We start from the raw sequence: 115343 nt of genomic DNA, 5'->3' as shown, positions 1-115343 counted from the left end.
AGAACAGTGGAATAAAGCCATTGACTATTACCTTAATGCACAGCAATTAGATGAAAAGCATAATCGAAGAATAAGCCAAGGGCTTAATTTCCATAATATTGGCGAAGCGTATCTTCATTTAAGTAATTACCCGTCTGCTATGAATTACTTACAAATGGCTAATGATATATTTAAAGAAAAAGGGATCATGCATTATCTTGTTTATAATGAGTTGCTATTTGCCCAAGCATTGTCAGAGCAGTCATTATGGAAAGAAACAATAACTCATGGGGTTGCCGCATTAATCATAGCCGATTCAAAGCAATTACCTGATGCGCAAAAGGAAGCTCTTGAATATTTAGCCAAAGCATACAGAGAAGAACGTAATTACCCAGCGGCATTAGATATGATGGAAAGATTAGTCCAAATGCAACAAAGCACCGAAGAAAAGCCTGTTGAAGAAACACTTACATCAAACTTAACTGAAGAAAAATTAAAGTTTGAAATCAATATCTTTCAACATAAATTGGGGAAATATATTGAAAGCAGCAAAGATCAACAAATGGCTATTATCATCCTACTTGCGACGATTTTCATATTATCTTTTGTATGGCTTTATAGCTTAAAACGCCTCAATAGTGTGAAACAACAAAAAGCTTTACTGGCTAAACAGGTATTACAAGAGCCTCAAACACAGCTTAAGGGTTATCAGGGATTACTTTGCTGTATGTCTAATGATGAATCCCCTAAAACCATTGCCTTGGTGAGTATTAGCTTACTAAGTGAGTTAGACATTGAGTTTGGATTAACAGAATCGAATGCCATCACTGAGAACTTAATCAGGCAATTTGAAGAACAATTAAACAGTAAAGTATACCTAATGAAACCTGGCGAGCTTGCTTTTTGCTTTAAAGAAGTATTAACCCCAGAACAAACCTTGGCTCAAATCTCCGATGCTTTGTCTCATCAAGCATTAGCAATTAATGATAATGTCCCTCACTTCTCGGCGCTAAACAGGCTTGAGCTTGAGTGTGTACTTGGCCATATAAACTTGCCGCTTTTGGCGAATCCTGACATAAGGCTCACTACCGAATTACAGTTTGAAACAGTGCAATACGCTTTAGCTGCAGCAAAAAGTATTAATGTAGGCCATACTTACGTCAGTATTAGAACCCTAAACTTTGCTCCAGCAGCCATTTTCTTCAAGCCATTATATTTAAATTTAACTCATGCGCTGCAAAGGGGCATTATTCGGGCCGAAAGTAATCGAGCCATGTCCGATATGAAATGGCCTAAAAATTAATCACTAAAACCCGATTTGCTAAGCTTTCATTCATATTGGCCGATATAGGTGTATAGTTGATTGATAGCATTATTAAATATACTTTTTTTAAAGTATAATTATGGACTATTCAATCGGCTAGATTATTGATGTTATTAGTTATTTGTTTATCTTAGGAAACCTATAAGCATGAAAGATTCTTCAACTGCAGTCTCACAAGTTTCATTATTAAAACAGAAGCTTAATTCGGCTAAGTTGGCACTCGAAGAAATCCATGAAGATCGTAATGAAAAATTACGTACTTTAATTCAATTCTTAGGGCATTTGAGTCTAGCCTGCAAAGGACAAAATCTTGAGCTCGATAACCGTTTAGCCAAATTGCGTCACCACCTTCAGGGTTACGATCAAATCAATGAAGCGCTACCTGAATTAGTAGAAATTGAACGGTTATTAAAAGGCCAATACAACCATACTATGACGCGCCTTGAAGAAAGTCGCACTAGCCTTTCTCGGGTCATCAGTCAGATACAAAGAGTTGATTCTGCGCCTGATGAAATCAAAAAAGAAATCAATTACTTTAAAAAAGATCTTAATAAGCCCATTCATACCATTTGGGAATACATTCCAAAAGTAGAGCAAGTGATTAGCTTCTACGAGCATATTTTACAAAAAGAGTTTGCTGGCACTGATGATCATGTCATTTTGCCGCAACACCTCATTTTAGCGAAAGAGCTTGCCCATAAAATTTCAGAAATAGAATTTAGAAAAGAACAGCGTGATCAAATCTTAGTGATGAAAGAAGTCTTGATGGGTGACATCAAACTGAATACATTACTTGAGTCGTATCAAACGATTCTAAGCTTATTACTCAATAATATCGCACGTGAGAAAACGGCATCTCAAGACTTTTTATATGCACTCAATGATGCCATTAGTGTTGTACGTGATGTAGTCACAAATACAGCCAATAACAATGACCGCTCACAGCAAATTAAGACTCAACTTAATAAAGAAATTAACTTACGAGTGGATAATGCTGACGGCATTTTAATTGAGTCTGATGATTTAATGGCATTAAAGACAGCGCTTACCGTGCAACTTTCATCATTAAAAGATGCCTTAAGTCGTAAGGAAGCATTAGAAAGTCGTGAACAAGCACTATTGCGTAAATCCATTGAGTCAATGCGCAAAGAACTCACCAGCATCACTAAAGAAGCTAATAGTTATAAAGAAAAGCTGTTTGAACACCAAAAACTGAACTTACTTGATCCACTGACTCAATTGCCAAATCGTGCAGCGCTTGAAGACAGAATGGAGCAAGAATTTAGAAATCATAAACGTTTTGATACGCCGCTATGGGTTGCAGTAACAGACATTGATTATTTTAAATCTGTTAATGATAACTTTGGCCATAGCACCGGTGATAAAACCTTGCAAGTGATTGCTATGGCATTAAAAAACTCTTTACGAGAAAGTGAATTTGTTGCCCGTTATGGCGGTGAAGAGTTTGTTTTATTGCTTCCAGAAATCAATCAAGACAATATTGGTTTATTATTAAATCGTGTACGGGAAAAAATTAAGAACATCCCATTTAAATTTAAGAATCAGCGTATTACCGTCACATTATCCATTGGTGCAGCGCAAGTTATGAACAACGAGCGTATTGAAGAAACCTTCGAGCGTGCCGATGCTGCCCTATACAAAGCCAAAAATAATGGCAGAGATAGAGTCGTGATTGATATCTAATATCATAGGCAACTCATCTCTAAGAGGAGTTGCATATGATTGTAAAAATTAGCCCTAGAGGCAGTTTAGATCAACTGTCTCAAATGGAAGTTAATCGTTTAAAGCAAAGCGCTAAAAGTGAACTTTACCAACTGCTAAGAAACTGCTCCCTTGCTGTCCTCGCCTCCGGTTTGCAAAGTGATAACTCAAAAACCCTATTTGACACTTACGCCAATTTTGATATCAATGTACTACAGCGTGAGCGGGGCCTATTAATTGAATTAATCAACCCTCCAGAGCAGGCTTTTGTCGACGGAGAAATTATTGCGGGCATTCAAGAGCATCTATTTGCAGTCTTACGAGACATTGTCTATATCGACAATAAATATGATAATTTAAAACATATCAACCTGACCAATGCCAGCCACATCACCAATGTGGTGTTCGATATTCTGCGTAATGCCAGAGTCATTTCTCCGATGAAAGATCCCAATGTGGTTGTTTGTTGGGGCGGTCATAGTATTAACCCCATTGAATATCAATACACCCGTGAAGTCGGCTACGAGTTGGGATTAAGAGGCTTAGATATCTGTACCGGTTGTGGCCCTGGCGCGATGGAAGGCCCGATGAAAGGCGCTGCGATTGGACACGCAAAACAGCGAGTCAGTAATGCACGTTATATCGGCTTAACAGAACCCAGTATTATAGCCGCTGAGCCTCCAAATCAAATCGTCAATGAATTAGTCATATTGCCTGATATCGAAAAACGTTTAGAAGCCTTTGTTCGCTTAGGGCACGGTATCGTTATCTTTCCTGGCGGCGCCGGGACAGCTGAGGAATTACTGTATATTCTGGGGATTTTACTCAATCAGGCAAACCAAGATTTACCCTTCCCGCTCATTCTAACTGGTCCCAAAGAGAGCGCTGACTATTTCATAGAAATTGATGCCTTTATTGGCGCAACGCTAGGTCAAGAAGCACAGGACAAGTATCAAATCGTTATTGATGACCCAGTCGCTGTCGGCCGCATAATGAAACAAGGCATGCTGAAGGTAAAAGAGATGCGTAAAAGTTTAGGCGATGCCTATCAATTTCAGTGGTCATTAAAAATAGAGCCTGAATTTCAACTACCTTTTGAGCCTACTCATGATGTGATGGGGAACTTGCATTTATACTTTCAACCAAACAAAGCAGAGCTTGCCGCAACACTTAGGCGCGCATTTTCAGGTATTGTGGCTGGTAATGTAAAAAGCGATACCATCAAATTAATCGACGAGTTTGGCCCCTTTGAAATCCGTGGTGATAAACAACTAATGACGATGATGGATAAATTGCTAAACGCTTTTGTTAAGCAACAAAGAATGAAGCTGCCAGGTAGCGCTTATGTCCCTTGCTATCAAATTGTTACCCCTGATGACTAGAAGCTACTTTGGCCAAGTAAAATGCAGGGCGTTGTTTAATATCACGTTAAATAGCTATATGATTAGTCATCACAATTTGCGTCACATGAAATAGACTTTCCCTGTGATATTAATAATAAAATATTCCCTGCAACGACTCACTTAAGTCGTGCCACCAGCAACGAAAAGATAAAACATGAATAAACTATTGATCATTGATGGTCTCAATCTTGTTAGACGTATTCATGCTGTATTACCAGATGAAAATGATATTGCCAGTGTCAAAGAGCGCACAATATCTGCGTCAAAAAAGCTCCTAAACCACCATAAACCCACTCATGCGATTGTAGTGTGGGACGGCGATGAAGAATCCTGGCGAAAGCGCTTATACCCAGATTATAAAAAAGGCCGCAAGCCCATGCCTGCAGCGTTAAAATCTGGATTAGCTGAGATTAAAGTTGCCTTAGCAGAAGCCAACATACATTCACATGACGCTGCCTCAGAAGCTGATGATGTCATTGCAACCTTAGCCACAAAAATCGCCGAAAATAATGGCAAAGCAATCATAGTGTCGACGGACAAAGGTTTTGGTCAAATTAGCCAATCGAATATCGATATCTGGGACCACTTCAAACAACAGTATTTTGAGATAAAAGAATACGAAAAGAAGTTAGCCGTTCAGCAAAATCAAATATTAGACTTTATCGCTCTAGCAGGTGATTCTGGCAATAAAGTGCCAGGGATTGCTGGCATTGGCCCCAAATCAGCTGCAGACTTATTAAATAAATTTCGTAGCCTCGCCAACTTATATAAATCAATCGATAACCTTGGGGCAAAGCAAGCTCAAAAATTATTAGATGGCAAAGATATGGCACGGGTAAGTTATAAACTGGCACAGCTACAATGCCATATGCCACTTAATATCAATCTGAAACAATTTAGAGTCCCAGCCCAAAACGAAAGGAATGCTTAAGCAATGAAACCTTCCCTCTCCATGCTTATTGCATCAATGTTTATCGCTTATGTCGTATTCGCAATCACCGTTGTCATCATTTACGAGCCTCGTCCTGAAGATCGAAGCTGGCAAGAAAGACAAGAGTTTAACCATAGGATGCTGAGCGAAATAACCATTGGGCAAAGTATTCAAAGCATTCGTCAACAGATGGGTCGAGCTGACTTTACCGAAGCCAAAGCTTCCGATAGCGCAAACTTTCAAATTATGTTTTATCGAACGCACCACGTAAAATCCGATGGTAAAACCACCAAAGATGAGTGTACACCTTTGTTGTTTAAAGATGAGCAGCTGATTGCATGGGGGCAAGAAACTTATGACCAGTTCTTGCAGATCCCAATTTTAAATAACATTGTAGAGCCTGTGACCTCGACAACAGCTGTGTTACCAGCTGTAGAAGCGGAAGCCACAAGCGATACCCAGAAGTAACGCTAAAAGGCTCATTGCCTAATCACTGAATTGATTTTGCTAAACCTGTTGTATTATTCAATGACCCCAGCGTCATGCAAACATAAAAAATGCCACTTAATGTGGCATTTTTATTGGACTTAACTGAGTCAGTTTAGCTCGATTAAATGAATATAGGTAGCTACTTATATTCTTTATAAGCTTCGCCTTTTTCCAACCACTTTGGCGCATCTGCACCCTTTAGGTAATGGTCAAAATACTGCTTCATTCTAATCGTGTAATCTAATTTATTTGGGTACTTTTTCAAGTGATGTGGTTCGTCTTCATATTGTAAGAACACCACATCTTTCCCCGTACGGCGCATCGCCAGATATAATTCAACACCTTGTTCCCAAGGCACCGCATCATCTTTATCACCAAACATAATCATCATCGGGGTTTGAATACGTTCAGCATAAAACACTGGTGAGTTTTCTATATATTTCTGTGGTGATTGAAACAAGCTTTCAGCAATACGGCTTTGGCCTGTTTCGTATTGGAACTGACGCGCTAAACCTGAACCATGACGAATGCCACTATATGCACTGGTCATATTCGATACGGGCGCGCCTGTTACTGCAGCTTTAAATATATTTGTCTGGGTCACTGCAAAAGCAGTTTGATAGCCGCCCCACGAATGCCCTTGAATCCCCACAGCGTCAGGATCGGCGATACCCATATCGATAAGCTTTTGGACGCCAGAAGTTAACCCTTTAACTGCTGATGCCCCAGGATAACCTACTTCAAAACGGATATCAGGCAAGAATATTGCGTAGCCATTGTCAGCATACCAAGCAAAGTTAGGACGATGGTTTATCGCCATATGCGGGAATGAATGTAAACGGTCGCTCATAAAGCGGTAAAAATACACCATGACAGGGTATTGCTTACCTTCTTGATAATGAGTGGGTTTAATCAATACGCCATCAGTTTTACGACCATCAGCATCGCTCCACTGAACCAACTCAGCACTTGCCCAATCAAAGCCATCACGTTGCTTGTCTAAATCAGTTTGTTTTACAGCATCATTTGGTGAGTTCACGCTAGCGGTATAAAGATCTGGAAACAAATCATAACGCTCTTTCGAATACACGATAGTATCTGCATTTTTACTGCGCGCTAAGATTTTCAGTTTAGCGTTACTATCAACTAATTCGGTCAAACTAGAGACGCCAACTGTAGCACTATAAAGACTGTCGGCTTTAGTGGTTTCGTTATAACCATGAATCAGCAATGATTGATCTTGTGTGACAACCGCAGGCACATCGCCGTCTTCGTATTGCCCTTCTACACGTAGTTGCGTTTTAGTCTTACGCCCTTCCCCTTTTGACAACATAAAGCCGTCAAAAGATGACGAGTTGAACTGCCAAATGTCATATTTGTCATAGGCAATAATGCCTGAGCCATCTGCTAACCAAGGACCGAAACCATAGCTTGGTGCATTACCAGGATAATCATGATCTTCATTGGCAAAACTGACGCTAATATCTTTTGAGATGGTGTGTCTTCTCACGCCTGCAATATCGTACATAAATAGCTGGCCTTGTTGATAATAAGCAACAAAGCGTGCATTTGGCGATAATGTTGGCATTTCATTAGATGGATGCTGAGTCAGTAACTGCAACTTTCTACCAGTATTTAAATCAACCAGATAAACGTCTTGGTAAAAACCCGCCCAAGTGATCATTTTCTGATATGGCACATCTGAGGTCGCCAGTAGATAACGTTGCTGCTCTCCATATTGCACATCTGGAATCGCTTCATCAGCAAGTTGGACGATGCGATTTGCTTTTACATGCAGTACAGATAAATAAGTGCGTTGTTGCTCTTTTGAATATTGCTTAACTTCATGAGGCTTTATCTTTGGGTCATCGCCATGCCACACTTTCAAATTACGAAGACCTGTAACCACACTGGTATCATATAAGTCAGCTTCAGACTCGATCTCTGCTAACGAAACCACTTTATCAACCTGAGGTACGCGGCCAATAAATAGTCGCAAACTGTCTTCAGAGAAAAACACTTTAGAATATTGGTTTAATGTCCAGTCATCATCCAGTGGCGTTTCTTTCAATTTAAATGTGGTTAAGTTTAATAGTGAAAGCTGATATTCACGCTCATCACGTTCGACTTTAGCGTCACCTTGAGTGAAAGCGAGCCATTGACCATCATCAGATAAACTTAGCTCTCCAACCTGGCTATCAATGTTTTTAAACACTTGCTTAAGGGTATTATTGGTTAAGTTAACTTTTTTAATGAGGTGTTGATTTGTTTTGATATCATTAATAGCAACAACAAAGTTTTTACCGACGCGGTCAAAACTAAATTGAGTCACATTGTCAAAATCGTGGCTCGAGTTGTCAGCTAATTGAATCAGTTTTATTGCACTGCCAATGTCTTTTTCATTGATACTAGGTGCGTCTTTATCTTCATCACCCTCGGCTTTTTCAGCTTCAAACCAAATCGCTAAAAAGAGTCCATCCTGGCTAAACTCTGCATGTTTCACTTTCTCGAAGTTTTGTTGTTCAGCTGTTTCGGTGTTGAATAATGCAAGCCCTGAATGCAGTTCCGATTTTTTTAATGTCTTCTTTTCTAATAACGTCGGATTAAGCGTCGCAATGGCAAAACTGCCTTGGCTGTTCAGCTTAACATCTGAACCGCCAGCAATAACAAACTGCTTCTTAGATTCAACAATATTGATCAGTGCCCGGCTATCACCTCTATCAGGCATTGCTTCAACAGCGATGGTCTTTCCATTATCAGAAATCACTGGCTGCTTAAGCGTTTCAAAATGCATAATGTCATTTAGCGATAATGAAGTGGGTTGTTCAGCCGCAGCAAGCGACATTGACGCTGTGAGTAACGTCAAGGGAATAAGTTTATGTAACTTCAAAGTCATCCTCGTTATATTTATTATTTTTAAACGGCTAAGTCTTGAAGACTCATCCTAACGCTTAAGCATAAGAAACGACATATTTTACATGAGTGGAAATAGATCGTTTACCATCAATGTATAATTCTGTTCTCTTTTTAGCAAAAACAATAATTAAGTTTATTTTTTAAACTGTTAGACCAAAGTCGTCTGTTCAAAAAATCTAATCTCAATAAGCTATCTTGGTAAATTAACCGAACCAATTAACGAATCAGCAACAATCACGGTCTAAATATGACGCATATTGAAGCTTTAATTTAAGCTGTTGTGAATATCTTAAAGCAATCAGCTGAGGATTAACTTAAAAAACTTAAAAAATATGTGATTTATCTCACTAAATCCTGTAAAAAAATTTCAAAATTCGTTAAAATGCGCCGCAACAGAACCGTTAGTTAATCGTCCCGTAACAGTGTTATTAACACTGACAGGAAAATGCAGTAACCACTAAGTGGAAGGACTATCCATGCCAAAACGTACTATAACCGTAATCCCAGGTGACGGGATTGGACCAAGCATTATCGATTCCGCTTTAAAGATTCTCGACAAAGCTGGTTGCGACTTTGAATATGAATTTGCAGACGCCGGTTTAGCCGCACTAGAAAAGCAAGGTGAATTAGTACCACAGCGTACCTTAGACCTAATCGAAAAAAACCGTATTACATTGAAAGGACCTTTAACAACACCTGTTGGAGAAGGCTTCACTTCAATTAACGTGAGCTTACGTAAAAAATTCAGCCTATATGCAAACGTACGCCCAGTACTTTCATTTAACGGTACTCAAGCACGTTACGACAACATTGATATCATTACCGTTCGTGAGAACACGGAAGGTATGTACTCAGGTTTAGGTCAAAAAGTATCTGATGACGGCGCGACAGCGGAAGCCACCAGTATCATTACACGCCAAGGCGCTGAGCAAATCACAACATTTGCCTACGAACTAGCGCGTAAAGAAAACCGTAAAAAAGTGACTATCGTCCACAAAGCTAACATCATGAAATCAACTTCAGGTTTATTCTTGAAAGTGGCACGTGAAGTAAGTGAACGTTACCCAGATATCGAAACAGAAGAAATGATTGTTGACGCAACTTGTATGAAGTTGGTTATGAATCCAGAAAATTTCGACGTTTTGGTCACCACTAACTTATTCGGCGATATCTTATCTGACTTATGTGCAGGTCTAGTCGGCGGTTTAGGCATGGCACCTGGTGCTAACATCGGTAAAGATGCTGCTATTTTCGAAGCTGTTCATGGTAGCGCACCTGATATCGCGGGTAAAAACTTAGCTAACCCAACGTCTGTAATTCTTGCTTCTATCCAGATGCTTGAATACTTAGGTATGGCTGACAAAGCTGAAATGATCCGCGCAGCAGTATCTGCAGTGATCGAAGAAGGCGACCGTACTACTCGTGACTTAGGCGGTACTCATGGTACTACTGACTTCACCCAAGCGGTTATTGACCGTTTAGGTTAATTTACCTGACAATCAGTCGGTAAATAATTAAAAAGCTTTAACAAAAAGCCCTTAGTGATTCACTAAGGGCTGTTTAATATCTGTTTTTACTCGCTATGCCTGTTTGCTACTTAATCGTGAAAATTCCAGGCTGTATTAGGCTTAACCCATAAATGTACCGTCACTTCATCACGGTCATGGTAAAGATGTTTACATTGGATTTTAAAGTCATCAATTTCATTTTCTTTTAAAATCACAGCCATGGTATCAAGAATTTGTTTAACTTCTTTATAGCGACTCTTCATTGGGAGTTTAAGATTAAAGATAGCTTCTTTAAACCAACCATTAATGGCCCAAGCTTCCATTAACTCAGCAACACGTGATGGCTTTTCTACCATGTCACACACTAGCCAATAAATGTTCTTTCTTGGTGGCTCAAAACGAAAACCGTCAGCACGATAATGACGTACTTGCCCTGTATCCATTAGCTTTTGATCCATAGGTCCATTATCAACGGCTGCAACAAACATACCACGGCGAACTAGCTGATAAGTCCAGCCTCCTGGACAAGCGCCTAAATCAACAGAATGCAGGCCTGAACGACAACGTTGCTCTTGCTCTTCCTTTGTTAAGAAATGCCCAAATGCTTCATCCAACTTTAAGCTTGAACGACTTGGCGCATCTGCAGCCATTTTGAGGCGTGGAATACCCATAAAATGAGGCGAGCTGTTGTTTGTTAATGAGTAACCCACATAAGCCTGACCTGGCGCCACAAAGCAAACATGAATAATCGGTCTTCTGTCATTTTCTTGAGCAAGTAATGAACCTGACTTTTTTAGCCCCTGGCGCAATGGCACGGTGAACTTACGACAGAATCCAGATAATTCTTTAGCTTCATTGGTATCAGGCGTTTCGACTCTTAATTCACCTGCTTTAGTGACACCTGACAATGCCGCCACAACGGGTGAAACACGGTCAGTTTCAGGCAAGCCCTTTAATAAGTCATTAGCTGCAAACATTTGTCTGGCAAAGACTAACGAATTCAGTTCGATTTTCTTGGCTAGCTGTTCACCACCATCTTCTTCAAAGCATTGGTAAATAACATAGGCATCGTTGGTATTGGTTTTAACAAAACCACCAATATTCAAGTCAGCTGCTCGCTGTTGAATTTCTGCAGCACAATCTTTTTCATAACCTGCACGGCAGAACAAAAATAGGTTTTTCATGGTGAACCTTAAGCTTCAAAACGAGACTCAAGATTGAGTGTCGTTAGTCAGTACAATTAAAAATACAATATTGAGCTGCATTATACGCAACTTTACAGACACTGTGTGAATTGAAGATATAAAAAGCGAAAACAACAAAGCCGCAAAAAGTTGCCTTTGTGCGGCTCTGTAGCAATATCAAACATCAAACATCAAACATCAAACATCAAACGATATTAAGCTGACGCTATTAATCCAAAGTGATTCTAAACTTTATCTTCATGCTTAAAGATAGCAAGCGCAAACAGTAACCAACCTAATAACATACAAAGGCCGCCCATTGGCGTTATCGGGCCAATCCATTTAGCCCCTGTGAATGCATAAACATATAGCGAGCCAGAGAACAGTAATATCCCAACAAAGAATAGGCCTGCTGCCCAATTAAGTAATTTTGAAGATATCCAATGCCCAGCAAAAGCGACCGCAATAATCGCAAAAGTATGGTAGAAATGATAATCCACTCCCAGCTTAAAAATAGCCACAAGTTCAGGAGGAGCAATATTTTTAAGTCCATGAGCGCCAAATGCGCCTAAACCAACCGCAAGAAAACCACTCAATGCAGCTAATAGTAACAAGCCTTTTTTCATTTCATTGCCTTTAAAAATTCAACTATCATCAAAAATTATTAAACGTGTAAATCGATAAACTGCTTACATTGCTCAACACAATCTTGCAGATTAGCCTCTAAAGTGGCACCTGACGACTTTCTTGGCTTAAAACTATGATCGCCATCAGTAATCCAGCCTAACTTAATCGCATCGCTTAGCGGCCAAAGTGGTATTTCTGTTTTGCCACCAAACTTATCACGCTCTCCCTGTAACACCATCACAGGCACTGAGGCATCATTTATCGGCGATAAACGGGGCTCTCCCCCTTTTAGCGGCACAAATGGATAACCTAAACACATTACCGCCTTGATTCGCTTTTTTACTTGCTCAAACTCAGGGTGTATTTCAACTTTGGCGATATCACTTAATTCAGGCGTTGTAATAATCGCTGACATTCTTCCCCCCATGGATTTCCCCATGAGGATAATATTTTCCGTAATTAAGCTGCCCTGTTTGATTTGATGTTCAATATCAACTAGCACTTGTTGGTAGTAATTAAGTAACTTAGGCGCTCTATCGGGTGGTCTACGCTTACCGTCTTGCATGTTGGCTTGCATATATAAGAAGTTAAACCGTAAAACTTGCACACCAGTTTGTGCAAGATCGTTTGCCACTTGCTCCATAAAATCGGAATGCATATTAGCGCCGGCGCCGTGGGCAAAAACCACCAAAGTTTTACTGGGTTTGCCCAATAAAATCGTTTCAATGTCTATTTCAGGCGCTGGTGTTAGTCTATTTTCAAGTTTTGTCATTATTGGGCTTATCTGTAATCATGTAGACATAATATTAGGCGAAGCAAATTGCACCGCGCCGAGCTTAACCAGCAAGTAACTCACTACGTGATTCTTCGGCAAACATGTCAACCATCCACTCTCTAAACGCGGCAACTTTACCGAGTTCGGAATGATTTTGCTGACAAACCAAGTAGTAAGCATCTTTGCTCACTAATACTTCTGAGAAAGGACACACTAATCGCCCCGCCTTAATATCAGGTCGAGCAAGCACGCTATAACCTAATGCCACACCTTGTCCATGAGCTGCTGCTTGTAAAACCAATGACGAATGACTGAATATCGGCCCCGAGTTAACATTAATTTCACTAATCCCGCATTGTCTAAACCAAGCTTGCCAATCATGGCGACTTGAGTCATGCAATAAGGTGTGATTTTTTAAATCACTGGGTTTCTCTAACGGTTTAGGGCCATTGAGTAACAAGGGCGAACAAACTGGAATAAGCACTTCGTTGCGTAACTTATCAGCGCGAAGTCCTGGCCAATTGCCTTGACCATAATAGATAGCAACATCGACGTCATCAGTTAATGAATCAGCTTCACTGTCTACGGCTTTAATCCGCACATCAATGTCTGGATTTTTTTCACTGAACTTCGCTAATCGAGGCACAAGCCATTGAATTGCAAAGCTTGGAGACATACTTACCGTTAATGAACCTATCGCACTTCTTGCTAAAAGGCGGTCCGTAGATTCCCCAAGTTGGATAAAGATATCTTTGATATCGAGAAAATAACTCTGGCCTTCTTCCGTTAATAATAACGAGCGGTTTTTACGGCGAAATAGTTTTAAACCTAAAAAATCTTCTAATGCTTTAATTTGATGACTCACCGCCGCTTGAGTCACAAAAAGTTCTTCTGCCGCACGAGTAAAACTCAAGTGTCTGGCAGCGGCTTCGAAAGCTTTGACCGCGTTCAAAGGTGGCAATCTTCTCGACATAGTGATCAATCTCTCGTTTTTTAATTAGTTTTTCTAATGATTATCGTTATTTTTTGTCGTTTGTAAAGAACACTGTATTCGTTTAAATTATAACCATTGAAATTTAGTGAGTTGGACAATCTCAATATGGAAAAGAGGGAGTGTCCGACAGTATGATTTGTCAGCCCGGAGGCGACCCTTTATGTTTAACTTAAAAACCCTAGCAACTGTAACTTTACTTTCTACTTTCGCTTTTGCAGCTAACGCTACAGATTCAACAATTGATATCAGCGACCTGCAAGCGTCAATGAACGCTGAATTTGAGCAAAGTATGACAGAAATGCAGAACAACGTTGATGTCGATGTTAAAAGCTCATTAGTTGCTGAGAAAGAAGATCAAACAACAGTGACCACAGCAGAAGTTCGCATTGCTGAATAATCTACTGTAAAAACAGATTCAAAAAAACCGCATTAGCCAAATTAATGGTGATGCGGTTTTTTTATGGCCATTTTTTATAGAAAACCACAATATGGGTTCAACTTAAAGTAGCTAACGGCAAACCTTGAGAATAGAAGATAAAAAAATAGCTAGCGGAATACACCACTAGCTATTATTTAATAAGTTTTAAACCGTTATTACTGCAATTTCAAGCCTCAACAATATCAAACCTCAGTAATATCAACGCGCCACAATATCTGTATCGCTTACCAAGATGTGTACTGCTTATGGGCGGTACACTTTGACGTTGCTATAACCTTGCTCTGTTAAGTAAAGCGCTTGCAGTTTACTCATTACACCGCGGTCACAATATAAAAGGTAAGTTTTCTCTTTATCTAAATCAGCAAACTGAGTCGCTAACTTAAAGAAAGGAATTTTTAAAATTTCAGTACCTTCGATACTCAGCGGGTTTTGCTCTTCTTCGTCTTGAGCACGGATATCAATAACGATATCACCATTATCAATTGCTTCAACGGTTTCTGTTTCACTGACCGTAGTCTCTACTTTTTCAGCGATTTGCTTAATATCGATAACCACTGCATCATTTACGACGCGATCAATTAAGTCTTCAGTAAATTTAAGCTCTTCCGCTTCAATCTTAGCTAGCACAGCTTTAACTGTTGGCTTTTGCGAAATAACGCCACAATATTCAGGTATTGCCTTAGCAAAATCTTCGGTACCAATTTTACGGCTTTCGTTAATAATGTCTTGCTTATCCATTGTAATAAGCGGGCGCAAGATTAACAGGTCAGTACAACGGTCAATCACGTTAAGATTAGTGAGAGTTTGGCTAGATACTTGACCTAAACTTTCGCCAGTCACCAATGCTTGGATACCATACTTGTCAGCAATTTTAGTTGCGGCGCGCATCATGACACGTTTTAAGATAACCCCCATTTGACCATTATCGATTCTTTCTAAAATTTCTTCAACAACACGTTCAAAAGGCACAGTGATGAAACGAACTTTGTGAGACTCACCGTATTTCTGCCATAGATGATAAGCAACCTGCTTCACACCGATTTCGTGTTGAGCGCCGCCCAAGTTAAAGAAGCAGTAATGGGTACGTGCACCTTTCTTAATAAATTGGTAGCTAGAAACACCTGAATCAAAACCACCAGAGATAAGTGATAACACGTCTTCTTGAGTGGCCATTGGGAATCCACCCAAACCTTCAATACGACGAACAACCATATACAGTTTCTCGTGATCAATTTCTAAATTGACTGTCATATCAGGATTTTTAAGCTTAACGCCTGCGGCTTCAGTGTGCTGATTTAATCCGCCACCCACATAACGCTCAACCTCAATCGAATTAAAGTCATGCTTACCTGTACGTTTTACACGAACACAGAACGTTTTGCCTGCCAATTCGTCTTTATAAACAGGTAGCACTTGCTGATAAATATCATCAATAGAATCGAAGCTGTATTCATCTACTTGAATAACATGGGCAATACCAGGAATACACTCTAGACGTGCAGAAATTGCATCAACTCTGGCTTGTTCATCGCTAGCTACGTGGATCATAATGCGATCCCATTGGCGCTGTACTCTTACGTCTTCATCAACTTTTTTAAGTACATTGCGAATGTTAGTTTCAAGGATTTTAGTAAAACGCATTCTAACGGTTTTACTTTTCATCATGATTTCTGGGTATAGCTTTACGATAAACTTCATTGGATTTCCGCGGGCATCTGATTCGGTATAAGCCTTATTAAGCAGTAATATTATCTCGCCAAAAAGACGCTTATGGCATTCATAATACTGACTAATAAAGGCATAAAAAACGATGGCTGGACAGTGACCAGCCATTTAAGGGCGGGATTATAGCAAAAATTGACTATTAACCAAACACATTAAATAGCAATACCTAGACTAGAGCGCGTTTCGGTTTATAAACTAGAAAACATAAAAAAAGCCGCGTTAATAAAAGTGAATCACAATTATTAAAACGGCCTTTTATAGTCTGCGTAAAACTCGTTTAAAATCATTTAAATCAACAAAAACGAACTCGAAAAATATCCGATTGTAAACTGATAAAATTGATAAATCCGCGCCCTTTATTGCTGCGGGATAGCTTCAATTTCTCTCGACTCTTTTGCTTTACCTTGCTCAATAGAAATCTCAACGCGGCGATTTCTACTGCGATTTTGATTAGAGTCATTGGGGACTAGTGGCGAGTTTGATGCCATGCCAACCACTCTCATTCTCGCCTCATCAAAACCTTTCACTTTAGCAAGTTCGTGAGCCACAGCAACCGCACGCTTACTCGATAAATCCCAGTTAGAACTATAAAGCTCATTACTGATATGCATGCCATCGGTATGACCTGAGACAGTAATGATCCCCGGAACATCTTTGAGCAAGTCACCAATAGAGCGGACAACAGGTTTAAACCGCGGCTGTAAGAAACCAGAGCCTGAGGCAAATGAACCTTTCTCTCGAATTCGAATTATGATTTGTTGACCTAATGATTCGATTTCAATCGCACCATCAACAATCTCTTCGTTGAGTTTCTCGGCCATCTTTTTAACTTGATCGTTAATGTTTTCTTGCTCTGATGATGACTGAGATTCTTGAGCTTGAGCTTGCTGTTGTGCTGTAGCAGCTGCATTACCGCCTCTGTTTTCACCTTGTTGTTTTTGCACACCGCCCGCACTGGCATCATCACCCGCTTGATACTCAATGGTTTGTTGGGTCATTTCATTGGTTTGCTGATTAATAATTTCAATCGGTGTCGGATCAGGTTTACCAGGTCGAAACTCCAATGCGATGACTGACGTTCCTTTAGGAATATCTTTTACTTCCACTTTATTTTGTACGCCAAATGCGTACTTCATCGAGCCAGCGATTTGCTTGAACTTCATCACATCCATTTCAGAGAATGCTAGCAGTAGAACGAAGAAACACATCAACAACGACATTAGGTCAGCAAATGTCGCTAACCACAATGGCGCTCCGGGCGGTGGACAATCACACTTGGCCTTCTTAGCCATGAGTTATTCTCCGTCCGTTGTATCAATTTGACGTGATTTTTCAGATAAGTAGTTTTTAAGGAAACCTTCGATTACACGCGGGTTTTGGCCATCTTGAATCGCTAATACGGCATCCATAATCAAATTACGGTTGAGCAATTCTTCACTCATTCTTAATTGAAGTTTATCGGCAATCGGGATCGCAATCATGTTCGCAATTATCGCGCCATAAAGCGTTGTTAACAAAGCAACGGCCATTGATGGACCAATCGATTTAGGATCATCCATATTAGATAACATGGCAACCAGGCCAATCAAGGTACCGATCATCCCCATTGCTGGCGCTACATCACCTAGAGACTTAAATATACCAACACCGGTTTTATGACGTTCTTCAGTAAGTGCAATATCTTTTTCTAAGGCTTCACGAACCACATCGCCATCATGGCCATCGACCAACATATCAACGGCTTTCTGCATAAAGCTATTAGTGATTTGAGCCTCTTCTAATGCCAAAAATCCACCTTTACGGGCAGCATCAGCCATATTAACCGATTGTTCGATTAAATCTTCTGGCTTATCAATTTTAAACATAAAAGCTTTAGCGCCAATTTTAACAGCACCCAGAAATTGCTTTAAATTGTACTTCATCATTACAACGAACAATGAACCAATAAATACAATCATCACTGATGGCACATCAACAAATATTGAAATACCGCCACTGCTGACCATAGACCCAATAATAAAAGCAAAGGCTCCGATTAAACCTATTAGGGTTGCTAAATCCACAATGTCTCCTTGATTGCAGTCTTATAATGCTGCCTACTGATTAAAACCGTAAAATGGTTAACCGTCTTATCGATATTAATGTAACACCCTGAGTGTCAGTGATAATAGTTCAATTACTAAAAAAACACTGGATAGCCAGCATTCTTTAAAAAAATAGCCAGTGGTGCAAAAAAATCAATCAATTCCACGGTATAAAAAGCATTTTCAATATAACTTATGAATAATACTTGTCGATGAAGGAAACTGGCATTCGTTATAGTTATCGGTCAAACTTAGCCCAAGTTTAGATATTTTTTATTAGTTGTATAATTTTTCAGTCACAAAGCGTGCTATTGAGCAAATAAACTACGACTCAATTTGACCCTTAGCTCGCCCTGATATACTTTGTTCTGCGCACAACATAAGGAAACATTATTGTGGCAAAAAAACCTGAGAATCTTAGTTTTGAAGAGTCCTTATCGGAGCTTGAAAACATTGTTGCAGATCTTGAGCAAGGTGAAGTCACATTAGACAGTGCCCTCAAACAATTTGAGCGTGGAATAAAGTTGGTTCGCCAAAGCCAATCCAAGCTTGAACAAGCACAACAGAAAGTATCCATCTTATTAGATGAAGATGATACTAACCTGAGCCCATTTACCGTTGAAGGCGAATAAGTGTTAGCCCAAGCAATTGAAAAGTATCAACAACGCGTCGATAACGTTCTGAGAAATAAACTTGCAGAACTCGACGATAGTGCCCCTGAATTAAAAGCAGCGATGAGCCATGGGGCTTTATTAGGCGGCAAACGAATTCGCCCTTTTATGGTTTACAGCATTGGCGAAATGTTAGGCGCAGATTTAGCTTTACTAGATAATGCAGCTGCAGCCATCGAATGTATCCATGCTTACTCATTAATTCATGATGACTTACCAGCGATGGATGATGATGCCCTTCGCCGAGGCAAACCCACTGTTCATATCGCTTTTGATGAAGCCACGGCCATTCTTGCTGGTGATGCATTACAAACATTGGCTTTTGAACTGATATGCCAGCCAAATGACAACATATCGGCGCAGCAACAATTAGCAATGGTCACCGCGTTAGCAAAAGCATCTGGTTATAGTGGTATGTGTGGCGGTCAAGCAATTGATCTCAGCTCAACAGACCAACGTATCAACCTTGAACAGTTAACCCAATTACATAATAAAAAAACCGGTGCGCTGATCAGTTGTGCTGCAGAATTGGCTTTAATTGCTGCTAATGCAAGTCAAAAAGAACAACAGATTATTAGAGAGTTCGCCGCTAATATCGGCTTAGCTTTTCAAGTACAAGATGACATTTTAGACATCACATCTAGCACTGAAGAGTTAGGTAAGCCCCAAGGCAGTGATGAAGAAGCGAACAAGAGTACTTTTCCTCGCTTGCTTGGACTGCAAGGTGCAAATGAATGTGCCGAGCAACTAATTAACGATGCACTATCAGCGCTGGCAAATTTAACCTACAATAGCCAGTTAATTGCAGACTTCGCCCGCTATATCATTGCGCGAAGATTATAAAAGAGACAGTTTATCTCCTTATGAGTTTCGATAATTCTCAATTTCCGGTATTGGCACAAGCTAATACGCCTGAAGATTTAAAAAAGCTGCCTCAAGGCATGCTGCCACAACTGTCTGATGAGTTAAGACAATTCTTGCTAAAATCAGTCAGCAACTCGAGTGGCCATTTTGCTTCAGGCTTGGGTACTGTTGAATTAACAGTAGCGCTTCACTATGTCTACAACACGCCATTTGATCGCGTGGTTTGGGATGTAGGACATCAAGCTTACCCACATAAAATCTTAACGGGTCGTCGAGACCAGATGCACACTATTCGTCAAAAAAATGGATTGCATCCTTTCCCTTGGCGCGAAGAAAGTGAATATGACACATTCAGTGTTGGTCACTCTGGCACTTCTGTCAGTGCGGCATTAGCCATGGCTGTTGCTGCTGAAAAAGAGCAGAAAGATCGTAAAGTCGTTGCTGTTATCGGTGACGGTGCAATGACTGGCGGCATGGTATTTGAAGCCATGAACCACGCAGGTGACTTACACAATGACATGTTAGTTGTGTTAAATGACAACGAGATGTCAATCTCTGAAAACGTCGGTGCATTAAACAACCATTTAGCCCAATTGATGTCAGGCCGTTTTTACACCACCATTCGTGAAGGTAGTAAAAAAGTGCTTAAGGGCATGCCTGTCATCAAAGAAATGGCAAAGCGCACTGAAGAACACCTTAAAGGCATGGTTGTACCAGGGACTTTATTTGAAGAACTTGGCTTCAACTATATTGGCCCAATTGACGGTCATGATGTTGATTCTTTAGTTGAAACCTTACGCAATATGCGTGATCTTAAAGGACCACAAATATTACATATCATGACCAAGAAAGGTCGTGGTTATGAGCCAGCAGAGAAAGATCCTATTGGCTGGCACGCAGTACCCAAATTTGACCACACTCAGTTTAGAAAACCTAAAGCGAAACCTAGCTCACCGACCTTCTCACAAGTGTTTGGTAAGTGGCTTTGTGACGTAGCTAAGGAAGATGAAAAGCTGTTAGCCATTACACCTGCCATGCGTGAAGGTTCAGGAATGGTTGAGTTTTCTCAAAAATTCCCTAAACAATACTTTGATGCCGCGATTGCAGAGCAACATGCCGTTACCTTAGGTGCGGGTTTCGCTTGTGAAGGCTTTAATGCTGTGGTGGCCATTTATTCTACCTTCTTGCAACGTGGTTATGACCAAATCATTCATGATGTGGCCTTACAACGTTTACCGGTATTATTCGCCATTGACCGTGGCGGTATCGTTGGCGCTGATGGCCCAACCCACCAAGGCGCATTTGATTTAAGTTTCTTACGCTGCGTACCTAACATGGTGATAATGGCACCGTCTGATGAAGATGAATGTCGTCAGATGCTATATACAGGTTATCGTTATAAAGCAGGTCCTACAGCTGTTCGTTACCCTCGCGGTAGTGCCACAGGTATCGAGCAAACTGAAGTGATGACTGAAATACCCATCGGTAAAGGTGTGATTAAACGACAAGGCGCTGATATTCAAAGCACAAGCAAAAAAGCCAGTATTGCCATTGTGAACTTCGGAACCACTTTAGCTGCAGGACTTGAAGCTGCAGAAGCCTTAGATGCTACCGTTGCAGATATGCGCTTTGTTAAGCCTCTAGATGAAGCCCTACTGGCTGAACTTGCCAATAGTCATGATATTATCGTCACGCTTGAAGAGAACGCCATTATGGGCGGTGCAGGTAGTGGTGTGATTGAAGCATTACAGAAAATGAAAATCATTAAGCCTGTGCTGCAAATCGGCCTACCTGATGAGTTCATCAAACATGGTGCGCCTGATGAAATTATTCAAGAATTAAAGCTTGATGGCGCTGGCGTGCTAGAGCAGATTAAGCAATATATTGGCTAAGCTTCAATATTATTAGCAAAACACAAAAAAAGGACTGCAATTGCAGTCCTTTTTTATACTTGAGGTTTGATTAATATCTATTAACCACCATCAATTATTCAGCCTCAAGTTTAGGCATTATGATAATGCGTAAACTTGGGAGCCTAAGCGCTAAATCTAAGTACTAAATCTAAGCGCTAAATCTAAGTACTAAATCCAAGTACTAAATCTAAGTGCTAAACCTAAACGCTCAGTCTTAATGGCTTATGCTTGAGTATCTACGCTTGGTCCGCCTTGCGAAACCATAACCATAGCCGGACGCAATAAACGTGCGTTCAAGGTATAACCTTTTTGCATCACTAGCATCACTGTGTCTTTCGGGTATTCAGCACTTGGTTGCATACCAATAGCCTGATGATGCTCAGGATTAAATGCATCACCTAGTGGATTAACTTGTACCACGCCAAATTTCTCAACAGAACTTAAGAAACCTTTCATGGTTAAATCAACACCTTCAACAATCGCTTTCGTTGCTTCATCTTCAGGATTAACACCCGTTAACGCGCGTTCCATGTTGTCTAACACAGGTAAAAGCTCGTTCACAAACTTCTCTAAAGCGAAAGCACGTGCTTTTTCAACGTCTTTAGCGGCGCGAGTACGGATATTCGCCGTCTCTGCTGCTGCGCGAATTTCAACATCTTTACGTTCAGCTAATGCTGCTTGTGACTCTGCAAGTTGTTGTTCTAATGCTTCAATTTTAAGATTAGCTTGAGTTAACTCATCAACTTCTTGTGTTGCTTCAGCTTCAACTTCTGTTTCAATTTCAGTGGTTGCTTCTGCATCAATTACTTCTTGATCTACTTTATTCGACTCGTTGCTCATTTTCACTCCAGCTAAAAATGCTTTGTTTCTGATTACTATGGGCATATTATGGGGATCAATTTCGTTGTTTCAAGCCTTTGAGCAAATCAAATACTAATATGACCAAAAAGTTTCAAACAATTGGCCTTATCGGCAAACCACATCACCAAGGAACAAACCTCACTTTGAAGCGTTTGCATCATTGGTTGTCTATGCAAGGCTTCGAGATATTAGCCGAAGAACGTGTCGCTTCTGAACTCAAAGTTGATATTGAATCCGTTGATTTAACTGAATTAGGTGAGCGCTGCGACTTGGCAATTGTTGTCGGTGGTGACGGTAATATGTTAGGTGCTGCAAGAGTACTAGCAAGATTTGATATTGCAGTTATTGGAGTTAACCGTGGCAATCTAGGTTTTTTGACTGATTTACCCCCAGATAATTTTGAAGAATCCTTATCTAAAGTGTTAGATGGTCAATACGATACTGAATACCGTTTTTTACTCGAAGCTGAAGTACATCGTCATGGCATGCTTAAAGCCAGCAATACCGCTGTTAATGAAGCCGTATTGCATCCAGGTAAAGTGGCGCACATGATCCAGTTTGAGGTCTATATTGACGACCAGTTCATGTATAGCCAACGTGCTGACGGAATGATTGTTTCAACCCCTACAGGTTCAACAGCTTACTCATTGTCAGCTGGCGGCTCTATTTTGACCCCAAACCTTCAAGCTCTTATTTTAGTACCAATGTTTCCACATACATTGTCTTGTAGGCCTATTGTTGTCGATGCGAGTAGTACGATCAAGCTAGTGGTATCACCTGATAACGGTGAAAACTTAGAAGTCAGTTGTGACGGCCATGTGCACTTATCTGTACTGCCAGGTGATGAAATACTGATTAGTCGAAGTGAAGACAGATTAAGAATGATCCACCCGAAAGGCCATAATTACTTTAACGTGTTACGTGCAAAGTTGGGCTGGGGCAGCAAACTGTTTTAATCGATAGCCAGAAGTCACTGTTAGAAAGTGAAGTATCGATAGCGACCATGAGATTAACCTATATGGTTTATCTCATGGTTAATAGCCTTAAGATGAATAGCCTTAAGCTTAAGGTCTGTAGCATCATCGGCATTAGCCTAATGACTTAACTACTCATCAAATAAGCAAGCCAGCAACGGCTCACTGAGCTTTGTGCCAGCTAATGGTTCCAATGCTATGATTTCTATTCGCGAATCCATAGCTTCATCCAACTCCATCACAGACAGTTTGCCATCAACCATATTAAAACCCGCGATACCCTCTTCAGTTATCATCACGGCTTTCAGTCGAACAATATCTTCAGCAATGAGTTGGTTAATCCAATCAATTAATTTATCAAAATCAAAACACAATCTAGGCTCAAATATCCAGCCCACACTATAAGCACCCTCACCTTGATTCTCTCTCATCCAATAGCCTTGCTGATTAAACTCAACAGCCTGAGCTTCGTTCTCTTTACCCGTTTCTGGAGCGAAGCCTTGGCTCAAGCTTTGACTGGCACCAAGACCAAAGCCTGTTGAAAAAATAGAACTTGTTTGGCTAGTCAAAGCAGGTTTTATCGAACGAGCGAAACTAGCACTTTGTTGCACCTTTTGTAACAGAGCTCGAGGCTGATTAAGTGACTCAAAGACTCGCGCAACCGCATTGTCATTCGTTGAATGAATCACTGATTTGGTATGGTTGAACTGCGATAAGAAATGCTCAAGGTTTACAAGCTCTTGTTGCTGATATAAATCCACTTTACTGGCATACACAAGATCAGCAATTTGGATTTGCTGGTTAAAGTTGTCATTTTCACTGTAGCGCTCATCTTGTATTTTACGTGCATCAACCACACATACTGTCTGGTTCACGTTCAGTACTTGTTGATTAAACTCATTAGTGAGCACTTTTAAAATTTCAGCTGGATGCCCCAACCCCGTTGGCTCAATGAATAAACGGTCTGGTTTAGCTTTTTGAATAAGCTGGTTAATCGCAACTTGAGTCGGAATACCCGCAGCACAGCATAAGCAACCACCAGCAACTTCTTTAATGACAATTTGCTTTGATGCATTTTTGCCACCAATTAAACCTGCATCAATACCAATTTCTCCAAACTCATTCACCAATACAGCCCAAGTTTCATTTTCAGGCTTCAACTTAAGCAGTGACAAAATAAGGCTAGTTTTACCGGCGCCTAAAAAGCCGGTAATAATATTAGTATTAATGGGTTTAAGGATCACTCTGATTCTTCCTTGTCAGCTTGTAATGAGGTGCTGTGGTGAGTTAAACGTTACTTCGCTTTTTTGGCGTATTTACCTTGCCTAGTTGGCTTTGATTTATCATTACCACGCGGGCCATTAGCTCTTTTATGTTTGAAGGACTTTTTAGGTTTTTCCGCTTCCACCTCACGATACCTTGCAGGTAATGGCGCGCCCGCTTCATAACCAGGATGTATCTGAACATCTATTTGAGTATTAATTAAAGACTCAATGTCACTTAATAAATCCATTTCATTTTGGGCAACTAATGATATCGCTTGACCCGTTAAGCCTGCACGGCCTGTTCGACCAATACGATGCACATAATCTTCAGGCTCTGGTGGCAACTCAAAATTAATCACTAATGGCAGTGCTTCGATATCCAAGCCTCTTGCTGCTAAATCGGTAGCAATCATGACCCTGAGTTTGCCCGACTTAAACTCTTCTAGTGCTCTGTTACGCGCTCCCTGAGTTTTGTCACCATGAAAAACCGCTGCTTTTATGCCATCTAACTTTAATTCTTTTAATAAGTGCTCAGCCGTTTCTTTCATGCTGGTAAATACCATCACTTGCTGCCAGTTATTACGGCCAATCAGCTCTGATAACAACTCAGCTTTACGTCTTTTGTCCACCTGAAATACAGATTGTGACACCGTTTCAGCCGTTGTTTGATTTGATACATGAACAAACTCAGGTTCATTAAGCATTTTTGCAGCTAAGCTTTTCACCGCTTCTGAATAGGTAGCCGAAAACATCATCGTTTGATGCTGGCGATTCACTAATCGCTTCACCTTTTCGATATCTTTAACAAACCCCAAATCCAACATGCGATCTGCTTCATCAATGACTAAATGTGTGACAAACGATAAATCCAAATCATGTTGACCAATGACGTCAAAAAGTCGACCTGGCGTCGCCACTAAAATATCAACACCTTTAGCTAACGCTTTACGTTGAGGATTGATACTTGCCCCGCCATAAACAGCCACGCTTTCAAAAGGTAAAAACTGCGCATAATTAACAATATTTTGTTCTATTTGAATCGCAAGTTCGCGTGTTGGGGTCATGATTAATACCCTAAGACGTTGCCAAGCAGTTTTATTGTCTTGGTCATCAAGCTGTTGCTCTAATAGTGATAAGAGCGGTAAAGAGAAAGCTGCCGTCTTACCTGTACCTGTTTGAGCACTGGCTAAGATGTCTTTTCCATCAATGGCCAACGGCATCACAACTTGCTGTACAGGTGTCATGCTGTCATAACCACAAGCCTTTACTGCATCTAAAATAGGCTGTGAAAAGCCAATTGAATCAAAAGTCATATTTTTCTCTAATTTACACTACCAATAATGGCGTCATTGTAACGGCTATGGCCTAATTTGGCGATTTATTCACAGGCTTTATATTGTGATAAAGCTAATAATGTCATCGCAGAATCACACTTCATGGTTTGTTTATTTTTGGGGCTCATACTTTAAAAATCAGATATCAAAGTAACAGTTTGTATCTTTGGCTTTTTTCTGTTGCTTTCAATAAACCACTTAAGCAACATAAGTGCTACAAAAACAAAACAAACAAAGGCCAAAAATGAAGTTGTTGTATCCTCTAGCATTCGCACTCACGTTATCCGCTTGTGGCGGCAGTTCTGATTCAAGCTCTCCAGAACCAGTAGATCCTGTCCCGCCAGTTGAAGATACAGAATTACAAGCTGACATTTGCTATCTAATGTCAACGACATTAGGCGATATCACCTTAGCGATTGATACCACTAATACACCAATTACTGGCGAAAACTTCAAAAGTTATGTTGATGAGGAATATTACAGCGGCACCATTTTTCACCGCGTAATATACAACTTTGTATCCCAAGCTGGTGGATTTACCTCTGGGCTTGTTGCCAAGCCAGGCAATGATCCTATTGAGCTTGAAAGTAACACTGGATTAACCAATGCTCGCGGCACAATTGCGATGGCGAGAACGAATGTAGCCAATTCAGCGACCTCACAGTTTTACATCAACGCTTTAGACAATCCTCAACTTGATTACAGCAGCAGTAGCGCACCAGGGTATGCAGTATTTGGTCAAGTCGTCGCGGGAATGGAAGTAGTTGATCAAATCAACATTACTGATACAAGTGGAAATGACGTTCCCGATACCGAAATCATCATTAATAGCGTCACCGAATCGACTTGCCCTCAAGTGTAAACGTATTTTTTCTATAAAAATTTAGCGTTCAAACAGTCTTTAATGCCTATAACTAATTTAGTTATAGGCATTTTTTATTTTCAGCTCAAATATGCTCTAGATCAAACCTAAACAGTAAAATCTGCGCCAAATCCCTCTTTGGTATTAAAACTACAAAACCGAACAAAACAAGTATGAATATATGATTTTCATCACAAACTGCAGCGCATTTGGTTGTTACTTTAACAACAGAAAAGAATTTTATATTTATTAATTTTAAGTACTAACGAGGTTTATCATGGCTACAAAATTTTTTATTCCAAGTGTCAATGTTATCGGTCAAGGTGGTGTAGATGAGGCCATTAATGACATTAAAACCTTAGGTTTTAAACGTGCATTAATCGTAACAGATACGCCTTTAGTCAAGATTGGCTTAGTCGAAAAAGTCACTAGTAAGTTAATTGAAAATGACATTGCTGTATTTGTATTTGATGGGGTACAACCTAACCCAACAACGGCCAATGTTGAAGCAGGCTTAAGTCTGTTAAAGGCACACGAATGTGACTTCGTTATTTCATTAGGCGGAGGCTCTCCTCATGACTGCGCCAAAGGCATCGCGTTAGTAGCCACCAATGGCGGTAATATCTGTGACTATGAAGGTTTAGACATGTCAGCTAAGCCACAAATGCCACTTGTTGCAATAAATACCACTGCAGGTACAGCAAGTGAGATGACGCGTTTTTGTATTATCACAGATGAAAAACGTCATATTAAAATGGCGATCGTCGATAAAAATACCACGCCAATTTTATCAGTAAACGATCCTGAGTTAATGATTGAAAAGCCTGCTGCATTGACTGCTGCAACGGGGATGGACGCATTAACCCATGCGATTGAAGCCTACGTGTCTATCGCTGCAACCCCAATCACCGATGCTTGCGCAATAAAGGCCATTGAATTAATTCAAGCAAACCTTATCAACGCTGTTGAACAAGGTGACAATATTGATGCCCGCGAACAAATGGCTTATGCACAATTTTTAGCTGGTATGGCATTTAATAATGCAAGTCTAGGCTATGTTCACGCCATGGCGCATCAGTTAGGCGGTTTTTACGATTTACCACATGGCGTTTGTAATGCGCTGTTACTGCCGCATGTACAAGCCTATAACGCTAAAATTGTGCCAGCTAAACTTAAAGATATTGGTAAAGCAATGGGAGTCGATGTTGCCCAGTTAACTGATGAGCAAGGCGCTGAAGCCGCAATTGATGCCATTCGAACCTTGTCTGTCGCTGTAAATATTCCAGCTAACTTGACTGAACTTGGCGTTAACCCAGAAGATATTCCAGTCCTTGCTGACAATGCGTTAAAAGATGCTTGTGGCTTTACCAATCCTAAACAAGCTACCCATGCTGAAATTTGCGAAATATTTACCAACGCACTATAAATAAGCAATAAGAGTCGCTTTCAAAAATGTTGTGAAATAGACAAATGTAAAAGTGACTAGATGTGAAAGTGACTAAAATTGTAAGTATTGCGTAATTGCATGAATTGGAAATGGCTATGCACATTTTATTCTACATGTGCATAGTGACCATTGTCTGTCTGTGATTTCGCGAATATTGAAATGCTTGTTTTGCTCTTATGTTTATAGCTCTTCTATGAATCACTCTTATGTGAATCACTCTTATGAGAATGACACTTACGAGAATGGCTCTCAAACGCGTGTCATTTTTAAAATGAGATATTATTGATTTCTTGACGTTATTATGGCTTGAAGCAAGCTAGGATAATCGAGAAACATTCATTTTGAGCATTATTTAGACAATAAAATATCCAACTATTTACAATACAAGCAGCCTTCACGAAAACAAATTAAGCCACTGATATAATTGAATAAAAAAAGTTAACAACATAACATTTGTTAACTAGATCTAACTTCTACAAATAACCATTGACCAAAGTTAAATTAGCGGTCTATGATGAATTACATTCTTAAAAAAGTAGGTAAGCTATGACAGCAATCACTCACGTGTATAACTACACGGTAAGATGTCCTCATTACAAAGAAAATGAACAACCAGCAAGCTGGTTGAATCATGTCGAAGTCAATCAATCTAGTGAAATCGCATTAAACAGAATCACAAAGTGGCATGATGAGCCAGGCACCAAAGCTTTTAAAAATGGCGAATTCATTGTAAGAAAATCTAATACTGATGATACTTACTACGCTATGCAAAGCGATCGAATGTTCAATAATGCTCACTCCTTAGTTACGTTTAAAGTATTCTTAGACAAATGTTGTCAGGATGCTGATCCAGAAAAAATTATTGCTCATCTAGTTGAAGACTATAATGGTCGCCTTGCTAAAGCACAGGCATAACCTCTTCCATATACTGAATGACTAGAGCATAAAGCCTAAATCGATGCTGTAGTGTACATACCGACAAGTTTTTACTTGTCGGTTTGTTTTTGTAACATCCAATTCTGAATCATGTAAAAAGTGATCAATTTCGCATTTCTAAATTCTATTTTAATATTCGGTCACACTTTAACAATCTCAAAATGACATATTGTGACTGTTTAATATATAAACATCTCCATATAACTCTGAATCGCCACATAACATCAAATCCAGCTTCAGCTGAGTCAACTTACTGATGTATTTTTTAGTACTAACACTTTAATTACTTTTAGTGCAAACAGAATGGTTTCCTTTAGTGCAAGCACTATGGTTGTTGATTTTTTTTGAGCGCATTAGCCACTTAAATCAAAACCACACTCAACGATGTATCCAGCCAATAATAGTTGACCATTTCAATAGAAGCCCAGTCAGAACTCGGTTTTAGTTCTTGGTATCAGAGTTTGCCCATTTTATTTTTAACCTTAAGTTAAGGAGCATCAAGCGATGCAAGCAGTTCCAAATATCGTCATTATTGGCGGCGGCGCAGGTGGCATGGAAATCGCCACTAAGTTAGGCCGTAAAGTAGGTAAAAAAGGCAAAGCAAAAGTCACTTTAGTTGATTGCGCAGAAAGCCATGTTTGGAAACCATTGCTCCATGAAGTGGCAACTGGCGCGCTGGATATTGGTTTAGATGCGATAAGCTATCGCGGTCACGCATCTGATCACGGTTATCATTTTCAGCAAGGCGCAATGATTGATATTGACCGTGAAAACAAGCATATCATTCTTGCACCGATTAATGATGAAGACGGTCAAGAGCTGCTGCCTGCGCGTAAAATCCCTTACGATTACGCAGTCATCGCCATTGGTAGTGTCGCAAATGACTTTAAAATCCCAGGTGTTAAAGAGCATAGTTTGTTCTTAGATAACACCGAGCAAGCGATGTCTATTCGTAAGATTCTCCTGAATAAATTCATGCGCTATGCCAGTCATCACCAATTGGATGAAAAGATTAAAATTGCAGTCGTGGGTGCGGGCGCAACTGGCGTAGAAATGTCAGCTGAAATGCACCACGCTGTAGAACAACTCAGTGGCTTTGGCTATAAAATTGATACTAGTTTACTCGAAGTCACGTTAATTGAAGCTGATGAACGTATTCTGCCTAAAGTTGATAAAGTAGAAATTTCAAACTCTGTCACCCGTGAGCTTAAGCAACTGGGTGTTAATGTGATGACAAATACCCGTATCACAGAAGTTAGCCCTGAAGGACTTACCACCACAAGCGGTAATCTAATACCGTCTGACATGGTTATTTGGTCAACAGGGGTAAAAGCACCTGACTTTTTAAATAATATTGGTGGCCTTGAAAGCAACCAAATCAATCAAGTCATGGTTAAGCAAAATATGCAAACGACCCTTGATGATAATATTTTCTCCATTGGCGACTGCGCTGCATGTCCACAAGCTGACGGAAGCTGGGTGCCACCTCGTGGTCAATCAGCAAGACAAATGGCATTGATGACAGCAGATAATATTATCTTGATGCTTGAAGGCAAAGCACCAGCTAATGAGTACGTTTATAAAGATTTGGGCTCTTTAGTTAATTTATCTAAATTCCATACTGTAGGTAACTTAATGTCATTCATGGGAGGCGGTGTACTAGTAGAAGGTAAGATTGCGCGCTTTGTATATACTTCACTTTACCGTCGTCATTTGATTGAATTACATGGCGTAGTCAAAGGCACATTAATGATGCTAGCAAAAGGAATTGGACGCATTATTCATCCACATTTAAAACTACATTAAGCGTCAATGTGCATCTAAAATGAAAAAGCCAGCTTCAAACTTGTTGAAGCTGGCTTTTTATTTAGCTATACCAGTGTTTAGCTATGCTCAAGCGTTAATACTTTTTACATCCTTGATTAAGCAGCATTCGCTCTAACACCATGAGGTACAGGTAACCCTCTTTCGTTAATATTAACAAACACCACCTTATCAACAAAAGCCACGGGTGCATTATTAAAGCTATTTCGCACTTTACAACGTAACGTGATAGAACTTTGCCCTAGGCTTATCACTTCCATTCCAAATTCAATTACATCGCCAAGCTTTGCTGGACTCATAAAATTAATCTCAGAAACTAGTTTGGCCATTAGCAATTTACTGTGCATTTCACAGCGTGCAAAAAGAGATGTTTCTTCATTTAGCCAGTTCAATAACTGGCCACAACAAAGATTTTTTTCAGAATTTAAATCAATAGGTTTTACAATATGACGGCTTGAATATTCCATTATATTGATCCTTACATTATGAATACCCCTAAAGAGGTAGCAAAAACAAAGCCAACATAAAAAGCCATTGAAAAATAAGCACAAATTAATTTACGGAGAGAAATATAGAAGAATGACCTAACCAGAATACAGCAACAACTCAACTGAATGCACCAATTAAAAGCACGATGCAGCTTTCCTGCTAACATCGCACAAATAAGATACAAGGCTCTTTTAGCGTGACATTACTGAACTGTTACTTGAGGAAGACATTTTTTAAGCACATCAACAAATGTCAGTACATCCTGTCGACTGATATCTTTATGAGTGACAAAACGAAGTGAATAGGTCGCGCTAATTAATATGCCCTGCTGAGATAGTAATAAACTTAAATGATTAACATCAAAACGCTTATCTAATTCAGCAAACACCATATTTGTTTGAACTTGGCTAACATCAACACTAAACTCGGGCATTGCCATTAAGTGTTGAGCAAGCAGCGATGCATTATCATGATCTTCAGCCAATCTTTCAACTTGATCAGTAATGGCCAGTTCTGCTGCAGCAGCGATAATTCCAGCTTGACGCATACCACCACCCAACATTTTACGCCAACGAACCGCTTTGTTAATTAAACGCTCATCACCCAATAAAATTGAACCAATAGGCGCAGCTAAGCCTTTTGATAAACAAATCGACACTGAATCAAAATATTGGGTAATTTCACTGATCTGCACATTTTGAGCAACGGCAGCATTTGCCACTCGAGCTCCGTCTAAATGTATTTTCAAACCGCGATTAAAGGCTAATGCCTGAGCATCTGCTAAGTATTGCTGCGGTAACACTTTACCACCAATAGTATTTTCAATGCTTAATAAACGCGTATGGGCAAAATGAACATCATCTGGTTTAATCGCAGCTTCGATATCTGCCAGTAAAATGCTGCCGTCAGCCTGATTATTAAGTGGCTGAGGTTGAATACTTCCAAGCACGGCTGCCCCACCACCTTCAAACTTATAATTATGGGCTTGCTGGCCACACAAGTACTCGTCTCCGCGCTCACAATGACTCATCAAGGCCAATAAGTTTGCTTGAGTACCCGAGCTGACAAATAAGGCGCTATCGAAACCAAATCGTTCTGCGGCCATATCCTGTAAACGATTAACGGTAGGATCGTCGCCATAAACATCATCACCGACTTCAGCTTGAGCCATGGCTTTTCGCATCGCATCAGTTGGTTTTGTCACAGTATCACTTCGAAAATCTATCATGTTTATACTCAACTACATCAAGCTCGTTTAAAAGCAGTTTAAATTTATAAGAAAGCCATTCTACCTTAAAAAATATTACCCGCGTTGAGTTAAATTTCGCAAACAAAAAAGCCAGCATTTAATGCTGGCTTTTCTTCCGCTCATTCAATATTACTGAGCTGGCATATTTTTAATTTGTAGATCCATTTGCGGGAATGGAATCTCAATGTTAGCAGCATCTAGAGCATTCTTAATCTGCTCTAGTAACTCAAAATGAGCTGGCCAGTAATCGGCAGTGTTAACCCATGGACGAACCACAAAGTTAATAGAACAATCTGCTAGTTCACCTAGTGCAACAGTGTATGCAGGATCTTTAAGAACATATTGATTATTGTCTAATACAGAAGAGATAACTTTCTTGGTTGCTGCGATATCTGAGGTGTAACCCACACCGATCACTAAATCAACTCGACGTGTTTCTTTAGTCGAGTAATTAGTAATAGTGCCATCCATCATCGCTGAGTTTGGAGCAATAATGGTCTTGTTATCGCCTGTGCGAAGTTTAGTAGAGAAAATAGTAATTTCTTCAATCACTCCAGCTACACCAGCGGCTTCAACAAAATCACCTACACGACAAGGGCGGAAGATAACCATCAACACACCAGCGGCAAAATTTGACAATGAACCTTGAAGCGCCAAACCAACAGCAAGACCAGCAGCACCAATAACAGCGACCAGAGATGCAGTTTGAACGCCTATCTGCCCTAAAGTTGCAATGATGGTAAATACAAACACCAATCCCCAAACTAAATTGCCGACAAAAGATGCCACTGTTTCATCAATCTTACGACCGACCATCACTTTCGTGGTTAATTTTTTAGCCACGTTTGATAAATATTTACCAATAATAAATATCACAATTGCCATAACGACTTTCAAGCCGTACGTCACGATAAACTCAGGGGCTTGAGCCATCAAACCTTCAATATTTTCCATTGTCTTACTCCCTTAATAAAAATTATTTTTCTACTTTAAATTCTACACGTCTATTTAATTGTCTTTGTTGAGCCGTTTTATTGTCAGCCACGGGTTCGAGGCTGCCCTTTCCCTGCACTGCTAGCGAGCTAGGCTCAAAAGCAAATTCATCCACTAACACTTTTTTTACTGACTCAGCTCTTTGTAATGACAGGTTCAAATTAGTTTGCTCAGATCCAATATCATCCGTATGACCAACTAATAGAAGCCCTTTACCTTTTTGTAAAATAGGTATCATTTGCTTTATCGCTGCCAACTGAGTTGGTAGAACATTTGCCTGAGCAAAGTCAAAATACACTTTAAGTGAGCTATTTTGCGCCGAATTTTGTTCAATTGGATTATTGGCAATTGCTAGTTCAGTGACGTCTTGACACCCATTAGCTAACACCAATACCCCTAGAGGTGTATCCGGACAAGCATCTTTTTTATCTGGCACACCATCTCTATCAGTATCTACCCATGCGTAACTGGAGCTAATAAAACTTAAACAAACGAACAAGACTAATATTTTTCGCATGATTCAGCCCCTAATTCATTAGTTTTTAACCAACATACGGTTACACAAAAGTTAATTATCTTAACCTTGATAGCTTTTAGCAGTATAAATCCAATGGGTTACATTTTATAGATTTGTTAACACTTTTGAAAGCGTTTACCAACAACTTACATGAGTATAGGTTCAATACTGAAACGCGCGAATTGATGAAGTGTGTAGAAGTCACCTATTCTCAATCGTTTATGAAAAAATCTAACCCCGACTTTATCTTGAAGGTTAACACTCACAATAAAACCCAAACCTCAACATACGTATCAACAATTTTGCGAACAAAGGTGATTTAGAGCAAGTATTTAGTTCGCCGAATACCCCACTACCATTGACTTATAAGGGCTTTAAAGGGTATATAAGGTGAGCTTTTTATGGTTTTAATGATTAAAACTGTAAAAAGACGATATTTAATATAATAAATAAACAACAAAGTGATTAATTTTATAGCAACTAAATTGAAACAATAACAGGCCACAGCCTGAAAATATCAATACGTTTAAATTAATTACCATTGCAGACAACAATTTCTGTGGCGACCTTTGTCCCGCAGGCAATCACAAGCTTAAGGTGGAAGACTAAATGAGCAATGCAAAACCACAGGGGACCATGCTTGGTCATCCCAAGGGGCTTTTCCTGCTGTTTACAACAGAACTCTGGGAAAGATTCAGTTATTACGCAATGCGCGCCATTCTAGTGCTATATCTAGTCGATAAAGTGCAAGGTGAGGGAGGACATGGTTTAGGATGGACAAGTGCCGATGCACTCTCTCTTTACGGTACCTTTACTGGTTTAGTCTATTTAACCCCTCTAATTGGTGGTTGGTTAGCTGATAATATACTTGGACAACGTAAAGCAATTTATATCGGTGGCGCTTTGATGGCCATTGGCCAATTTACGCTCGCTTTTCCACATAGCTGGATACCTGGCTCAGAAACAATAGCTTTCTACATAGGTCTGTTTACTCTCATCATTGGTAACGGTTTATTCAAGCCAAATATCTCAACTATGGTTGGTGACTTATATGAAGAAGGCGATCATCGTCGTGATGGTGCATTCACTATCTTCTATATGGGTATTAACGTAGGTGCAGCGCTTGCAGGTTTTGTAGTTGCATGGGCTTATACAACATTTGGTCAAACAGTTTTATTCGAAGGACAAGAAGTTTTCATTAATAACTGGCAAGCAGGTTTCTTCTGTGCTGGTGTTGGCATGGTGTTATCTTTAATCACTCAGTTCATTTTTGCACAAAAGCTTCTTGGCGATATCGGTCGATATCCTTCAGCTAAAATGGAAAAAGACAAAAATGAAGCCGCTGGTGAAATACGTAAAGAGCCACTAACAAAAATCGAGCGTGACCGTATTAAAGTTATTATGATAATGGGTCTATTTACCATTATTTTCTGGGCTGGTTTCGAACAAGCTGGTGGTTTGTTAAATTTATTCACCAATGACTTTACAGACCGCTCAATCGGCGGCTGGGAAGTTCCAACGACTTGGTTCCAATCGCTTAACGCTATCTTCATTGTCGTTTTTGCTCCCGTATTGGCTTCTATATGGATTCGTCTTGGTAAAAATGAACCTAACTCGCCAGTTAAGTTCGCTCTCGGTTTAGTGCTACTTGGCATTGGTTTCTTATTCATGATTGGTGCTGTACTAGAAATGGACGGTGATGCTAGTGCCAAATCAAGTATGTGGTGGCTAGTAGGTGCATATTTCTTCCATACAATGGGTGAGTTATGTTTATCTCCAATCGGCCTTTCAATGGTGACTAAATTGGCTCCACTGCGTATTGCATCATTAATGATGGGCGCATGGTTCCTATTCGTTGCAATTGCTAATAAAATTGGTGGTATTGTCGGTTCATTTATTGGGCACGATGGAACTAAAGAAGAACAGTTAGCCAATGCTATGGGGATCTTCGCAGGTATTGCTATCACCTCTGCTGTATCAGGTATCATTCTTTACTTCATGGCAGACAAGCTTGTTGACTGGATGCATGGCGCAGAAGGGCACAATGAAACTGAAGAAGAAGCATTAGCTGAAGAAATTGCAGTTACTGCTGATCACGAAGCGATTAAACCTAGCTAATTTGTTAGATTAACGCTGACTAAAACCTCGCAATTGCGAGGTTTTTTTGAATTATTGTTTGTGATTTTATCCAATACCCTATTAACGTTATCTTTGATAAGCGAATAAACCTATCAAGTACAGGCGTTTAGCCTTCAAACGAAGATAATTAAACGAAGATAATTAAACGAATTCTAATTCAATAAAACCACCAGCAGGTAATTCTTCATCATAAAACAAACCATCAAATTGGTTATTCATTAAGCGGTTGCGATGATGAGATATATTACTGGCGATACAAATTTTCTCATTTGGCATTAAGGTTCTAAACTGCATGCTAGGTTTATTCCACTCAACTGTACCGAGCTGTAAAGACTCTGAAATAGCAAGCGGAGCCAACCCTGTGCCATTTCTCAAATAACATCGTAAACCTCCACCAGCCTGCCCTATCGCAGCTCTGTAGTGAGTTAACTCGACAGCCACATACACAATATCTACATAGAGGTTTAAGCCAGAGTTAACCATCCTGTCATTGAGATAGCTCAACATACTAAATGGTTCGACTAACGTGGTGCTCAAACCATTACGAAACAGTTTCAACTTCTGATTAACGAAGCTTCTGAGTAATACACATCCAAATGCGGCGCGATTATCTTCAGGATGAAAATGCGCCATATACATAATTAAATGGTTATCACCCACCATGGTTGAATCAATAAAATAAGCGCTGACGTCACTGTTTTTACACAAGCTATAATGGATCTGAGCGGTAGGATAACTCACATTAGACGCTGGAAATAATTGCTGTTGAACACTTTTAGCCGCTTCTGCGTTGTGTTCAAGTAGGGTAAAGTTATCTGCTAACTCTTGATAGGATAAATCTTGGCTCATATTGGCAGCGGAGTTAATTACAGCGTGACTATCACTAAAATCGATAGCGCCTAAGTCGGTATTAGCTGGAGAGATAGCTTGTTCTATTGCTTGTTCAATAATCTTTAAATCTGCAACAGGTTTAACCAGATAATCACTCGCACCGTATCTCAGCGCTTCAACAACATCAGCCATAACATTATTGCCAGAAATAACAATCGAAGGAATTGCGGGGTTTATTTTAAGAATTTGTTTTAACATGCCAAGTCCACCAAGCCTTGGCATACTCAAATCGGCAATAACAACATCTACGGTATGTGATTGAAACTCACTCACCCCTTCGTCGCCATCACAAGCTTCGAATACAACCGCACCTTGTTGGATTAAAAAGTCAGCCAATAATTGTCTAAATACTGAATCATCTTCAACTAAAAGCACTGAGACATCTGTTAATGCCATACCACTCCTTAGGCAGCTAACTGCCGAAGACGTTGTCAGGCTTCGGCAGTGTTACTCAAGTTCTGATAGATATTCTTCGAGTAACTCATCGTCATCTTGTTTAGTTGGCACATTGCCATCATAAACTTTGTAATCCATATGTTGAAAATAAGCTTCTTTGACAAAGGTATATGGATCAAGCGCATTATCTAATAAGCGTTCTTGATCAATAGCGGAAGCACGGGAATCAAGATTCTTTAATCCCCATTTTAAAATAGATTGCCACAACAAGAACTCTGATAACGGAAAGTATAGACCATCAACCCAATCTGTCGCGAGTTCTCTTGTCACATATGGTCCAAAAAATGGTGCCATAAAATACGGTCCGTTAGGCACGCCGTAATAGCCTAAGACTTCATTGAAATCATCCTGTTTTCTGACCATGCCCATCATGTCAGCAACATCAACAACCCCTAATAGTCCTAGTGTGGTGTTAACAGTAAAGCGTCCACCAGCATTGGCAGCCCACCCCCACTTACCTTGTAAAGCGTTATTAACTAATGAGCTAGGTTCTTCAAAATTACGTACAAAATTATTGACGCCAGACTTAACAGGTGATGGGAGATAATCATTGTATCCATGAGCAATAGGGCGGAATAAATGCTTATCTAAAATAAGATAATTGAAGTCCCACATTGCACGGTTAAACCCTTCAATCGGATCCCGTGGGTCATTATAGACCATCTCTATTGTAGGCTTTTGGCTCGCTTCACTGACAGCGATTTCTTCGGCATGAATTGATGCAGAAAAGCAACCCAACAACAAAGAAAGTAACATCCATTTATACTTCATACATCTCTCTTTACGGGAACAATTTATGTAAACGTTTTACAATAAATATAGTACTAATACGTTTAACCCACTTTACTGAATCACTATCTAATACAGAAAATTGATTCAATAATTAACCCAAGAGCAAACCTATAAACCATAAGTTGCAAATAATAGTAATTAACCCAAAACGTTAAAGCTTGATTACTGCAAGTCGATAAAGGTTGGTATTAAGCGAATTACACTCAGGGAGTCTTGTTAAGCATTATCGCTAAGAATACTGCTGAAGCTTGATAGATCAACAATTAATTTGTAATAGAACATATTTAAAGGTGATAGTAGATTTAAAATGACATCAATGAAACTGCCAACATCGACTGACAAACCGGCGTCTAAAACCTCCAAGTTAGACTCGCAAGCTTCTCATGTCTTAAAATCGACAGTGAATACAAATAGCAAAACAGCGCAGCTCAACTATCAAGGGACTAATTCAAATGTATCTAGCCCCGCTGAACAAACATCTGTAGCTCAATCGCCTGTTAAAGATAACTCCAGTACATTGCCAGCCAATGCAGTATTATTACCCGTTAAAATGCTTATTAATACGCCAAGCACTTCGGCCAACTTATCTAAAACGGATGATAGCTTTAACCAAAAACCTGCAATCGTCTCTATCACTATTGAAGGCAATAATTTTCAATTTAAAGCCAATGAACAAATAATCAAACTGATCCAAATGGGTGCTAAGGGGCTGTTGAGTACTGACAGTATTAGTCAGCTTCAAAACATCGTTTCTCACAAAATTAACACTTCTAGCGAGCAGCTTTCAGCTCAATTGGTATTAGTGTCTCAAGCCATCAAGTTAAAACTACCCACAGAGATTGTTAACTTAGCACAATCAAACGGGGTAACATCGCAACAACTGTTAGCATTAGCCACACGCCCTCAAGGGTACCCTTTACCTTTAGTTGAGTTAAATGCAAACCGGCTAATGTTTGAAAATGGCACGAATGTGATAGTGTCGTCTTTAACTAAACTGCCATCAGGGCTTAACCTTGCTACAGTGACTCAATTAGCAGGTCAACTTCAACTAAGCTTGAGCCCAATAAAGTTAATCGACAATGTGTCGCTAAGCCCTACAAACAATGTTCCTGTTACACAAGTTAAACCACAATTGGGTAACATGGTGTTCAGTAAACACGAGCCTGTTCAATTATTAACGCAATATTTAAAAAACCTTGAACGCATACCCTTGGTTAATGAAAAAAGCCCGTATTTAGTAGGAAATAAGCCAATTACCAGCGAGTTGAATCGTCAATTACCACAAAATATCAATGCGCTTGTACAACAGCCTTTTACTGCTCAACGCCTTGAACAATTAAGCCAGCAACTTATTCAACAATTGGCACATCAAAACAATGGCCATAACAGCTTAACTAAAAGTCAGTTTAAACAATTACAAACACTGGTTAATCAAAACTTACTAAAACCCGAAAGTGTATTGGCTGAGAAACAAGTAAACGAAGTTAAGTTACTCATCTCAAAACTCAACCCAAGCCCCCTTACGTCTGAGTTAAGCAAGCCTGGGGGGACAGTTAAATCACCTTTTGAGGTATTGAATCAAAACTTATCTAAAGCTGGAGCGATGCCAATACAAAAGGCAACTAGTGAAGTTCAACAAAACCTAGCATCTCAACTTATAAAACTGATCCCAAGTTTGGATCTATCGCCGTTAACTGAACTTGCCAATCCTTCATTACTTAAAGCTGAACTCAAAAGTCTGACGAGTTTAAATCTGGCTCAAACCACGCCAGCTAATATCAACCTTTCAGGTGGAGCTATCACCACATTATTTCAGCTTTTACTCGGTTTTAAACTAACAGCAAAAAATACATCCATAAGCCCGCGCTTACAGTCATACATGGCAAAACTGCAACAAAAGATAGCCAAGCCTGCATCACTTGCGCCGCAGCTATTATCGGCTTTAGATAAAGCAGGCAGCCTTGAATCAATGGGAAAACTGGCTAGTAGCATTTCGCTTTATCAACAAAGCAGTGATGCTAACCAAAACTTAACTTGGTATTTTGCTTTACCCTATTCAATAGGGCAAAGAGACGAGCAGCTAGAAGGGAAGTTCGAAAAACAACCAGGTGAAGATAATGAAGACAAACAACAAAACTGGCGACTGCAGCTTAAGTTTAATTTAGCCCAAGGACCTATTCTAGTCATGGCGCATAAACAAGGGGAATACTTAGACCTCACATTCACAGGCAATGACACCCAAGTATTATCTAAGGTTGAGCAATTCCAAGCCTCTTTAATGGATAAAATCCAACAAGCAGGGTTACAAGCAAGAGAAATATCGACCTTGGTTGACCATGTCCCCCCCACTCTTTTACCAGGCGATCATTACTTGGTCAAAACCAATGCTTAACCCAATTGATATTTAAGGTATTTAAGATGACTGACGTAAAAAAGGCTGTAGCATTAAGTTTTGATGGTAATAGTGCACCAACGATTACAGCAACAGGCAAAGATTTGGTGGCTGAAGAAATTATCTCATTAGCTAAAGAAGCCGGGGTATATATTCATCAAGATGAGCATCTCAGTCACTTTTTACAGTTACTCGAACTCCGTGATGAAGTCCCAGAAGAACTCTACACGTTAATTGCAGAGCTTATTGCATTTGTTTATATGCTCGATGGTAAATTCCCTGAGCAATGGAACAACTTACACCACAAAATTATCGACAAAGCCTAAACTCACCAATGTATAAGTTGCTTAACGGCATTATTTTTTATGTAAACGAATAATTAATTCAGCTTCGGCTTTAGGTAGCTCACACTCTTGCATTAATTCTTCTATTCCAGCACCTAACCCAACCATCTTAAGCGCTCTAGAGTACATTTTTGACTGAGGGTCTTGCTGGCTTGCCTCTTCAATTAACTCTGACTGTTTACCTATTTTCTGTTCAAGCTCTACCACTCGTCGGCCTACACCAATTGTGCCACTGCGCAATTCTTGTAGCTCCTTTTTGACGGTTTCACGTTGTCGATCGTTTTCTTTAACTAATACAGTTAACGCATCAACTTTGCTCTGAAGTTTTGTTGTCTTTTTACTAAAGAACATCCAAATGACTGCACAACTAACAACATAAACAGCGATAACAATGAGCAACTCTTGCGACATTTATTTTCCTTAGTAATACCAATTCCATCAAACGGATTTAATTTAAGGTATTAAAACACAAAAGCCAGCAAAAAATAATGCTGGCTTTCATCGACAATCAAAAATCATTATAACTGGGTAATTTCAGCCCATTCATCATCTGATAATAACTTGTCTAAATCGACCAAAATCAATAGTTCGTTATCTCGATTGCTTACACCTTGGATAAACTTAGCGCTTTCTTCAGTACCGACATTTGGCGCATTATCAATCTCTGAACGGCGTAGATAAACCACTTCAGCAACACTATCGACTAAAATACCGATAACTTGTTTTTCAGCTTCAATGATCACAATTCTTGAGGAATCATCAACCTCTGCTGCATCTAACCCAAATCGTGAACGAGTATCAATGACGGTAACGACATTACCACGAAGATTAATAATACCTAGTACATATAAAGGTGCACCTGGCACTGGCGCTATTTCGGTATAACGTAACACTTCTTGAACTTGCATTACGTTAATACCGTAGGTTTCATTATCTAGCTTAAATGTCACCCATTGTAGTACTACATCTTCTTTACCTGCAGCAACTGCTGCAACATTTCTTGAGTCTGTCATAAATAACCTCAGTCAATCGAATCTTGACAACCTAATCCTGCATCTAGCATTTCGATAAGCGCTTGCACGTTCAAAATACCACACATTTGTTCTTTTACTACACCAGCAAGCCAAGGGCGCTTACCAGGTTTTTCACGCCAATTTACGTGTGATTTATCTATTCTTACTGCATTCACCAAGGATTCGCATGCGAGCCCCCAGTTACTGTCTTCAAGCATCACTAGATATTGATAATCTATACTGTCAGCCAATTCTTGAGTATATTTTTCAGGCATTACCCAGCGGCAACTATCAACAACATTCACTTTCTGTTCACGTCGAGTTTGCACACCTAAAAACCAATTAGGGCGGCCAATCAAATGATTTATATGTTCTATTTTAACAATACCACCCAAACTTACCAATGGTACAGCTAGGGTTAACCCCGCAACATTGAAAAATAAAACTTGAAACTCATCATCCAGGACATCTTGTAAATTTCCCGTAATACTGGGTGGTACTGATGATTTATGTTGCTCTTCAACATTAAGCTCAACTTCACTGACATTAACTTCAGCTTTATCTAAGCTTGTATCGGCTGATATTTCAGGTTCTTTATTGTTTTGCGAAGATATAATTTTAACGTCATCAACCGTTGACTCTTGAACAACGGCTTTCTCAAGTTGCAATCTAACCTGCTGAGCTTTTAATTTAATCTCATCTTGAACTTGTTGCGCCGACTTATCAGACGCCACAGAATCGACTTCGCCAATGTGAATAGGCTTGCTTTCAGGTTGCTTAACTTCTGGCTTTGACACAGCCGACAACAATTTGGAAAGTGAAGCTTTATCGACTTGAGGCTCAGCAAACGCTTTTTTGACTTCTTGTTGATGAGGAGGAGGAGCCACTTTTTTAACCACCGCACCCAAGCTATTATTTATATTCGGTTTTTTGAATGTTTTACTGTGTTGTTTTTTTAAACTAACCGAATTACTGTTAGACGCTGTTGGTGTTGGCTTATCTTCAGCCGATGTTTGAACCTCTTTAGTGGGCTCTTGTAGTAGAACAGAGAAAAAATCAAAAACAGTCTCGTCAACCGATTTTGACATGCTTAAACTCCTTCGCGAGCAAGAAATCCAATAAACGGTTGTACGCCTTCATACCACGTGAGCTTGGGAAAAAGTGAGATACGGGCACATGGGCTAAACTGGCATCCCTAAACTTAGTATCCACAGGAATAACATCAGGCCATAAGGTATCAGGATAAGTTTCTTCTAAGGACTTAAGCGCTGTAGGTGAAGCTTTTGTGCGTCGGTCAAACATCGTTGGCAAAATAGTAAAACTATAAGAGGTTTTTTTAGAACGCCCCATTAGCCCCATTGTTTTTACCATACGCTCTAAGCCTTTAATCGCTAGAAACTCTGTTTGCACAGGAATGATAATATGCTGACTAGCCGCAAGTGCATTAACCATTAATACCCCTAATATCGGCGGGCAATCAATAATGGCAACATCATATTTATCTTCAAGCAATGAGGTGACATTGCGAAGTACCAATCCCATTCCTTCTTGATGTCCCAATGCTCTATCGAGTGTCGCTAAAGCCATGGTAGCAGGAATTAAATCTAGCCCATCAATTGATGTAGGCACGATGTGTTTCTCAACACCTTCTAGTGTAAGGTTTTTATGAGCCAGGAATATGTCATAAAGTGAGCTGGGAACTTGCTCTGAATCAATACCGAGATAATAACCCAGTGAAGCGTGAGGGTCAGTATCAATCATCAACACCCTCTTTCCACGCTTAACTAATGCACCAGCAAGACTGGCAACTGTCGTGGTTTTTCCCACACCACCTTTTTGATTAGCTATTGTCCAAACTTTCAAATCACGCCTCGCCACTCAATATTAATCGCACTATTTATTTTTATTAGCGGTGTCAGTTTCTCGGGTGGTTACCCTAATGCCACCATGTGGCAATGTAATAACTTTTACACCTTGTGCATTTTCAGTGACAGCTTGGCTTGAAAGTGCAGGATTTAATGATTGTTGACTCGATGAAGAGTTTTCAACAGTATCAGAACTCATTAATTCGGTGCCAGGGCCAAATGCCATAGTGATATCTTCACCTTTTGCGGCTCTGGCGGCCATCGCTTTGGTTTGTTCAGGATATTTAGCTAACCAATTCGCGATTTGTTCTGCTTGTTCATCCGGTACCATTAACAATACTTGGGATGCTTTTAATTCAATAACTTCTGCATTAAGTTCGCGGTTTTTTTTCGCTAAATCAAAATATAAACTCGCTAAGCACACCACTGCAATAACCAATAAAAACACCAGCAACATTTGCTGTGTCGTCATTGATTGTTTTACTCTAGCCACGAGCCGTCTCTTTTATAATCGCTTCTGCCATATTTTCTAATGCAATTGAATGACTAGAAATACCCGCTGATGCGACGGCTTGAGGCATGCCATATACAACACAACTGGCTTCATCTTGAGCCCAAATAGTCGCCCCTGCAGTTTTTAACATTCTAGCACCTTCGCGTCCATCTGCCCCCATGCCAGTTAGCACAACCGCCATAACACCACTACCAAAAGCTTTTGATGCTGATGCAAAAGTAATGTCTACACTGGGTTTATAATTCATATCTGCATTGCCAGCGATGACTTTTAAGCGACCTAAGCTAGCGCTTTTTTCAACCATTAACTGCATTCCACCTGGCGCTAAATAGGCGCAACCAGGCTGAAGCATATCCCCTGTTTGGGCTTCTTTTACATTAATTTTGCATAAGCTGTTCAGTCGACTCGCAAAGGCTGGTGTAAATGCAGCAGGCATGTGTTGAATCAATAATATGGGGTGTGGATAATTTGCAGGAAAAGCTGTCAGAATTTTTTGTAACGCTACAGGGCCACCCGTTGATGTTCCAATCAATAAAGCTTTGTATTTCTTGCCGCTCGCCCGAATCGAAGCTACTGAAACAGTATTTCCCTGATTCGTCGTCGAATTAGCAGTAGATAACTTGGGAGTGATTGATGATTTAAGTGTCGAATTCGCACCACTCAGATTCGAATTAGTCAGTCTTGACGCTGATGAGCTTGTCGTTGAAGTTCCTAGCGAAGATGGGGTAGTTCTCGCCACTGGTTTAAATAGACGACGACGACCTAGTGCTTTAACCCTTTGCTGTAAAAGCTTAATCGCATCATCTTTATTTGATGCGATATCTTCAAAACGTTTCGGTAAAAAGTCTAATGCACCCGCATCCAATGCATCAAGCGTTGCTTGTGCACCGTCATGGGTTAATGAAGAAAACATCAGTATTGGAGTCGGATTGGCAGCCATGATTTTACGAACGGCAGTAATACCGTCCATAACAGGCATTTCAATATCCATAGTAATAACTTGAGGTTTCAATTGAGCAGCCATATCAACAGCTTCTTGACCATTGACGGCAACACCCACAACTTCTAAGTCAGGATCTTGATTAACAATCTCACTGACTCGTCGTCTAAAAAAACTCGAATCATCAACAACTAAAACTTTAGTAGCCATTTAATTCCTTAAATAATGGAACTTTTACTTCTTACTTTTAGCGTAATATTTTAATAAGCCTGGCACATCTAAAATCAGTGCAATACCGCCATCAGAAGTAATTGTTGCTCCAGCCATACCTGGCGTACCTTGCAACATGCTTCCCAGAGGTTTAATTACCACCTCTTCTTGTCCTATCAGTGCATCAACCACAAAGCCAATTTGCATGGTCCCAAGTTGCACAATTACTACATGCCCTTGCTTTTTATCACCATGAATAAAGTTAGTTTTATTTCGATGTAACCACTGCTCAAGATAAAATAGCGGTACGGCTTTATCACGAACGATAACGGTTAATTGTCCATCTACTACATTTGTTTTAGTTAGATCGAGGTGGAAAATTTCGTTAACGCTTGAAAGAGGTAAAGCAAATACCTGCTTAGCAACATCTACCATTAGGGTCGGCATAATTGCTAATGTGAGTGGAACTTTAATCTCTAAGATTGTTCCCTTGCCCTGAACGGAATCAATATGAACAGTACCATTAAGCTGGGTGATACGGGTTTTAACCACATCCATCCCAACACCACGACCTGAAATATCTGAAATTTCTACTTTAGTAGAGAAACCAGGAGCAAAAATTAGATTATAAGCTTCGTTATCCGTCATGCGTGCAGCTGAATCTTCGTCTAACACGCCACGACTGATAGCAATTTCTTTTAATTTGTTGGCATCCATACCTGCGCCATCATCTTCAATTTTTAGTAGAATATGATCGCCTTCTTGGCTGGCTGATAAGGTAATGGTACCAGTTCTTGGCTTGCCATTCGCTTCACGGGTAATCGGCATTTCAATACCGTGGTCTACTGAGTTTCTAACTAAGTGAACCAATGGATCAGCGAGTGCTTCGACAAGGTTTTTATCAAGGTCGGTGTCTTCACCAACCATGATCAAATCAATTTCTTTATTGAGCGTACGTGCCAAATCTCTGACAACGCGAGGGAAGCGACCAAACACTTTCTTGATTGGTTGCATTCGTGTTTTCATTACAGCGCCTTGAAGGTCTGCTGTCACTAAATCTAAATTTGCCAACGCCTTAGACATCTCTTCGTCATCACGAGAAATACCTAAACTCACCAAACGGTTACGCACCAATACTAGCTCACCAACCATATTCATAATTTGGTCTAAGCGAGATGTATCTACACGAACCGTAGTCTCACCTTGTGGCATTGCATTTTGTGTTTTCGCAGGTTCTGCTTTTTTCGCAGCGGGCACAGCTTTAGATGCAGGCTCTGGCGCTTTTGCAACTGGCGCTTTACTTGCTGGAGCTTTTTTAGCAGGAGCTTTAGCTACAGGAGCAGGTGCTTTGGGCTCAGCTTTAGTAGGTTCACTTGGTGGGCTGGCTTTAGGTTTATTTGCCTCGGCAGGCGGCGTGACCGCTACTGGTGCAGAACCTTTACCGTGTAACTCATCAAGTAGTTTTTCAAATTCATCATCAGTAATGTCATCAGCATCGACTTTAGGCTCTTCAGCTACTGCTGCAGGCTCATTCTTTGCTGTCGTTGACTGAAATCCACCTGAACCATGTAGTTCATCAAGAAGCGCTTCAAATTCATCATCGCTAATTTCATCGCTAGCAGCACTTTCATTGGTAGAACTTGTGACATTTACTGTCACACCTGCAACAGGTTCGTCATTGACTGATGTTGGGCTTTTCCCTTGTCCATGTAATGCATCAAGTAAAGCTTCAAATTCACTTTCATCAATATCATCAATGCTACCTGAAGTTCCTGCATCGGAGACAACTTCAGCTTCAGCCGCTGCAACAGGTTGTTCGATAATGGCTTCAATGAACTCTTCCACAACTTCAGGTTCAGTCTCAACAACTGTCTCAGATATTTCAGAAGGAAGAGGCGCACCAGAACTCAAAAGCTTAAGCTTTTCAAGTAAAGCGGGGTCAGCATCATCTTGCGGCTGGCCTTGCTGAGTTTGCTCAAACATACTATTGATTGCATCAACAGCTTGTAGAATGATATCCATTAACTCTGCGTTTACTTGACGCTTACCGGTTCTCAGTAAATCAAAGGTATTCTCTGCTTCATGACAAACGTCGACCATAGGGCCCAAGCTTAAAAAACCTGCACCACCCTTTACTGTGTGGAAACCTCTAAAAATAGCATTAAGTAAATCAGCATCATCAGGATTATTTTCAAGAGCGACGAGTTGCTCTTGTAGAAGCTCTAAAATTTCACCAGCTTCAATCAAAAAGTCCTGGAGTATCTCTTCATCAACATCAAAAGACATTAAATTTGACTCCTAATTAGAAACCCAGACTTGATAGCAGATCATCAACTTCATCTTGGCCTGTTACCACGTCTTCACGGGTTTCAGCATTCAAGATGGGACCTTCTGCTTCAATTTTATTGTCATCAACGACCCGTGTTGAGTCTGCTGCGCTTTCGCCAAAAATAGTGAGCATGGAGACTAAATTGCTCTCAACTTCTCTGACTAAATCAATAACACGACGGATCATTTGGCCAGTTAGATCTTGGAAATCTTGCGCCATCAAAATTTGATTGAGCAATTCCTTTAATCTACCTGAGTCATGCTCGCTATGAGACATGATATGTTGAACCTCATGACACAGAGATTTAAATTCGCTTAACGCGATGTCTCTACGCATCAATTTGTCCCACATGGGTGTGACCGATTGAATGTTATTAATTATTGTATCGGCCAAAGGTAAACATTCTTCAACTGCATCCATAGTTTTATTTGCAGCTTGCTCTGTCATATCGATAACAAAGTTTAATCTTTCTTTTGCGTCAGGTATTTCAGTATTGGCAAGTTCGGCTAAACGGGTATCAATTTGGAACTCATTTAATGAACTATGAAGTTGACGTGTCAACTTTCCGACTTCATCAAATAAATCCCGCTGAAGAGGCGCTGATAAGTCACGAATGACTTCATCAGCTTGTTCTTGTTGGCCATCTTCAAGCAGTTTTACGAGTTGCTTTGCTTGTTCAAGGTCGATCAGCCCTGATATTGCTGCCTGCATAACTTATCCTTAGCTTATGCTAAACGTTCAAATATTTTATCGAGTTTTTCTTTTAACGTTGCAGCAGTAAACGGTTTTACTACGTAACCATTCACACCCGCTTGCGCTGCAGCAATAATCTGTTCGCGTTTTGCTTCAGCAGTTACCATTAACACTGGTAAATGCTTGAGTGAATCATCAGCACGAATCGCCTTAAGCAAGTCAATACCTTGCATGCCTGGCATATTCCAGTCAGTTACAACAAAATCAAATTCGCTTTTTTGTAACATTGGTAAGGCGGTTGAGCCATCATCTGCTTCTTGGGTATTGTTGAATCCCAAGTCTCGCAACAAGTTCTTGATGATACGTCTCATTGTTGAAAAGTCATCAACAATAAGAATCTTCATATTCTTGTCCAAGGTTTCCTCCGGTGAGCTCATACACTGTGCTCTATATTAATAATTATACCTGTGTCCAATGCTTGAGTTTGCCTTTAAGACGCAGCATTGCCTGACTTAATATCTGGCTAACACGCGACTCGCTGACCTCAAGAATGGCACCGATTTCTTTTAAATTTAATGCTTCGTCATAATATAGCGACAAAACTAACGCATCTCTTTCGGGTAATGTTGTAATTGCTTCAGATAATGCTGATTTAAATTGCATTTCAGCAAGTGACTCAAAGCTCTCATCAGGAGTAGACTCTGCTGTTACAATCACATCTTCAGATACACAAAGATCTTCAATCCCGATGATCTTCCCCACTGAAACATCATTTAGAATATGATGATACTCTTCAAGAGTCATCTCTAATTTTTCAGCAATTTCAATATCTTTTGCATCACGGCCGAGCTCTTGCCCTAATTCATCAATAACCTGGGCAACACGACGTTGGTTACGATGTACAGAACGAGGAACCCAATCACCTCGGCGGATTTCATCAATCATTGAACCACGAATTCGGATGCCAGCAAAGGTTTCAAATTTAGCCCCTTTACTGCCATCAAACTTCGATGATGCTTCCAATAACCCCATCATCCCTGCTTGTAATAAGTCATCCAATTGCACTGATGCTGGCAGCCTTGCCAACATATGATGAGCAATTCTTTTTACCAACGGAGCATACTGTTCAACAATTGAAGTTTTATTATCAAACTGAGTATACGCAGCGGCTTTATTCACTCGTTGAATCCTCTTGTTGATCTTTACGTTGAACTAATCGTTCGACAAAGAACTCAAGATGGCCGCCTGGCTGTTGAGGAACAGGCCAGCTCATAATTTTATTCGCTAAACCATGATAAGCAATCGCTGCAGGTGACTTAGGAAAAGCTTCGACAACCAATTTTTGTTTACGAACTGATTTTCTTAAGTTTTCGTCAAATGGAACCGTAGCAACTAATTCTAAAGCGACATCCAAGAATCTATCAGTCACTTTACTGAGTTTGGCAAATAATTCCATGCCTTCGCGCAAACTTCTGACCATATTCGCCACAATTTTAAAACGAAACACGCCATGTTCACGACTTAGGATTTTAATTAAGGCATAGGCATCGGTTATTGATGTCGGTTCATCACAAACAACAATCAACACATCTTGTGAGGCACGGGAGAAACTCAGCACCATATCCGAGATACCGGCAGCGGTATCGACAATTAAGATATCGAATTGAGTTTTCATTTCACTGAAGGCGCGAATTAAGCCGACATGCTGAGCTTGTGTAAGCTCGACCATGGCTTGAGTCCCTGAAGTGGCAGGCACAATGCCAATACCTTTAGGGCCACGGACAATAATATCGTCCAACTCTGCTTCGCCAGAAAGTACATGGGATAAATTGCGTTCTGCTCGAATACCTAGCATCACATCAACATTTGCTAAGCCTAAATCGGCATCGAGTACTAACACTCGTTTACCTTTTTCAGCGAGCGCAACAGCGGTATTAATAGACACACTGGTTTTACCCACGCCGCCTTTGCCGCCACTAACTGCAATTACTTTTACTTTATCGTTATTTGGTTGATTCATCATACGTAAACCACTTGCTTGATCTCTGGTCATATTGTTACTCGAATGCATAGGCCATGTCATTTGACCACGCAGTGTCATGTGACGTTTGAGGTTTGGTGTCGTTTAATGCTGCTAACGCTTGTTTTGCGAGCATAAGCGTATCAGCAACTTGCATATCTTCTGGAACACGTTGACCATCTGTTATATAGCTTAATGGTAACCCATTTTGAATCAATACACTTAATGCGCCAGCAATCGAAACCGATTCATCTAATTTGGTCAAAATCACCCCTGATAATGGGATTCTTTTAAAATGCTCAACAGCATCTTGTAACACTCTTCTTTGAGAGGTTGCAGACATGACTAGATAACTTCTAATCGGTATTCTTGTATTTGCCATTAAATCATCTAACTGCTGATAAAGGCGCATATCACGCTGCCCCATCCCAGCTGTATCTATTAATACTAACTTACGATTCTTAAACTGGTAGAGAATTTGTTCTAATTCAGCAAGATCGTGAGCTTGTTTTACTGGACATCCCATTATTTTGCCATAAGTTGCCAATTGCTCATAGGCTCCAATACGATAATGATCTGTAGTTATGAGTGCAACCTGCTCTGGACCATGATGTGCTGCAAATCTTGCCGCTAATTTAGCCAGCGAAGTCGTCTTACCAACACCTGTTGGACCAACAAATGCCACCACGCCACCAGTACGAACAATATCATCACCTTGGTTATCTAATAAGTTCGCTAAACTCTGAGGTAACGCTCTCACTAAATCTGCAGGCGTATATTGCTGACTTAAGCCTGCCAATTTCGCCGCTACAGCAGGAGAAAACTCTGCATTAATTAATTTACTTTCTAGCATTGCCCCAACGGGGTCAGTGCGCTTTTTCTGGTCTTTCATTAACGAAGATACTTGATGAGTTAACAACCCACGCAAAGAGGCCATTTCTTCTCGCATTGCTTCAATTTCAGCAGACTGACTTTTATTCGATGTTCTTGGTTGGGCAAATTGCTGTTGTTCAATTTTAGGCTCAACTTTCGCTGTTTTTGTATCTTGTAATTGTTTGGCCCAATCGGGTAACTCAGGTTCTTCAACTCGCTGCGACATTTGTTGCTGCAAACGATTATGCTGTTTTTCAAGCAAAGCCTGTAGTGAATCAGCTGCAGGAGGTGGGCTTACCTTGGTTTGCGCTTTCACTGTTGGCTTATTTTGCCCTAGTGAGACTTGATCATCACTGACATTCATAAAACCAGGTACAGGTGAATTTACAGCAACGTCCGCTTTAGGCTCATCGTAGTCAACTGCCGCAACGATTTCTATTCCACCCGTTACTTTTTTATTCGACATAATAACGGCATCAGATCCCAAGGTTTCTTTCACTTGAGCTAATGCTGAACGCATGTCTTTGGCAAAAAATCGTTTAATTTTCACTACGCACCTCTTTCAAACAGAAAGTCATCGCTATTGCCCTACCGCAGATACTATGCGTATTTGCTTTTCATCAGGTATTTCTTGGTAAGAAATAACCCGTAAATTCGGGATAGTATATTTAACAAATCGTGACAGCGTTGACCTTAGCATACCTGATGTCAATAAAATGGCTGGTTGTCCAACCATTTCTTGCTTCTGAGAAGCATCTAATAATGACTTCTGCATGCGTTCTGCAAGGCCTGGTTCGATATTTGGCCCTTCACCGCCTGTCGCCTGCATAGACTTGTGCAACATCTGTTCCAACTCTGGTGCCAATGTAATGACAGGTATCTCTAATTCAGGCCCAGATATTTCTTGAACAATCATTCTCTTCAATGCAATACGCACTGCAGCGGTTAATACTTCTGTATCATTACTCTTTGTACCGTATTCTAACAGGGTTTGCACAATTGTGCGTAAATCACGGATAGAAACACCTTCATTTAGAAGGTTTTGCATCACTTTAACCACAGAACCCAATGGCATGATATCTGGAATAAAGCCATCAACTAACTTAGGCGAGTTTTTACCTAACATATCCATTAACTGCTGTACTTCTTCATAACCCAGTAATTTAGCCGCATTGTTAGTCAATAGTTGGCTGATATGGGTCGCGACAACTGTTGCCGTGTCTACCACGGTATAACCTAAGGTTTGAGCATGTTCTCGCTGCTCTGGCGCTATCCACACAGCTTCTAATCCAAATGCAGGATCTGTTGTTTCAATGCCATCAAGCTTGCCATACACTTGCCCAGGATTGATCGCGAGTTCACAGTCATGGCGAACTTCAGCCTCTCCAACCACGACTCCCATTAACGAAATACGATAACAGTTAGGTGATAAATCAAGGTTGTCGCGAATATGCACCGCTGGTACTAAGAAACCTAATTCTTGTGATAATTTCTTACGCACACCTTTAATACGACCTAAAAGCTCACCACCTTGACCTTTATCCACTAACGGAATTAGACGATAACCCACTTCAAGTCCGATAGTATCGACATGCTGAACGTCTTCCCAGCTGAGTTCTTTAGGCTCTGCATCCTTAATTTCTGCTGGGCTTTTAACCGCTTGCTCAAGCGCTGCGGTTTTGTTGTCATTATTACGCTTATAAATCATATATGCAGCAAAGGCTGTAATAAAAGCGAACGTTAAGAATGCAAAATGAGGCATTCCAGGCACGATACCCATGACAAACAATACGCCTGATGCTATCGCCATTGACTTATGGCTAACAAACATCTGGCTTATCATCATGCCGCCCATATCACCCGATTCATTTTGACGAGTCACCATCAATGCAGCAGCGATTGATAACAGTAGCCCAGGGATTTGAGCGACTAAGCCGTCACCAATGGTCAATAAAGTGTAGATTTCAACAGCACTGGAAAAATCCAACCCATGTTGAACCATACCGATCACAAAACCACCGAGAATGTTAATCACCAAAATCATGATACCCGCAATGGCATCACCTTTAACAAATTTTGATGCACCATCCATCGCACCGTAAAAGTCAGCTTCTTTGGTCACTTCAGCGCGGCGTACGCGAGCTTGATCTTGCGTTAATGTGCCAGCATTTAAATCGGCATCAATCGCCATTTGCTTCCCTGGCATGGCATCCAATGTAAAACGGGCGCTCACTTCAGAAATACGCCCAGCACCTTTGGTAACAACGGCAAAGTTGATGATAATAAGAATCAGGAAAACCACTAAACCTACAGCGTAGTTACCACCAATAACCACAGAGCCGAAGGCTTCAATGACTTTACCCGCGGCATCACCACCGTTATGACCTTCCAATAACACGATTCGGGTTGAGGCAACATTGAGTGCCAATCTAAGTAGCGTTGCGACTAACAGAACGCTGGGGAATGCGGCAAAATCTAATGGTCTATCAGAATAAATAGCGACAAGCAGTACAACGAGTGCTAAAGCAATGTTGAATGAAAACAAGATGTCCAACAAAAAGGCAGGCATGGGCAAAACCACCATACCGAGTGCTGCAAGCACTAATAATGGCGTACCTATACCTTTAAAAGTACTTAATCTAACTTGTTTAATTTGACCTAATGCTGCTTTTACATCCATCAGTAGGAAACCTTTATAGTAATATTCTTGACGCTGACAACAGTAAAATGCAATTACTAAGCCAAAAGAATAGTTTCAAAAGGGCCGCTGGATTAATTGAAGGTTTTGTAAACGATTTAGTGTTTTAAATCATCAGGGATAGGTTGATTGATTGGCACGGGCTTAGGTCGCTTGCCCCTACCTTTTTGATACTGCTTGAGCTGGAATACATATGCCAAAATTTGTGCGACTGCAGTGAATAACCCTTCAGGCACTTGTTGGTCAATTTTCGTCGTATGGTATATAGCACGTGCTAAAGGTGGCGCCGACACAATCGGCACTTCATGCTCTCTGGCAATTTCACGAATTTTAAATGCGACATCATCAATGCCTTTCGCAATTAAAAAAGGCGCAGCTGACTGACTAACATCGTATTTTACCGCTACAGCATAATGTTCAGGGTTGACCACTATAACATCTGCATTTGGCACTTCAGACATCATCCTTTTGTTGGCCATCTCGTGCTGCATTTGTCTAATTCGGCCTTTTACTTCAGGTTTACCCTCAGTGTCTTTGTATTCATCTTTGACTTCTTGCTTGGTCATTTTCAATTGTTTATTGTGATTCCATATTTGAAATGGCACATCAATCACCACAATAAATAGCATTGAAGAACATAACAGAATAAACATCCATACTAACAACTCTAGTGCATGGTAAACGTTACCAGGTAGATGATCTGTCGAGAGTGTCATTATCTCAAAGAAGTAAAAACTCAATAAAAAATAGGCTGACACAGCCACTACAGCAAATTTAGCGATGCCCTTGGTCAACTCAACTAGAGCTTGTGTACCAAACATTCGCTTAAATCCTTTAGCAGGATTCATTTTACTGCCTTTGGGCATAAAAGCTTTAACTGAGAACGTCATACCACCCAGAATGATATTACCGATAAAAGCAATTAAGGCGAGAAATGCAATAAAACTGATGAGTGGAAAAGCAAGTTCATTGCCAACCACTCCCCAAACCAGAAACATTGAGTTGGTATCAAATATTTGATCCCGCTCCATGGTCAATATTTGTGTCATGATAGTGTGCAGACTTCGGGCAAGATTAGGCCCAACGATTGCGAACCCTACAGCTGATGCTAATAAAACAGCCGCTGTACCTAACTCTTTAGAGCGTGCCACCTGTCCTTTTTCACGCGACTGTTGCAGTCGCTTGGCGGTGGGGTCCTCTGTGCGTTCTTGACCTGTATCTTCTGCCATCAGTAACCTACTGAGTTAATGAGCCGTCAATTTGACAGGTCAATTGCAAAATATCACACATCAATAATTGGCCTCGCAGCCAAACCTCATCGAAATGAGACATGATGGGCCCTAATGTAAGCCACAAAATCAATAACCCGCTTACCATTGTTACCGGGAAGCCAATGGCAAAAATATTCAGTTGAGGCGATGCGCGCGTCATCACACCAAATGATAAGTTAATCAGCAGTAATGCGACGATTGCTGAAATCGACATCGTTAACGCCGCACCAAACATATAACCACCAAACTCGGCTAATTTTCGGTAATTAGTAATGCTAAAACCCTGATTTGAAATGGGGATAGTATCGAAACTCGCCACCAGCATTTTAAACATCAACAAATGTCCATCAACGGCGAGAAAAATCAACGTAGCCAGTAATAAAAAGAAATTACCTACAACTGGTGTTTGCTGACCTGAACTAGGATCGACCATAGAGGCAAAACCTAAACTGGTTTGCATACCAATAATCTGCCCCGTTAGTACAAAGGTTTGCATCACTAAAATAGTCACAAACCCCATAGCAGTACCTATGAGTATTTGCTGCGCAGAAATGAATACAGCACTTAATGAGAACAACTCGATAGGATCAACTGGTGCTGGAAGTACAGGTGCTACGGCAACAGTAATCGCAACAGATAAAAACAAACGGACTCTTGCTGGGGTGGTATTGGCACCAAAAACGGCCATAACCATTAACATTGAAGATATTCTAAATAACGGCCAAACATATGCGGCTATTGTTCGACTGATTTCTTCAAATAAAATTTCCACAGGACTAACCTATCACCTGAGGGATCATATTCACCATAGTGTAAAAAAAATCCATCATGGTTTGCACTAGCCAATGGCCGAGAAACATCAACGAAAATAGCGTAGTTAATAATCTAGGAAGGAAACTTAATGTCTGTTCATTGATTGAAGTTGCGGCCTGAAATACAGCCACAATCAGACCTATAAATAAGCCAGGTAAAATAATTGCCGATACAATCAGGACAATTACAGATAACGCTTCACGAAAAATATCAATCAGTGACTCTGGTGACATCAGTAACGCTCCCTATCTACCAAAACTGTTTGCCAGCGTTCCTAACACCAATCCCCAACCATCAACCAATACAAACAGCATTATTTTAAATGGGAGTGACACAATCATCGGCGACAACATCATCATACCCATTGCCATTAAAATACTCGCAACCACTAAATCAAGAACTAAAAATGGCACAAATAACATAAAGCCAATTTGGAATGCAGTTTTTAATTCACTGGTAATAAAAGCAGGTACCAATACACTCATTGGCGCTTGTTCTGGCGACGCAATATTGGTGTAGCCGGAAATTTCAATAAAGGTTTCTAAATCTGTGGTTCTGACTTGAGATAACATAAATGCACGCAGCGGCTCTTTACCGACTTCATAGGCTTGCTGCATTGTTAAAGATTCATTGATATAAGGCTCTACAGCTCGATCGTAAATTTGATCAAAAACTGGCGCCATAATAAAGAATGTCATGAACATACTCATACCAATGAGTACTTGATTAGATGGTGTTTGCTGTAACCCCAAAGCTTGACGCAAAATAGATAGCACTACAATGATCCGCGTAAACGAAGTGAGCATTATCACCATTGCAGGGATAAAACTCATTGCCGTCATCAGCAGCAATATTTGCATTGTTACAGAATACTCAGTACTACCATCAGCACCGGTTGAAACCGTAACGGCTTTTAATATTCCATCTTCAGCAAAACTCAATGGCGTAAAAAAAACAGCGGCAAATAAGACTAACACTATCCACTTTTTCATTATTGCTATTCCTTAGCCTGCTCTTTTTCTTGTTGACTGGCTTGCTGTTTGGCTTGCTTTAACCTGCTAGCAAAAGACGTCGTTTCGAGATTAACAGCCGTATCGAGCTTTTCAATCAAATTCACTTGCTGAGCAGTAACGCCGAGTAAATACTGCTGCCCTTCTAATTCAATCAAAACAATTTTTTCTTTTTGGCCTAAAGGGGTCATCGCAACAGTTTTTATCACCCCCTGATTTGATTGAACCAAGTTAAGCTTTTTAACGATATAAGCTAATACAAAAATAATGGCGATAACAAGAATCAGCCCACCCATCATGCTTGATAATGCAGCGATATTCGATGTTTCAGCACCACGGATGGCTATTTCTGAATTGGCTGATTCTGAATTTGACGCTTCAGTGACAGCAGAACTTGCCACCACTAATAGACTAACTGCATTTAGCACAAATGAACCCTTAACTGATAATTTGAAATTATTTTATTTTAGCTTTTTGATTCGTTCAGTTTGACTAATGACATCCGTTAAACGAATACCGAACTTATCATTGACCACAACCACTTCACCATGAGCAATTAAAGTGCCGTTTACCATTACATCTAGAGGTTCGCCTGCCACTCTGTCTAATTCCACTACTGAACCTTGGTTCAACTGCAGTAAATTACGAATACTGATAAAACTGCGCCCGACTTCCATCGAGATTGTCACAGGAATATCCATGATGCTATCAAGCTTATCAGCTTCTGCTTGAGAAATAGGGCTTGACTCATCTACGAGCTCATCGAGTTCTACTTGTTCGGCAACATTGGCCTCTTCAAGTGCTTGCTCTGCCATTGCCGCAGCCCAATCGTCAGTATCATCGCTCATCATGTCACCTTATAATTCTGAAATATCACGCGCTTTACCTTTGCGCGTAATTAACTGTAGTTCTGATTTAGCGGTCTCAGGACGAGGAATTTTCTCGCTGATCTTCAACGCTAAGTTATCTCTAGATTTACCTAATTTACATCGATAAGTGGGTAAATCCTCAATTCGCATCATGATGTGCTCAGGTAATTCAATCGGTATAACATCCCCTGCTTTGAATTCCATGACATCACGAAGTTTGACTTCATGCTCGATGATATTGGCATCAATACCGACCTGTACATCCATAATTTCATCACGTAAGGCTTGTCCCCAACGCATGTCAGTATCTTGCTTATCACTTTGAACACCCGCATCAAGTAACTCACGGATAGGTTCAATCATTGAATATGGCATGGTGATATGAAAATCACCACCGCCTCCATCAACTTCAATATGGAAAGAATTAATCACCACAACTTCTGTGGGACTAACAATGTTCGCCATAGCTGGGTTGACTTCTGAATCCAAATACTCAAATTCAACATCCATGACTGGAGCCCAAGCATCTTTATAATCTTCAAAAATAATTTTCAGCAATAATTGAACAATACGTCTTTCTGTTGGCGTAAATTCACGGCCTTCAATTTTTGCATGGAAACGACCATCACCACCAAAGAAGTTGTCTACCAATATAAAGACTAAACGCGCCTCCATGGTAATCAGGGCAGTCCCTTTAAGTGGGCTAAAACGCACCATATTAAGACTAGTAGGAACAAATAATGTATGGACATATTCGCCAAACTTAAGCATTTGTACACCATTAATTGACACTTCAGCAGCTCTGCGCATCATATTAAACATACTAATTCGTAAATGGCGGGCAAAACGCTCATTTACAATTTCCAGCGTCGGCATTCGTCCACGAACAATGCGGTCTTGAGAGGAGAAATCATAGACACGAGTATCCTCACCGTCGTTAATGTCATCCTCATCAACATCATCGACTCCGTGAAGCAGCGCATCAATTTCGTCTTGGCTTAATAAATCACTCACATTATCACCTTGTCTTATTCACTGGTGTTATTGCATCACAAAACCAGTAAATAGTACTTTTTCTACTATTTTGCGGCCAGCTACAGGTTGTAGTGTATTTTGCACATTAAGTAGCGCTAATTGTCTTAGTTCGTCCTTACCAGCCTGAGTACTTAGCTTTTGTACATCTGCAGCACTAAACGTGGTTAATAAAGCATCTTCAATTAATGGAATGTGCATTTTCGCAGTTTGACCATCATCGCCACGTACCATCAATTGTACTTTTATTTCCACTAGGCGAGCTCGATCAACCCCAGGAAGGTTAAACAAAAATGGCCTCGGCATGCCGACATAATTAGCCTTGCCTTTTTTAGATTCATCAACTTCGGTTTCAGCTGAACTTGCAGTACCAGGAGTTGCAGGAATTGACTCCTCATCGCCTCCTAGAAAAAATAATGCCGCGCCTGCAATCAGACCAATAACGACGACACCGATAGCAATAAAGATAATCAGCTTTTTCTTACTTTTAGGTTGGTTTTCTGTTGTTAACTCTAGAGATTCTTCTTCAGCCATCATTTATTCCATTTTATGTGCTGCCACATTGGTAATAATCTCATCTCAATTATTACAGGGCTTTGACTGCATTAACGTAATGGCTATAGATTACCGACTTAGGCGTAATAATCTATAGCTGAATTGCTACTCTTTGCATGTTTTGTAGCAATCTCGAGTTCTTGTGCTGAAATTTCATCCAGCATATTCTCGCCACTGCTGTTTTGTTCATCATACTCGGATTTTTTCTGGCTTTCGCCATCTTGAGATACATGGCTGTCAGCAAGTTGTAATCCTTCCTCAGCCAGCATTTCTCTCAATTTGGGAATCGCTTGCTCAATGAGGTCTTTTGTCTGAGATTGAGCTACTTGGAACTGTACTTGAGTTTGCTCACCGTTAACTTGAACTTTTACTACCATGTGCCCAAGCTCGGCTGGATCTAGACGAATTTCAGCATGCTGAACGCCTTGCCCAACCATAGTGATAAGTTGTTGTTTCATTACAGGTGCAAATTTTTGAATCATATCCTGCATTTGCACTACGGACTCAGCCCCTTGACGTAACGAAAGTTGAAATTGAGGTACATCACTTTTGTGCTGTGGTGTAAAACTGCTTTGATTTTGTAGTGCTTTTACATCTATCGTTTCACTCTCTTGCCCTAGTTCAGCAAGTGTTGATTGACTTGAGTTAGCTGCTACATTAACCATGGCATTATTAAAGGCGACTTTGGAGGTTGGTTTATCTAATGCCACACTTATCTCGGCTTTACTAAGATTCACAGGGGCACTTTCTTTATCTTCTTTCTTAGCTAGTTTATTCGTATCAGCTATGACTTTTGAATCAGCCACAACTTTCTCAGCATTCGCAACCTGAGCTGAAGCGGCAGTATAGTTCGCTGTATCAGTGGCATTCGCAGCACCTTGGACATTATTGGCGATATTAGATGTTGAGTTAGCAAGTTTAGCTTTTTCAGCAGTAATTAAATCAGCATTGGCCTCTGTAACAGGGATTGTTGCTGTCTGGTTATTGAGTTTCCCATCGATTAACAAAGGTAAGGCTTGGTTATCAGTGATGCTGACTTGTTGATTATAGGCATTAATTAGTTTGTTCAGTTCAGCAGCACTTAAAGCGGCAAGATCTTGTTCACTCATCGAAGAAAATTGAGTCAATGCATCTAGTTGCTCAGTGTTCAGTGAACTTAAAAAAGAAGTGGTATTTATTTCGGCACCTAACTCTTTATCAATATCATCAATACCCGTCTCAATAGCCTTTTCAATACCTATATCAATTCCTATGTCAATTCCTGCTTCTTTCGGCAAAACATCAACTGCGAGCTCATTAACCAGTAAACCCTTTTCAATTGAATGCTGAGCCTCTTCAGTTAACACTAATTCGCTATCGGCTTGAGAAAGCACTAACTCTGACAACTCAGATTCAAGCGGCAAGACTTTGCCACTTTTTTCAAAATCTGCCTGAGTATCGAAATTTTCAGCTAAATCTATTTGAGCAAAAATAAGGTCAACATCCGAACCTTCTGCTGATGGAGCATTGATACTCGCTGGTTGTTCATTAGTATTTAGACTGAGCTTAGTTTTATCTACATCCACTTGTGATGCTTGATTAAAGACAGATAAAAAAGACTGTTTATCATCGAGTTGCACGGTTCCTGAAACCTGCGAATTGGTGGTTTTGCCACTATTTCCCAATAAAATACTGCTCATTTGTTGCATAACAAACTCCACTCAACATCACTCATAACGAACCAATTGGTACAACAATCGGATCCTGATAACAGTCACAAAGCTGACACTTCACTAACTAACTCTATAAATAAGCAATTAAAATGCCAGCTTATTAGAATATTGGGTTTTAAGGTTATTTACTCTTTCATCGCAAGGTAACTATCAGACTGAAAAATGAAAGTTTTAGAGTCAAGTTTTGAGCGTTAAGTTTAAGAAGATTTCTAGCGAGGTTTTTTACGGATGAATTGTTGCATAGCAAATTCATCCGATGCTTTTTGTTCACGTTTATTTGCAATTATTTGCGCTTTTAATGCATTTTTTTCTAGTAACATTTCCACAGCTTTACGTTTTTGCTGCTTTTCTTGCCAATGTACTTGGCGATAACCCGTTTGTTTTTCAGTTTCTTTTACTGCATTTACTTGTTGAATGAGCGCTTGATCGACTTGCTTAATAAATTCATGAAATGAATGGTATTCACTGGCACTTAAAGTTTTGCCTTGGGTTTCACCCATTTGCTTCATGTATTCAAGACGATAGTTATTCAGTGCATCTAGCTGACCTTGGCATTTTTGCTGCTCAAGCTGGGCAGACTTTAATTGCAAAGCAGCTTGCTCTTCAGCTTCTTTATTGATTTTTAATACTGTCAACAGAGGATCAGCGCGGCGCATTATTTACATTGGGCAGCGATTTGCCCCACCATAGTTTGGCTATCATTAAACGAGATAACATCTTTAAAACCCTGTCTTAAAAATGCATTCATCGCAGGTTGTAATCTAATGGCATTGTCTATTCGCGGATCGCTACCTTGAGAATATGCTCCAATGGATATGAGGTCGCGATTTTGCTGATAGGTAGAATACATTTGCTTAACTAAACGCATCGATTCTAAATGTTCTGGCGCAATCACCATTGGCGCAACACGACTAATAGATTGTTCAATATCAATAGCTGGGTAATGACCAGAATCAGCAAGTGTGCGAGATAAAACAATGTGACCATCAAGAATCGCTCTTGACGCATCTGCAATGGGATCTTGCTGATCATCACCTTCTGTCAGTACAGTATAAAAAGCAGTAATGGAACCTTGTCCAGGGCCTCCGTTACCTGCCCGTTCAACAAGTCTTGGTAATTTAGCAAATACTGATGGTGGATAGCCTTTTGTTGCTGGCGGTTCTCCAACAGCTAACGCCACTTCACGTTGTGCCTGAGCATAACGGGTTAAGCTATCCATCAATAATAACACGTTGTACCCCAAGTCACGAAAGTATTCAGCTATACGAGTGGATGTTTCACAAGCACGAAGACGCATTAATGGCGAAGTGTCAGCTGGTGCGGCTACAACAACGGAGCGAGCCCGTCCTTCTTCACCAAGGATCTCTTCAATAAACTCTTTTACCTCACGACCACGCTCGCCCACTAGCCCTACAACAATAATGTCAGCAGTTGTCCCGCGAGTCATCATGCCTAATAGCACACTTTTACCCACACCGGAGCCAGCAAATAAGCCCATTCGCTGACCCTTACCCACTGTTAGCATCGCATTGATGGCCCTTACCCCTACATCTAAAGGTTCAGAAATGGCACGTCTAGCAAGTGGATTAATTGGCGGTGCATGACGAGAAGCTTGTTGATCTGTATTTAATGGCCCTAAACCATCAAGTGGTGAACCACTGCCATCAAGCACTCTGCCCAACAAACTCAGTCCGACATTCAAACTTGACTGCTCACCTAATGGCCGCACTCTTGCCCCAGGTAGTACACCTCTTAATTCATCAACGGGCATTAAATACAACAGCTCGTCATCGAACCCGACCACTTCGGCAACTAATTCACCCGCCATAGTTTCTATCGAGCATAAACTGCCCACAGGTGCTCTGCAGCCTGTAGCTTCTAATGTTAAGCCCACAACACGCACTAACTGCCCACTGGCTACCGGCCTAAGTGGGCTGACTTTTTGACTTTGGTTTTTGAGTTTATTCAGTAACTGATGTTGACGGCTTTGCATTGTCTTGTACCTCATCAGTTTCTAAAATTTTGGACTGCTCATCTGCACCATTTTCAATTGCTGTTGTGTTATGAAGGTCAACTGAAGAATCTGCAACTTGGAAACTTTGATCTTTTATAGATGATTCTTCTATCAATGGTTCATGACGAGTTGCTTCTTGCAGACTTGTATCATTCTCACTGATTTCTGAATCAGTCACTTCAGTAATTTGACTGTTTTCCGTCGTTAAGCTTGAAGATTGCCTTTCTGGTAAGTGATCCACGACCTCAGTCGTATATTGCGGATGTTCAGTTTTTATCGTTTGCACATTTGCTTGAATGCCAGAGGCTTGCTCATGTAGCTCTTGCAATACCTGACGCATTCTCTCTTCTACCCGCAAATCAACGCTTGAACGCATGCTATTGATAATACAATCACCTGGATTTAATGAAGGGTCAGCTTCAATGTCCCAATGATTTTTTTCTAATTGTGCATCACTGTATAATTGCATCACTAAGGTAGCATCATCTGGATGCAGTCTGAGTTTAACCTGTTGCTCTTTAATCGGCAGGGAGTCAACACCTTGACGCAAGACTGATAAAATATGCTCAGGATGGGTTTTGAGTTCATGACCAACAATAGATTTAGCTAGGTTGATTGCTAACTGTAATACTTCTGCTTCAATTTCAGCATCAAGTAACATTAATGGTTGCTCGAATTGTTTTACCAATTGAGATAATTTCTCGAGCACTTCATTGACTTTAACTTGGCCAACTTCATAGCCTTGTTGTTCCCCCTGAGCAAAGCCTTCAGCGTGCCCGACTTCAAGACCTTCAAGTTTACCTTGTTCAAGACCTTGGCTGTGACCTGCTACTTTTCCTTGCTCAAACCCTTCCTGCTCAGCTTCAACTCTGATTTGTTCAATTTCTGCCATGGTTGGAGGTAGAAGCGGTTTTTCTTCTGATTTAGCAGGTGGGTTTTGGCTACCTAAGTGTCCAAATAAATTAGACGGAGAGTCTGTTTGATCTTCGGTGACATCAGGCAATTGCCAATGACTGAAATCTAAGTCATCATTTTCGATTGATTTATTGGTTTTAGATTCCGTCATGGATATGCCTAATTTCTACAGCGATTAATGGTTTTATATTGCAGCTAAACGGTAATGGCTTATGGATAAAATTATAATGATGGCATTATAAGAACTCTTCACCACCACCGCCACCAAGCATAATTTCACCACTATCACTTAAGCGACGAGCAATTGCGAGAATTTCTTTTTGGGCCACTTCAACTTCACTGATCCTAATAGGTCCCATTGCTTCAAGATCATCACGTAATAATTCACCGGCACGTTTAGACATATTACCGATAATTTTATCTGACAATTGGTCATCAGTGCCTTTTAATGCCTTCATCAGCACATCTTGCTGTACTTCTCTTAGTAAAACTTGAATTCCGCGGTCATCAACATCAATCAAGTTTTCAAATACAAACATAAGATCTTGAATTTGCTGAGCCATCTCTTCGTCTGATTCACGCATTGTTTCCATAATCTGGCTTTCAACGCCTGTATCTAAGAAGTTCATAATATTAGCAGCAGCTTTAAGTCCACCCATTTTCGCTGCTTGTGCGCCGCCTTGGCCTGCGAACTGTTTCTCCATAATATCATTCAATTCTTGCAATGCAGCTGGCTGTACTTCTTCTAAATTAGCAATACGCATCATCAGATCTAAGCGAGTATTTTCAGGAAACTGACTGAATATTTCTGCTGCCTGATCAGGTTCTAGATAAGATAAAACAATGGTTTGAATTTGCGGATGCTCATTTTGAATGATGGTTGCAACTTGACGTGCATCCATCCATTTTAATGAATCTAAGCCTTTAGCACCGCTACCCATGATAATTTGTTCAATTAAATTACCGGCTTTATCTTCGCCAAGTGCTGCTGTTAAGGCTTTTCTTACGAACTCTTCACTATTAAAACCAATAGACGAGAATTTTTGAATTTCTTCAAGAAATAACTTATGTACGCCAATGACTTTTTCTTGACCAAAGTCTTCCATGGCCGCCATAGACATACCAACTTTTTGAACCTGTTTTGGTTCCAAGTGTTTTAGTATTGAAGCCGCGTCAGCTTCACTTAGGCTTAACAGTAAAATAGCGGTCTTTTCAGTTCCCGTTAAATCATCTGGGTTAAACCCTTTAGTAGCCTCTGCTACCGCAACTTCATCATTTGCCATCTTCTTGTAACCAACTCTTAATTACTTGGGTAGAAAGTTCAGGTTCATTTGCCACTAATGCCCGTATTGACTTAATCATATCATCATCTTTATGAAGATTTGGAATTTGAATTGAGCCATCATCTGCATAACTATAATCAGCTTGCTGAGTATTGAGCATTCCGAGTGTATCTGCAGCATATTGATCTTCAATCTCAGCCAATTCATGACCTAAGCGAGCCTCTTCTGGCATTTCAACTTCATTGGCTTTCAGCAACTTATTCAACATTGGTCTGATAACAAATAAAATCAAGACTAATACCAATAATGCACCTAAAACCAGTCTTACCGCGCGCCAAAACCAAGGTTGCTCCCATAATTCAGGCTCAGGTAATGCTTCAATTAATTGATCCATAAATGGAACGGTAACCACTTCTAAAGTATCACCACGTTGGCTAGTAAAGCCCATAGCCCCTTCCAGTAAACGGCGAATATTCGTCAGCTCTTGTTCGGTTCTTGGCACTCTAGTGACCACACCATTTTCATCAACCGCACCTGGTTTATAATCAATCGCCACTGACACGCTGACTCGTCTTACTTGGCCAACTTGCTGACGTGTATGACTAATTGTGGTGTCTAACTCAAAGTTACGGGTCGCTTCACGGTGGCTGTCACCACTGACTGAGGTAGTTTCTGCTTCACCGACTTCTTGTGGGATGTTTGATTCCATTGGCGGTTGATTTGATAAAGCGCCAGGAATACCGCCCATTGATTGACCTGATGAATTACGTTCAATGGTCATTTCACTACGAATCGCAGGTAAATCAGGTGAAAAGCGTTTGGCCGTTTGTTCAACCGCAGTAAAATCCATGTTCACATCGACCTGAGAAGTAAAATTTTCAGGTCCTAATATCGGCATTAAAATCGATTCGACTTTATTACGATACTCAGCTTCTTTCTGTTGAACCAATTCTTGTTCGCGGCGCGCTCTAGATGATGCCGCATCTTGGCTGCCTGAATTTAATAAACGGCCATTAGAGTCAGTTACAGTCACTCTCGTTGGGTCTAAGCCCTGTACTGCTGAAGCAACAATATCGACGATAGAGTCAATTTCTTCTTGTCCTAAACTGCCTCGACGAACATTGACCACAACAGTTGCACTTGGTTTGGATTTATTGCGGGCAAAAACATTTTCTTTTGGCAAAGCTAAAATAACTTTAGCGCGAGTTACGCTATTTAGTTCTTCAATTACTCGGGCTAAATTGACTTCTTGGCTTTGCTTTAAGCGTGCTTGCTCCATTCGTTGGCTAACACCGAAGCCACTGTCTTTACTTAGGTAATCTGTTGGCTGGCTTGATGCTTCAACGCCTGCACGAGCTAGTAATAGTTTTACATTTTGATATTTGTCTTCAGGAATACTGACGACATCACCAGAAATTTTATAGGCAATTTTATTTTTATCCAAAACGTCCAACACTTGGATCATTTCGTTTGTTTCCATTTGACCTAACGGTCTGTACTCAGGCTCTTGCGCCCACATCATCATAAATACAGCCAATACCAAACAAACGGCTAATGCCAGAATCATAGTAATTTGACGCATAAAATCAGCACTACCAAAAGAACTCATCAAACCAGGTTTGTTTTCCTGCTGAATCCCTGTGCTACTAGCGGTATCTGAATCTAATACGAGATCTGTACTCACAATAATTACCTACTTTCTAATCTGATAAAGAGGCCTAAACAGGCATGCTCATAATTTCTTTGTAAGCTTCGACAAGCTTATTTCTTACCTGTACTGTCGCTTCAAAAGCCACACCAGATTTTTCACGAGCAATAACGGTATCTGATAAAGTTACCGTAGAATCACCCATCTCTAAACGAGTGGCTAGATTAGCCGAGTTTTTCTGTAACTCTGTCACACCGCCAACAGCTTGAGAAAGCAATTCTCCGAAGTCTGCACCTGAAGTATTGCCTACTTTCTGGATCATATCCGGTTGGATAGGTGAGCGAAGATTAGGCGAGATTTCACCACGAAGTGATTGCATTTCTTGTAAGAAAGGATTCGAGCTAATCTGCATTGTAATCTCCTATTCGTCGGATATTTGACGACTAAAAACCAGTTACAATAGATTTAGCAAGTAGGATGCCAACAATAGAATTAACGCGATAGTTTGGGTGATTTTATTACTAATGGATGACTGTTTGACTAGCAAGTGAACAAGTAAACCTGATCGAAAGCTAGATCAGGTTTACTTTGTAGGAGTCTAGCTAAAAGCTAGGCAGGGACTTGTATTCCCATATCGCGCATCTTGGCCATTTTATAACGTAAGGTTCTAGCACTGATGCCTAGCTTTTCCGCTACATCTTTGCGGCTACCATTACACTGGTTAAGTGTCTCAAGAATAATTACATGCTCTTGAGCTTTTAACTCATCACCAAGTCCTTCATTTTCAACTACAGGTTTGACTTGAGTAGGTTCAGGTTGCTGTAATTCAACTTCATTTGAATCTAATATGATATCTGCTGTTGAAATAGCCTCTCCAGTATGAAGAATGAGTGCTCGTTGAATCACATTATCCAGCTCACGAACATTTCCTGGCCAGCGATAAGTCAACAAACGTCTACAAGCCACTTCATCCAAAGTCGGCACAGGTGAGATATTGGCATTCTTAGCATGCTTAACCAATAAATGACGCGCAAGTGGTAAGATATCAGCTGGTCGTTGATTCAAAGCAGGCCAAGTTAACGGGAATACGTTAATTCGATAATATAAATCTTCTCTGAAACCGCCTGATGCCACCATTTCTTTTAAGTCTCTGTTAGAAGTAGCAAGTACACGCACATCAAGAGAAATAGTTTTACGCCCACCTAAACGTTCAACTTCTCGTTCTTGTAACACTCGCAGTAGCTTAGCTTGTAGACCTAATTCCATTTCTGAAATTTCATCTAATAAAATCGTACCACCTTGAGCTTGTTCAAATTTACCGGGACAAGCTTGGTATGCGCCAGTAAAAGCGCCTTTTTCATAACCAAATAATGTCGCTTCGAGCATATTTTCTGGAATGGCGGCACAATTAATTGCAATAAAGGGTTGTTGTGAACGCGAGCTATTTTGATGTATGTATCGTGACAATACCTCTTTGCCTGAACCACTTGGCCCCATAATCATCACTGACGCATCTGAACTGGCTACACGCTGGGCAATAGAAAGTAATGCCAAACTTTTGTCATCAGCCACCACAGGCTGATCAAGATTTTGCTTTAGGGGTAAATAACGTGACACTTGGTTAAGTAGTACTTCTGGCGCAAATGGTTTCGCTAGATAATCAACAGCACCAAGTTTAATCGCACTAACCGCACTATCAATGGTTGCATAAGCGGTCATCAGTAGCACTGGCACTTTACAGTTTTGCTGCTGTAAATAATTTAACAAGCCTATACCACCAATGCCTTCCATTTGAACATCACTAATAACCAAATCAAATTCTGTTGACTTGAGTGCAAGAATTGCATCTTCTGCAGATGCAACATCAACACATTCATAGCTTGCCAGCAGTAAGGTGTCGAGTAAGGCCTCACGTAAAGATGCGTCATCTTCAACGAGTAATAGTTTTGCTTCACCCATGTGATGCCTCCGGGCTATTGTGATTTTCTGCGCCACGTTCTGTTCTACTAAAGTCGTTATCTGTAATGTTGTTATCAGCTAATGCTTCATTGTTTAACACTTCACTTTCGAAACCTGTCGTCTGAGTTTGATGCGATTGATAAATCGGGAATGACAATCTGATTAAACAGCCTTTATTTGGTTGTGATGAGACTTGCACTGTCCCTTTATGATTTCTTACTACCGTTTGAACAACTGCTAAGCCTAAACCTGTACCTTGGCTTTTGGTTGTAAAAAATGGCTCTAGAATCTGTTGCTGCATATCAGCTGCTAATCCTTTGCCATTATCAATAACATCAATATTAATATGAGTATTAGATGAAGCTGTAATGATTCTAATTTCTGTGGCATTAGCCTCTAAGCTATTCATAACAAGGTTATTAATTGCTGAACTTAGCGCATTACTATTAGCTAACATTCGTTCACTAGCTTGATTAAAATAATTTAACTGACACTGGTTTTTTTCAGCAATGGGTTCACAACTAGCAAGTACAGGTTCGATAATATCTTCAACGTCAGTCACCTGGGATGCATCATCTTGCTTATTTTTAGCCATTAACAGCATGTCATTTACTTGTCGCTCAAGTTCATTCAACCTGTCGACTAATTTAGTTTGAAATCGTTTTTTAGCCGTATCATTCAGTTTTGGACTAGCAAGGTTAGATGCATATAACATAGCGGCAGAAAGCGGTGTTCTTACCTGGTGAGCCAAGGTTGCGACCATTTTTCCTAACGCCGATAAGCGTTGGAGGTGCGACAAATTTTTCTGTAATAAACGCGTTTCGGTTAAATCTGTTAAAACAATTAATTGTCCAGGTTCTGGCGTTAACGGAGTAATAGCCAGTTTAACTCTTCGCCCGTTTTTAAGTGAGACTTCATGGCCATCATCTTCTTGCGGTGAAAAAGCGCGGTTAATAATATCGAACCATTTAGCCCCTTGTAGCGGTCTACCTAAAAGCTCTGTTGCCACAGGGTTTGCCAATGTAACCAGTCCATCACCATTAATGATAACAACACCTGAAGGCATCGCTTGCAGAATGTGCGCCATTTGATTTGACATATTCGCCGCCTTTTGCGGTGCTGAACGGGCTATTTGTCCAGCTAAATCATGATTAACGCTTGCTGAAGCCACGGAAAGATTATCGTTTTTTGAGGTGTAAAGGTCTTGATTATCAGGCACTTGAGAACCGACTTCTTGACAGTCTAATCCTTGAGGTGCTGAATAGGAGCTTTCTTGAGCCGTATCGTTAAGAGCATAGGAATTTGAGGCATTATAATTCGATCCCACTTCTGTAATAGAATTAGGCTCTACCATCGATTGTGCTAAACTGCTGTGCGCCGAAAACATAGCCACTCCGTCAAAATATTAACTTTTGTGTAAGCTGATGCATTTGGTGTGCCAAAACGTTATGTGTAAATCATAAGCATAAAAAAGCATGCCATGAGGCATGCTTTAGTGTAACTGTTTATGGCAAAACTGGTTAATCTTTGCTCATGCCATATTTACGCATTTTTTCAACTAAGGTTGTTCGTCTAATCCCCAACATTTCTGCTGCTCTAGCAACCACATTATCTTGTTGCTCTAGAGCTTGGCGGATCATATCGATTTCTAGCTCAGCTAATAAATCTTTTAGGTTAACACCTTCTGGCGGTAATTCACTTGGGAAACGGGTTTCAGGGATCTCAATAGGTTCATCATCACTGAAAATTGACGCTAATGCATCACGCTCTTGTTGCTCTTCGCTAATTTCAACACTGTACTCTGGCACATCGATATAACGATACTTTCGCGGTAAATCATTAACATCGACCAATCCGCCAGGGAAAAGTATCGTCAGGCGCTCTACCAAGTTAGATAACTCACGCACGTTTCCTGACCAGTTATGTTCTTTTAATGATTCTATTGCACGCTGGGTAAAACGGATTTTACCCCGCCCTTCATTGAAGACTCTGCTCACCAATTCCTGCAGTAAAAGAGGCACATCATCACGGCGCTCGCTCAGCGATGGCATTTCGATTGGAAAGACATTCAATCGATAATAAAGATCTTCACGAAATAAATTATCATTTATCATCGTTTCTAAATCACGATGTGTTGCAGCGACAACCCTCACATCAGTGGTAATAGTTTTAGAACCACCCACTCTTTCAAATACTTTTTCCTGCAATACGCGTAGTAACTTAACCTGCATTTGTAGCGGCATATCACCGATTTCATCTAGAAATAGTGTGCCATTCTCAGCTAATTCAAAACGGCCTTTACGGGTTGAAATTGCGCCAGTAAATGAGCCTTTTTCATGTCCAAAGAGTTCACTTTCTAATAATTCAGGTGGAATTGCGCCACAGTTTACCGGAATAAAAGGACCATCCCGTCGCTCTGACATGTAATGAATATTGCGGGCTACAACTTCTTTACCTGTACCTGACTGACCTAATACTAAAACAGTCGCACCTGAAGTGGCAACTTGGCTTATCAGATGACGAACATTGGCTATCCCTTCACTTCGTCCAACAAGAGATCTAAATAACTTTGTCTGATTCGCACTAGTGGGAATTTGCGGTTGCTTAGCTTGACCATAAACTTGGCAAAAATGGAGTAGCTCAGTTAATTGTGGGTAATTGATAGGCTCATCAATAGTGCCAAGTACATTAACACCATTAATTTCAAGCGTACCGATCAATAATACTGGCTGCCAAGGAATGGATGACTGAACATCTTTAATAAACTCTGGCGATACTGATTCAGTATCAATGACTAAGGCTCTAAAACGAGATTCACGTGATAATGACGCAAGATCATCAGTAGAGATGACATGATGTTTTTCATCTAAGAATTCAAAAATACAACAAAGACGAGAGACTCGCTCAGAAGGTTCAGCAACAATTAAAATTCGTTGTTCTATTTGCATCATTAAGAAGGCCAAAGCTCTAGTTATTAGTTATTCAAAGTCATATTCATGTTATTGGCTGTCTATTTGCAAACACCATAGAGTTAGCACACATTACAGAGTCTAGACTTGAATATTGATTATCACGCTATATTTTTTGAGTCAGAAGACACAATTATAATATAAACATTAACATAGCAGAATGCATACTCATATTTTTTAATCTTTACTTAAATATAGCCAAACCAGCAATAAAGTTTAAACGAATACGCAAAAATTAAATATTGTATTATCAGAGCATGAGAATCAAGCATCAGAAGACATTATTCTACCATGCAGTTGATTTAAGTCACCAACAGTTGTTTTTATAGGCAGGTTTCAACATTTTATTTCAAAAAGTAAATAAAACGAGGATTCAGTTTAACTGCAACCTTAAAACTTATCAGCAATAAAAAAGACGCCATTGGCGCCTGTTTTACAATCGTAACACTTAGTATCAACTTGCTTCTGAAGTCATCAAGTGCATATCTTGAGGAATGGCATCCCAGCCTTCTTTGATGGTTCGAAGAATACCTGAAACATCATCAATCGCTTTAACATCATTATTCATATTTGCCTCTGAAATACGACGTAACATAAAGTCATAAAGCTCACTTAAATTGCCTGCTACAGAGTCTTTTACATCCATATTCAAGCTATTATTTAAGCCGTTTATAATTCCAATGGCTTTGTTAATTGCAACGCCTTTACCTTGTAAGTCTTGCGTTTCGATTGCGTAGCGACTTTGAGCTAAACGCAACAAAGCACCATCGAACATCATTTGGATTATACGATGTGGGGAAGCAACAGCTAACTCACTATCGATAGATACTTTACGGTAAGATTTAATTGAACCTCTCATAGGTCACCTTCGCTACTTGTTTGAATCGACTGATTGATAAATACTAATCTGGCGCTGATTTTTCTTTCTGAGATTAAGCAAAGATTGAATATGTAAAAGTACTTTACTAGCGCGTTTTTCAAAAGATTGAGTAATCAATAATTGCTCATTCAAAACGGTTCGTACTACTTCAACATTGTCATCTTTAAAATCATCAAGTAAAATTTGACGCTCCTGTATCAACTCTTGCAATTTCAATACCAGCTCGTCAGACTTCTCATCTTCTGAAGGTAAATTTTCTAGCTCATTAAGCGTATCATCGACACGTTGATTAATATTCTCTAGCAACGGAATACCTTAAACTTATGATTGAGGAACAACACCAGGTAAAGAGTTGAGTCTCTCCACCAAGCCCGAACTCTGTTGATTCATTTGCGCGACAACTAAATCCATCGCATTAAATTGTTTAAATAATCTTGCTTCTAGCATCTCCATTTTTAAACTAAACGATTCACGTTGATCATCTAAACGGCTTTGCTCTTTCGTTAAACTGGTGTTGCGGCCATCAATTATGCCTCCAGACTCAACATAACTCTCAACGAGTGTATCTAATCGATTAGCAATACCGGTATCAGGAGAAGCGAATAAACCTTCTACTAAATTCATATCTTCGCTAATGACTTTATCCAGTTTAGTGCTATCAATTGACAGTTTTCCGTAACGGTCAGTTTCAATACCAATATCATATAGTGCGCTAGAACTGCCATCGACATCGACTCGAGTGCTAATAACACTGCGCATTTGTGACTCAATTGAACGTATCATTGAGTCACCTTGTAAAGCGGCTGCTTCCTCATTTTCTACATCATATTTCGAAAGACTACTAATTGAATCGACTAAACTATTGTATGCATCAACAAAACCTTGAATATTGTCTTTTACGCTTTCATCATCTTGTTCTATTTTTAATGTAGATGTCTTACTCATATCGGCTTCGGTCAGTGATAAAGTCACTCCAACAATGGCATCTTTGACTTCATTAGATTGTGAAGTCACTTTTTGCCCATCAATGTAAACTATTGAGTTTTTTGCATCACTTAATGTGGTCAGATTACCTGAGCCAAACATATCATTTAAGCCAGAGCCTGCGGTGTCATTTGCAACGACAGAAACTTCGTTATCGGTTCCAGTTTCATCAGAACTAAATACCAAACGACTGCCGGCGTCACTTGTAATAATGGTGGCCGTAACACCTGAATTGTCATCAGCGCTATTTATTTTATCTGCAATATCTTTAAGGCTATCTGTTGCTTCTATATCAACTGAAAACGCTTCACCATTTACCGATAAATCGAGGCTACCTTGACCAACTGCAGACGTTGCATCAGCAACATTCGTTCCAGCAATTTTATGCGAGGAAGCTAATTGCTCCACTTGAATTTGATAGTTGCCAGTTTGTGCAGTTTTGTCGGCTGTAGCACCAAAATAAATGCTGTCACCCGTTGAGACATTTCTGATATTCAAAGAATCTGGATCAGTTAATTTTTCTAGCGCATCTTGGAATGTGGCTAACTTACTTTTTAAAGTACCAATACCCGAAACTTTTGATTCAATCGTTTCTTCCGTTTTATCAAATAAGGCTTCTTTAGGAAGCTTTTCGGCATCAACTAACACACCAACAATAGTGTTAATATCTAATCCAGATCCTATACCGGTTGCTGTTAATGCCATGATGTACTCCTAAAATGCTACTAGCTAAATTTGACTTACGCTTCTGTTTTAAGCAAAAAACCAGCCACTTCTGCTAATTTTTGCGATAACTCTAATGCTTCTTCATTTGGAATTTGACGAATAATATCGCCAGAGTCAAGATCGAGAACATTGACGATTTGCTTACCCGACTCATCATCAATTTTAAAGGCTAACCCTTTACGCATCAGTGATACCATGCTATTGAGTTCATCAACGAGCTCTGCAACCTCAACATCTTTGGGCTTTTCTTTGGGCTTTTCTTTTGCCGTTTCTTCTGTGAGCGATTCAGCCTTAGTCAATTCGGACACTTTAAACTTGTCTTCATTGTCTTTAATGTTATTTTCAGCTAATCGCTGAGTTCCTATATAGTCAGATACAACTTGTTGAGGACCATTAAGATTTAATTCCATAGTCATATTATACCCCCAGAAAAAACAATTTGATTAAAAAAAGGGAGATTCTAGTAGAATCTCCCTTCTTTAAATCGTTTTTAATCGAACTTTAGCTTACTTTTCGATTAAAGAAGAGATAATGCTATTTGAGGCAGTTGGTTCGCTTGCGCCAACATAGAAGAACCTGTTTGCTGTAGAACTTGGTTCTTGGTCATTTCAGCCGTTTCTTTCGCGAAATCGACATCAACAATACGACTCTTAGCATCGGCAACGTTCGCCTGAGTATTAGCACTGTTAGCAATGTTGTGTGCTAAGCGGTTTTGTTTTGCACCTAAATCTGCTCGTTGAGTATCAATAGACTTAATCGCTGCATCAATTGCAGTTAAAGAAGCTGTACGGTCGCCAGCTGAAGCATTATCTAACCCGTCTACTGATAGTGAGCTTGCATCAGTTTTCGCAACCGTGATGGTGATATTTTCACCAGCCTGATGACCAACTTGGAAACTTTTACCAGCGGCAAAGCCGCCTGACATTAGCTTAGTATCACCAAACGCCGTGTTATTACCAATTTCAGTAATTTCTAAAGCTAATTCATCCATCTCAGCTTTAATGGCTAAATTATCATCTGCGCTGTTTGCACCGTTTTCTGATTGTACCGTTAGGTCACGCATTCGCTGAAGCATATTGGTTTGCTCTTGCATTGCGCCTTCAGAAATTTGCGCAATAGAAATTGCATCATTAGCATTACGCATACCAACTTCCAAACCTCTAACTTGAGAATTCAAACGGTTTGAAATTGCTAAACCAGCAGCATCATCTTTTGCACTATTAATACGTAAACCTGAAGACAAACGCTCCATTGAGGTAGCGAGACCATTTGTTGACGAGTTAAGGTTCTTTTGTGCTTTCATTGACGTTACGTTTGTATTTACTGTAATAGCCATAATTTGATTCCTCTTTATACCTGGCTTTAAAACATTGCCTGTCTTGATTGCCAGGCGGGTCTATTGGGTTACAAATACTTTAACGGCAGCGTTTTAAGATACTTTAGAAATTATTTGAACATTTTTCGAACATTTATCATATTAGCTAGAAAACAGTGGCTTACAGGCATTAAAAAAGCCATATTCATTCAAAAATGGATATGGCTTTTTATGCAATTGATTAACTAAACTACATTTCTAGGATGTAAATTAGCCCAGTAACGAAAGTGCAACTTGAGGTAATTGATTCGCTTGTGCAAGCATTGAACTACCTGTTTGTTGTAATACCTGATTTTTGGTCATTTCAGCAGTTTCTTTAGCGAAATCCACATCCACGATACGGCTCTTAGCATCAGCCACGTTTGCTTGAGTATTAGCACTGTTCGCAATGTTATGAGCTAGACGGTTCTGTTTCGCACCTAAGTCTGCACGTTGTGTATCAATTGACTTAATCGCTGCATCAATTGCACCTAGCGCAGCGGTACGGTCGCCAGCGGAAGCATTATCTAACCCATCTACTGATAGTGAGCTTGCATCAGTTTTATTTACGCTGATAGTAATGGTTTCACCAGCCTGATGACCGACTTGGAAGCTTTTACCAGCGGCAAAGCCGCCTGACATTAGCTTTGTATCACCAAAAGCTGTGTTGTTGCCAATTTCTGTAATCTCTAAAGCTAATTCATCCATTTCAGCTTTAATAGCTAAATTATCTTCTGGGCTGTTAGCACCATTTTCAGATTGAATAGTTAAGTCACGCATGCGTTGCAACATATTTGTTTGCTCTTGCATCGCACCTTCAGAAATCTGCGCGATAGAGATTGCATCGTTAGCATTACGCATCCCAACCTCTAAGCCGCGAACTTGAGAGTTCAAGCGGTTAGAGATTGCCAGACCTGCAGCATCGTCTTTCGCACTATTAATACGTAAACCAGATGATAAACGCTCCATCGAGGTTGAAAGCCCCTGAGTTGAAGTATTTAAGTTCTTCTGCGCTTTCATTGATGTAACGTTTGTATTTACTGTAATAGCCATAAATAAATCCTCATTCTTAGTTTTGTTGCCAAGACTTTGGAGCTTGGCTAAATTTTACAATTTAACGTGGGTCATTATTGTTTACATATCTTGCTAGATTCAAAAACCTGCTAGATATAGTCAAACAACGAAATAGAACCGACTTTGCCGAATACACTCGACACGGCATTTAATGCCAGTTGCTGTTTTTCAAACTCAGTTATTGCTGCTGCATAATCCAAATCTTCAAGCATGGATAAAGCACTGTCATTAACGATTTTTTCTTCTGCGTGATTTGTAGAGATACTTTCTAAACTCTTCAAGCTATTGCCTGCAATACTTCTTGCCGCACTGACTTGATTTTGACCACTATCGATATCATTCAATAGCTGTGCCAACTTTGAGTTCCCTTGCGGTGAATCTGCAAAAGAAGGATCTTCAAGCATAGTTATAGCTTCGTTAAAACTATCTAAAATACTGACCGTTTCTTGCGGTTCCATAGTGAAAGAGTCACCAGCAACGGGCTGTCCAGACAATTGAACCTCAATACCGTTAAAGCTTACAGGGTTACTTGAATCAAAATTGGGCACTGTAGAAATAACTGCTCCGCCAGAGTCTTCTATTTGTAAATCCAATACTCCGGCGTTATCAACAAATTTAAACGTGTAGGTATCTTCAACATGAGCAGCGGAATCAAATATTGCCGCCTTATCTACGGTAAAGTCACCTTGTTGGGATGGCAGATAATTGACGCCATAGTCACCTAAAGGGTTTGAGGCATTCATAAATACCGTATCCCCTGGCACATTTGTTCCTACGGTGACACCGGAGGCAACAATACTTTGCCGCTCTCCGCTATCTCCGCTATAAACAATTTCGCCATTGTTATCAAAAGCAAACGGAGGGTTATTCGTGTTGTTTCCCGCGAAAATATAATTGCCAGACTCGTCTTTAGTGTTGGCTATCGACATTAACTCTTCTAAGCTATCTTTCATTTCATCGGCAATCATTTGTCGTTCAGACTGAGATAGACTGCCGTTTGCAGCGCGTTGTAACTGTTCACGCATACTGCCCATCAAGGTTTCAGTGCTGCCTAGTTTGCTTTCACTTAATCCAAGGTGCTTTTGAGCGTAATCAACATTTTTGACATATTGATCAACTAGTGCGTTTTTCTGCCTTAAGGTATCAACACCAATTGCCGCCACAGGATCATCGCCAGCAGTATTAATCTTTTTGCCGCTTGCCAACTGTTCAAGAATTTTATTGGTCGCAGACTGCCCCTTTGAAATACTAGTAGTATTCTGGTTAAACATTTGAGCGGTTGAAATTCGCATAACTGATTCTCCTAGCGAACAGAACTAAGCAATGAGTCAAACATCTGCTGAGCAGTTGTCATGATTCTGGCGGAAGCTTGATATGACTGTTGAAAACGCATGAGGTTAGCTGCTTCTTCATCTAAATTAACACCAGACTCACTTTGTACTCGATTGTAAGCTTGCTGATAAACCGCTTCATTAGACGCTACAGTTACTGCTGCAGCTTTAGTTTTACTGCCAATATCTAATTTACTGCCCTCAAAAACACCGGCTAAGGTTGTAGTGCCACCATTCATCAATTTTGCATCTGACAATTTAGCCATTTCAACTGCATTACTGTTATCACCTTCAGCAAATGACAAGTCGAAGGTATAAGTATCAATAACACCGCCAGCAGAACTATCATCGATTTCAAAATCAAATCCAAAAGGTGTACTGATTTGAGGTGGTGTAAATGCAGTAGGTCCACCAATAGCAGTGCCATCGACATCAAATGCTTGATATGTATTAGTGACGGTATCAATCTGAATCGTGATTTCACTGTCTGTGAGCGGGAAGTTAGCATTAGTACGATCTATGCTAGTTAACTGAACACTCGTATCACCCGAATTTGTTGACTCGCCTATGATTTTAGGGCCTGCTGCTGCAATACCTTTAGGGTCTGTCATTTCAACCCCGATACCTGCGGCTGCACCTGCGTTTGGTCTTATTTCAAACCTATCACCATCAGCGAAACCCGCTGGAACTGAATCAATTTGAATAGAAAAACCATCCCCACCCGTTAATTGGTTATTCACAGCATCATAAGTTAACGCTTGGATCTCACCCGTTTTAGTATCTTTTAATTCATAAGATGAAGGTGCAGTAAATGAAAGCTCATATGAACTCCCTGTTAATTGACCGACATCATCAATATTAACTTTTAATTTGACAGTACCAGTATTACCTTCGTATTCGCCAACTCGGCCAGCTGCCATCGTTGGATCATTAATATCGGTAAAAATGTTCTGTCCAAGCTCACCATTTAAATCAAAACCCTTAGACTGCATTTCATTGAATGCATCAGCAACACCTAGAGCAAGTTGTCCTAACTCTTGGTTAACTGGAATTAAGGTTTCATCCCTAAATTTGAATAACTCACCGAGTTGCCCACCAAGTTTAGAACCATCAATAACTAAAGTTTGATTACCTGTTGACGTTGTCAGTCTCGGCTCATTAGGATAAGGGTCGCCTGTGGTTGTGCCCACTTGCATAGCCACCTCGCCAGACACTAGCATCACAGAGCCGCCCAACATGACACTTTTGCCACCATTTTCTAACGGAATCACATTCACTTCTGAGTATTCACTTAATTCAAGAATTAACGCATCTTGTTGATCAAGTAACTGGCTATCTTGTTGCCCGCCCGATTTCATTAGCTCTAAATTAATATTGGCGAGCTCAGTACTAATTTCATTGATTCGATCTGCAACAGCGCCAATTTGACTATTGGTTTGCTTCATCTGTGAATCTAAGTGAGACTGCATTTGATTTAAGCTAGTCGCAGTTTGCTGAGCAGCACCTAACATACTGTCACGCATACCTATATCTGTAGGCAGATCGGCGACACTATTAATACTGGCAAAAAAATCAGTCAATCTATCAGGAACCATAGAACCAATTTGAGAATATAGCTGATCCATTTCGTTCATTTTAGTGTAGCGAGTTTCCGCGCCACTCATTGCAGTTTGGCCAATACGCAACTCTCTTGCTGCATAGTCGTTATATATCCGTTTAACATCGGATACATAAGTGCCCTGTCCATAAAAACTATTACCAATTTTTTGGGACTCTAATGACGATTGCTCAGCCACTTGACGGTGATAACCCACCGTATTGGCATTGGCAATATTATTACTGGTCACGCCCATTTGAGATTGCGCAGCCAGTACACCCGTACGGGCAATGTTTAGTAAGTCAACAGCCATTAGTTAGTCTCTCCTGGTAATACAGACTTAAGCCCATTGGTCACTGACTCCATCACCTTCAACACTTTTTGTGCATATTGAGGATCAGTGGCATAACCAGCTTTTTGTAATGCATGTATAAACTTGGCAGGCTCTGCTGCCACTTTTTTAGCTTCTTGATAACGCTCGCCATTTGAAATAAATGACACAAAATCATTAAAACTCTGCTCAATACTGTCGTAGGTTCTGAAGTCGGCTTTTTGCTTCACTGCTACCCCTTGTTCATACTCCAAGGTATTCACAGAGGCTTTATCACCTTGCCAGCGCTTATCAGCTTTAATATTGAATAAGTTGTTACTGGCCTCACCATCATGACGACGGATCATTTTTTGTCCCCAGCCAGTTTCTAATGCTGATTGTGCTAACAAGACTTCTGGTGTGGTACCTAATGCTTTCGCCGCTTTTTCTGCATGGGGATATAACACGGCAACAAAATGCTCAGGATTTTCAAATTCGCTAGGGGCTTTATTTATCGTTTGCGGCAATTGATTGCCACTCGTGGCAACAGAAGTCACCGACTTTCCTGTCAAAATTTGCTGGAGTGCCGCCTCATCAATCGCATCATGGCTCGAAGATAATTGCTCAATATTAATGGTCGGTTGTTGAGTAGAATGCACTGCAATGCTAGAAGACGGTATGGCTGGTTGATTTAGCGTTTTATCATCACGAGAATGATTATCGAACATGCCATGCTTTATTTTTGCATCGATATCACCACGAAGCACTGACGCAGGTCTAAATGGGGTATCTTGCGGTGATAACTGCTGCACCATCAAGTCTGCTATGCCCAACATGCCCTTATCTGATAAATCCACCGACATTTGTTGATCACGCATGTTTTCAAAAAACTCGGTGGTTTGGCTGTTCATTGGGCTATCTGATTTAAAAGCGGCATTGGCATCACGCATGCTTTTCATCAGCATTTGAATGAAGATACCTTCAAACTGTTTCGCGACTTCTTTAAGCGCGCCTTTCTCGTCTTTCTGAGCTTGAGAACGTAATGAATCTAGTCCCCCTAGATCCAGAAAATGCGATGAATTTGACAGCTTTTCCATAGTCGTACCGACAATTTTTAGATGATGATAAGTTCTCCATGCAAAGCGCCTGCCATCTTTAACGCTTCGAGTATTGCAAGTACATCAGAAGGAGCTGCACCTACAAGGTTTACCGCTCTCACAAGCTCATCAAGGGTGGTACCAGGGTCAAAAAGAAACATACGGCTGTCAGCTTCGGCCACATCAATGGTTGAATCAGTAGTGACAACTGTTTGACCATTTGCAAAAGCATTAGGTTGAGAAACTTGTGTGGCCTCAGCAATGGTTACCGTTAGACCGCCATGGGTAACTGCAGCTGGCATTAACTTCACATTTTGACCAACAACAATCGTGCCTGTACGAGAGTTAACAATCACTTTCGCCGACTCGCTGGCTATCTCGACTTCTACATTTTCTAATGTGGCTAAAAATGACACTCGTTGAGATGCATCACGTGGCGCACTGACTTGAATAGAAGTGCCATCTAACGCGCGTGCCATTCCTGGGCCTAAAAAGCTATTAATCGCATCAGCCATGCTCTTTGCCGTAGAAAAATCCGAACGATGTAGATTAAACGTCAAGTGGTCACCTGTAGCAAAAGGCGACATCACACTACGTTCAACCATTGCACCACCAGGAATACGTCCCACTGTTGGGGTATTTTGAATAACTTGCGAACCATCTAGGCCTTCTGCGCTAAAGCCACTAACAACTAAGCTTCCCTGCGCAATAGCATAAACATTGCCGTCGACTCCTTTCAGAAAGGTTTGCAGCAGTGTTCCACCACGTAAACTTTTGGCTTCACCAATACTGGATACGGTAATGTCAAGATTTTGACCAGGTTTGATAAATGCTGGCATTTCAGCGTGTACTGCTACCACAGCAGAGTTTTTGGTTTTTGGTTTAACATTATCAGGTAGGTTAATGCCAAAGTTTTTCAGCATCGTTCTAAAGGTTTGTTCGGTATAACGAGTTTTTTCACCTGTGCCTGGTAAGCCAACAACAAGACCATAACCAATCAATTGGTTGCTACGCACCCCTTGAACATTGGCAATATCTTTAATTCGTTGCGCTTGAACAGGCGCTGTAAGGGCCAACATTGTAGTAATAGCTGCTGTAACAACCACACCTTTTAAAAATGATTTAGTCTTCATGGCATACTCCTTAGAAAGGCCACCATTCGCCCATAAAGAAGGAGCTTAACCAACCCACTTTTTGGACATCTGCAAACGTGCCAGTACCACTGTATTGAATACGGGCATTGGCAACACGGGTTGATTCAACGGTATTTTCTGGCGTGATATCTTGACTACGAACCATGCCTGTAACACGGATAAATTCATCGCCGTTATTGATTGAGATCCATTTTTCACCACGTATCACTAGATTACCGTTACTGAGCACTTGCATTACGTTGGCTGAGATACTGCCATCTAAACTGTTTGACTGATCGGCATCAGACTCACGTTTGGTATCCATAGAATCTGAATAGCGCAAATCGAGTGGCACCCCTTTGATGGTGACATTACCGCCACCGGCATAAATCGGATCGACACTTAAATTAGAATCTTTTTTAATTTCGTTGTTAGCACTTTTAGTGGCTTGTGTTGACTCATTTAATAACACCGTAATGATATCGCCCACTTTATGTGCTCTGATATCTGAGTATAAACTCGATGCTTGATGGTCCATATAAATAGAGCCTGTCGATACCATCTGAGTTGCGGGTGCATCAGGATAAACAGGCGCATAAAATGGATCGTCAGGAATGGGCTTTTTTTGGGTTGAGCTACAAGCTGATAGCACAATAACTGATGCTATGACTAGATATGTTTTCATCATCCCTCTCCTAATCATCAAACGTTATAAGTTTTGCGTTACGTAAGACATCATCTGGTCAACAGCTGAAATCACTTTAGAGTTCATCTCATAAATTCGCTGACTTTGAATAAGGTTCACTAACTCTTCAGTCACGTTTACATTCGATGTCTCAAGCGCGCCTTGACGAATCGCCCCTAAACCGTCCAATGATGCAGTGCCTTGAATAGGCGTGCCGCTTGAACCCGTTTCGGTGTAAAGGTTTTGACCCACTGGATCTAACCCTGATGGATTAATGAAATCACTCATCGCCAATTGACCAACAACCGTACTTTCTGTCGCGCCAGATAATTTAACCGAGATTTCACCTTCTGAAGATACAGTTATTGAAGTGGCATCATCAGGAATAGTAATAGAGGGTTGTAAAACATACCCTGAACCTGGAGTCACGATTTGACCATTTTCATCAAGACTGAATTGGCCGTTACGCGTGTAAGCTGCTGTGCCATCCGGCATTTCAACTTCAAAAAAACCCGGACCTTCAATCATTAAGTCCAATGAGTTGTCAGTTGTTAGCATATTGCCCTGAGTGAACATTTTCTGCGTCGCGACAACTTTGGTACCTGCACCAATGTTTAATCCATTGGGTAACTTAGTGTTATCAGCACTAATGCCACCAGCCTGATTGACGGTTTGATAGAGTAAATCTTCGAATACTGCTCGGCTCTTTTTATAGCCAACGGTACTGGCATTGGCCACATTGTTAGAAATAACAGCAATATCGGTTTGTTGGGCATCAAGGCCTGTTTTACTAATCCATAAAGCGGGATGCATAATAATTACTCCTAACTAATTCTCATTAAAGACGAGGATGCGCGATCTAGATCTTCGGCATTTTTCATCATCTTCACTTGCATTTCGTATTGACGCTGAATGTCAATTAACGCCACCATTTCCGATACCGCATTAACGTTACTTCCTTCAACTGCGCCGCTCTCAACGGTTACATTAGGATCATTCGGCGCATTTAAGCCCGATGTCAGCCTAAATAAACCATCTTCGCCACGCATCATTTCTGCATTATCTGGATTGACTAATTTAATTCTCGCCACTTCTTCAATCACATCCGCGGTAGCACCCTGTGGTCTTACAGAAATAATGCCATCAGGTGATATTTGAACTTTATCTATTGGTAAAGGCAGTACAATTGGCCCGGCTTCACCCATCACTGGATTACCACGGCCATTGGTCAGTAAACCGGTACTGTCAAAACTTAGACTCCCAGAACGGGTATAAGCCTCACCACCTTCTTTACTTTGAACCGCAATCCAACCTTGATCTTTAATTGCAATGTCTAAATCTCGGCCCGTAGTTTTAATCGGGCCAGAATTAAAGTTGTGTCCGGGACTTTCTGTCATGGCAAACACACGTGTAGGTAGACCTTCACCAAATGCTTGCATAGAGCGAGCTTGAGCAAGATCAGCTTTAAAACCATCAGTATTGGCATTAGCTAAATTATTGGCACGAACAGCCAAAGCATTCATATTCTGCTTTGCCCCACTCATGGCAACATAAAGTAATTTGTCCATTTGCTGCTCCGTCAAACTTTTTACATAACAAAAGATATATACAGAACTAGCAATCAGTGTGCCAACACATGAAAGTAGAAATAATTAAAGCTAAGCTAATGAATTTGAGATGGAATAAAACGATTACCTGATGAGGTACTATTAAGAAGGGAGTCAATTAAAATGGCAAAGAGTTGCCGTTGCGGCAACTCTTTGAAAATCTAAACTCTATGATTAATCAAAACCTTAATCGATAACTAGCGGATTTGTAGTATTGACTGATTCAAGGTGTTATTCACCTCTAGCGTACGAGAGTTAGCTTGGAAGTTACGTTGAGCTGAGATTAAGTCAACCAATTCCGTGGTCAAATCAACGTTAGACTGCTCTAACGCTGATGAACGAATACCACCAAATGTGCCACTATTGGCTTCACCCGCCAAGGCTGCGCCTGAATCTAAGCTCGCTTTCCAAGAGGTGTTACCCACTTGAGTCAAACCTTGTTCATTAGCAAAACGTACTAGCGCAACACGCGCCAATGGCTCAGTTGTACCGTTACTGTAGCTAGCTGTCACTAAACCATCTTCACCGATACCCACATTGGTTAAACGACCTACTGTAGTACCGTCTTGGGTTAATTCAGTCACTTCAAAAGGAGAGGCATATTGTGTTGGGTTATTAAAACCAAGTGTCACTTTTTGAGTACCATCAGCACCAGGACCTAGAACGTTTGCGCCATTGACACCCAGCTCGACCGTTTCAACAGTTGCGGGATCTGAACCTGTGTAAGCTCCGGCATCGTTGAATTTTAATACCGACCCTTTCCAACCTGACGCATTTTCAGCAAGTGCCGTACCATCTGCAATACCATCGCCGGTAGTATCTACACCGTATGAGCCACCATTTGCTTGATCAATATCGACCTGCTCGCCATCAACGGCATAAAAAGCAACCCAGTTACTTTCACCAGTGTAAGCACCATCTGTAGGCTTAACAAAGTAAGTCGTCATAATATGAGACTCACCTAATGAATCATAAATAGTCACTGACGTTGAGTTATTAAACGTATCTGGATCGTTTGGATCAAAGTTAGCAGGATCTAATGCTGACTCACCTACATTTAAGTTCATTTGCAAACCAACATTACTGGTTTTTACAGGGCTACCAGCAGTATCTGGAATTTTAATCGGTACAGTACTCGATAAGCTCACCGAAGTAGAGTTACCATCGGCATCAACTGGGAAACCTTGTAAGAAGTTACCCGCTGAATCTGTCATGAAACTTTCAGAGTTCACTTTAAATGCACCAGCACGTGTAAATGAGTGATCTTGCGTACCCACTTCAGATGCCGTAACAAAGAAGCCACCGCCGCTAATAGCCATATCAAGTGAGTTACTGGTGAATTGTAAGCTACCTTGTTGAAACTGTTGTGCCACTTGAGTCGTGGTTGCACCACCACCCACTGCAGTTTTACTGTTTGAAAAAATAGAATTAGCATAAACATCAGCAAATTCAGCACGAGACTCTTTAAAACCAATTGTATTAACGTTGGCAATGTTATTTGCTGTGGTATTGAGATCTTTTTGAGCAGCTGAAATACCACTCAAAGCAATGTTAAACGACATAATTCACCCCTTCTCTTACTAATTCTATTTATTGTTAATAGTCAGTATTCTGACCATTATTGAAATTTGGTTTTAAGCTTTCCACGGTCTAACTTTTAGTAAATTAACTTTCCGCAACAGCAAGTACATCTGACAATTGAATGCCGCCAATACCACGAAGGTTTAATATCGCCCCGGTTGTGACATCACCCAATGAAACGCTGGAAACATGTGCGTAAGTCGATACCGCTAAGTCTTCTGATGTGCCATCAATTTTACCGTTAGCTTTAATGGCATAATTTCCTTCAGCAACAGGCTCACCGTTTTTATCTAGGCCATCCCATGTCACATCGATGTTACCGCCTGCAGAACCATCAACTTCGAATGTTCTGATAACTTGGCCGGATTCATCCTCGATATTCACAGTAATGCTATCAATCGGTGTCGGCGTACTGATCACCCCTTTGACTTCAGGGCTTTCACTAGAGATATGCCCTGTATCTGATGGAATAAGTACTTTTTGACCAACAAGTCCTGATGCTTGTAACGCTTGGCTGGAGCTAGTTAAGTTATTTAGATTTAGGATTTCTTCATTCAATTTTGAGATACCATCAACCGTTGAGAAAGATGCCATTTGAGAAATCATCTGGTCATTTTCTACAGGTTTAAATGGATCTTGCATTGACAGCTGTTGGCTTAATAAAGCGAAGAAATCCGCTTGAGTCAGCTCCTGGCTATTAGGCTCAGGTGTTTCAGCGACTTCAGCATGCTGAACACTGTCTAGAAAAGCATTACCTGTCGTAGCCGTTTGTGTTGTATTTGAAGCAACACTACTTGTACTGCTCGACTGTGTCTGCGGCAATGTTTGACTGCTGTAAGGATTTACGAGGCTCATCTGTTACCTCCATCAAATTTCATATTACTTACCCATACGAAGCGTTTGCTGCAGCATAGATTTAGCTGCATCAGCCACTTGGACATTCATTTGATATGACCGAGATGCAGAAATCATGTCTGCCATTTCTTCCATCACATTCACATTTGGTTTATAGATAAACCCATCACCATCAGCCATTGGATGATCAGGAGAGAACTCCTTTAATAATGGTTTATCACTTTCAACAATGCCTTTAACACTGACACTGTGAGAACTATTTTGCTGACTCGTCGCTTTTGCCATTTCAGCTTCAAAGATCGGATGGCGCGACTTATAAGTTTGATCAACACTACTAGAGACTGAATCGGCGTTGGCAATGTTACTGGCAGTCGTATTCAGTCGCACTGATTGTGCTGACATACCTGAACCTGACACATTAAAAATATTAAATAGACTCATGATTAATCTCCTCTAATCGCTTTACGCATGCCAGAAAACTTACTTTCAAGGAAACCCAATGACATTTGATATTCTAAAGAGTTTTGCATAAAAGCAGCTTGTTCTTGCTGGGAGTCAACCGTATTGCCATCGCCTGTATCTGGCTGATTGGGTACGCGGAACTGAACATGCTCTTGGCTAAGCGCCTTCAAATCAAAATGTTTGTCAGTTGTTTGACTCATTTGTAAACCTTGCTGATGAGAACGAGCACTATTCATGGCAGACGCAAAGTCTACATCACGTGCTTTATAGCCAGGCGTATTTGAATTGGCGATGTTACTTGATAGCACTTCAGCCCTTTGAGCACGAATGCCCAATGAGTATTGATGTATCCCCAAACCATTTTCAAAATTAATCGCCATAAAATTGCCTCCATCAGCTAACTGAGAGGAATAAAGCAAAGGTTATGCCAAAATATTTAAGAAGTAGATGCGAAATAGATAAAAAAAATAATGCCAGCAGAAGCTGGCATAGAAAATGATAAAAAACCTTTATTTACAATGTATTATAATTAGGTTTTCTTTTGATAATAAATACCAGGGTTACATCGAACCATATTGAATTCGTCAGTCAAACCTGAGATAGATTCTGACGCACCTAAAAATAGTATGCCATTAGGATTCAAAGCGGCAGCAAATTGCCGCAGTATTTTAGCTTTTGCCTCAGGGGCAAAATAAATCAGTACATTACGACAAAAAATAATGTCGTATTTACCTAAAAGGCTATAACTTTCAAGTAAGTTATGCGCTCTAAAGTTCACTAATCGCTTAACGTTATCTTTAACTTTCATATTACCAGACGGTAATTGATCAAAGAATTGGCGTTTGCGTTCAGGAGATAACCCACGGGCTAACGCTAAACTGTCATATTCTGCATTCTTACACCGCTCTAACATCGAAGGTGATAAGTCAGTTGCTTGAATAGTCGCGTTTCCAGGTAACGCACCTGGCTTACGTTGTTGATACTCAAGAATGGTCATAGCTAAGGAGTAAGGTTCTTGCCCAGACGAGCATGCAGCTGACCATATTTTCAATGGACGCCCTAAACGGCTATATTCAGGTAATAATGAATTATGAAGTAATTCAAAGGGGTATTTATCCCTAAACCACAAGGTTTCATTTGTGGTCATGGCATCAATAACTTCTGCCCGTAAATGTCTTTCAGTTGGCTTCATTGAGCGTTTAACGACTTCAGATAATGAGGGTAAATCATGTTTACCCATCAATGGAGCTAAACGACTTCTGACCAAGTACTGCTTGTTGTCACCTAATACAATGCCGCTGTGCTGCTCTAAAAAAAGCTTAAACTGATTATATTCTGCTTCAGCGAGTGATTTATTCGTCACATTTACACCCTATTATAAAGAAACTACCTACAAGTAATTTCAGTGTGAACCGGTCACTTGATTGACTCATCTAACGCTATCAATGTTGACTTGCTAACTCAAACATTCATTTTAATGAACTTAACGAGATGCTGCAGTTTCATAGATAACATTCATCTGCCTATTAAGTTAATCATAGACAGAGAATGATAATAATGCTTATAAAATTAAGTGTTTATTTACAGCAGAAGCCAGCTCATCCGGATTAAATTTTGCGATAAAATCATTTGCACCGACTTTCTCAACCATTGCTTGGTTAAAGACACCACTTAACGAAGTATGTAATACAACTTTAATGTCTTTTAGTTTTGGATCATCTCGAATTTCAGCAGTTAGGGTATAACCGTCCATCTCAGGCATTTCAATATCAGAGATGATTAATGGAATTTCGTCAGCGACATTGTCCATTTCTGTTGCTATAGCTTTGAGTTTTTCGAGTGCATCTTTACCATCAATTGCAGTATCAATTTGCAGATTCAAAGACTCTAAAGAACGAATAATTTGTTTACGTGCCACCGCAGAGTCATCAATAACCATAATATGATAATGCTGATCACGGTCGATAGTTAACGCTTCATCAGCTTCTTTACTGATTTCAGTCTTAACAGGTGAGATTTCATCTAAGATTTTTTCAACGTCCAAAATCTCGACCAATTCACCTTCAATTTCAGTCACTGCTGTTAGATATGAATTACGTCCAGCACCTTGTGGCGGCGGCATAATTGATTCCCAGTTCATATTGATAATACGCTCAACAGAACTGACTAAGAACCCTTGAATACTGCGGTTATACTCAGCAATAATAATGAAGCAGTTCTCTGTTGAAGTTAAAGGACGGCCGCCTGTTGCCGCACTCAAATCAATCACAGAAATAGTCGAACCACGAATATGAGCAATACCTTTAATCATTGGGCTTAAGCGCGGTAATGTCGTTAATGGTGGACACTGTAAGACTTCTTTTACTTTGAAAACGTTGATACCAAATCGTTGACGGCCATTCAATTTAAAAAGTAACAACTCAAGTCTATTTTGACCAACGAGTTGGGTACGTTTATTGACTGATTCAAGAATACTCGACATAACCCTGCCTTGTTTATTTTACAGCCCCTTCCGGGCGTTTTTCTTATGATTTAAAGCGACAGTAAATCTATTACCATCAAATTGTACCACACGCTAAATTCGATTTTCTGACAATATGATTATCAACATACTAACTGGGCATACTTATTGCTTCTTATAAAACAATGACAATAAAACCCCATATTGATAGTTGAACAGTCAAACTTCTGACTCACTGATGAGTACAATGCGACTCATATAAACAACTAAATTAATATTCTTGTTTAAATCCACAGATTTAAACCGTTAATAGAGAAGTATAGAGACATACTGGCAATACTGGCTAGAAACTAAAAATGAATAAAAGAATGCTATGGCTACTCATTATATTGTGTTCCTCTTTACCGGCTTTCGCCAGTGAAGACAGCACTATTACCTACTCTTTATCGACCATTACTGAGTTAGCTAAAGAGACTGTCGCAAAAAAAATTGCTAATAGTCCTTCATATAATAGTGATGCAAAGATAAATATCTTGCCACAACGTGTTGAAGGAAGGTTAACCCCTCCATCATGCTACCCGCCAATCAATGTAGAAATGGCCAGCGACAGACCGATTAACCGAACCAATACCGTAAAGATAAGTTGCAACAGTCCGGAGTACGATTACCCTTGGCAAATGTATTTATCCGTCAAAGTTGAAGTACTCTACCCTGTAGTGACGGCTAAAAGTATTATCGAGAAAGGCGAACTCATCACCAATGACACCATAGAAATAAATTATGTTGATCAGCACAGTATTCGTGGCCAGTTTTTCTCGGGTGTATCCGACATTATTGGGACTCGCTCAAAAAGACGAGTCCCAGCCAAAGCCCCATTACTCAATAATAACCTATGTTTTGTATGTAAAGGTGATTCAGTCTCCATATATGCAAAAACTAATAGCTTTGAAATAAAAACAGCCGGTGAAGCATTAAGAGACGGAAATGTGGGAGAGACCATTAGAGTCAAAAACTCTAACTCAAACAGGAAACTAGATGTTATTGTCATAGGTGTTGGAGAAGTTGAAGTTAGGATGTAAAATAATCCTAAAGTTCTTTCCAGCATGGCCGATACCCTGTTAGGAATACCATAAATTACGCTGGAGCCTTACATGGCAATTGATATTAACAATCTAAAAACAGCTTCACACACTCAGTTACGTACTAACCGTGACGCAAGTGCTGCGACAAAAACTGCAGAGTCAACGAGCAGTAATACAGCAGCAGTGAAAACTGATTCGGTCAGCATTACCTCGCAAGCACAACAGCTGCAAGGAGCTCAGAGCAAAATGGCATCGTTACCTGAAATTGATCAAAGCAAAGTTGATGCAATTAAAACAGCGATTTCTGAAGGTCGATATAAAGTCGATCCAGAAAAGCTTGCTGCTAATATTGCCAGTTTTGAAGCTGACATGAGCGGACTAAATTTCGACCAAGAGTAATTTCATAATGACTCTTGGCTAATCAAGCATTACAAATGTAATGTGGATTTTATGAAGAGTAACTTATGAATGAATTACTACAGCTGTTATCTTTTCAGCACGGCACTTTGTCGTCGCTGAAAAAACTTGTATCTGCAGAAAAGCAAGCGTTAACAGATCAAGATGCAGATACCCTTTTGGCTTTAGCCCGCGAGAAAGTAACCTGTCTCAATAATCTGCAGCAGAATGATCAGAAGCTCGCTAACCATCCTGATAAAGAATTACTTAGCACTGACACTGTATTAATTCAGAAAGTGGAAGAAGCCAAGGTAATATTAGAAGAGTGTAAAGACATTAATAATCAAAATGCCAGCTTGATTGAACTGAATATTGCGAGTTTAAATCGCTTTTCTCAAGCGATGCAAATGAGTCGAAACGCTACCAGCCTCACTTATAATGACAAAGGTCGAACGTCGACCATTTCATCATTAGGCTCTAATCTAAAAGCCTAATGTAAGCGTCAATTTCTGCACCCATGAATTAACACCATAAAAAAGCCGCTGTCATCAGCGGCTTTCTTGTATTTATTTGTAATAGCTCAATCAACATTTAAACACTAAAAATAAGTGACTTCTTTGATTTTTCTTGGTCGATTGTCTTGCTGATATAAGTTCCACACTTGAGAAAAATCTAACTCTAATTCAGTAACATACATATCACCAGCGGGATAGCTTTTAATCACCTTAGCCCCCTTAATCATGCCAGAAACCTGAGTCGACACGGTTTCACTATTTAATAACCACTCGCTCATTTGGCTATGAGCATCCACTTGTTGACCATATACCTGCTCTGCTAACTCACGATACGCCGCAATTTTTGACGCTTGCATCGCCATTAACACTTTATGAGATTGCTCTTTTGCTGGCTGCGTCGCGAGAGGGGCATAACCTATCGCGGTTAATTTTGGAAACTGCTCAGGCGCCTCTGTTTCCCACTGGACATATTTATCATTACTTGAGCAACCGACTAACGATAATGCTGCGACAGACATCATTGCCATTAAAAGCTTTTTCATAATTTCTCTCCTAGCACAGCCACTTTTCCATCCCCAGATTGCTCATTACGATAGAGCAAACCATTTTCTGAGGTAACTTTATTAGAGGGTGATAAGTAACCCGGTAAACTGTCTGTATGAACAAAAGTTTGTACAGCAGACACCACTCGATTATTGGTTACATTAACAATCCTGGCATTCAACATGACTCCTTGTGTTGTTGTAGCCATTGTCGACACAACAACATGGGACACGGGTAAATCAGACGGCAATAGCTTCCAATCGCGACTGAGAATAAACTCACCTTGTTCTGTTGCTCTTATGGCATTAGCCACATTCATATCAACTAAATTAAATTCATGAGCATGAAATGCTGCAACAAAACCTTGTTGTAGCTGCAAACCTAGAGCGTCAGTTTGACTAAAAGCATCTACTTTTACAGGTGTCGTCACCAATAAAGGTTGATCTGAACGCAGGCTATCATTTTGTAATACCAGTTCATTGACGATTTTTTCTGCAAGTGTGTTCACTTGAGACTTTGGGGCTAAACCGACCTTTTCTATATCGTAGCTTAATGCTTTTGGCGTCTGACCTTCTGGTTCGGACATAAACCATGAGTTAGTGTCAGTAGGCTGCCCTGCATAGGTTAACTCATCGCCACTCTTTGACGTCTCACTTGCGCAAGCTGCCATTAATAAAGCAATGGGTAATATAATAAATTGACGCATAGCCTTTATATCCTTAACTCAATTCATGCACTGTCATTGGCGTTATCTAGAAAAGTATCGTTTAAACCCAGTGAACAAACCTTATTCATTCAATGGGTATCAAGTGGCCTAACTTTATTAATAACCATGTTCGTCATCACACTCATAACAATGTTAATAGCCACACTCTCTGAAACCCTATCGGCACTTAAGTTAAAAACTTTATCATTTAAGCGCTATTAATTAGCCATGATGAGCCTTTTCTAAATATTCACACTTATCAAAGCCACAGATACACAAAGGGCACAATTATTGCTTTGCTATAAAGACTCATAAAAATGGTGTCTAAAAGTCATTAAGTTGGCACTGATATCTTCATTATTTTGTAAAAAGTGAAACTGAACATGCCGAATTTAAACATTAAATTATTATTTTTTTCAGTGCTTGTACTGCAATTGGCCAGTATCAGTCACGTCGCTTTTGCACAAAGAATCGAAGTATCAGGTCAAGCGAGCATTGTCGATGGCAATATTGATAAAGCCCGTGAAGCCGCAATAAATCAAGCATTAAACTATGCCAGCTTAAAAGCTGGAGTGAACTTCAATAGCCGTCAAACCATTAATCAAGGCAACTTGACTCAAAATGCATTTCAAGTACAACGCATGGGTGAGGCTAAAAATATTGAAGTGGTATCAGAAATTATCACCTCAACTGATATTACTGTCTCATTAAGGCTAAACCTCGAATCACAGAAGGTCGTTCAGCAATGTCACAGCCAGCAACTTAAAGCGGCACTGATGATTCCACAAGCTACCATGCGAGATCGCTCCCAATTGCGTTATGGTCAATTAGCCAATTTTGAACAAGCCCTGTCACAACAATATGGCACAGTGATTAATAGCATGTCAGAGTTTAGTTTTGCGCATATGCACGCCGAAGAAAAACTAGACCATAAAAATCAATTGATAAACTTTAGAGGCAACAGGATCCCAAGTTGGTTAGGCGAAATCACTGATAGCCAATATATTTTACAGCCTGAGATTTTAGATATTTCCACAGAGCCAAATCAGAGCTCAATGTTCGGCCTCTGGAGTGATTACCCTCAACGACAAATTAATTTACGCTTTACATTATTTCACGGGATTAGCGGTGAAAAAGTATGGAGTAAAGACTACGCCGCTACAGCAGAATGGGCATTTGATAAAGATGAAACCGTCTCTCCAACAACAAAGCGCTTTTGGAGTTCGACTTACGGACAATCAATGAACCAATTATTTCAACAAAGCACGCAAGATATTGATAACCTCCTAAACTGTCGTCCATTATTAGGACAAATCGTCGCTAAGCAAGGAAACAGAATTATCATCAATCTAGGCCGAAAAAATAACGTTAAAATGGGTGATAACTTTCAAATTGTTTTACAGCAAAATATCCCAGACAGAGTCAACTTAATGCGTGCAGTCGCAACAAAAAATCGTGCCACTGTAACCATTGAACAAGTATCAGAAGAAAGCGCAACGGCGGTGCTAGAAGGGATAGAGGCATCAGGTAACATACAAATACAAGATATCGTGATTAAGATTTAAAGCAGGTAAAGTTCCTCTAAGAGAATTTTAAGTAATACAAAGTAACGTCTAATGAATCGAACAAGAAGGTTTTAAGAATAATGCCAACATCAAATACTATGTTTAATAATCAGTTCGCTATCAGCCAGTTTGATGAATATTACTTACCTTGTATTAATAGAAGTACTTTTGAAAAAGTAGATTCTACAACAGCTTTCAAAAAGATATTCAAACAAGAAATTTTTAAACAAGATACCTTGCATATCATTTTGGGCTTAGATTCAGGGTTATTAGTTAATTATATTCTTGAAGCCCCTAAAGTCGACGGAAGTAAATACATTTTTGTCGAACTTCCAGAAGTGATGGCAATGCTCAATATCGATATACCAGACGAGAAAAAGGAATATCTAAAGGTCATTAGTTTCGATAAATTGGTTGATATTTTACCGCAGGCTAATCATAATTTATTTTTATTTAAAAACCAGGTAAAAGTGACACTTTCTATATCTGCATCAGCAGGTATTATTGAAGACTACCCTGCTACTTACAACCAAATTTGCCAACTATTATCCCAAACAAGCTCTTCCTTAAGATCTAACTTAAACCAAAAACTGTTTTTTATTGAACAATTATATAATGTCGTTGAAAATAGGCAGCCTGCGTCAGTCCTAAGAAATAAATTTTTAGGTAAAACTTGCATCGTTATTGGTGGAGGGCCTTCATTAGATGATCATCTTGAATGGATTCAAACAAACTATGACGATTTGTTCGTTATTGCAGTGTCTCGGTTTGCTTCAAAACTTTCCCTTTTAGGTATCCCTGCTCATATTATTGTTTCAATTGACCCTCAAGATCATAACTTTGAGGTTAATCGAGACATGATGACGTTATCGAATGAAAGCTTGTTGATAAACTCGCACCATATTTGTCATCGAATCTTAGCTCAATGGCAAGGCCGTTCGTTATATCTTGGCGAACATTTACCTTGGAGCCCTTCCGACAATATTCCAACAGTTGGACCGACTGTAACAAATAGCTCCATTAGAATTGCAATAGAAATGGGGTTTTCACAAATCTTATTAACCGGTGTTGATTTTTGTCATTCAAAAAGTGGGGTGACTCATGCTAAAGGGAGTATAGAAGCGTCTGCAGGCAGTGATAATAGTATAATACATCAATGGGTAGAGACCTACGCAGGGCATTTAGCTGAAACCCCAATGGCTTTATATCATGCAGCTAATTGCTTACAACATGAAGCCGCTGAATATCCTGAAGTAAACATAATTAACTTATCAATTAATGCAGCAAAAATAAAAGGTATAAAACACTTAAAAGTGAATGACATTGATATTCAACCAGTCATTTGCTCCCCAATTACATTTCTAAAAGCATTGCCAGAATGTGAAGCAAATAACGTTCAATTTTTTTATTCCCTCGAGAAAGATCTAAAGACAGCTAAACAAGCTTTTTCTAAAATGGGTACATTTTCTAATGAAGCACTAAAACTTTTAAGAGAAGCTAAAGAATTACCGTCAAATACACACCAACATCAGCAGAAGATGGCAAAAATTGAAGAAATAGAATCAAAACTTAACAAAAAATACTCTTCTTTTTGTAAACTTATCAAAATTTATGGCTACTACGAGTTCTCACAATTCCTAAACACTAAAAATACAGAGGATTGGTCACTTGAGCAAATGAACTCAATGACCTACAAGTATTACCGAGCATTTGAAATCATATCAAAAGAAATGTCGGCTCTCATTCAAAATTCACTCGCTTTACTTGACGCCAGACGTGAAGAGCTTAAAAGTTCTCCATCAGTATCCCTATTAGCAAAGGTCTGGCAACTAAATGACCAACCAGGTCGCGTTTTACTTTGGCTTAATAAAGTGAAGTCACAGACAACCGAAACTTTCACTGAAGCAGATAAAGAGCTAATAAATGAATTAGAAAAAGATTATCAAGAGCAAAAATCAAGTACAGCACACCCATATTTTTCCATTAAGACAAATAACCAAAACTTAACGAATACCTTAGCAAAAATAATTGATTTAAAATCGAACAAGAATATTTCAGGTTTAGAGCTACTTGCAAAGAATATTGAACCTCTGTTCAACAAGGATCCTTATGCAGCAAGGCTATTTCACCTTACTCATCACTATATACACTTTCTCAATGATGATTTTGAGTCTGCTTTAAATGACTTACTAAATATCAATAAATCAAGCAGAACAGAAATAGAGTACAAGCAAATTCTATTAGTCGCATATAAATTGCATCAACTCGATTTGGCTGAAGAAACCCTTGATGAATTGAAAAGTTACAGTGATGAATACATACCTCAATATGCTCATATCTTGTCACTGAGAGGTGAGAGTCAATTAGCTTTAAATGAATATTTAGATTACTTAGATAAATACCCTAATGATGAAAGTGTTTTAATAAAGTTGGCGGTATTTTTAGCAAATATAGGAGAGAGAGAGAGTGCTATATCAGCATTTAAACAAACACTGTCAATCAACCCTGACAATCTAACAGCTTTGAGTTACTTAGGTAAAATAGCATGACGATCTAATTCTCGAATGTAAGACTGGTAGGACTATTGATAGAACATAACCTTCATTTTTATTAAAATAGTCTTAGTTCTAAAAAGGATTAATAGCTTCTCTGGTAGTCATAATCATGGATAAAGTCTTTAAAAATAAAAGAAATCTAGTATAATTGTTACCGTCTCCCCATAGCTCAACAGGATAGAGCAGTCGCCTCCTAAGCGATCGATCAAGGTTCGAGTCCTTGTGGGGAGACCAGTACATGAATCTAGTTTTTACACTAGAGTAATGCTTCTAGAATAGCATCAATGATTGATATTCAAGTATTTAGTTCGTAGTCTACAGCCAATGATGAACTTAAATATATTTCAAACCCAAACAAGTCATCTCTCCAATGAAGTTTCAGCAAGATCGCATAAGTGGATACGTTTTGCAGAGAATGAGCTAACTAAATAGACATTACGAGTAACTATGAATACACAGCCTATTTTTATTGCTGAAGTTTCCAGCAACCATCATAAAGATCTAGAAAGGTGTAAAAAATTTATACAAACTTCAGCAGAAATAGGCTGCGATGCGGTGAAATTTCAATTGTTTAAAATTGAACAGCTATTTGCGCCTGAAATTTTAGTAAAAAGTGAGATGCATCGAGAAAGAAAAAATTGGGAATTACCCGTTGACTTTCTCCCAGAGCTTAAACAGTGTTGTATTTCAAATAATATACTGTTTTCTTGTACTCCTTTTTATCTCGATGCCGTAAAAGTGCTAGCACCATATGTTGATTTTTACAAAATAGCCTCATACGAATTGCTCTGGGATGACTTGCTAATTGAGTGTGCCAAAACTCAACTCCCCATTGTTATATCAAGTGGTATGGCAACAATTGAAGAGATTGATGCAGCTATTACTACCTTAAAAAAACATGGTGCAGAAGATATCACTTTACTTCATTGCGTCTCAGCTTATCCAACACCAGAAGATCAATGTAACCTTTCGGTATTGCAAAGCTTTAGAGAACGATATGGGATTAAGGTTGGTTGGTCTGATCATACTGTGTCACCTGCGGTGCTAAACCGCGCGATTCATAAATGGCAGGCCGATACAATTGAGTTTCACTTAGACCTTGATGAGCAAGGCGCAGAATACGCTGCGGGTCACTGCTGGTTACCTCAGCAAATAGCGCCGGTTATCCATGCTGCTAAGATGATTGAAGCCATCGATGGCAATCCGATAAAACAATTTGTCCCCAGTGAAACCTCAGATAGAGAGTGGCGCGCCGATCCGGTTGATGGCCTGCGACCTTTTAAGCAGATTAGAGCAAGCTTTCAAGGCTAATTATAGTATAAATTGCTATCATTCGGCACGAACAAAAAAGCCCTTTTAATACATTTTAAAAGGGCTTTTATTTTAAGACGAAACAGCAAGCTCAAAACTGATTAAACGCTAGTTTCAATATTAAGCGTATCGTATACCCACTTCACCCTTCGCTCTAGCTGTTGTCGATTATCCGCCGTGACAATAAACACACCGAATCGACTTGCATGGCTCGTGGTCTCTGGCACGATATCGCCCACTTGATACCAAATATCGAGCTTTTTAACAAAATCCTTTTCACGAACGGTCTCAATACCAGAAATTGAAATAACCTTGCCTGGTGCTGGAAAAAAGTAGCGATTGGCGACTGCGGTATCAATAACAGGAGTTAGCTTATCAAGCTCCGGCTGCTCACCAAGGGCTATTTTTAGCGCCGCCTCCACGTAGTTAATACCTAAACCGAGTGGCACCAGGCTTTCTGAAAAATCGCCGCCACTTAAACGGGTTGCAACCTCAATAACCTTAGGGCCCAATTCGGTGTAAACGATATCGCCTTTGATCACGCCATCAGTCACCCCTAACGCCAGTGCCGCTTGTTCAATCAAGGTTTCGACTTTTTGCCTCTGTTCACCTTGGATTAAACTGGGTTGCCAACCACCGTTCTCAATAATATTGGGAGCAAAGCGACTGAGCATCTCATAGTTACGATCAACATATCCAGGAGTATAAGCGTGACCTTGGTACATGATGGTTTCTGTACTAATTTGTGGCCCCGCTAAATACTCTTCTACCATCACCTCGCCACAAAAAGACTCTGCTTTAGCCGTATTGTATAAAGCGTTTAAATCAGATGCTTCGGTCAATAAAAATACGCCTCTTGCCCCAGAGCGATCAAGAGGCTTTATGATGAGTGGCAGGCCTCTTTGTGCAACGATATCAGCCAAATGGTTGGCTGATATCAATAAGCTAAACCATGGAATTTCCACCCCATGATGTTCAAAGCATTGCTTCATTTTAAGCTTATTAGTGGCGATTATTGCCGCTTCAACCGGTATATGTGGCACGTTAATATAGGCGGCCAGTTGCGCCACATATTGTGATATATCACTTCCCATCACACATACAGCATCAATTTTACGTTGCTGGCTTTGATACTCATCGACAAAGGCCTTTAGCGCATCAAGATCCATGGTGCTGACAACGCTGTAATCGTCGGCAATATCAAAGCCTACTGACGCTGGATTGCCATCCACAACGACTGTGTATAACCCCATTTGATTGGCCGTTTTAATCAGAAATAACTGGTCTCGGCTTCCACCGAGTAACAATACCGTTTTTTGTTCTTGAATTATCGACATCCATTAAGCTCCTAAAATGGCGCCACCACTTACCGCTAATACTTGAGCCGTCATATATTGCTGCTCGTCAGAGGCCAGCATGACGCACGCACTGGTAATATCCTCCATGCGAGCCGCCTTTTTTAGCAGCGTCATATCAATCACCTTTTGACCAGCGGGGCTATCAATCTCATCGGCAGTTTGATCTGTACGTACTATTCCCGGAGCAACTGCGTTGACTAAAATATTGTACTCTGCACCATATCTTGCAATTACTTTTGTTAAGCTGTTTAGCCCAGCTTTAGACACTGCGTAATGAACGGTTTTAGGACCATGATATTGCCCCGCTACTGATGAGATATTGATAATGCGGCCGCCTTGCTGCGCTTGCATATACGGAAAAACCTCTTGGCAGCAAATAAAGGGGCCTTTTAGGTTAACTCCCATTATCTCATCCCAAGCTTCATCGGTGACTTCGTCAAACCAGCCGCGCTTGTTGATCCCCGCATTATTAACCAAGATATCTATCTTGCCAAAGGCCGAAACCGCTTGTTCAAATAGATGCTTTATTTCCGAACGCACTGAAACGTCGGCCTTAATCGCAATGGCTTTATGCCCCTCTAGATTAAGCTTATCGGCTAACGTCTGAGCTTGCTCTGCGCTATGAACATAGTTAATTACGACTTTGGCACCTTGAGCGCAATATTCTTGTGCAATCGCAGCCCCAATCCCCCTAGAAGAACCCGTAATAACGGCAACTTTACCGGCTAAACGCTTCACTTGTTTACTCCTAAATAATCTGACCATTGCTGTGCGATTTGCTCAATGATCTGCCCAGGCATCATACCGCACTCAGTGCTACACTCATCCTTGCTACCTGGATGTACAAACTTGTCATCTACACCACTTCGAAGTACTGACATTGACACGTTTGCGTCTGCCAGAGTTTCAAGAACCAAAGAGCCAAAGCCGCCATTAAGCACACTTTCTTCTAGAGTTATTAGATGCTTAGTGTTTTCAACTAGCTCAATAAATCGCGCTGCAGGGAATGGTTTTATCGACTGAATGCAGATGATACCGCAGTCTTTCCCTTGTGCTTTGAGTAATGTTTTAAGCTCATATGCTGCCGCTAAACGATTACCCAAACACACTACGTAGCCATCACTTCCCTTAGCTGCGACCGATAAGCCACAAGACTCAACAATGCCAGCGTCCGGTTCTGGGTTTGGGATAGGCTCATACGGATACAAAATAACCATTGGCCCTTGCGGGTTGGCAAGGCGCTTCTCAATTAATGCAGTTAAGTCGCCAGAACTGGCTGGATACATCACTTGCATGTTAGGGAATGATCGCAAGTAAGGGATATCATAAATACCGTGATGAGTGGCGCCGTCATAGCCTGCAAAACCTGCTCTGACACCAAATACCGTGACAGGTAAGTCCATGTAACAAGCATCGTGAATAAGCTGATCATATGCACGCTGCATAAAGGTGGTTTGCATGCATACTACGGGCTTTTTACCGCCTAACGCTAAACCGCAAGCCATGCCTACCGCCTGCTGCTCTGCCATACCAACGTCAAGGGCACGATCTGGATACAGTGTTAAACACTCATCCATTGATGATGCATAAGGCGTGGCTGGTGTCATGGCAAATACATCTTCATCGGTCGCCATCTTTTGTTTTAACGCTTCTGCAGCCACCACAGCATAAGTTCGACCAACAACGGTTGCGGCCGCACCTTTACCAGTTTGAGCATCGAAAGGCATAGAGAAGTGCATCTTATATGGATGTTCTTTAGCGCAAGCTAAGCCCTTACCCTTCTCTGTTTTCACATGCACAACAACAGGGCGAGCTAACTGTTTAGCAGCCGCTAACTGTTCGAGTAAGCAAGCAATATCGTGGCCATCTTCTACGAGTAAATAGCCAAACCCCATGCCTTCAAAAAATGCGCGGCTATTTTGCTGCCAGTTTTCACCCGAGGTCAAGTTACGCATACCGCCAACAGATTTAGCTATTGCCATCTCGTTATCATTAATCACAATAACAAGCTTATTATCTTTATCTTCCGCGCAATAGTTCAGCCCTTCAAATGCCATACCTTCAACCAGTGAACCATCACCAATCATTGATACTACATAGTTAGCCGGCGATGTGAGCTTAAGTGCTTTAGCGTAACCCGATGCGATTGACAAAGAGGTGCCAGCATGAGAGGCATCAATTGCATCGTGATCACTTTCATCCTGAGCCACAAAACGACTCATGCCGCGGTATTGATTCAAAGTGGCAAAGTTATCAACTCGGCCAGTTAAAATTTTATGGGTATAGCCTTGATGGCCTGTGTCGAAAATAATTTTGTCGACAGGTGAATCAAACAGTGCATGAATTGCAATGGTAAGTTCAACCACTGACAAATTAGCACCAATATGTCCGCCCGTTGCCGAAATATTGCTGATCAAAAACTGTCTAATGTCTTCGGCTAGCTGTGCAAGTTGTGCGCTAGATTGTTGCTTGAGTGCATCGAGGGTAGGCACAACTAATTGATGGGTATTCATGATCAATCCTTACTATTAGGTTTTACGCAGATAAGAACAGTATTGGTGCCGTAGGGGTCAGTTTCATCATAAATAATGCCAGCTTTAATACCGATCACTTTAACGACAATAAAGTATTGATTAACCAATGCCAGTAACTCATCTAGAGAGTATTCAATTAAATGGCATGAGTTAACTGGAATATGACCAATGCTGTTTTGAGGAGTGCTTAACACCAACACACCGCCGGGTTTCAGTACGCGCTTAATTTCACTTAAGCACTCATGTTCAGGCACATGCTCTAAAGTTTCAAAACTGGTGACCGCATCGTAAGATTCATCGCTAAATGATAGCTTAGTGATATCTTCTACAAAGTATTGGGTATTAACTGCGCTGTTGTGCTGCTTTGCAAATTCAACACTCAGTTCATCTAAATCGGCTCCGTGCACTTCTTTTAGGTGACTCGACATTATATTCACGCCGTAGCCATCGGCGCAGGCAATGTCGATAATCTTCATATCAGGTTTAAGGTGTTGCAGTGCAAGCTCATAATGGAACCCAAGTCTGTCACCTGAAACGATTCTATGCTCATTAACTTCTTGGCGTGGAATCGCATAAATTTGAGTTGCCAAGCGGCGACAATCCGTTAGGTATTCATCACTATAGCAAGGTAAGTCAGTTAAAAACTCTACATTAAAACGCTGAGCATTCATTGAAAAATAGCACTTAGGGTGCACACGATACTTTGCATTTTCAGCTTGTGTTAGCTCAGCGTCTAACACTTTAAGTGCGCCCACACGAAAGACATCGGAGGTGAAATGCACTGGAAAATCATCCGGTAACTTTATGCAGTCTAGTTGCTTACTGATGGCTATATCGAGCATTTTCAAGCTCGCTTGTGGATCGAAGCAAAAATGAATACCGTCAATGCGGATCACATAGTCGGTGTCACTTAAGTCGTGGCTAGCTTCGATCATTCGATTAAGTGGGCTGGCATTATGCCCGTAATAAAGGGATAAGCGCTGGTCATTAATAAGTTTAACGATATCATCAAGCTCGCCACCACGATCAAATTCAGGCGCAACTAATACTACATCTAAACCAGTAAAGTGGCTCAATACGCGTCGAATAGTTCGAACAACAGCTATTTCGTCTTCAACCATGCCCATACAGATATCGACACCACCCGCCCATGAACGTGAACTGGCTTGTACGAGTACTTTTGTTTTTATCATTTTCTATTCCTATTAAAGCGGGTTCAGTTTGTGTTATTTACTGCGTTTACGGGCATATAGGCAGATCTCTCTACCAATCCCTATTTCAGCCATCGATTGATACCACGCCCTTTTTAAGTCGTTTTGGCCTGATTCAATTAGGCTCATTTCAAACTTCATTCTTTTCTTATGGCAAGCTCTACCTAACTCATCATTACCGACGTAGTTATCCCCCATCAATAAAAACATATCGATAGGAAAGCTCGATTCCTTTAAAAAGACTTCAAATCCAGAATTATTGAGTAATTGCGTCAATGAATTAACATCAAAGTAGTTAAGGTGATGTGGCGGCGCTAACCACCATGGCTCTAAACCTTCGCTCTTTCTTACTGTTTTTTGAAAAGGGTTGTAATCGTTAGGCACTGAAATACATAAAAGTCCATCATCCTTTACCAGTGCACTTATGCAAGCTAATAGCTCAATAGGGTTTGGAATATGTTCCAATACATTACAAGCATGAACCACATCGAAAGGTTCAAAGCTAGAGACGCTGGTTGGACTTAAAAAGTCAGTGATGACATCAACACCAAGTTCTTTCGCATGCTCACTAGCTTGCTTTGATGGCTCAATACCTTGTGTTGTCCATCCACGTTGCAGTCCATGGTGAAGGAAAAAACCTGGACCAGCTCCGACATCAAACACCCTTCTACTTCTCTGAGGTAAATTGGCTTCAAAAGTGTCGTACCGATCGGCAAAAACTCGCTCCCACCAGGTTGCATCTTCATTACTTTGACTCAAAAAAAGGGGTTTATCTTTGGTATAATAATCTTCGCGATAAACTTGCTCTAACTCTTCTGGAGTCGGCATGGGCATCACATGTTTAAAACCACACTCTTCGCAATCGATAACATCATAACCATGACGAGAATCGATGACTTTACCTCTATGCTGATAAACTTTGTTGTTTATGCTAGCCATGTAAATTCTCCTATAAATCAACTTACTCATCAAAGCAAAATTCATGCCGCTATTAATTTGACATTTAAGACACCTTTAAACATACAGAACCCACTTCTTCAAGCTGAAAGAAACTAAGATCAGATTGAGTAAAAACACACTAAACTTGAAAATATGGACATGATATTTAAAACATTATTTAAAAACAAACAATTAATCTTTCATGCTATGAATGTACAGAACAATCCAAATTGAGCACTTTATCTGGGAGTTTTCAAATTCTACAGGTGACAGATCACCATTGGCTGAATGTAGCCACTCTAGGTTGTAATATTTCATATAGCTATCCACATCTTTTTTCATCAATTCCTGTATGCGTTGATTAACTTTAAAAATCCAGTCATTTTCAAACTGTAAAAGAAACGCTCAAAAGTCGCATAGTTAATTTAGACACCTACTAAGTATGTATGAGATTTTACTCTACACATTTCGTCAAATAGAGTTCTGAAAGGTTGAAATATAATATAGTTAATGCCCTATACTAAAAATATGATGTTGCAAAATCTACTTTCATCTAAACTATCAAAATTTATTAATTAGACTATTGATTGAGTATCAATTAATTTATGCTTAAACTTAAATATCTAAAGTAGATAACCAACTGCTTTCCATCTATATATAAAGTAAATTCGCGCTAAGAGCCCTTATGCCTGAACACACCATAAACAAAAATATTTACGCTATTTTCCATTTAAACCTAGCATTTTCCTCTATTGATAAAAGCGAACATCAAAAGGTGGTTGAGAATTGTTATTGGCCCTTACTTGAATCCATCATAAACAAGGGTATTCCAATAGGTATGGAGTTAACTGCTTATACTCTAGAATGTATTCAAGAGATAGATCCTAATTGGGTAATCAAGCTTAAGTCTTTATTAAAGGATGGGCTCTGTGATCTTATAGCTAGTGGCTACACTCAAATCATTGGGCCACTCATCCCAGCTAAGGCTAATCAAGCTAATCTCAGATTAGGCCAAGCAGCTTACCAAAAGCTTTTAGAAATAACTCCTCGCATTGCTTACTTAAATGAGCAAACCGTTTCTGCAGGCCTGTTAGATATCTATATCGATGCTGGATTTGAAGCTGTGGTAGTTGAGTGGGACAACCCATACTCGCACAACCCTGACTGGCAACTCAAAATGCTCAAAAGGCCACAATCCTTAAGAAGTGCCTCAGGCAGGCGAATTAAGGTAATCTGGAACCATGCCATTGCCTTCCAAAAATTTCAGCGTTATGTTCATGGTGAACTTACTTTAGCCGACTACGGTCACTATCTAGAACAGGCTATTCAGCCAGGTACTCTCGCATTTCCGGTCTATGGCAGTGATGCTGAGGTTTTCGACTTTCGCCCAGGGCGATACCACACTGAAGAGATTCAAATAAGCGGAGAATGGGAGAGAATAGCCTTATTATTTAATACACTAGACACAAACAATAAATATAAGTGGATCAAACCATCTGAATTATTATCTTTATGGCATCAAGACTCTCCACTGAACATAACCAATGCCGAACATCCTGTATCAGTAAAAAAGCAGGCAAAATATAATATTTGTCGCTGGGGACTCAGTGGTCGTAACGACTTATTGCTAAACACCATATGCCATAAAAGACTCAAGGACTTAGATTCCCGAATAAGTAACGATGAAGATTGGCGCAATCTCTGTCGACTCTGGGCCAGTGACCTTAGGACACATTTAACACTTACCCGATATGAAGCCCTAGATTTAATGTCCCAAGAAAATATTGAACCAAGTTTCACAATTTGGAAGCATAAAGCCGAGATAAGTATTCAATATGACGAAGAGCGACGCAGGCTACATATAAAAACTCAAGAATTAGCATTAACCCTTAACGGCAACCGAGGATTAGCGATTGATTCATTGGCTTTTTCTAAGCATGATTTTGTCCCAATCATCGGTACCCTACCTCAAGGTTGCTTCGAGCATATTAATCATAGCGCCGATTATTATAGTAATCATCTATTAATAGAACGATTTCGTGACCGTGATAGAGTTACCGATCTTAATCGTGTGAATTATCAACTGGCAGAACAAGACGGCTGTTTATTCATATATTGTCGTCAATCACTTAAAAGTGGATCCTTGCTGAAATGGTATCGCCTCGATGGAGATAGTCTACACACAGGCTTTCATTTTGAAGATAGCTGTAGACCCGAAGCTTCAATCCGACTTGGCTTTATAAATCTTCTCAATTGTGAATCAAGAGCTTGGTACCAAACACATCTGGGCGGAGTAGAAGCAGAATCCTTTCAACTATGTGCTGATATTGACCAAGGTGCACCTATCTCCTCTATAGTATCCAGTAGCAGTGCACTGGGCGCTACTGAAGGTTCCATACATTTTGGCAATAAAAATAGTGGTGTCCGAATTAGTTGGGACCCTGCCAGTTGTGCAGCCTTACCTATGATATCTTCTAAGCAAATAGACACTCAGTATTTAAATCGCCTTTGGTTCTCACTAGCTGAAGCAGATGAGACGCTAAAACCAGACGGTAACCTGCTCGATTTTGAGATTTGTATTACCCCTGAAAGGAATCACCATTGTGACTAAAACACTTGCCCTAGTGGGTGCACGGCTTAATTCCAGTCGCCTGCCAGGAAAGCACCTGCTTTCACTTTCCAGTGAACCAATGATAGCTCACATATGGCGTCGTATAGAACGATGCAGCCAAATAGATAGCAGTGAGCTTGCCACTACTGCCGACAACTTTAATCAGCCTCTCATTGATTGGGCGAGCAAGTACCAAATAAGCTGTCATCCCTTCGATGGTGATGTTAATGATCTTATGGCTAGACTAAATGAGGTTATTAGCAGAGAAGCACCAGATTATATCCTCTATATATGCGGTGATTGCCCCTTGATTGATCCTGTCTTTATCGATCATGGCCTTAAAGCCTTAAAGGCTTCAGGTAAGGATACCGTCATATTACGAGAGGGAATCAAAACCCTGCACGAAGGAATCGCATTTTATAGTAGCCAAGGATGGAATAAATTGATGGCGGCAAGTCAGTGCAAAATGTCGCGCGAACACGTTGGTTATGCTGATAAACTGACACCTGTACTCGATAAAGAAATCATCGACGACAGTGACGACTATTCTAAAATTAACCACCGAATATCAGTAGACACCCAAGCTGATTATCGCTTTATGACCGAAGTATACAACCGTTGGTACGATAGCCATGATGCCAATTCCATCGTAAGTTTAACTTGGGTACAGCAACAACTTATTGGTGTTCCTCAACTGGTTAATATCAATTCTCATGTCGCTCAAAAATCTGCCAATAAGCAATATGCTAAAGCCAGTCTTTATTGCCACCTAGGTGCAAATATTGGTTTGGGACATTTTAGACGAGTGGAACTCATTGCTGATGCACTACAAGAATACCTTGGTATAGGCTCCACTATCCATGTACTAAACGATGGCAAGCCATTGGCCAATAGTTCAACTAAGATAAAATGGTATAAAACTGAAACACAATTGCTAGGAGCTATTACAACAGATAGTAACCCATTGCTGATTTTCGACTTTCACCCAGAGTTTATATCACTTGCCTCTCTCAACCAGGCTTTAAAACTACCTAAAAAAGGTGGAGCAAAGCTGATAGGGATAGATAAATTATCTCCCCTGCTTACAACGCTAGATTGGTTATTCATTCCAAGTTTTAACAATAGCTTAAATGGTGAAAAAATATCTGCAGGTTGGAAGAACTATCTATTTAAAACCATGCCTAAACGAGATAAAAAACACCAAATTTTGGTGCTAACTGGTGGTAGTGATGCTTTGGGGTATGGTGAAGAACTTCCATCTATGTTGGCAAAGTTGCAATTAAACTGGCCAATAACCTGGATACAAGGCCCCTTGGCTATGACCCCTACTATTCCCAAGGGGTCAAACATTAGGGTTTTGAAAGATCCGACAAACCTTTACGAACTCATCGCAGAGTCAGATATTATTTTGACTTGTTATGGCCTATCACTATTTGAATCTATATTCTCAAATGCTGCCACTTTATTGTTACCACCCAAACACCTTTGCGATGATGAAGAATTACTCATCCTTTCCGCTGAAAAATGTTGCCTCATCAGTAATTCTCTAGCGGATACCTGTACAAAATTAGCTGGCTTAGTGGCTAACGAAACAGCAAGAGACGCTCTACAAGCAGAGGCTAAAAGAGTTTTTGCAAATCATAAAGGCATAAAACAGCTTATTGACGAGATCACACTTTTGATGACTAATGACTAATGACTAAATTGGATCTTAATTGCTAATTGTATATCTAATGAATAGCCAAGATTATGAAATAACCGGTTAGCTCCGAGCAAATCAATCTAAGCAGGAAGATAGCTCGGAGATTACCTTTTGCTGGTCAATGTCCACTAAGGCTGGATACAGTGGAAGTGTTAAAATTTGCTGATAAAAGCTTTCTGCATTGACATAGTCGCCTTCTTTAAAGCCAAGGCGAAGATAATAAGGCTGTAAGTGCACTGGGAAATAATGCACATGCACCTGAATTCCCTTGCTACGCATCATATCAAAGATCGAACGACGCAACTTTACATTATGCAAACGTATCATGTAGAGGTGACGAGCACTAATAGAGTCAGATAGCGGGTTTACGGAAGTTAAAGGTAGATCATTACATTGCTTATCATAGATTTTCGATAAGCGATTACGTTCAGTGACGAATTGATCAAGTTGATTTAACTGTGACAAACCCAGCGCAGCATGTAGATCTGACATGCGATAATTGAATCCCAACTCATGCTGTTCATAATACCAATCACCTTCATCTGGCCGATGCATTATTTGTGGATTTTTAGTCACGCCATGACTTCGATATAAAGCCATTTTAGAAGCTAGGCTAGCACTATTAGTGGTCGCGACTCCACCCTCGGCGCTAGTGATTATTTTCACAGGATGAAAACTAAAGATGGAAATATCGCTATAGTGGCAACCACCGAGTTTATTCCCTAGGTAACTACCGCCAATACCATGAGAGGCATCTTCGATGACTTTAAAACCATACTCATTTGATAGTGCAGCGATTGCAGCCATATCACAAGAATGACCGCACAAGTGAACTGGAATCAATACCTTAGGAAGACGCCCTTGCAATTTAGCTTCTTCTAGTTTAGTGCGCAACATATTTGGACACATGTTACCTGTTGCAACATCCACATCCACAAAGTCGATCATCGCACCACAATAGAGAGCACAGTTAGCCGAAGCCACAAACGTGATAGGCGATGTCCATACATAATCACCTTTTTCAACTCCAAGCGCCAAACAAGCAATGTGCAATGCTGATGTCGCACTATTAACCGCAACTGCGTATTGTGCTCCAGTGTACTCACAAACCGCTTGTTCGAATGCTGGAACTTTGGGTCCTTGAGTAAGATAATCAGAGGTTAATACCTCAATAACAGAATCGATATCATCTTGGTTAATGAGTTGTTTACCATAAGGGATCATGGCTAATTAGCTTCCTTATCAAAACTTTTAATCTCATCTACCGACAAAAAGTGTTGATTATTTCCAGAGTTATATTCAAAACCAGGTTCAACTAACTTCCCGACTTTACCCAATTTATTGGTAAAGTAATCATTATCTTTTCCAAAAAAAGTAATACTTGGTGTAATGACAAAATGATCATCAAATTCGATAGTATGGTGTGAGTCATCACCTGGACACATGATTTCATGCATTTTTTCGCCAGGTCTAAAACCGACAATCTCCTGTTTCATTCCTTGAGCACAGGCTTCTGCCAAATCAGTAATGCGTACTGAAGGAATTTTAGGTATAAAAATCTCACCACCTTGCATTCTAGAGAAGTTTTTCAGCACAAAATCAACGCCGTCTTGGAGAGTAATCCAAAATCGAGTCATATCGGGATGTGTGATTGGAAGTGTTGTTTTACCATTCTCAATAAGTGATTTAAAAAATGGTACTACTGAGCCACGTGAACCGACTACGTTGCCGTAACGTACCGCAGGAAAACGTGTACGCCCTTCACCGACAATGTTATTGCCTGCTACAAATAATTTATCTAACGCAAGCTTTGTTGCGCCATACAGGTTGATCGGATTAGCAGCTTTATCAGTAGAAAGTGCGATGACGCGCTTAACGTTATTTGCGATAGCAGCTTTAATGACATTTTCTGCACCATGAATATTGATTTTAATGCATTCCATTAGATTGTACTCTGTCGCTGGTACTTGTTTGATAGCTGCTGCGTGAATAACATAATCAACATCCCTAAACGCTTGCATCATTCGATCTGCATCTCGTATTGCTTAAGTTCATATCTTGACAGAATAATTAACCTTTTTGGCTTATAACACTCCAAGATAGTTTTGGTATATTTCTGCCCAAACGAGCCGGTACCACCTGTGGTCAGAATAGATTGATTATCGAACATGTGCTCTCCAAATCATTAAATTTATTCGCAAGTGCAACTCAGTCAAAGCGTTTATCACTAAACACAGCAAGTTTTGAACCAGTTTTTTATTAGGATACTTTTTTAATTTAAGTGAAAAATTTTAATAATACTATAAAGATAAAGAAATATAGACCATATAAAAATTAACCTATTATATTTTAACCACTTACGACTACTTTACTTCATTTTAATCTTCAACAATATAAATAATATAAAAGTTGTGAAATATATCGTTTGATACCAGCTTTAACTCAGTCAAGTTCACTAAGCAGCATTATCTGTCGATATACTTGAATACAAAGTCAAATCATTGACGATTGGATGACTTAGTTTCCTAGGTAATGAAGCAGCACTCATATTAGAACACGATAAAAGTGTATAAAGTACGCAATGTAGTTAGCCATAAATCACTAAACAGCTAAAATCCACGCCACGGTATCGTGGAGTCAACAATATCCCTAGTAAACTAAGAAAATGATCAGAAATAGTTATTATATCTGCGCCATCTAACTGAAATAAATAAGTAATACTTTTAAGTACTATATAGATCATGCCTTCACAAGCTTCAGATCCTTGCTAGCTGTCACCCATGCTTACGCCACGCCCGTTTCAAAATTGTTAACTAACAGCCAGTTATGTTACAGGGTTAACTATAAGTAATTTTTTTGTCTACTTATTACCCCTAAAATAGATTCTTTAACTGCCAATCATGTCATCGCTCACATTTCATTAAGTTGTATATTGGAAATTTCATTAATTAATATTGTAATACAAATCAACTTAATCCTAGATAGAGTTAGTGATGTCATTACATAGACTAGTTTTATTGATTTGCGTTGTATTGTTAATGTGTTCAAATGCTGATGCTGCTTCACTAGACTTCCGTCAGGAATATAAAAGCTCTACTGATCAGCATGCTAGCCGTGTAAAAATGGGGCATACTTTTGATGGTCGTTTCTCTGTCGGCTTAGAGCTAAAATTCAAAGGGGCTGAAGGTAAGTTCATGGAAGACTTACAATCAAATGGCTCTGAATTAGACCTAGGCTATCGCATAAAGCTCAATGACCAATGGACACTCATTACGGGAATGCCAATTGAGTTTGGCTCATCAGGAGCCACCTACAAGCCCCAACTTCGCTTAACTTACAAATCAGACACCATTGACGGTTTATCTTTAAGTGGACGCTATCGCTTAGATGTAAAGCCAGGGGAAGACATTAAACACCTACGCCATCGCTATACGGTGAATATAGGTTATAAAGTTGAAAACTGGACCTTTGGGTTTGAGGGGAATTACTACTATGCCGATAACTCAGAATACTTGTTATATAACGATAGCAGAACAAATTATGAGAATAATTTAACTGCCCACTATAAAATCGGAAATTGGTCCCCCTGGGTAGAGTTTGGCGATGTTTCGGTCTCAGATGATTCAAGCCAAAGAGAATTAAGAAGCCGTATCGGAATTCGTTACAGCTTTTAACTATCAAACAAACCACACGAATAAATCATACAAATAAAAGCTAAGCCAGCTTTAAAAGATGATGTATTGTTCAGAGAATAATCCTTCTCTGAACACAGCTTTAGCTTTAAACAGCAAAGTTAACCTATCTAAAGCATACCTTGGCAATATAACTAATACGGCTTTTTAAACACTAACGTGAACCTATCAGTATTACCTGTTACCGATTTTCTAGCCACTTCATAACGAAGTTCATCATCTGGTCGATAAAACATATTGGATGATTTTTCCAATACAAAACCTGCTGCTTGTACTTCTAAAATAACATCAATAGGATCTTCACGGCGACGCATTTCAACGGTTTCAGGCATCATATGTCTACGAGTATGATCGACAATGACATAAATACCGCCAGGTTTTAACGCTTCAAAAGTCGCTTTATTTAATTTCGTTTTGTCTTCTATATTTAAATTATGATACTCACGGATATTGAGCATCATATCTGCGTCTGACATACCAAAATCAATATTCCCCAAGTTGAATCTTCTCTCTTCAGAGTTCCAATCAAGTTCAATAGGTAGCTTTTTGGTTTTACTCATCGCGTCTATCGAGAGCAGATCATCCATTTCATCTAGCCACTCTTTTTTAAACGCAATATGAAGCTCACCTTTTTCTTTAAGTATTGGAGCCAGAATTTTACTATACCAACCACCTCCAGGGACAAATTCAATCACTTTCATATCAGGCTTTAAACCAAAAAAATCAAGTGCTATTTCGGGAGTGCGGTTCGCATCCCTCAACTTATCCGCATCAGTTCTGTGCTCCATTTTCATCACCTCAATCACTTCTTGTTGAAAAGGCGTAATTGCAGCAGAAGCAGTAAAAGTTAAAAACATTGAAGCTGATATCATTGAGGCAAGTATTGTCGTTTTCATATTTCATCCCTAAAAATAACTTAAAACAATAAGCTTTATTTAGCTTAAATTTGCAGCTACTAATATAAGTGATTTTAGGATAGATAGTACGAAGAAAATGTATTGAGATATGTCAGAGGCAATTAGTTAGTTGCCCCTATAATACGCAGGTTTAAAAGGTTAACAGCCACTAGTGTTAGTCGTGTAAGTAGGCTCAGTTGCATTAGGTAAGACTAGATAAAAGATAAAACAAGTGTCACTAAAAGCATATCCACGCGGAACGATTATTGACACAATTCCAAATAAATCAAAAATGCCCCAATCTTCTGTAACAGGAGTATTTAAATCAGCGATAGTGATGGTGTCAAAAGCCCCTTCAACAATCTTTTCGATGTTATCCTTTGATGGTGTTATGTAACCAAATGAGGTCGTTACTGTTTGACCATCTAAATCAACTAGGCCCGAATTAAGGCCTTCTTGCCCTTGAATAGCAGATTTTGAATAAACCAACGTATTGGCAGATTTTAAACTCCCTTCAATCCCTGCTAAATTTGCGATAACAGCATCGGTTTTAATATTCAAAAATTTTGGTGCAGCAACAACCGCAATGATGGCTAGAATGATAATAACCACCACCAACTCAATCAGTGTGAACCCTTTGCTATTGTTAATTTTTATCACTTTAGTCACTTTAGTCACTTTCAGTAAAATTTATCGTTACTTACTTATGGCTGTAAAATCGCTAACTTTCAAGAAACGAGCATATTTTTGCGACTGACTTCCTATTAGTTAGCAATTGATAGTTACTAATTGATAGTTACCAGTTACTCGTTGCTAACTCTCTATTCAAATAGAAAAACTAAGTACATATTAATAATATTAAGCGAACACCATTCGCCACCACATACCCGGCAGGCTTGTAAAACCAGTGGTGTAATGTGCTAACTCGCCATCTTTAAACACCATGACTGTCGGCGTCACTTGTACTGACCACTCTCTCGCTAAAAAGCTTTGTTTGTCATTAATGGTACTGAGCGTATAGCCTTTATCATCTAGGAAGTGTGCCAAGCGCTCGTCACTACCTGAACTCATT

Annotated in this window: 105 protein-coding genes, 1 tRNA gene and 2 pseudogenes (2 of these 108 only partly in view); 28 read left to right on the top strand and 80 right to left on the bottom strand. The window is 40.1% G+C overall.

All coding sequences use genetic code 11. The annotated features are described in order from the left end of the window. The 5 genes from L2737_RS06025 to L2737_RS06005 all read left to right on the top strand — a co-directional run. Positions 1-1282, top strand: partial view of a tetratricopeptide repeat protein gene (locus tag L2737_RS06025; RefSeq protein WP_248955086.1) — the 3' portion only. The gene continues 878 nt to the left of window position 1, outside the view; only the last 1282 of its 2160 coding nucleotides appear in the window; its start codon lies off the left edge, out of view; its stop codon occupies positions 1280-1282. A gap of 168 nt (positions 1283-1450) precedes the next feature. Next, positions 1451-3007: a GGDEF domain-containing protein gene (locus L2737_RS06020; protein ID WP_229369203.1), complete on the top strand. Its 1557-nt coding sequence runs from the start codon at positions 1451-1453 to the stop codon at positions 3005-3007. 35 nt (positions 3008-3042) lie between these two features. Beyond that, a complete protein-coding gene (ppnN, locus tag L2737_RS06015) occupies positions 3043-4407 on the top strand; it encodes a nucleotide 5'-monophosphate nucleosidase PpnN (protein WP_248955085.1) in 1365 nt (454 codons plus the stop codon). Positions 4408-4582: 175 nt separating this feature from the next. Beyond that, positions 4583-5359: a flap endonuclease Xni gene (gene xni / locus L2737_RS06010; protein WP_248955084.1), complete on the top strand. Its 777-nt coding sequence runs from the start codon at positions 4583-4585 to the stop codon at positions 5357-5359. 3 nt (positions 5360-5362) lie between these two features. Beyond that, a complete protein-coding gene (locus tag L2737_RS06005) occupies positions 5363-5827 on the top strand; it encodes a DUF3192 domain-containing protein (RefSeq protein ID WP_248955083.1) in 465 nt (154 codons plus the stop codon). Positions 5828-5987: 160 nt separating this feature from the next. Here the strand turns inward: L2737_RS06005 and L2737_RS06000 are convergent, their stop codons facing one another. After that, a complete protein-coding gene (locus tag L2737_RS06000; RefSeq protein ID WP_428848375.1) occupies positions 5988-8744 on the bottom strand; it encodes a S9 family peptidase in 2757 nt (918 codons plus the stop codon). Between the two features lie 496 nt (positions 8745-9240). Here L2737_RS06000 and L2737_RS05995 point away from each other — a divergent pair, with 496 nt between their 5' ends. After that, positions 9241-10251, top strand: a complete 1011-nt coding sequence (locus tag L2737_RS05995) for an isocitrate dehydrogenase (protein WP_102529062.1) — start codon at positions 9241-9243, stop codon at positions 10249-10251. A gap of 110 nt (positions 10252-10361) precedes the next feature. Here L2737_RS05995 and rlmM read toward each other — a convergent pair whose 3' ends face one another. The 4 genes from rlmM to L2737_RS05975 form a co-directional block, all read right to left on the bottom strand. Further along, complete coding sequence (rlmM, locus tag L2737_RS05990) at positions 10362-11456, bottom strand: 23S rRNA (cytidine(2498)-2'-O)-methyltransferase RlmM (protein ID WP_102529061.1); 1095 nt, start codon at positions 11454-11456, stop codon at positions 10362-10364. Positions 11457-11701: 245 nt separating this feature from the next. Then, entirely contained in the window at positions 11702-12082 is a 381-nt protein-coding gene (locus tag L2737_RS05985) for a DUF423 domain-containing protein (RefSeq protein ID WP_102529060.1), read from the bottom strand. Between the two features lie 38 nt (positions 12083-12120). Then, the gene (locus L2737_RS05980) at positions 12121-12855 is read right to left on the bottom strand and encodes an alpha/beta family hydrolase (protein WP_248955082.1); all 735 of its coding nucleotides are present in this window, start codon (positions 12853-12855) and stop codon (positions 12121-12123) included. Between the two features lie 64 nt (positions 12856-12919). Next, entirely contained in the window at positions 12920-13831 is a 912-nt protein-coding gene (locus L2737_RS05975; RefSeq protein ID WP_102529058.1) for a transcriptional regulator GcvA, read from the bottom strand. Between the two features lie 181 nt (positions 13832-14012). Between L2737_RS05975 and L2737_RS05970 the strand changes: the two genes are divergently transcribed. Continuing rightward, positions 14013-14249, top strand: a complete 237-nt coding sequence (locus tag L2737_RS05970; protein ID WP_229369209.1) for a hypothetical protein — start codon at positions 14013-14015, stop codon at positions 14247-14249. 285 nt (positions 14250-14534) lie between these two features. Here L2737_RS05970 and thiI read toward each other — a convergent pair whose 3' ends face one another. The 3 genes from thiI to pomA all read right to left on the bottom strand — a co-directional run bounded on the left by thiI (position 14535) and on the right by pomA (position 18079). Beyond that, positions 14535-15989 carry a tRNA uracil 4-sulfurtransferase ThiI gene (gene thiI, locus L2737_RS05965; RefSeq protein WP_248955081.1) on the bottom strand — a complete coding sequence of 485 codons (1455 nt, stop codon included), beginning with the start codon at positions 15987-15989 and terminating at the stop codon, positions 14535-14537. Between the two features lie 383 nt (positions 15990-16372). Continuing rightward, positions 16373-17308 carry a flagellar motor protein MotB gene (locus L2737_RS05960; protein ID WP_102529055.1) on the bottom strand — a complete coding sequence of 312 codons (936 nt, stop codon included), beginning with the start codon at positions 17306-17308 and terminating at the stop codon, positions 16373-16375. Between the two features lie 3 nt (positions 17309-17311). Continuing rightward, entirely contained in the window at positions 17312-18079 is a 768-nt protein-coding gene (gene pomA, locus L2737_RS05955) for a flagellar motor protein PomA (protein WP_102529054.1), read from the bottom strand. A 416-nt stretch (positions 18080-18495) separates the two neighbouring features. Between pomA and xseB the strand changes: the two genes are divergently transcribed. Genes xseB through dxs form a run of 3 tightly spaced genes read left to right on the top strand, consistent with a single transcriptional unit; the run spans position 18496 to position 21527 of the window. Beyond that, on the top strand, positions 18496-18732 hold the full coding sequence (gene xseB, locus L2737_RS05950) for an exodeoxyribonuclease VII small subunit (protein ID WP_102529053.1): 237 nt from the start codon (positions 18496-18498) through the stop codon (positions 18730-18732). Beyond that, the gene (ispA, locus tag L2737_RS05945; RefSeq protein WP_248955079.1) at positions 18733-19614 is read left to right on the top strand and encodes a (2E,6E)-farnesyl diphosphate synthase; all 882 of its coding nucleotides are present in this window, start codon (positions 18733-18735) and stop codon (positions 19612-19614) included. 20 nt (positions 19615-19634) lie between these two features. Further along, a complete protein-coding gene (gene dxs, locus L2737_RS05940) occupies positions 19635-21527 on the top strand; it encodes a 1-deoxy-D-xylulose-5-phosphate synthase (protein WP_248955078.1) in 1893 nt (630 codons plus the stop codon). Positions 21528-21770: 243 nt separating this feature from the next. Here dxs and grpE read toward each other — a convergent pair whose 3' ends face one another. Then, positions 21771-22388 carry a nucleotide exchange factor GrpE gene (grpE, locus tag L2737_RS05935; RefSeq protein ID WP_102529050.1) on the bottom strand — a complete coding sequence of 206 codons (618 nt, stop codon included), beginning with the start codon at positions 22386-22388 and terminating at the stop codon, positions 21771-21773. Between the two features lie 98 nt (positions 22389-22486). Between grpE and nadK the strand changes: the two genes are divergently transcribed. Then, positions 22487-23365 carry an NAD(+) kinase gene (gene nadK, locus L2737_RS05930; RefSeq protein WP_102529049.1) on the top strand — a complete coding sequence of 293 codons (879 nt, stop codon included), beginning with the start codon at positions 22487-22489 and terminating at the stop codon, positions 23363-23365. Between the two features lie 149 nt (positions 23366-23514). On the opposite strand, the gene L2737_RS05925 is transcribed toward nadK, so the two are convergent. Both L2737_RS05925 and L2737_RS05920 read right to left on the bottom strand, forming a co-directional pair. Further along, the gene (locus tag L2737_RS05925) at positions 23515-24627 is read right to left on the bottom strand and encodes a CobW family GTP-binding protein (RefSeq protein ID WP_248955077.1); all 1113 of its coding nucleotides are present in this window, start codon (positions 24625-24627) and stop codon (positions 23515-23517) included. Positions 24628-24677: 50 nt separating this feature from the next. Continuing rightward, positions 24678-25961, bottom strand: a complete 1284-nt coding sequence (locus L2737_RS05920; protein WP_248955076.1) for a DEAD/DEAH box helicase — start codon at positions 25959-25961, stop codon at positions 24678-24680. Positions 25962-26226: 265 nt separating this feature from the next. Here L2737_RS05920 and L2737_RS05915 point away from each other — a divergent pair, with 265 nt between their 5' ends. From L2737_RS05915 to L2737_RS05900, 4 genes are all read left to right on the top strand, one after another. Beyond that, a complete protein-coding gene (locus L2737_RS05915; protein ID WP_248955075.1) occupies positions 26227-26844 on the top strand; it encodes a peptidylprolyl isomerase in 618 nt (205 codons plus the stop codon). A gap of 277 nt (positions 26845-27121) precedes the next feature. Next, on the top strand, positions 27122-28270 hold the full coding sequence (yiaY, locus tag L2737_RS05910) for an L-threonine dehydrogenase (RefSeq protein WP_102529045.1): 1149 nt from the start codon (positions 27122-27124) through the stop codon (positions 28268-28270). A gap of 567 nt (positions 28271-28837) precedes the next feature. Further along, positions 28838-29206, top strand: coding sequence for a cytoplasmic protein (locus L2737_RS05905; RefSeq protein WP_102529044.1), 369 nt, complete (start codon positions 28838-28840; stop codon positions 29204-29206). A gap of 525 nt (positions 29207-29731) precedes the next feature. Then, on the top strand, positions 29732-31033 hold the full coding sequence (locus tag L2737_RS05900) for an NAD(P)/FAD-dependent oxidoreductase (RefSeq protein ID WP_102529043.1): 1302 nt from the start codon (positions 29732-29734) through the stop codon (positions 31031-31033). Between the two features lie 116 nt (positions 31034-31149). On the opposite strand, the gene L2737_RS05895 is transcribed toward L2737_RS05900, so the two are convergent. The 4 genes from L2737_RS05895 to L2737_RS05880 all read right to left on the bottom strand — a co-directional run bounded on the left by L2737_RS05895 (position 31150) and on the right by L2737_RS05880 (position 34299). Then, positions 31150-31518 carry a hotdog domain-containing protein gene (locus L2737_RS05895; protein ID WP_102529042.1) on the bottom strand — a complete coding sequence of 123 codons (369 nt, stop codon included), beginning with the start codon at positions 31516-31518 and terminating at the stop codon, positions 31150-31152. A gap of 224 nt (positions 31519-31742) precedes the next feature. Beyond that, positions 31743-32768, bottom strand: coding sequence for a low-specificity L-threonine aldolase (gene ltaE / locus L2737_RS05890; protein WP_248955074.1), 1026 nt, complete (start codon positions 32766-32768; stop codon positions 31743-31745). 150 nt (positions 32769-32918) lie between these two features. Continuing rightward, positions 32919-33743: a mechanosensitive ion channel family protein gene (locus L2737_RS05885; protein ID WP_102529040.1), complete on the bottom strand. Its 825-nt coding sequence runs from the start codon at positions 33741-33743 to the stop codon at positions 32919-32921. 22 nt (positions 33744-33765) lie between these two features. After that, positions 33766-34299, bottom strand: a complete 534-nt coding sequence (locus L2737_RS05880) for an OmpA family protein (RefSeq protein ID WP_102529039.1) — start codon at positions 34297-34299, stop codon at positions 33766-33768. Between the two features lie 609 nt (positions 34300-34908). Between L2737_RS05880 and L2737_RS05875 the strand changes: the two genes are divergently transcribed. After that, a complete protein-coding gene (locus tag L2737_RS05875) occupies positions 34909-36417 on the top strand; it encodes a peptide MFS transporter (protein WP_248955073.1) in 1509 nt (502 codons plus the stop codon). 162 nt (positions 36418-36579) lie between these two features. Here the strand turns inward: L2737_RS05875 and L2737_RS05870 are convergent, their stop codons facing one another. Both L2737_RS05870 and L2737_RS05865 read right to left on the bottom strand, forming a co-directional pair. Continuing rightward, positions 36580-37725 (bottom strand): response regulator, encoded by a 1146-nt coding sequence (locus L2737_RS05870; RefSeq protein WP_102529037.1) that lies wholly within the window; start codon positions 37723-37725, stop codon positions 36580-36582. Positions 37726-37776: 51 nt separating this feature from the next. Next, positions 37777-38556: an MlaA family lipoprotein gene (locus tag L2737_RS05865; protein WP_248955072.1), complete on the bottom strand. Its 780-nt coding sequence runs from the start codon at positions 38554-38556 to the stop codon at positions 37777-37779. A gap of 328 nt (positions 38557-38884) precedes the next feature. Between L2737_RS05865 and L2737_RS05860 the strand changes: the two genes are divergently transcribed. Then, a complete protein-coding gene (locus tag L2737_RS05860) occupies positions 38885-40969 on the top strand; it encodes a hypothetical protein (protein ID WP_248955071.1) in 2085 nt (694 codons plus the stop codon). A 26-nt stretch (positions 40970-40995) separates the two neighbouring features. Further along, the gene (locus tag L2737_RS05855) at positions 40996-41295 is read left to right on the top strand and encodes an EscU/YscU/HrcU family type III secretion system export apparatus switch protein (protein WP_248955070.1); all 300 of its coding nucleotides are present in this window, start codon (positions 40996-40998) and stop codon (positions 41293-41295) included. 30 nt (positions 41296-41325) lie between these two features. Here the strand turns inward: L2737_RS05855 and L2737_RS05850 are convergent, their stop codons facing one another. The 50 genes from L2737_RS05850 to L2737_RS05605 all read right to left on the bottom strand — a co-directional run bounded on the left by L2737_RS05850 (position 41326) and on the right by L2737_RS05605 (position 90676). Continuing rightward, positions 41326-41724 carry a DUF2802 domain-containing protein gene (locus L2737_RS05850; protein ID WP_229369224.1) on the bottom strand — a complete coding sequence of 133 codons (399 nt, stop codon included), beginning with the start codon at positions 41722-41724 and terminating at the stop codon, positions 41326-41328. A gap of 107 nt (positions 41725-41831) precedes the next feature. Continuing rightward, on the bottom strand, positions 41832-42326 hold the full coding sequence (locus tag L2737_RS05845) for a chemotaxis protein CheW (RefSeq protein WP_102529032.1): 495 nt from the start codon (positions 42324-42326) through the stop codon (positions 41832-41834). Between the two features lie 8 nt (positions 42327-42334). Next, positions 42335-43414 (bottom strand): chemotaxis protein CheW, encoded by a 1080-nt coding sequence (locus L2737_RS05840; protein ID WP_248955069.1) that lies wholly within the window; start codon positions 43412-43414, stop codon positions 42335-42337. Further along, positions 43398-44189: a ParA family protein gene (locus L2737_RS05835; protein WP_102529030.1), complete on the bottom strand. Its 792-nt coding sequence runs from the start codon at positions 44187-44189 to the stop codon at positions 43398-43400. The genes L2737_RS05840 and L2737_RS05835 overlap by 17 nt, the downstream gene beginning before the upstream one ends. Positions 44190-44219: 30 nt before the next feature. Beyond that, the gene (locus L2737_RS05830; protein WP_248955068.1) at positions 44220-44684 is read right to left on the bottom strand and encodes a membrane anchored protein in chemotaxis locus; all 465 of its coding nucleotides are present in this window, start codon (positions 44682-44684) and stop codon (positions 44220-44222) included. Further along, complete coding sequence (locus L2737_RS05825; protein WP_248955066.1) at positions 44677-45855, bottom strand: protein-glutamate methylesterase/protein-glutamine glutaminase; 1179 nt, start codon at positions 45853-45855, stop codon at positions 44677-44679. Before L2737_RS05825 ends, L2737_RS05830 begins: the two co-directional genes overlap by 8 nt. Positions 45856-45879: 24 nt before the next feature. Continuing rightward, positions 45880-48141: a chemotaxis protein CheA gene (locus tag L2737_RS05820; protein WP_248955065.1), complete on the bottom strand. Its 2262-nt coding sequence runs from the start codon at positions 48139-48141 to the stop codon at positions 45880-45882. Positions 48142-48157: 16 nt separating this feature from the next. Continuing rightward, the gene (locus tag L2737_RS05815; RefSeq protein WP_102529027.1) at positions 48158-48895 is read right to left on the bottom strand and encodes a protein phosphatase CheZ; all 738 of its coding nucleotides are present in this window, start codon (positions 48893-48895) and stop codon (positions 48158-48160) included. A gap of 14 nt (positions 48896-48909) precedes the next feature. After that, a complete protein-coding gene (cheY, locus tag L2737_RS05810) occupies positions 48910-49293 on the bottom strand; it encodes a chemotaxis response regulator CheY (RefSeq protein WP_080916243.1) in 384 nt (127 codons plus the stop codon). 43 nt (positions 49294-49336) lie between these two features. Then, the gene (locus L2737_RS05805) at positions 49337-50056 is read right to left on the bottom strand and encodes an RNA polymerase sigma factor FliA (protein WP_248955064.1); all 720 of its coding nucleotides are present in this window, start codon (positions 50054-50056) and stop codon (positions 49337-49339) included. Next, positions 50049-50930: a MinD/ParA family protein gene (locus L2737_RS05800; protein ID WP_102529078.1), complete on the bottom strand. Its 882-nt coding sequence runs from the start codon at positions 50928-50930 to the stop codon at positions 50049-50051. Before L2737_RS05800 ends, L2737_RS05805 begins: the two co-directional genes overlap by 8 nt. A gap of 4 nt (positions 50931-50934) precedes the next feature. After that, positions 50935-52320: a flagellar biosynthesis GTPase FlhF gene (gene flhF / locus L2737_RS05795; RefSeq protein ID WP_102529025.1), complete on the bottom strand. Its 1386-nt coding sequence runs from the start codon at positions 52318-52320 to the stop codon at positions 50935-50937. A gap of 30 nt (positions 52321-52350) precedes the next feature. Next, positions 52351-54450 carry a flagellar biosynthesis protein FlhA gene (flhA, locus tag L2737_RS05790; RefSeq protein WP_248955063.1) on the bottom strand — a complete coding sequence of 700 codons (2100 nt, stop codon included), beginning with the start codon at positions 54448-54450 and terminating at the stop codon, positions 52351-52353. Positions 54451-54566: 116 nt separating this feature from the next. Continuing rightward, on the bottom strand, positions 54567-55697 hold the full coding sequence (gene flhB, locus L2737_RS05785; protein WP_102529023.1) for a flagellar biosynthesis protein FlhB: 1131 nt from the start codon (positions 55695-55697) through the stop codon (positions 54567-54569). A gap of 7 nt (positions 55698-55704) precedes the next feature. Further along, positions 55705-56511 carry a flagellar biosynthetic protein FliR gene (fliR, locus tag L2737_RS05780; protein ID WP_102529022.1) on the bottom strand — a complete coding sequence of 269 codons (807 nt, stop codon included), beginning with the start codon at positions 56509-56511 and terminating at the stop codon, positions 55705-55707. Positions 56512-56515: 4 nt separating this feature from the next. Next, complete coding sequence (gene fliQ / locus L2737_RS05775; protein WP_102529021.1) at positions 56516-56785, bottom strand: flagellar biosynthesis protein FliQ; 270 nt, start codon at positions 56783-56785, stop codon at positions 56516-56518. A gap of 12 nt (positions 56786-56797) precedes the next feature. Continuing rightward, positions 56798-57544 carry a flagellar type III secretion system pore protein FliP gene (gene fliP, locus L2737_RS05770; RefSeq protein WP_102529020.1) on the bottom strand — a complete coding sequence of 249 codons (747 nt, stop codon included), beginning with the start codon at positions 57542-57544 and terminating at the stop codon, positions 56798-56800. A gap of 5 nt (positions 57545-57549) precedes the next feature. After that, complete coding sequence (fliO, locus tag L2737_RS05765; RefSeq protein WP_428848380.1) at positions 57550-57909, bottom strand: flagellar biosynthetic protein FliO; 360 nt, start codon at positions 57907-57909, stop codon at positions 57550-57552. Positions 57910-58023: 114 nt separating this feature from the next. Beyond that, positions 58024-58413, bottom strand: a complete 390-nt coding sequence (gene fliN / locus L2737_RS05760; RefSeq protein ID WP_102529018.1) for a flagellar motor switch protein FliN — start codon at positions 58411-58413, stop codon at positions 58024-58026. Positions 58414-58419: 6 nt separating this feature from the next. Further along, entirely contained in the window at positions 58420-59445 is a 1026-nt protein-coding gene (gene fliM, locus L2737_RS05755) for a flagellar motor switch protein FliM (protein WP_102529017.1), read from the bottom strand. Positions 59446-59472: 27 nt separating this feature from the next. After that, the gene (gene fliL / locus L2737_RS05750) at positions 59473-59997 is read right to left on the bottom strand and encodes a flagellar basal body-associated protein FliL (protein ID WP_248955061.1); all 525 of its coding nucleotides are present in this window, start codon (positions 59995-59997) and stop codon (positions 59473-59475) included. Between the two features lie 98 nt (positions 59998-60095). After that, on the bottom strand, positions 60096-61706 hold the full coding sequence (locus tag L2737_RS05745) for a flagellar hook-length control protein FliK (RefSeq protein WP_248955060.1): 1611 nt from the start codon (positions 61704-61706) through the stop codon (positions 60096-60098). Between the two features lie 233 nt (positions 61707-61939). Continuing rightward, positions 61940-62386 (bottom strand): flagellar export protein FliJ, encoded by a 447-nt coding sequence (gene fliJ / locus L2737_RS05740; protein WP_102529014.1) that lies wholly within the window; start codon positions 62384-62386, stop codon positions 61940-61942. Continuing rightward, positions 62386-63723 carry a flagellar protein export ATPase FliI gene (gene fliI, locus L2737_RS05735; RefSeq protein ID WP_229369247.1) on the bottom strand — a complete coding sequence of 446 codons (1338 nt, stop codon included), beginning with the start codon at positions 63721-63723 and terminating at the stop codon, positions 62386-62388. Before fliI ends, fliJ begins: the two co-directional genes overlap by 1 nt. Beyond that, a complete protein-coding gene (fliH, locus tag L2737_RS05730) occupies positions 63692-64810 on the bottom strand; it encodes a flagellar assembly protein FliH (RefSeq protein ID WP_248955059.1) in 1119 nt (372 codons plus the stop codon). Before fliH ends, fliI begins: the two co-directional genes overlap by 32 nt. 85 nt (positions 64811-64895) lie before the next feature. Next, positions 64896-65942 carry a flagellar motor switch protein FliG gene (gene fliG / locus L2737_RS05725; RefSeq protein ID WP_248955057.1) on the bottom strand — a complete coding sequence of 349 codons (1047 nt, stop codon included), beginning with the start codon at positions 65940-65942 and terminating at the stop codon, positions 64896-64898. After that, positions 65932-67551, bottom strand: a complete 1620-nt coding sequence (fliF, locus tag L2737_RS05720) for a flagellar basal-body MS-ring/collar protein FliF (protein ID WP_283108281.1) — start codon at positions 67549-67551, stop codon at positions 65932-65934. The genes fliG and fliF overlap by 11 nt, the downstream gene beginning before the upstream one ends. Before the next feature lie 109 nt (positions 67552-67660). Continuing rightward, a complete protein-coding gene (gene fliE, locus L2737_RS05715; protein WP_102529009.1) occupies positions 67661-68002 on the bottom strand; it encodes a flagellar hook-basal body complex protein FliE in 342 nt (113 codons plus the stop codon). A 197-nt stretch (positions 68003-68199) separates the two neighbouring features. After that, a complete protein-coding gene (locus L2737_RS05710) occupies positions 68200-69549 on the bottom strand; it encodes a sigma-54-dependent transcriptional regulator (RefSeq protein ID WP_229369250.1) in 1350 nt (449 codons plus the stop codon). Then, positions 69542-70936 carry a sensor histidine kinase gene (locus L2737_RS05705; RefSeq protein ID WP_248955055.1) on the bottom strand — a complete coding sequence of 465 codons (1395 nt, stop codon included), beginning with the start codon at positions 70934-70936 and terminating at the stop codon, positions 69542-69544. Before L2737_RS05705 ends, L2737_RS05710 begins: the two co-directional genes overlap by 8 nt. Positions 70937-71069: 133 nt before the next feature. Then, positions 71070-72500, bottom strand: coding sequence for a sigma-54 dependent transcriptional regulator (locus tag L2737_RS05700; protein ID WP_248955054.1), 1431 nt, complete (start codon positions 72498-72500; stop codon positions 71070-71072). Positions 72501-72972: 472 nt separating this feature from the next. Next, complete coding sequence (gene fliS, locus L2737_RS05695; RefSeq protein ID WP_248955053.1) at positions 72973-73377, bottom strand: flagellar export chaperone FliS; 405 nt, start codon at positions 73375-73377, stop codon at positions 72973-72975. A gap of 12 nt (positions 73378-73389) precedes the next feature. Beyond that, positions 73390-73704: a hypothetical protein gene (locus tag L2737_RS05690; RefSeq protein WP_248955052.1), complete on the bottom strand. Its 315-nt coding sequence runs from the start codon at positions 73702-73704 to the stop codon at positions 73390-73392. Positions 73705-73719: 15 nt separating this feature from the next. Further along, positions 73720-75087 carry a flagellar filament capping protein FliD gene (fliD, locus tag L2737_RS05685; protein ID WP_248955051.1) on the bottom strand — a complete coding sequence of 456 codons (1368 nt, stop codon included), beginning with the start codon at positions 75085-75087 and terminating at the stop codon, positions 73720-73722. Between the two features lie 35 nt (positions 75088-75122). Continuing rightward, the gene (locus L2737_RS05680; protein ID WP_248955050.1) at positions 75123-75524 is read right to left on the bottom strand and encodes a flagellar protein FlaG; all 402 of its coding nucleotides are present in this window, start codon (positions 75522-75524) and stop codon (positions 75123-75125) included. Between the two features lie 101 nt (positions 75525-75625). After that, positions 75626-76444, bottom strand: a complete 819-nt coding sequence (locus L2737_RS05675; RefSeq protein WP_248955049.1) for a flagellin N-terminal helical domain-containing protein — start codon at positions 76442-76444, stop codon at positions 75626-75628. Between the two features lie 249 nt (positions 76445-76693). Then, the gene (locus tag L2737_RS05670; protein WP_248955048.1) at positions 76694-77515 is read right to left on the bottom strand and encodes a flagellin N-terminal helical domain-containing protein; all 822 of its coding nucleotides are present in this window, start codon (positions 77513-77515) and stop codon (positions 76694-76696) included. Positions 77516-77625: 110 nt separating this feature from the next. Then, positions 77626-78828, bottom strand: coding sequence for a flagellar hook-associated protein FlgL (flgL, locus tag L2737_RS05665; RefSeq protein ID WP_248955047.1), 1203 nt, complete (start codon positions 78826-78828; stop codon positions 77626-77628). Between the two features lie 11 nt (positions 78829-78839). Beyond that, complete coding sequence (flgK, locus tag L2737_RS05660; RefSeq protein ID WP_248955046.1) at positions 78840-80777, bottom strand: flagellar hook-associated protein FlgK; 1938 nt, start codon at positions 80775-80777, stop codon at positions 78840-78842. Then, positions 80777-81871, bottom strand: coding sequence for a flagellar assembly peptidoglycan hydrolase FlgJ (flgJ, locus tag L2737_RS05655; protein ID WP_248955045.1), 1095 nt, complete (start codon positions 81869-81871; stop codon positions 80777-80779). Before flgJ ends, flgK begins: the two co-directional genes overlap by 1 nt. Before the next feature lie 17 nt (positions 81872-81888). Next, positions 81889-82950, bottom strand: a complete 1062-nt coding sequence (locus tag L2737_RS05650; protein WP_241906460.1) for a flagellar basal body P-ring protein FlgI — start codon at positions 82948-82950, stop codon at positions 81889-81891. A 64-nt stretch (positions 82951-83014) separates the two neighbouring features. Continuing rightward, entirely contained in the window at positions 83015-83689 is a 675-nt protein-coding gene (flgH, locus tag L2737_RS05645) for a flagellar basal body L-ring protein FlgH (RefSeq protein ID WP_102528997.1), read from the bottom strand. A gap of 24 nt (positions 83690-83713) precedes the next feature. Then, the gene (gene flgG / locus L2737_RS05640) at positions 83714-84502 is read right to left on the bottom strand and encodes a flagellar basal-body rod protein FlgG (RefSeq protein ID WP_102528996.1); all 789 of its coding nucleotides are present in this window, start codon (positions 84500-84502) and stop codon (positions 83714-83716) included. 11 nt (positions 84503-84513) lie between these two features. Next, complete coding sequence (gene flgF / locus L2737_RS05635) at positions 84514-85257, bottom strand: flagellar basal-body rod protein FlgF (protein WP_102528995.1); 744 nt, start codon at positions 85255-85257, stop codon at positions 84514-84516. A gap of 236 nt (positions 85258-85493) precedes the next feature. Next, positions 85494-86858: a flagellar hook protein FlgE gene (flgE, locus tag L2737_RS05630; protein WP_248955044.1), complete on the bottom strand. Its 1365-nt coding sequence runs from the start codon at positions 86856-86858 to the stop codon at positions 85494-85496. 103 nt (positions 86859-86961) lie between these two features. Next, positions 86962-87732 carry a flagellar hook assembly protein FlgD gene (gene flgD, locus L2737_RS05625; RefSeq protein WP_102528993.1) on the bottom strand — a complete coding sequence of 257 codons (771 nt, stop codon included), beginning with the start codon at positions 87730-87732 and terminating at the stop codon, positions 86962-86964. 24 nt (positions 87733-87756) lie between these two features. Continuing rightward, positions 87757-88173 carry a flagellar basal body rod protein FlgC gene (gene flgC, locus L2737_RS05620; protein WP_102528992.1) on the bottom strand — a complete coding sequence of 139 codons (417 nt, stop codon included), beginning with the start codon at positions 88171-88173 and terminating at the stop codon, positions 87757-87759. Positions 88174-88175: 2 nt separating this feature from the next. Beyond that, positions 88176-88574, bottom strand: coding sequence for a flagellar basal body rod protein FlgB (gene flgB / locus L2737_RS05615; RefSeq protein WP_102528991.1), 399 nt, complete (start codon positions 88572-88574; stop codon positions 88176-88178). Positions 88575-88723: 149 nt separating this feature from the next. Continuing rightward, on the bottom strand, positions 88724-89557 hold the full coding sequence (locus L2737_RS05610) for a CheR family methyltransferase (RefSeq protein WP_229369276.1): 834 nt from the start codon (positions 89555-89557) through the stop codon (positions 88724-88726). 198 nt (positions 89558-89755) lie between these two features. Continuing rightward, positions 89756-90676, bottom strand: a complete 921-nt coding sequence (locus L2737_RS05605; RefSeq protein ID WP_102528989.1) for a chemotaxis protein CheV — start codon at positions 90674-90676, stop codon at positions 89756-89758. Between the two features lie 335 nt (positions 90677-91011). Here L2737_RS05605 and flgA point away from each other — a divergent pair, with 335 nt between their 5' ends. The 3 genes from flgA to L2737_RS05590 all read left to right on the top strand — a co-directional run bounded on the left by flgA (position 91012) and on the right by L2737_RS05590 (position 92627). Continuing rightward, the gene (gene flgA, locus L2737_RS05600) at positions 91012-91734 is read left to right on the top strand and encodes a flagellar basal body P-ring formation chaperone FlgA (protein WP_102528988.1); all 723 of its coding nucleotides are present in this window, start codon (positions 91012-91014) and stop codon (positions 91732-91734) included. A gap of 72 nt (positions 91735-91806) precedes the next feature. Then, positions 91807-92136, top strand: a complete 330-nt coding sequence (gene flgM / locus L2737_RS05595) for a flagellar biosynthesis anti-sigma factor FlgM (RefSeq protein ID WP_102528987.1) — start codon at positions 91807-91809, stop codon at positions 92134-92136. A gap of 65 nt (positions 92137-92201) precedes the next feature. Then, positions 92202-92627 carry a flagella synthesis protein FlgN gene (locus tag L2737_RS05590; RefSeq protein WP_102528986.1) on the top strand — a complete coding sequence of 142 codons (426 nt, stop codon included), beginning with the start codon at positions 92202-92204 and terminating at the stop codon, positions 92625-92627. A 104-nt stretch (positions 92628-92731) separates the two neighbouring features. On the opposite strand, the gene L2737_RS05585 is transcribed toward L2737_RS05590, so the two are convergent. Together L2737_RS05585 and L2737_RS05580 are read right to left on the bottom strand one after the other, a co-directional pair. Beyond that, complete coding sequence (locus tag L2737_RS05585) at positions 92732-93190, bottom strand: LPP20 family lipoprotein (protein WP_248955042.1); 459 nt, start codon at positions 93188-93190, stop codon at positions 92732-92734. After that, on the bottom strand, positions 93187-93897 hold the full coding sequence (locus L2737_RS05580) for a FlgO family outer membrane protein (protein ID WP_248955041.1): 711 nt from the start codon (positions 93895-93897) through the stop codon (positions 93187-93189). The genes L2737_RS05585 and L2737_RS05580 overlap by 4 nt, the downstream gene beginning before the upstream one ends. A gap of 383 nt (positions 93898-94280) precedes the next feature. Between L2737_RS05580 and L2737_RS05575 the strand changes: the two genes are divergently transcribed. From L2737_RS05575 to L2737_RS05560, 4 genes are all read left to right on the top strand, one after another. Then, positions 94281-95462 carry a flagellar assembly protein T N-terminal domain-containing protein gene (locus tag L2737_RS05575; protein ID WP_248955040.1) on the top strand — a complete coding sequence of 394 codons (1182 nt, stop codon included), beginning with the start codon at positions 94281-94283 and terminating at the stop codon, positions 95460-95462. 80 nt (positions 95463-95542) lie between these two features. Further along, a complete protein-coding gene (locus L2737_RS05570) occupies positions 95543-98011 on the top strand; it encodes a 6-hydroxymethylpterin diphosphokinase MptE-like protein (protein ID WP_248955039.1) in 2469 nt (822 codons plus the stop codon). A gap of 164 nt (positions 98012-98175) precedes the next feature. Continuing rightward, positions 98176-98251 (top strand) — tRNA-Arg (locus L2737_RS05565). Positions 98252-98464: 213 nt separating this feature from the next. Beyond that, positions 98465-99328 carry an N-acetylneuraminate synthase family protein gene (locus tag L2737_RS05560; protein WP_248955038.1) on the top strand — a complete coding sequence of 288 codons (864 nt, stop codon included), beginning with the start codon at positions 98465-98467 and terminating at the stop codon, positions 99326-99328. Between the two features lie 101 nt (positions 99329-99429). Here L2737_RS05560 and L2737_RS05555 read toward each other — a convergent pair whose 3' ends face one another. The 6 genes and pseudogenes from L2737_RS05555 to L2737_RS05530 form a co-directional block, all read right to left on the bottom strand. Beyond that, positions 99430-100665 carry an ATP-grasp domain-containing protein gene (locus tag L2737_RS05555; RefSeq protein WP_248955037.1) on the bottom strand — a complete coding sequence of 412 codons (1236 nt, stop codon included), beginning with the start codon at positions 100663-100665 and terminating at the stop codon, positions 99430-99432. A 3-nt stretch (positions 100666-100668) separates the two neighbouring features. Beyond that, a complete protein-coding gene (locus tag L2737_RS05550; protein ID WP_248955036.1) occupies positions 100669-101424 on the bottom strand; it encodes an SDR family NAD(P)-dependent oxidoreductase in 756 nt (251 codons plus the stop codon). Beyond that, a complete protein-coding gene (locus L2737_RS05545) occupies positions 101421-103199 on the bottom strand; it encodes a 1-deoxy-D-xylulose-5-phosphate synthase (RefSeq protein WP_248955035.1) in 1779 nt (592 codons plus the stop codon). Before L2737_RS05545 ends, L2737_RS05550 begins: the two co-directional genes overlap by 4 nt. A 2-nt stretch (positions 103200-103201) precedes the next feature. Then, the gene (locus L2737_RS05540; RefSeq protein WP_248955034.1) at positions 103202-104413 is read right to left on the bottom strand and encodes a methyltransferase domain-containing protein; all 1212 of its coding nucleotides are present in this window, start codon (positions 104411-104413) and stop codon (positions 103202-103204) included. A 33-nt stretch (positions 104414-104446) separates the two neighbouring features. Then, entirely contained in the window at positions 104447-105370 is a 924-nt protein-coding gene (locus tag L2737_RS05535; protein WP_248955033.1) for a class I SAM-dependent methyltransferase, read from the bottom strand. Positions 105371-105562: 192 nt separating this feature from the next. Next, positions 105563-105786, bottom strand: a pseudogene (locus tag L2737_RS05530) (IS3 family transposase); the annotation flags it as partial. A gap of 269 nt (positions 105787-106055) precedes the next feature. Here L2737_RS05530 and L2737_RS05525 point away from each other — a divergent pair. After that, positions 106056-107981 carry a glycoside hydrolase gene (locus L2737_RS05525; RefSeq protein WP_248955032.1) on the top strand — a complete coding sequence of 642 codons (1926 nt, stop codon included), beginning with the start codon at positions 106056-106058 and terminating at the stop codon, positions 107979-107981. Beyond that, positions 107974-109677 (top strand): cytidylyltransferase domain-containing protein, encoded by a 1704-nt coding sequence (locus tag L2737_RS05520; RefSeq protein ID WP_248955031.1) that lies wholly within the window; start codon positions 107974-107976, stop codon positions 109675-109677. The genes L2737_RS05525 and L2737_RS05520 overlap by 8 nt, the downstream gene beginning before the upstream one ends. Positions 109678-109758: 81 nt before the next feature. On the opposite strand, the gene pseC is transcribed toward L2737_RS05520, so the two are convergent. Further along, positions 109759-110907 carry a UDP-4-amino-4,6-dideoxy-N-acetyl-beta-L-altrosamine transaminase gene (pseC, locus tag L2737_RS05515; RefSeq protein ID WP_248955030.1) on the bottom strand — a complete coding sequence of 383 codons (1149 nt, stop codon included), beginning with the start codon at positions 110905-110907 and terminating at the stop codon, positions 109759-109761. Positions 110908-110909: 2 nt separating this feature from the next. After that, positions 110910-111853 (bottom strand): annotated as a pseudogene (gene pseB / locus L2737_RS05510) (UDP-N-acetylglucosamine 4,6-dehydratase (inverting)). An 823-nt stretch (positions 111854-112676) separates the two neighbouring features. Here pseB and L2737_RS05505 point away from each other — a divergent pair. Continuing rightward, positions 112677-113357, top strand: a complete 681-nt coding sequence (locus L2737_RS05505; protein ID WP_229369308.1) for an oligogalacturonate-specific porin KdgM family protein — start codon at positions 112677-112679, stop codon at positions 113355-113357. Positions 113358-113509: 152 nt separating this feature from the next. Here the strand turns inward: L2737_RS05505 and L2737_RS05500 are convergent, their stop codons facing one another. The 3 genes from L2737_RS05500 to L2737_RS05490 all read right to left on the bottom strand — a co-directional run. Beyond that, positions 113510-114271: a class I SAM-dependent methyltransferase gene (locus tag L2737_RS05500; protein WP_248955029.1), complete on the bottom strand. Its 762-nt coding sequence runs from the start codon at positions 114269-114271 to the stop codon at positions 113510-113512. Between the two features lie 159 nt (positions 114272-114430). Then, positions 114431-114940, bottom strand: a complete 510-nt coding sequence (locus tag L2737_RS05495; protein WP_248955028.1) for a prepilin-type N-terminal cleavage/methylation domain-containing protein — start codon at positions 114938-114940, stop codon at positions 114431-114433. A gap of 189 nt (positions 114941-115129) precedes the next feature. After that, positions 115130-115343: the end of a protein disulfide oxidoreductase gene (locus L2737_RS05490; RefSeq protein WP_102529421.1), read on the bottom strand. The gene runs 308 nt beyond the window's last position; only the last 214 of its 522 coding nucleotides appear in the window; its start codon lies beyond the right edge, outside the window; it ends in the stop codon at positions 115130-115132.

Source organism: Shewanella electrodiphila (assembly GCF_023283985.1).
GTDB classification, from domain to species: domain Bacteria; phylum Pseudomonadota; class Gammaproteobacteria; order Enterobacterales; family Shewanellaceae; genus Shewanella; species Shewanella electrodiphila.
Note: the sequence above shows the minus strand (reverse complement) of the source record. Positions and strands in the feature narration are given on the sequence as shown.

Coding starts and splice junctions, on each gene's coding strand:
- L2737_RS05995 (WP_102529062.1), top strand. CDS start 9,241: ATGCCAAAACGTACTATAACCGTAATCCCAGGTGACGGGATTGGACCA.
- fliG (WP_248955057.1), bottom strand. CDS start 65,942: ATGGCAAATGATGAAGTTGCGGTAGCAGAGGCTACTAAAGGGTTTAAC.
- L2737_RS05560 (WP_248955038.1), top strand. CDS start 98,465: ATGAATACACAGCCTATTTTTATTGCTGAAGTTTCCAGCAACCATCAT.
- flgG (WP_102528996.1), bottom strand. CDS start 84,502: ATGCATCCCGCTTTATGGATTAGTAAAACAGGCCTTGATGCCCAACAA.
- L2737_RS05880 (WP_102529039.1), bottom strand. CDS start 34,299: ATGCGAAAAATATTAGTCTTGTTCGTTTGTTTAAGTTTTATTAGCTCC.
- fliD (WP_248955051.1), bottom strand. CDS start 75,087: ATGGCATTAACAGCAACCGGTATAGGATCTGGATTAGATATTAACACT.
- L2737_RS05535 (WP_248955033.1), bottom strand. CDS start 105,370: ATGGCTAGCATAAACAACAAAGTTTATCAGCATAGAGGTAAAGTCATC.
- thiI (WP_248955081.1), bottom strand. CDS start 15,989: ATGAAGTTTATCGTAAAGCTATACCCAGAAATCATGATGAAAAGTAAA.
- L2737_RS05885 (WP_102529040.1), bottom strand. CDS start 33,743: ATGGAAAATATTGAAGGTTTGATGGCTCAAGCCCCTGAGTTTATCGTG.
- flhB (WP_102529023.1), bottom strand. CDS start 55,697: ATGGCAGAAGATACAGGTCAAGAACGCACAGAGGACCCCACCGCCAAG.
- ltaE (WP_248955074.1), bottom strand. CDS start 32,768: ATGATAGATTTTCGAAGTGATACTGTGACAAAACCAACTGATGCGATG.
- L2737_RS05545 (WP_248955035.1), bottom strand. CDS start 103,199: ATGAATACCCATCAATTAGTTGTGCCTACCCTCGATGCACTCAAGCAA.
- L2737_RS05570 (WP_248955039.1), top strand. CDS start 95,543: ATGCCAACATCAAATACTATGTTTAATAATCAGTTCGCTATCAGCCAG.
- L2737_RS05575 (WP_248955040.1), top strand. CDS start 94,281: ATGCCGAATTTAAACATTAAATTATTATTTTTTTCAGTGCTTGTACTG.
- L2737_RS05675 (WP_248955049.1), bottom strand. CDS start 76,444: ATGGCTATTACAGTAAATACAAACGTAACGTCAATGAAAGCACAAAAG.
- L2737_RS05745 (WP_248955060.1), bottom strand. CDS start 61,706: ATGCAACAAATGAGCAGTATTTTATTGGGAAATAGTGGCAAAACCACC.
- L2737_RS05705 (WP_248955055.1), bottom strand. CDS start 70,936: ATGTTTTCGGCGCACAGCAGTTTAGCACAATCGATGGTAGAGCCTAAT.
- fliE (WP_102529009.1), bottom strand. CDS start 68,002: ATGCAGATTAGCTCGAATCCTTTCTTACAAGAAATGCAATCACTTCGT.
- L2737_RS05860 (WP_248955071.1), top strand. CDS start 38,885: ATGACATCAATGAAACTGCCAACATCGACTGACAAACCGGCGTCTAAA.
- L2737_RS05605 (WP_102528989.1), bottom strand. CDS start 90,676: ATGTCGAGTATTCTTGAATCAGTCAATAAACGTACCCAACTCGTTGGT.
- L2737_RS05680 (WP_248955050.1), bottom strand. CDS start 75,524: ATGACTATGGAATTAAATCTTAATGGTCCTCAACAAGTTGTATCTGAC.
- flgK (WP_248955046.1), bottom strand. CDS start 80,777: ATGGCTGTTGACTTACTAAACATTGCCCGTACGGGTGTACTGGCTGCG.
- L2737_RS05975 (WP_102529058.1), bottom strand. CDS start 13,831: ATGTCGAGAAGATTGCCACCTTTGAACGCGGTCAAAGCTTTCGAAGCC.
- L2737_RS05865 (WP_248955072.1), bottom strand. CDS start 38,556: ATGAAGTATAAATGGATGTTACTTTCTTTGTTGTTGGGTTGCTTTTCT.
- flgL (WP_248955047.1), bottom strand. CDS start 78,828: ATGCGAATTTCAACCGCTCAAATGTTTAACCAGAATACTACTAGTATT.
- pseC (WP_248955030.1), bottom strand. CDS start 110,907: ATGATCCCTTATGGTAAACAACTCATTAACCAAGATGATATCGATTCT.
- L2737_RS05825 (WP_248955066.1), bottom strand. CDS start 45,855: ATGGCTACTAAAGTTTTAGTTGTTGATGATTCGAGTTTTTTTAGACGA.
- flgC (WP_102528992.1), bottom strand. CDS start 88,173: ATGAGTCTATTTAATATTTTTAATGTGTCAGGTTCAGGTATGTCAGCA.
- L2737_RS05815 (WP_102529027.1), bottom strand. CDS start 48,895: ATGCAGGCAGCAATATCAGGGCTGATCGACCTTGAACAAGCAAAGCAA.
- flgM (WP_102528987.1), top strand. CDS start 91,807: ATGGCAATTGATATTAACAATCTAAAAACAGCTTCACACACTCAGTTA.
- flgF (WP_102528995.1), bottom strand. CDS start 85,257: ATGGACAAATTACTTTATGTTGCCATGAGTGGGGCAAAGCAGAATATG.
- L2737_RS05840 (WP_248955069.1), bottom strand. CDS start 43,414: ATGTCAAAATCGGTTGACGAGACTGTTTTTGATTTTTTCTCTGTTCTA.
- fliJ (WP_102529014.1), bottom strand. CDS start 62,386: ATGCGCCGCGCTGATCCTCTGTTGACAGTATTAAAAATCAATAAAGAA.
- L2737_RS05590 (WP_102528986.1), top strand. CDS start 92,202: ATGAATGAATTACTACAGCTGTTATCTTTTCAGCACGGCACTTTGTCG.
- L2737_RS05710 (WP_229369250.1), bottom strand. CDS start 69,549: ATGGGTGAAGCAAAACTATTACTCGTTGAAGATGACGCATCTTTACGT.
- L2737_RS06000 (WP_428848375.1), bottom strand. CDS start 8,744: ATGACTTTGAAGTTACATAAACTTATTCCCTTGACGTTACTCACAGCG.
- xni (WP_248955084.1), top strand. CDS start 4,583: ATGAATAAACTATTGATCATTGATGGTCTCAATCTTGTTAGACGTATT.
- L2737_RS05900 (WP_102529043.1), top strand. CDS start 29,732: ATGCAAGCAGTTCCAAATATCGTCATTATTGGCGGCGGCGCAGGTGGC.
- L2737_RS05905 (WP_102529044.1), top strand. CDS start 28,838: ATGACAGCAATCACTCACGTGTATAACTACACGGTAAGATGTCCTCAT.
- flgB (WP_102528991.1), bottom strand. CDS start 88,574: ATGGCGATTAATTTTGAAAATGGTTTGGGGATACATCAATACTCATTG.
- dxs (WP_248955078.1), top strand. CDS start 19,635: ATGAGTTTCGATAATTCTCAATTTCCGGTATTGGCACAAGCTAATACG.
- flgE (WP_248955044.1), bottom strand. CDS start 86,858: ATGTCGTTTAACATTGCTTTGAGTGGTATTTCAGCTGCTCAAAAAGAT.
- fliL (WP_248955061.1), bottom strand. CDS start 59,997: ATGGCTGAAGAAGAATCTCTAGAGTTAACAACAGAAAACCAACCTAAA.
- L2737_RS05875 (WP_248955073.1), top strand. CDS start 34,909: ATGAGCAATGCAAAACCACAGGGGACCATGCTTGGTCATCCCAAGGGG.
- flhA (WP_248955063.1), bottom strand. CDS start 54,450: ATGGATGTAAAAGCAGCATTAGGTCAAATTAAACAAGTTAGATTAAGT.
- L2737_RS05555 (WP_248955037.1), bottom strand. CDS start 100,665: ATGTCGATAATTCAAGAACAAAAAACGGTATTGTTACTCGGTGGAAGC.
- L2737_RS05850 (WP_229369224.1), bottom strand. CDS start 41,724: ATGTCGCAAGAGTTGCTCATTGTTATCGCTGTTTATGTTGTTAGTTGT.
- fliP (WP_102529020.1), bottom strand. CDS start 57,544: ATGAAAAAGTGGATAGTGTTAGTCTTATTTGCCGCTGTTTTTTTTACG.
- fliF (WP_283108281.1), bottom strand. CDS start 67,551: ATGAGTTCTTTTGGTAGTGCTGATTTTATGCGTCAAATTACTATGATT.
- L2737_RS06020 (WP_229369203.1), top strand. CDS start 1,451: ATGAAAGATTCTTCAACTGCAGTCTCACAAGTTTCATTATTAAAACAG.
- grpE (WP_102529050.1), bottom strand. CDS start 22,388: ATGAGCAACGAGTCGAATAAAGTAGATCAAGAAGTAATTGATGCAGAA.
- L2737_RS05895 (WP_102529042.1), bottom strand. CDS start 31,518: ATGGAATATTCAAGCCGTCATATTGTAAAACCTATTGATTTAAATTCT.
- fliQ (WP_102529021.1), bottom strand. CDS start 56,785: ATGTCACCAGAGTCACTGATTGATATTTTTCGTGAAGCGTTATCTGTA.
- fliI (WP_229369247.1), bottom strand. CDS start 63,723: ATGCAAAGCCGTCAACATCAGTTACTGAATAAACTCAAAAACCAAAGT.
- flgH (WP_102528997.1), bottom strand. CDS start 83,689: ATGAAAACATATCTAGTCATAGCATCAGTTATTGTGCTATCAGCTTGT.
- flgA (WP_102528988.1), top strand. CDS start 91,012: ATGAATAAAAGAATGCTATGGCTACTCATTATATTGTGTTCCTCTTTA.
- L2737_RS05670 (WP_248955048.1), bottom strand. CDS start 77,515: ATGGCTATTACAGTAAATACAAACGTTACATCAATGAAAGCGCAGAAG.
- flgD (WP_102528993.1), bottom strand. CDS start 87,732: ATGAGCCTCGTAAATCCTTACAGCAGTCAAACATTGCCGCAGACACAG.
- L2737_RS05970 (WP_229369209.1), top strand. CDS start 14,013: ATGTTTAACTTAAAAACCCTAGCAACTGTAACTTTACTTTCTACTTTC.
- L2737_RS05585 (WP_248955042.1), bottom strand. CDS start 93,190: ATGAAAAAGCTTTTAATGGCAATGATGTCTGTCGCAGCATTATCGTTA.
- L2737_RS05985 (WP_102529060.1), bottom strand. CDS start 12,082: ATGAAAAAAGGCTTGTTACTATTAGCTGCATTGAGTGGTTTTCTTGCG.
- L2737_RS05700 (WP_248955054.1), bottom strand. CDS start 72,500: ATGATGCAAATAGAACAACGAATTTTAATTGTTGCTGAACCTTCTGAG.
- L2737_RS05540 (WP_248955034.1), bottom strand. CDS start 104,413: ATGATAAAAACAAAAGTACTCGTACAAGCCAGTTCACGTTCATGGGCG.
- L2737_RS05960 (WP_102529055.1), bottom strand. CDS start 17,308: ATGGCTAAGAAGGCCAAGTGTGATTGTCCACCGCCCGGAGCGCCATTG.
- L2737_RS05870 (WP_102529037.1), bottom strand. CDS start 37,725: ATGGCATTAACAGATGTCTCAGTGCTTTTAGTTGAAGATGATTCAGTA.
- L2737_RS05800 (WP_102529078.1), bottom strand. CDS start 50,930: ATGACCAGAGATCAAGCAAGTGGTTTACGTATGATGAATCAACCAAAT.
- ppnN (WP_248955085.1), top strand. CDS start 3,043: ATGATTGTAAAAATTAGCCCTAGAGGCAGTTTAGATCAACTGTCTCAA.
- fliS (WP_248955053.1), bottom strand. CDS start 73,377: ATGAGAGGTTCAATTAAATCTTACCGTAAAGTATCTATCGATAGTGAG.
- L2737_RS05820 (WP_248955065.1), bottom strand. CDS start 48,141: ATGTCTTTTGATGTTGATGAAGAGATACTCCAGGACTTTTTGATTGAA.
- fliH (WP_248955059.1), bottom strand. CDS start 64,810: ATGACGGAATCTAAAACCAATAAATCAATCGAAAATGATGACTTAGAT.
- L2737_RS05980 (WP_248955082.1), bottom strand. CDS start 12,855: ATGACAAAACTTGAAAATAGACTAACACCAGCGCCTGAAATAGACATT.
- L2737_RS05920 (WP_248955076.1), bottom strand. CDS start 25,961: ATGACTTTTGATTCAATTGGCTTTTCACAGCCTATTTTAGATGCAGTA.
- L2737_RS05505 (WP_229369308.1), top strand. CDS start 112,677: ATGTCATTACATAGACTAGTTTTATTGATTTGCGTTGTATTGTTAATG.
- nadK (WP_102529049.1), top strand. CDS start 22,487: ATGACCAAAAAGTTTCAAACAATTGGCCTTATCGGCAAACCACATCAC.
- yiaY (WP_102529045.1), top strand. CDS start 27,122: ATGGCTACAAAATTTTTTATTCCAAGTGTCAATGTTATCGGTCAAGGT.
- L2737_RS05845 (WP_102529032.1), bottom strand. CDS start 42,326: ATGACAGACTCAAGAAATGTTGCAGCAGTTGCTGCAGGTAAAGAAGAT.
- L2737_RS05650 (WP_241906460.1), bottom strand. CDS start 82,950: ATGTTGGCCCTTACAGCGCCTGTTCAAGCGCAACGAATTAAAGATATT.
- fliN (WP_102529018.1), bottom strand. CDS start 58,413: ATGATGAGCGATGATACTGACGATTGGGCTGCGGCAATGGCAGAGCAA.
- L2737_RS05500 (WP_248955029.1), bottom strand. CDS start 114,271: ATGAAAACGACAATACTTGCCTCAATGATATCAGCTTCAATGTTTTTA.
- flgJ (WP_248955045.1), bottom strand. CDS start 81,871: ATGGAAAAGCTGTCAAATTCATCGCATTTTCTGGATCTAGGGGGACTA.
- L2737_RS05915 (WP_248955075.1), top strand. CDS start 26,227: ATGAAGTTGTTGTATCCTCTAGCATTCGCACTCACGTTATCCGCTTGT.
- rlmM (WP_102529061.1), bottom strand. CDS start 11,456: ATGAAAAACCTATTTTTGTTCTGCCGTGCAGGTTATGAAAAAGATTGT.
- L2737_RS05855 (WP_248955070.1), top strand. CDS start 40,996: ATGACTGACGTAAAAAAGGCTGTAGCATTAAGTTTTGATGGTAATAGT.
- L2737_RS05580 (WP_248955041.1), bottom strand. CDS start 93,897: ATGCGTCAATTTATTATATTACCCATTGCTTTATTAATGGCAGCTTGC.
- L2737_RS06005 (WP_248955083.1), top strand. CDS start 5,363: ATGAAACCTTCCCTCTCCATGCTTATTGCATCAATGTTTATCGCTTAT.
- L2737_RS05525 (WP_248955032.1), top strand. CDS start 106,056: ATGCCTGAACACACCATAAACAAAAATATTTACGCTATTTTCCATTTA.